The 87668-nt window shown below is 72.8% G+C and carries 85 protein-coding genes and 1 pseudogene (1 of these 86 only partly in view); 58 read left to right on the top strand and 28 right to left on the bottom strand.

Going from position 1 to position 87668, the window contains the following annotated elements; all coding sequences use genetic code 11:
• Window positions 1-79 precede the first annotated feature (79 nt).
• From proC to ACQZ2A_RS10770, 3 genes are all read left to right on the top strand, one after another.
• Window positions 80-880 (top strand): pyrroline-5-carboxylate reductase, encoded by an 801-nt coding sequence (gene proC / locus ACQZ2A_RS10780; RefSeq protein WP_430210627.1) that lies wholly within the window; start codon window positions 80-82, stop codon window positions 878-880.
• Window positions 873-1385, top strand: a complete 513-nt coding sequence (locus ACQZ2A_RS10775; protein WP_430210625.1) for a GNAT family N-acetyltransferase — start codon at window positions 873-875, stop codon at window positions 1383-1385. The genes proC and ACQZ2A_RS10775 overlap by 8 nt, the downstream gene beginning before the upstream one ends.
• Before the next feature lie 73 nt (window positions 1386-1458).
• Window positions 1459-1986 (top strand): N-acetyltransferase family protein, encoded by a 528-nt coding sequence (locus ACQZ2A_RS10770; RefSeq protein WP_430210623.1) that lies wholly within the window; start codon window positions 1459-1461, stop codon window positions 1984-1986.
• 25 nt (window positions 1987-2011) lie between these two features.
• Here ACQZ2A_RS10770 and ACQZ2A_RS10765 read toward each other — a convergent pair whose 3' ends face one another.
• On the bottom strand, window positions 2012-2680 hold the full coding sequence (locus ACQZ2A_RS10765) for a potassium channel family protein (protein ID WP_430210621.1): 669 nt from the start codon (window positions 2678-2680) through the stop codon (window positions 2012-2014).
• 71 nt (window positions 2681-2751) lie between these two features.
• On the opposite strand from ACQZ2A_RS10765, the gene ACQZ2A_RS10760 reads away from it, so the two are divergent.
• The 11 genes from ACQZ2A_RS10760 to hemB all read left to right on the top strand — a co-directional run bounded on the left by ACQZ2A_RS10760 (window position 2752) and on the right by hemB (window position 13273).
• On the top strand, window positions 2752-3942 hold the full coding sequence (locus ACQZ2A_RS10760) for an acetoin utilization protein AcuC (protein WP_430210619.1): 1191 nt from the start codon (window positions 2752-2754) through the stop codon (window positions 3940-3942).
• Between the two features lie 213 nt (window positions 3943-4155).
• Complete coding sequence (locus ACQZ2A_RS10755) at window positions 4156-4356, top strand: helix-turn-helix domain-containing protein (protein ID WP_166102834.1); 201 nt, start codon at window positions 4156-4158, stop codon at window positions 4354-4356.
• Between the two features lie 144 nt (window positions 4357-4500).
• The gene (locus ACQZ2A_RS10750; RefSeq protein WP_003792170.1) at window positions 4501-4599 is read left to right on the top strand and encodes a 30S ribosomal protein bS22; all 99 of its coding nucleotides are present in this window, start codon (window positions 4501-4503) and stop codon (window positions 4597-4599) included.
• Between the two features lie 122 nt (window positions 4600-4721).
• Entirely contained in the window at window positions 4722-5780 is a 1059-nt protein-coding gene (locus ACQZ2A_RS10745) for an NAD-dependent epimerase/dehydratase family protein (RefSeq protein ID WP_430210615.1), read from the top strand.
• Window positions 5780-7258: a lysophospholipid acyltransferase family protein gene (locus ACQZ2A_RS10740; protein WP_430210613.1), complete on the top strand. Its 1479-nt coding sequence runs from the start codon at window positions 5780-5782 to the stop codon at window positions 7256-7258. Before ACQZ2A_RS10745 ends, ACQZ2A_RS10740 begins: the two co-directional genes overlap by 1 nt.
• 2 nt (window positions 7259-7260) lie before the next feature.
• Complete coding sequence (locus ACQZ2A_RS10735; protein WP_430210610.1) at window positions 7261-7554, top strand: glutaredoxin family protein; 294 nt, start codon at window positions 7261-7263, stop codon at window positions 7552-7554.
• 188 nt (window positions 7555-7742) lie between these two features.
• Window positions 7743-8408 carry a redox-sensing transcriptional repressor Rex gene (locus ACQZ2A_RS10730; protein WP_430210607.1) on the top strand — a complete coding sequence of 222 codons (666 nt, stop codon included), beginning with the start codon at window positions 7743-7745 and terminating at the stop codon, window positions 8406-8408.
• On the top strand, window positions 8405-9715 hold the full coding sequence (locus ACQZ2A_RS10725) for a glutamyl-tRNA reductase (protein WP_430210605.1): 1311 nt from the start codon (window positions 8405-8407) through the stop codon (window positions 9713-9715). Before ACQZ2A_RS10730 ends, ACQZ2A_RS10725 begins: the two co-directional genes overlap by 4 nt.
• Window positions 9712-10662 (top strand): hydroxymethylbilane synthase, encoded by a 951-nt coding sequence (gene hemC, locus ACQZ2A_RS10720; protein WP_430210602.1) that lies wholly within the window; start codon window positions 9712-9714, stop codon window positions 10660-10662. Before ACQZ2A_RS10725 ends, hemC begins: the two co-directional genes overlap by 4 nt.
• Window positions 10659-12278, top strand: a complete 1620-nt coding sequence (locus ACQZ2A_RS10715) for a uroporphyrinogen-III synthase (protein ID WP_430210600.1) — start codon at window positions 10659-10661, stop codon at window positions 12276-12278. The genes hemC and ACQZ2A_RS10715 overlap by 4 nt, the downstream gene beginning before the upstream one ends.
• Entirely contained in the window at window positions 12275-13273 is a 999-nt protein-coding gene (gene hemB, locus ACQZ2A_RS10710; protein WP_430210597.1) for a porphobilinogen synthase, read from the top strand. The genes ACQZ2A_RS10715 and hemB overlap by 4 nt, the downstream gene beginning before the upstream one ends.
• Before the next feature lie 66 nt (window positions 13274-13339).
• Here the strand turns inward: hemB and ACQZ2A_RS10705 are convergent, their stop codons facing one another.
• A complete protein-coding gene (locus tag ACQZ2A_RS10705) occupies window positions 13340-14623 on the bottom strand; it encodes a hypothetical protein (RefSeq protein WP_430210595.1) in 1284 nt (427 codons plus the stop codon).
• Between the two features lie 101 nt (window positions 14624-14724).
• Between ACQZ2A_RS10705 and ACQZ2A_RS10700 the strand changes: the two genes are divergently transcribed.
• Window positions 14725-15216, top strand: coding sequence for a DUF1203 domain-containing protein (locus ACQZ2A_RS10700; protein ID WP_430210593.1), 492 nt, complete (start codon window positions 14725-14727; stop codon window positions 15214-15216).
• Window positions 15217-15351: 135 nt separating this feature from the next.
• Here ACQZ2A_RS10700 and ACQZ2A_RS10695 read toward each other — a convergent pair whose 3' ends face one another.
• On the bottom strand, window positions 15352-15891 hold the full coding sequence (locus ACQZ2A_RS10695; RefSeq protein WP_430210592.1) for a YceI family protein: 540 nt from the start codon (window positions 15889-15891) through the stop codon (window positions 15352-15354).
• 154 nt (window positions 15892-16045) lie between these two features.
• Here ACQZ2A_RS10695 and ACQZ2A_RS10690 point away from each other — a divergent pair, with 154 nt between their 5' ends.
• Genes ACQZ2A_RS10690 through ACQZ2A_RS10655 form a run of 8 tightly spaced genes read left to right on the top strand, consistent with a single transcriptional unit; the run spans window position 16046 to window position 22946 of the window.
• Complete coding sequence (locus ACQZ2A_RS10690; protein WP_430210589.1) at window positions 16046-16537, top strand: MarR family winged helix-turn-helix transcriptional regulator; 492 nt, start codon at window positions 16046-16048, stop codon at window positions 16535-16537.
• A gap of 34 nt (window positions 16538-16571) precedes the next feature.
• Window positions 16572-17894 (top strand): glutamate-1-semialdehyde 2,1-aminomutase, encoded by a 1323-nt coding sequence (gene hemL, locus ACQZ2A_RS10685; RefSeq protein WP_430210588.1) that lies wholly within the window; start codon window positions 16572-16574, stop codon window positions 17892-17894.
• A 54-nt stretch (window positions 17895-17948) separates the two neighbouring features.
• A complete protein-coding gene (locus ACQZ2A_RS10680) occupies window positions 17949-18620 on the top strand; it encodes a histidine phosphatase family protein (protein WP_430210586.1) in 672 nt (223 codons plus the stop codon).
• Window positions 18617-19237, top strand: coding sequence for a TlpA family protein disulfide reductase (locus ACQZ2A_RS10675; protein WP_430210584.1), 621 nt, complete (start codon window positions 18617-18619; stop codon window positions 19235-19237). The genes ACQZ2A_RS10680 and ACQZ2A_RS10675 overlap by 4 nt, the downstream gene beginning before the upstream one ends.
• Window positions 19234-19995: a cytochrome c biogenesis CcdA family protein gene (locus ACQZ2A_RS10670; protein WP_430210581.1), complete on the top strand. Its 762-nt coding sequence runs from the start codon at window positions 19234-19236 to the stop codon at window positions 19993-19995. The genes ACQZ2A_RS10675 and ACQZ2A_RS10670 overlap by 4 nt, the downstream gene beginning before the upstream one ends.
• Window positions 19992-21608 (top strand): cytochrome c biogenesis protein ResB, encoded by a 1617-nt coding sequence (gene resB / locus ACQZ2A_RS10665; RefSeq protein WP_430210578.1) that lies wholly within the window; start codon window positions 19992-19994, stop codon window positions 21606-21608. Before ACQZ2A_RS10670 ends, resB begins: the two co-directional genes overlap by 4 nt.
• Entirely contained in the window at window positions 21605-22597 is a 993-nt protein-coding gene (ccsB, locus tag ACQZ2A_RS10660) for a c-type cytochrome biogenesis protein CcsB (protein WP_430210576.1), read from the top strand. The genes resB and ccsB overlap by 4 nt, the downstream gene beginning before the upstream one ends.
• 16 nt (window positions 22598-22613) lie before the next feature.
• Complete coding sequence (locus tag ACQZ2A_RS10655; protein WP_430210573.1) at window positions 22614-22946, top strand: DUF4229 domain-containing protein; 333 nt, start codon at window positions 22614-22616, stop codon at window positions 22944-22946.
• 672 nt (window positions 22947-23618) lie between these two features.
• Here the strand turns inward: ACQZ2A_RS10655 and ACQZ2A_RS10650 are convergent.
• From ACQZ2A_RS10650 to menE, 3 genes are read right to left on the bottom strand one after another with little or no spacing between them, the layout of a single operon-like run.
• Window positions 23619-24503, bottom strand: coding sequence for a 1,4-dihydroxy-2-naphthoate polyprenyltransferase (locus tag ACQZ2A_RS10650; RefSeq protein ID WP_430210572.1), 885 nt, complete (start codon window positions 24501-24503; stop codon window positions 23619-23621).
• 7 nt (window positions 24504-24510) lie between these two features.
• The gene (locus ACQZ2A_RS10645) at window positions 24511-24819 is read right to left on the bottom strand and encodes a PLD nuclease N-terminal domain-containing protein (protein WP_430210569.1); all 309 of its coding nucleotides are present in this window, start codon (window positions 24817-24819) and stop codon (window positions 24511-24513) included.
• A gap of 4 nt (window positions 24820-24823) precedes the next feature.
• A complete protein-coding gene (gene menE / locus ACQZ2A_RS10640; protein WP_430210568.1) occupies window positions 24824-25990 on the bottom strand; it encodes an o-succinylbenzoate--CoA ligase in 1167 nt (388 codons plus the stop codon).
• A 100-nt stretch (window positions 25991-26090) separates the two neighbouring features.
• On the opposite strand from menE, the gene ACQZ2A_RS10635 reads away from it, so the two are divergent.
• Entirely contained in the window at window positions 26091-26546 is a 456-nt protein-coding gene (locus ACQZ2A_RS10635; RefSeq protein ID WP_430210565.1) for a hypothetical protein, read from the top strand.
• On the opposite strand, the gene ACQZ2A_RS10630 is transcribed toward ACQZ2A_RS10635, so the two are convergent.
• Window positions 26543-27973 (bottom strand): short-chain fatty acid transporter, encoded by a 1431-nt coding sequence (locus tag ACQZ2A_RS10630; RefSeq protein ID WP_430210563.1) that lies wholly within the window; start codon window positions 27971-27973, stop codon window positions 26543-26545. The two genes, ACQZ2A_RS10635 and ACQZ2A_RS10630, sit on opposite strands and share 4 nt — an antisense overlap.
• Before the next feature lie 29 nt (window positions 27974-28002).
• Window positions 28003-28944 carry a 1,4-dihydroxy-2-naphthoyl-CoA synthase gene (locus ACQZ2A_RS10625; RefSeq protein WP_430210560.1) on the bottom strand — a complete coding sequence of 314 codons (942 nt, stop codon included), beginning with the start codon at window positions 28942-28944 and terminating at the stop codon, window positions 28003-28005.
• A 121-nt stretch (window positions 28945-29065) separates the two neighbouring features.
• Between ACQZ2A_RS10625 and ACQZ2A_RS10620 the strand changes: the two genes are divergently transcribed.
• From ACQZ2A_RS10620 to ACQZ2A_RS10605, 4 genes are read left to right on the top strand one after another with little or no spacing between them, the layout of a single operon-like run.
• Window positions 29066-29977, top strand: coding sequence for a hypothetical protein (locus tag ACQZ2A_RS10620; protein ID WP_430210558.1), 912 nt, complete (start codon window positions 29066-29068; stop codon window positions 29975-29977).
• Between the two features lie 46 nt (window positions 29978-30023).
• Entirely contained in the window at window positions 30024-31295 is a 1272-nt protein-coding gene (locus ACQZ2A_RS10615) for an Nramp family divalent metal transporter (protein WP_430210555.1), read from the top strand.
• Window positions 31296-31319: 24 nt separating this feature from the next.
• Window positions 31320-32321, top strand: coding sequence for an o-succinylbenzoate synthase (locus ACQZ2A_RS10610; RefSeq protein ID WP_430210553.1), 1002 nt, complete (start codon window positions 31320-31322; stop codon window positions 32319-32321).
• Window positions 32318-33055 carry a VOC family protein gene (locus tag ACQZ2A_RS10605; protein ID WP_430210551.1) on the top strand — a complete coding sequence of 246 codons (738 nt, stop codon included), beginning with the start codon at window positions 32318-32320 and terminating at the stop codon, window positions 33053-33055. The genes ACQZ2A_RS10610 and ACQZ2A_RS10605 overlap by 4 nt, the downstream gene beginning before the upstream one ends.
• An 8-nt stretch (window positions 33056-33063) precedes the next feature.
• Here the strand turns inward: ACQZ2A_RS10605 and ACQZ2A_RS10600 are convergent, their stop codons facing one another.
• Together ACQZ2A_RS10600 and ACQZ2A_RS10595 are read right to left on the bottom strand one after the other, a co-directional pair.
• A complete protein-coding gene (locus tag ACQZ2A_RS10600) occupies window positions 33064-34458 on the bottom strand; it encodes a mycothione reductase (protein WP_430210549.1) in 1395 nt (464 codons plus the stop codon).
• A gap of 5 nt (window positions 34459-34463) precedes the next feature.
• Window positions 34464-36086 carry a glycosyltransferase family 2 protein gene (locus ACQZ2A_RS10595; protein WP_430210546.1) on the bottom strand — a complete coding sequence of 541 codons (1623 nt, stop codon included), beginning with the start codon at window positions 36084-36086 and terminating at the stop codon, window positions 34464-34466.
• Window positions 36087-36214: 128 nt separating this feature from the next.
• On the opposite strand from ACQZ2A_RS10595, the gene ACQZ2A_RS10590 reads away from it, so the two are divergent.
• From ACQZ2A_RS10590 to ACQZ2A_RS10575, 4 genes are all read left to right on the top strand, one after another.
• Window positions 36215-36484, top strand: a complete 270-nt coding sequence (locus ACQZ2A_RS10590) for a hypothetical protein (RefSeq protein WP_430210543.1) — start codon at window positions 36215-36217, stop codon at window positions 36482-36484.
• Window positions 36481-37608, top strand: a complete 1128-nt coding sequence (locus ACQZ2A_RS10585) for a hypothetical protein (RefSeq protein ID WP_430210541.1) — start codon at window positions 36481-36483, stop codon at window positions 37606-37608. The genes ACQZ2A_RS10590 and ACQZ2A_RS10585 overlap by 4 nt, the downstream gene beginning before the upstream one ends.
• Window positions 37605-39362 (top strand): 2-succinyl-5-enolpyruvyl-6-hydroxy-3-cyclohexene-1-carboxylic-acid synthase, encoded by a 1758-nt coding sequence (menD, locus tag ACQZ2A_RS10580; protein ID WP_430210538.1) that lies wholly within the window; start codon window positions 37605-37607, stop codon window positions 39360-39362. Before ACQZ2A_RS10585 ends, menD begins: the two co-directional genes overlap by 4 nt.
• Before the next feature lie 169 nt (window positions 39363-39531).
• Window positions 39532-40767, top strand: a complete 1236-nt coding sequence (locus ACQZ2A_RS10575) for a geranylgeranyl reductase family protein (protein ID WP_430210535.1) — start codon at window positions 39532-39534, stop codon at window positions 40765-40767.
• Between the two features lie 141 nt (window positions 40768-40908).
• Here ACQZ2A_RS10575 and ACQZ2A_RS10570 read toward each other — a convergent pair whose 3' ends face one another.
• Window positions 40909-42228, bottom strand: coding sequence for an isochorismate synthase (locus ACQZ2A_RS10570; protein ID WP_430210533.1), 1320 nt, complete (start codon window positions 42226-42228; stop codon window positions 40909-40911).
• Window positions 42229-42288: 60 nt separating this feature from the next.
• Here ACQZ2A_RS10570 and ACQZ2A_RS10565 point away from each other — a divergent pair, with 60 nt between their 5' ends.
• The 16 genes and pseudogenes from ACQZ2A_RS10565 to ACQZ2A_RS10490 all read left to right on the top strand — a co-directional run bounded on the left by ACQZ2A_RS10565 (window position 42289) and on the right by ACQZ2A_RS10490 (window position 60582).
• On the top strand, window positions 42289-42993 hold the full coding sequence (locus tag ACQZ2A_RS10565; RefSeq protein WP_430210530.1) for a demethylmenaquinone methyltransferase: 705 nt from the start codon (window positions 42289-42291) through the stop codon (window positions 42991-42993).
• A 258-nt stretch (window positions 42994-43251) separates the two neighbouring features.
• Entirely contained in the window at window positions 43252-43614 is a 363-nt protein-coding gene (locus ACQZ2A_RS10560) for an NADH-quinone oxidoreductase subunit A (protein ID WP_430210527.1), read from the top strand.
• Window positions 43615-43675: 61 nt separating this feature from the next.
• A complete protein-coding gene (locus ACQZ2A_RS10555; protein ID WP_430210526.1) occupies window positions 43676-44275 on the top strand; it encodes a NuoB/complex I 20 kDa subunit family protein in 600 nt (199 codons plus the stop codon).
• Window positions 44272-45096 carry an NADH-quinone oxidoreductase subunit C gene (locus ACQZ2A_RS10550; RefSeq protein WP_430210523.1) on the top strand — a complete coding sequence of 275 codons (825 nt, stop codon included), beginning with the start codon at window positions 44272-44274 and terminating at the stop codon, window positions 45094-45096. Before ACQZ2A_RS10555 ends, ACQZ2A_RS10550 begins: the two co-directional genes overlap by 4 nt.
• Window positions 45096-46472, top strand: a complete 1377-nt coding sequence (locus tag ACQZ2A_RS10545) for an NADH-quinone oxidoreductase subunit D (RefSeq protein WP_430210520.1) — start codon at window positions 45096-45098, stop codon at window positions 46470-46472. The genes ACQZ2A_RS10550 and ACQZ2A_RS10545 overlap by 1 nt, the downstream gene beginning before the upstream one ends.
• Window positions 46472-47326: pseudogene (gene nuoE, locus ACQZ2A_RS10540) on the top strand (NADH-quinone oxidoreductase subunit NuoE); the annotation flags it as partial. The gene ACQZ2A_RS10545 and the pseudogene nuoE, both read left to right, overlap by 1 nt.
• Before the next feature lie 329 nt (window positions 47327-47655).
• Window positions 47656-48984 (top strand): NADH-quinone oxidoreductase subunit NuoF, encoded by a 1329-nt coding sequence (gene nuoF / locus ACQZ2A_RS10535; protein ID WP_430210517.1) that lies wholly within the window; start codon window positions 47656-47658, stop codon window positions 48982-48984.
• Window positions 48981-51458 (top strand): NADH-quinone oxidoreductase subunit G, encoded by a 2478-nt coding sequence (locus tag ACQZ2A_RS10530; RefSeq protein WP_430210514.1) that lies wholly within the window; start codon window positions 48981-48983, stop codon window positions 51456-51458. Before nuoF ends, ACQZ2A_RS10530 begins: the two co-directional genes overlap by 4 nt.
• Window positions 51455-52834: an NADH-quinone oxidoreductase subunit NuoH gene (nuoH, locus tag ACQZ2A_RS10525; protein WP_430210511.1), complete on the top strand. Its 1380-nt coding sequence runs from the start codon at window positions 51455-51457 to the stop codon at window positions 52832-52834. Before ACQZ2A_RS10530 ends, nuoH begins: the two co-directional genes overlap by 4 nt.
• On the top strand, window positions 52827-53441 hold the full coding sequence (gene nuoI / locus ACQZ2A_RS10520; RefSeq protein WP_430210508.1) for an NADH-quinone oxidoreductase subunit NuoI: 615 nt from the start codon (window positions 52827-52829) through the stop codon (window positions 53439-53441). Before nuoH ends, nuoI begins: the two co-directional genes overlap by 8 nt.
• Complete coding sequence (locus tag ACQZ2A_RS10515; RefSeq protein ID WP_430210506.1) at window positions 53438-54208, top strand: NADH-quinone oxidoreductase subunit J; 771 nt, start codon at window positions 53438-53440, stop codon at window positions 54206-54208. The genes nuoI and ACQZ2A_RS10515 overlap by 4 nt, the downstream gene beginning before the upstream one ends.
• Window positions 54205-54504: an NADH-quinone oxidoreductase subunit NuoK gene (gene nuoK, locus ACQZ2A_RS10510; RefSeq protein WP_430210503.1), complete on the top strand. Its 300-nt coding sequence runs from the start codon at window positions 54205-54207 to the stop codon at window positions 54502-54504. The genes ACQZ2A_RS10515 and nuoK overlap by 4 nt, the downstream gene beginning before the upstream one ends.
• Before the next feature lie 39 nt (window positions 54505-54543).
• Window positions 54544-56457 carry an NADH-quinone oxidoreductase subunit L gene (gene nuoL, locus ACQZ2A_RS10505; protein ID WP_430210633.1) on the top strand — a complete coding sequence of 638 codons (1914 nt, stop codon included), beginning with the start codon at window positions 54544-54546 and terminating at the stop codon, window positions 56455-56457.
• On the top strand, window positions 56454-57995 hold the full coding sequence (locus ACQZ2A_RS10500) for an NADH-quinone oxidoreductase subunit M (RefSeq protein WP_430210500.1): 1542 nt from the start codon (window positions 56454-56456) through the stop codon (window positions 57993-57995). The genes nuoL and ACQZ2A_RS10500 overlap by 4 nt, the downstream gene beginning before the upstream one ends.
• Window positions 57995-59557 carry an NADH-quinone oxidoreductase subunit NuoN gene (gene nuoN, locus ACQZ2A_RS10495; protein WP_430210497.1) on the top strand — a complete coding sequence of 521 codons (1563 nt, stop codon included), beginning with the start codon at window positions 57995-57997 and terminating at the stop codon, window positions 59555-59557. Before ACQZ2A_RS10500 ends, nuoN begins: the two co-directional genes overlap by 1 nt.
• Window positions 59554-60582, top strand: coding sequence for a polyprenyl synthetase family protein (locus ACQZ2A_RS10490; protein WP_430210494.1), 1029 nt, complete (start codon window positions 59554-59556; stop codon window positions 60580-60582). Before nuoN ends, ACQZ2A_RS10490 begins: the two co-directional genes overlap by 4 nt.
• A gap of 81 nt (window positions 60583-60663) precedes the next feature.
• Here the strand turns inward: ACQZ2A_RS10490 and ACQZ2A_RS10485 are convergent, their stop codons facing one another.
• Window positions 60664-61989 (bottom strand): MFS transporter, encoded by a 1326-nt coding sequence (locus ACQZ2A_RS10485; protein ID WP_430210491.1) that lies wholly within the window; start codon window positions 61987-61989, stop codon window positions 60664-60666.
• 28 nt (window positions 61990-62017) lie between these two features.
• On the opposite strand from ACQZ2A_RS10485, the gene ACQZ2A_RS10480 reads away from it, so the two are divergent.
• Together ACQZ2A_RS10480 and ACQZ2A_RS10475 are read left to right on the top strand one after the other, a co-directional pair.
• Window positions 62018-63184, top strand: a complete 1167-nt coding sequence (locus ACQZ2A_RS10480; RefSeq protein ID WP_430210490.1) for an alanine racemase — start codon at window positions 62018-62020, stop codon at window positions 63182-63184.
• Entirely contained in the window at window positions 63181-64497 is a 1317-nt protein-coding gene (locus ACQZ2A_RS10475) for a D-arabinono-1,4-lactone oxidase (protein WP_430210487.1), read from the top strand. The genes ACQZ2A_RS10480 and ACQZ2A_RS10475 overlap by 4 nt, the downstream gene beginning before the upstream one ends.
• A 144-nt stretch (window positions 64498-64641) precedes the next feature.
• Here ACQZ2A_RS10475 and ACQZ2A_RS10470 read toward each other — a convergent pair whose 3' ends face one another.
• Window positions 64642-64929 (bottom strand): hypothetical protein, encoded by a 288-nt coding sequence (locus ACQZ2A_RS10470; protein WP_430210486.1) that lies wholly within the window; start codon window positions 64927-64929, stop codon window positions 64642-64644.
• Window positions 64930-65009: 80 nt separating this feature from the next.
• Here ACQZ2A_RS10470 and ACQZ2A_RS10465 point away from each other — a divergent pair, with 80 nt between their 5' ends.
• Complete coding sequence (locus ACQZ2A_RS10465; protein WP_430210483.1) at window positions 65010-65705, top strand: alpha/beta fold hydrolase; 696 nt, start codon at window positions 65010-65012, stop codon at window positions 65703-65705.
• An 8-nt stretch (window positions 65706-65713) separates the two neighbouring features.
• Here the strand turns inward: ACQZ2A_RS10465 and ACQZ2A_RS10460 are convergent, their stop codons facing one another.
• The 3 genes from ACQZ2A_RS10460 to ACQZ2A_RS10450 are packed head-to-tail and all read right to left on the bottom strand — an operon-like array spanning window position 65714 to window position 68291.
• Window positions 65714-66532 carry a DUF4241 domain-containing protein gene (locus tag ACQZ2A_RS10460; RefSeq protein ID WP_430210481.1) on the bottom strand — a complete coding sequence of 273 codons (819 nt, stop codon included), beginning with the start codon at window positions 66530-66532 and terminating at the stop codon, window positions 65714-65716.
• Complete coding sequence (locus ACQZ2A_RS10455) at window positions 66529-67281, bottom strand: hypothetical protein (RefSeq protein WP_430210478.1); 753 nt, start codon at window positions 67279-67281, stop codon at window positions 66529-66531. The genes ACQZ2A_RS10460 and ACQZ2A_RS10455 overlap by 4 nt, the downstream gene beginning before the upstream one ends.
• Window positions 67278-68291 carry a hypothetical protein gene (locus ACQZ2A_RS10450; RefSeq protein WP_430210476.1) on the bottom strand — a complete coding sequence of 338 codons (1014 nt, stop codon included), beginning with the start codon at window positions 68289-68291 and terminating at the stop codon, window positions 67278-67280. Before ACQZ2A_RS10450 ends, ACQZ2A_RS10455 begins: the two co-directional genes overlap by 4 nt.
• Before the next feature lie 163 nt (window positions 68292-68454).
• Between ACQZ2A_RS10450 and ACQZ2A_RS10445 the strand changes: the two genes are divergently transcribed.
• Window positions 68455-69579: a hypothetical protein gene (locus ACQZ2A_RS10445; protein ID WP_430210473.1), complete on the top strand. Its 1125-nt coding sequence runs from the start codon at window positions 68455-68457 to the stop codon at window positions 69577-69579.
• Window positions 69580-69614: 35 nt separating this feature from the next.
• On the opposite strand, the gene ACQZ2A_RS10440 is transcribed toward ACQZ2A_RS10445, so the two are convergent.
• Window positions 69615-71123 carry a hypothetical protein gene (locus tag ACQZ2A_RS10440; RefSeq protein WP_430210471.1) on the bottom strand — a complete coding sequence of 503 codons (1509 nt, stop codon included), beginning with the start codon at window positions 71121-71123 and terminating at the stop codon, window positions 69615-69617.
• A gap of 126 nt (window positions 71124-71249) precedes the next feature.
• Window positions 71250-71456: a hypothetical protein gene (locus tag ACQZ2A_RS10435; protein WP_430210468.1), complete on the bottom strand. Its 207-nt coding sequence runs from the start codon at window positions 71454-71456 to the stop codon at window positions 71250-71252.
• A gap of 103 nt (window positions 71457-71559) precedes the next feature.
• Between ACQZ2A_RS10435 and ACQZ2A_RS10430 the strand changes: the two genes are divergently transcribed.
• Window positions 71560-72588, top strand: coding sequence for an aldo/keto reductase (locus tag ACQZ2A_RS10430; protein ID WP_430210465.1), 1029 nt, complete (start codon window positions 71560-71562; stop codon window positions 72586-72588).
• 359 nt (window positions 72589-72947) lie between these two features.
• On the opposite strand, the gene ACQZ2A_RS10425 is transcribed toward ACQZ2A_RS10430, so the two are convergent.
• From ACQZ2A_RS10425 to ACQZ2A_RS10405, 5 genes are all read right to left on the bottom strand, one after another.
• Window positions 72948-73592 carry a hypothetical protein gene (locus ACQZ2A_RS10425; RefSeq protein WP_430210463.1) on the bottom strand — a complete coding sequence of 215 codons (645 nt, stop codon included), beginning with the start codon at window positions 73590-73592 and terminating at the stop codon, window positions 72948-72950.
• Window positions 73593-73733: 141 nt separating this feature from the next.
• The gene (locus ACQZ2A_RS10420; RefSeq protein WP_430210460.1) at window positions 73734-74666 is read right to left on the bottom strand and encodes an alpha/beta hydrolase; all 933 of its coding nucleotides are present in this window, start codon (window positions 74664-74666) and stop codon (window positions 73734-73736) included.
• A gap of 104 nt (window positions 74667-74770) precedes the next feature.
• Window positions 74771-77311: a GH32 C-terminal domain-containing protein gene (locus tag ACQZ2A_RS10415; RefSeq protein ID WP_430210457.1), complete on the bottom strand. Its 2541-nt coding sequence runs from the start codon at window positions 77309-77311 to the stop codon at window positions 74771-74773.
• 195 nt (window positions 77312-77506) lie between these two features.
• A complete protein-coding gene (locus ACQZ2A_RS10410) occupies window positions 77507-78136 on the bottom strand; it encodes a response regulator (protein ID WP_430210454.1) in 630 nt (209 codons plus the stop codon).
• A 10-nt stretch (window positions 78137-78146) separates the two neighbouring features.
• Window positions 78147-79364 (bottom strand): sensor histidine kinase, encoded by a 1218-nt coding sequence (locus tag ACQZ2A_RS10405; protein WP_430210453.1) that lies wholly within the window; start codon window positions 79362-79364, stop codon window positions 78147-78149.
• Between the two features lie 149 nt (window positions 79365-79513).
• Here ACQZ2A_RS10405 and ACQZ2A_RS10400 point away from each other — a divergent pair, with 149 nt between their 5' ends.
• Complete coding sequence (locus ACQZ2A_RS10400) at window positions 79514-80479, top strand: SMP-30/gluconolactonase/LRE family protein (RefSeq protein WP_430210451.1); 966 nt, start codon at window positions 79514-79516, stop codon at window positions 80477-80479.
• Here the strand turns inward: ACQZ2A_RS10400 and ACQZ2A_RS10395 are convergent.
• Window positions 80467-80808 (bottom strand): winged helix-turn-helix transcriptional regulator, encoded by a 342-nt coding sequence (locus ACQZ2A_RS10395; RefSeq protein WP_430210448.1) that lies wholly within the window; start codon window positions 80806-80808, stop codon window positions 80467-80469. The two genes, ACQZ2A_RS10400 and ACQZ2A_RS10395, sit on opposite strands and share 13 nt — an antisense overlap.
• Complete coding sequence (locus ACQZ2A_RS10390) at window positions 80805-81209, bottom strand: VOC family protein (RefSeq protein WP_430210446.1); 405 nt, start codon at window positions 81207-81209, stop codon at window positions 80805-80807. The genes ACQZ2A_RS10395 and ACQZ2A_RS10390 overlap by 4 nt, the downstream gene beginning before the upstream one ends.
• A 632-nt stretch (window positions 81210-81841) precedes the next feature.
• On the opposite strand from ACQZ2A_RS10390, the gene ACQZ2A_RS10385 reads away from it, so the two are divergent.
• Window positions 81842-82510 (top strand): DUF488 family protein, encoded by a 669-nt coding sequence (locus ACQZ2A_RS10385; protein ID WP_430210444.1) that lies wholly within the window; start codon window positions 81842-81844, stop codon window positions 82508-82510.
• On the opposite strand, the gene ACQZ2A_RS10380 is transcribed toward ACQZ2A_RS10385, so the two are convergent.
• Together ACQZ2A_RS10380 and ACQZ2A_RS10375 are read right to left on the bottom strand one after the other, a co-directional pair.
• Window positions 82498-83361 carry a hypothetical protein gene (locus ACQZ2A_RS10380; protein ID WP_430210442.1) on the bottom strand — a complete coding sequence of 288 codons (864 nt, stop codon included), beginning with the start codon at window positions 83359-83361 and terminating at the stop codon, window positions 82498-82500. The two genes, ACQZ2A_RS10385 and ACQZ2A_RS10380, sit on opposite strands and share 13 nt — an antisense overlap.
• A gap of 205 nt (window positions 83362-83566) precedes the next feature.
• Window positions 83567-84625, bottom strand: coding sequence for a serine/threonine-protein kinase (locus tag ACQZ2A_RS10375; protein WP_430210441.1), 1059 nt, complete (start codon window positions 84623-84625; stop codon window positions 83567-83569).
• Window positions 84626-84709: 84 nt separating this feature from the next.
• Here ACQZ2A_RS10375 and ACQZ2A_RS10370 point away from each other — a divergent pair, with 84 nt between their 5' ends.
• The 3 genes from ACQZ2A_RS10370 (at window position 84710) to ACQZ2A_RS10360 (ending at window position 87251) form a co-directional block, all read left to right on the top strand.
• Window positions 84710-85111: a hypothetical protein gene (locus ACQZ2A_RS10370; protein ID WP_430210439.1), complete on the top strand. Its 402-nt coding sequence runs from the start codon at window positions 84710-84712 to the stop codon at window positions 85109-85111.
• 56 nt (window positions 85112-85167) lie between these two features.
• Window positions 85168-85581, top strand: a complete 414-nt coding sequence (locus ACQZ2A_RS10365) for a hypothetical protein (protein WP_430210437.1) — start codon at window positions 85168-85170, stop codon at window positions 85579-85581.
• A 1121-nt stretch (window positions 85582-86702) separates the two neighbouring features.
• Window positions 86703-87251 carry a hypothetical protein gene (locus ACQZ2A_RS10360; protein ID WP_430210434.1) on the top strand — a complete coding sequence of 183 codons (549 nt, stop codon included), beginning with the start codon at window positions 86703-86705 and terminating at the stop codon, window positions 87249-87251.
• A 206-nt stretch (window positions 87252-87457) separates the two neighbouring features.
• Here the strand turns inward: ACQZ2A_RS10360 and ACQZ2A_RS10355 are convergent, their stop codons facing one another.
• Window positions 87458-87668 carry the final stretch of a hypothetical protein gene (locus ACQZ2A_RS10355; RefSeq protein WP_430210432.1) on the bottom strand. Its footprint extends 266 nt past the window's final position, so the window shows 211 of its 477 coding nt (coding positions 267-477); the start codon falls outside the window, past its right edge; its stop codon occupies window positions 87458-87460.

The raw sequence follows: 87668 nt of genomic DNA, 5'->3' as shown, positions 1-87668 counted from the left end.
GCCCCCCCCCCCCCCCCCCCCCCCCCCCCCCCCCCCCCCCCCCCCCCCCCACCCCGGGACGGGCGGCATACTCGCCCCCATGGGTACGGTCGCGATCTTCGGTGCCGGTGTCATGGGCGAGACGCTCCTCTCGGGGCTGCTGCGCGCCGGGCGCCCGGCGGACGCCCTCGTCATCACCGAGCGCCGGGCCGACCGCGCCGCCGAGCTGTCCGAGAAGTACGGGGTGCGCGTCCTCGACAACGCCGAGGCGGCGGCGGCCGCCGACACCCTCGTCCTCGTCGTCAAGCCCCAGGACATGGGCGCGCTGCTCGAGGAGATCGCCCCGCACGTCGACGCCGGCAACCTCGTCGTGAGCCTCGCGGCCGGCATCACCACGTCCTTCGTGGAGTCCCGTCTGCCGGAGGGGCGTTCGGTCGTCCGGGTGATGCCGAACACCCCGGCGCTCGTCGACCAGGGGATGGCCGCCGTCTCCGGCGGCGCCCACTGCGCCCCCGAGCAGGTCGCCGAGGCCGAGGAGCTGCTCGCCGCCACCGGCAAGGTGCTCGAGGTCCCCGAGAAGCTCCAGGACGCCGTCACCGCGATCTCCGGCAGCGGGCCGGCGTACATCTTCTACGTCGTCGAGGCGATGATCGAGGCCGGCGTCGTCCTCGGGATGCCGCGCGCCACCGCCACCGAGCTCGTCGTCCAGACGCTCTTCGGCGCCGCGACGATGATCAAGGAGACCGGCCAGCACCCCACCGTGCTCCGCGAGCAGGTCACCTCGCCGGGCGGCACGACCGCCGCCGCGCTGCGCGAGCTCGACGACCACAAGGTGCGTGCCGCCTTCATCAGCGCGATGGAGGCCGCCGCCGTCCGCAGCGCCGAGCTCGCCGGTGGCTGAGCCCGGCCTCGCACCTCCGCTGCGGGTCGAGCGGCTGGGCCCGGAGGCGTGGCGCACCTACCGCGACGTCCGGATGGCCGCGCTCATCGACAGCCCGCGGGCGTTCTGGACGACGTACGCCGAGGCGGCCGCCCGCGACGACGCGTCCTGGCAGCAGTACGCGTCTACCGGCCCCGCCACGTGGCTCGCGGTCGACGAGGGCCGTCCCGTCGGCACCGTCGGGCTCTTCGCCGCCGAGGAGCTCGCGCCCGGCGAGGTGTACCTCGTCGGCATGTGGGTGGCGGCGCCGGCGCGGGGGAGCGGGGCCGCCGAGGCACTCGTCGACGCCGCGCTCGCGCACGCGGCCGACGCCGGGTTCCGCCGCGTCGTGCTCGACGTCGCCCGCGAGAACACCCGGGCCTGCCGCTTCTACCTCCGGCGCGGGTTCGCCCTCACCGGGGAGACCGGCACCATGCCGTGGGACCCCTCGTGCGTCGAGGTCCGGATGGCCCGCGACCTGCCCTGACGGAGCACCCCGGCACCGGCTGTTCATCCTCCCCGGTTGCCCCACCCCGAGGGTGTCGTGGGAGAGTTCCGCCATGAGCGACATCACGGTGCGTCCCCTGGACGTCGAGGAGTGGGAGCGTTTCCGCGCGGTCCGCCTCACCGCCCTCGCCGAGTCGCCCGAGGCGTTCGTCGCCTCCCACGCCGAGGAGGAGGCCGAACCGGAGGACTTCTGGCGGGCCCGGATGCAGCGCTCCACGCGCCTGCTCGCCGAGCGCGACGGCGAGGCCGTCGGCATCGCGAGCGTCGGCGAGGTGGGCGAGGACAAGCCCGAGGCCGCCCAGCTGTTCGGCCTCTGGGTGCGCCCCGAGGCACGCGGCAGCGGTGTCGCGGCGGCGCTCGTGCGGGCCGGTGCCCACGTGGCCGCCGAGCAGGGTCGCACGCAGCTCTACTACTGGGTCGGCACCGACAACGGCCGGGCCGTGGCCTTCGCGAGCAGCTTCGGCTTCCGCCCCACGGGCAGCCGCCGGCCGATGCGCGTCGTCTCCGAGGACGACGGCGAGGAGGAGGTCGCGATGACCCTCCCGCTGGCCGGCGACCGGGGCGGCATCCCCACCCTCTGACCCTGCCGGGCCCGCCGCGGGTGGGTCAGGGGCGGGCGGCCAGCCGCTCGATGAGCGTCGTGGGACCGCTGACGATGAGCACGTCGTGCGCCGAGACCTTGGTCGACGGCACGGCGTAGGTGAAGTCCTCACCGGGCGCCTTGACGCCGACGACGGTCACGCCGTACTTGCTGCGAACTGCGCTCTGCTCCAACGTGAAACCGACGGTCTCGGTCGGGGGGCGCATCTTGACGATGGCGAAGCCGTCGTCGAACTCGATGTAGTCCTGCATCCGGCCGCCGACGAGGTGGGCGACCCGCCGGCCGGTGTCGGCCTCGGGACGGACGATGTGCTGCACCCCGATCCGGTCGAGGATGCGGGCGTGCTCGGGGGAGAGCGCCTTGGCCCAGATGGCCGGGACGCCGGCGTCGACGAGGTTGGCGGCCGCCAGCACCGACGCCTCCACGGACGAGCCGATCGCGACCACGGCGATGCCGAACTTCCCGGCCTTGGCGTCGCGGATGACCTGGACCTCGCTGGCGTCGCCGTGGACGACGTGGCTGATCCGGCCGAGGAACTTCTCGGCGAGGAAGCCGTCCTTCTCGATCGCGGTCACCTTGTGCCCCAGCCGACGCAGCTCGAGCGCCGCTGCGGCACCGAAGCGCCCGAGGCCGATGACGAGGACCTCGCTGTCCGCGTTCGCGCTCTTGCCCATCGTCGTTCCTCCCGGTGTGGGGTCGGTCGGGGCAAGCCTGCCACGCCCGCCCCACCGAGTAGCGTGCAGCCATGGGCCCACGGACGAGCGTCATCTGGGACGACGTGTTCACCGCCTACGACTTCGGCCCCACCCACCCGATGGCGCCGGTGCGGCTCGACCTCACCTCCCGGCTCGCGCGCTCGCTCGGCGTCCTCGACCACGTCGACGTCCTCTGCCCGGACGTCGCCGACGACCACCTGCTGACGACCGTCCACGACCCGGCCTACGTCGCCGCCGTGCGTGCCGCCTCCGAGGACCCCTCCCGGGCCGATGTCCACCGCGGGCTCGGCACCGACGACGACCCCGCCTTCCGCGGGATGCACGAGGCCTCGGCCCGCATCGTCCAGGGCACCGTCGACGTCTGCCGCCGCGTCTGGGAGGGCGAGGCCGAGCACGGCGTCAACTTCTGCGGCGGGCTGCACCACGCGATGCGCACGCACGCCGCGGGCTTCTGCATCTACAACGACATCGCGGTCGGCATCCGCTGGCTGCTCGACCACGGGGCGCAGCGGGTGGCCTACGTCGACATCGACGTCCACCACGGCGACGGTGTCGAGCGGGTCTTCTGGAACGACCCCCGGGTCCTCACGATCTCGCTCCACGAGAGCGGTCAGCACCTCTTCCCCGGCACCGGCTGGCCGGGCGACGTCGGCGGGCCGGAGGCGCGGGGGAGCGTGGCCAACGTCGCGCTGCCGCCGGGTACCGGCGACGCCTCGTGGCTGCGGGCCATCGACGCCGTCGTGCCGCCGCTCGTGCGGGCCTTCCAGCCGGACGTGCTCGTGACACAGCACGGGTGCGACACCCACCTCGAGGACCCGCTCGCCCACCTGGCGATCACCGTCGACGCCCAGCGCCGGGCGCACGACGAGCTGCACACCCTCGCCCACGAGGTCGCCGGCGGGCGGTGGGTGGCCCTCGGCGGGGGCGGCTACGAGCTGGTCGACGTCGTCCCGCGGTCCTGGACCCACCTGACGGCGATCGCCGCGCACCGGCCGGTCGACGTGGCCACCGAGGTCCCGCAGGAGTGGCGCGACCACGTGCAGAGCCTGCTCGGGCGCCCCGGGCCGCGCCGGATGGGGGACCTGCCCCCGGACCGGCTGCCCATCTGGGTCCAGCCGTGGGGGATGGGCCACAACCCGGAGAGTCCGCTCGACCGGGCCGTCTTCGCGACGCGACAGGCGGTCTTCCCCCTCCACGGCCTGGACCCCTGGTTCGACTGATCGCGCCGTCCCGGGGGCCGCGACCCGCTCGATCCGCGTCGACACGCCCGATTCGTCGTCGGCCGTTCGGCGTGTCGGCTGGACATCCGGAGGAATTTCCACCCATTGGCCTTCACAGTGGTCACAACTGCCCCTATGGTTGCGACAGCACGACGCAGGGAGCCAAGCCGGGGCGCTGTCCGGCGCTGCGAAGAGCAGAAGATCGAGGTCACGATGTCCACGGAGCGTCAGCTCGGCGAGGTGCGGTTCCTCACCGTCGCCGAGGTCGCCACGATCATGCGCGTCTCGAAGATGACGGTCTACCGCATGGTCCACGCCGGTGAGCTGCCGGCGATCCGGGTCGGTCGGTCGTTCCGCGTCCCGGAGGACGAGGTGCACACCTACCTCCGCAGCTCGTTCGTCGACACCGCCTGATCCCGGGAGCACCCCCGGTCGCGAAGGGGCGGCCCGCCACCACGGCGGGCCGCCCCTTCGCCGTCGACCGGGCGGGTTTGGGCGGCCGACCGGGAGGCGGGTAGGGTGGGCCGCCGCACCCCCGTACCACCGTGAGGAACACCCATGGGTTCTGTCATCAAGAAGCGGCGCAAGCGGATGGCCAAGAAGAAGCACCGCAAGCTGCTGCGCAAGACGCGTCACCAGCGTCGCAACAAGAAGTGACCCCGCGTCACCTCTGAGACCGCCGAAGGTCCCCGGCTCGTGCCGGGGGCCTTTGTCGTCCGCACCCTCGACGGGGTGACGCCGACGGCGCGGCACTGGGTAGGGTCGGCAGTGGAAGCGGCGTGAAGGAGAAGGCGTTGGCGCGGGTGGTTCTCGTCACGGGGGTATCGCGGTACCTCGGCGGCCTCCTCGCGCGCCGGATCGCCGCGGAGCCCGGGGTCGAGCACGTCGTCGGTGTCGACGTCATCCCCCCGCCCCAGGACATCGGCGGCGTCGAGTTCGTCCGCGCCGACATCCGCAACCCGATGATCGGCCGCGTCATCGAGGGCGCCGGCGTCGACACCGTCGTCCACATGAACGTCATCGCCACACCCACCTTCGTCGGGGGCCGCACCCCGCAGAAGGAGATCAACGTCATCGGGACGATGCAGCTCCTCGCGGCGTGCCAGAAGGCCTCCACGGTGCGGCGGCTCGTCGTGAAGTCCTCCGCGGCGGTGTACGGCTCCACCCCGCGCGACCCGGCCCTCTTCACCGAGGACATGGGGGCGCGGCGCAGCCCGAGCGGGGGCTTCGGCAAGGACTCCATCGAGGTCGAGGGGTACGTGCGCGGGTTCGCCCGGCGCCGCCCCGACACCGAGATCCTCATGCTGCGCCTCGCCAACGTCATCGGCCCGCGCATCCGCACCTCGGTCACCGACTACTTCTCGATGCCCGTCGTGCCGGTGCCGCTGGGGTACGACGCCCGGCTCCAGTTCGTCCACGAGGACGACGCCATCGACGCCCTCCTCCTCGCGGGCACCGGCTCCACGACCGGCGTGGTCAACGTCGCCGGCGACGGCGTCGTCTCCGTGCTCCAGGCCGCCGCGCTCGCGCGCCGCCCCGTCGTCCCCGTGCCGCTCGGCAGCGCCGGGTTCGTCGGCGGGGTGGCCAAGCGGCTCGGGCTCGCCGACTTCTCCCCGGACCAGATGTCCTTCCTCGCCTTCGGCCGGGGCCTGGACACGACCCGGATGCGGAGCGGGCTGGGCTTCGAGCCGCGCTACACGACCCGGCAGGCCTTCGAGTCCTTCGCCGCCACGCTCGGCACCGGCGGGGGCTCGATGCTCGTCGACGCCGTGACCGGGCTCGCCGGTGGGGCGAGCCAGTCCGTCCTGCGTGCGCTCGGCGCGGGGGTGGGTCGCTGATGGCGGGCCGGGGGACCCTCGCCGCGGGCGCCGCGCGAGCCGGCGGCGAGCGGGCACGGCGCCGGGCCACGCCGCTCATCGGCGCCGACCCGGTGGTCGGGACGCCGGCGGCCCCGGCGACGGCGCCGGCGAAGAAGGCGGCGCCGGCGAAGAAGGCTGCGTCCGTGAAGAAGGCGACGCCGGCGAAGAAGGCGACGCCGCCCGCGAAGGGCCCGGCGAAGAAGGCGGCGCCGCCCGCGAAGAAGGCCGCATCCGTGAAGAAGGCGGCCACGCCGCCCGCCGCCTCGACGCCGGCACCCGCCACCCCCGCGCCGCGCAAGCACCGCCCGGCGCCGCGCATCACCTCCGCCCCCTCGGCCCGGGCCACCACCCAGGCCGGCGAGCGCACCGGTCGTCCGAAGCTCTCCCCGCGCGAGAAGGCCCGCCGCGACGAGGCCCTCCGCCGCCCGCACCTGCGCCTGGCCGAGCCACCGCCGGCCCCGCCGGTCCCCGAGCCCGCGCCGGTCGTCCCGCCCCTCGACCCCACCATCGCCGACGCCCCGGCGCGCAGCGGCCTCCCCGTCCCCGACCTCACCGACCTCGTCGAGGCGCTCGTCGTCGCGCTGCGGGTCGCGGCCGAGGCGGCTGGCGTGGCGCCCGAGGACGTCGAGCGCCGCGTCGCCCAGGTCCTCGCGTACCTGCGCCGCCGGTTCGACGGTGACTACGAGGTCGACGACTTCGGCTACGACGAGCACTTCACCGAGAACGTCTTCTACCCGATGCTCCGCCCGCTGTACCGGCACTGGTTCCGGGTCGAGGTGCGCGGCATCGAGAACATCCCCGCGGAGGGTGGCGCGCTCGTCGTGGCCAACCACTCCGGCACGGTGGCGCTGGACTCGCTGATGGTCCAGCTCGCCATCCACGACGAGCACCCGGCGCGGCGCACGATGCGCGCGCTCGGCGCCGACCTCGTCTTCCAGACCCCGTTCGTCGGCACGACCGCCCGGCGCTCCGGCTCGACCCTGGCCACGAGCGAGGACGCCGAGCGGCTCTTCGCGCGCGGCGAGCTCGTCGGCGTCTTCCCCGAGGGGTTCAAGGGCACCGGCAAGCCGTTCAGCGAGCGCTACAAGCTCCAGCGCTTCGGCCGCGGCGGGTTCGTCTCGGCGGCGCTGGCCGCGGGCGTCCCCATCGTCCCCTGCTCGGTCGTCGGCGCCGAGGAGATCTACCCGATCCTCGGCAACATGGGCACGCTCGCCCGCCTGCTCGGCCTCCCGTACGCGCCGGTCACGCCCACCTGGCCGCTGCTCGGGCCGCTCGGGATGATCCCCCTGCCGAGCAAGTGGATCATCGAGTTCGGCACCCCCATCGAGACCGACGGCCACGACGCCGGCGCCGCCGACGACCCGATGCTCGTCTTCGACCTCACCGACCAGGTGCGCGAGACCATCCAGCAGACCCTGTACACCCTGCTGATGCAGCGCCGCTCGGTGTTCTTCTGACGATGTCCTCCGCCGCCGGCCACGCCCGCGTCACCCGCGTCACCCTCGTCGGGCGCGCGGGCTGCCACCTGTGCGACACCGCCCGCGAGGTCGTCGAGCGCGTGTGCGCCGACCTCGGCGTCGGGTGGCAGGAGGTCGACGTCGACACCGACCCCGCGCTCCTCGAGCGGTGGTCCGAGGAGGTGCCGGTCACCCTCGTCGACGGGCGGCAGCACGACTTCTGGCGGGTCGACGAGACCCGCCTGCGCGCGGCCCTGGCGCAGCCGCCGTCGAACCTTCCACCGACCCGTCCGTGAGGACTCGGGTGCGCCGCAGCGGCTTCTAGCACATCGCCGTCGTGAGGCATCTCACCGGGTCCGGCGTCACTTTGTGCCCGTGTTCACAAAGTCGTAGGCTGACGTGGTTTCCCGCGGGTTCCCGGGGGCCGTCCCGGCCCCTCCCTCGTCCCGGGCCCGCGGCCCGCGAAAGGAGTCGGTGACCGCTCGTGTCCGCCGCAGCAGCCGCCCGCCGGGGAGTCCCCGACGCGTCGGTGGCCCGTCTGCCGGGGTACCTGAGGGCCCTCACCGCGCTTGCCGCCGACGGCACCGCATCGGTCAGCTCCGAGGAGCTCGCGGCCGCCGCGGGCGTCAGCTCCGCGATGCTGCGCAAGGACCTCTCGCACCTCGGGAGCTACGGGGTGCGTGGGGTCGGGTACGACGTCGACCGGCTCGCCTCCGAGATCGCCGCGGCCCTCGGCCTCACCCAGGACTGGCCGGTGGCCATCGTCGGGATGGGCAACCTCGGCCGGGCCCTCGCGGCCTACCGCGGCTTCGCCGAGCGCGGGTTCCGCGTCATCGCCCTCCTCGACCGCGACGCGCGCGTCGTCGGCGAGGTCGTCGCCGGCACGCGGGTCCGCTCCACCGACGACCTCCCCGACCTCGTCGAGCGCGACGGCCTGGCCATCGGGGTCATCGCCACCCCGCCCGAGGGCGCCCAGGAGGCCGCCGACGTGCTCGTGGCCGCGGGTGTTCGCTCGGTCCTGAACTTCGCGCCGGTCGTGCTGTCGGTGCCAGAGGACGTCGTCGTCCGCAAGGTCGACCTCTCCACCGAGCTCCAAATCCTGGCCTTCCACGGCCAGCGGCTCGCCGTCGCCGAGGCGGTGGCACCGTGAGCCTCGTCGTCCTCGGCCTCTCGCACCACGGGGCACCGCTCGCGCTGCTCGAGTCGGTCGCCCTCGACGGCGCCTCGGCCACCGCGCTCGAGGAGGCCGTCCTCGCCTCCGAGCACGTCACCGAGGCCGTCGTCCTCTCCACGTGCAACCGCACCGAGGTCTACGCGGAGGCGCTGACCTTCCACGGTGCGCTCGTCGACGTCACGAACGCCCTCGCCTCGGTGTGCGGCGTGGACCGCTCCGAGCTCCAGCCGCACCTGTACGTCCACTACGAGGACCGCGGCATCTGCCACGCGTTCACCGTCGCCGCGGGCCTGGACTCGATGGCCGTCGGCGAGGCGCAGATCCTCGGCCAGGTGCGCCGTTCGCTCTCCCGCGCGCAGCGCCACGGCCACGTCGGCCCCGCGTTGAACGGCCTTCTCCAGCAGGCACTCCGGGTCGCCAAGCGGGTCCACGCCGAGACCCAGATCGACCTCGTCAGCGGGTCGCTCGTGCAGGCCGGCCTGACCCGCGCCGAGGCCGTGCTCGGCGGCATCGGCGACCTCTCGGTCCTGGTCGTCGGGGCCGGGGGGATGGGCGCGCTCGCCGCCGCCACGGTGGCCCGCCAGGGCGCCGGCGCGGTGGTCGTCGCCAACCGCGACCCCGACCGCGCCCGCTCCGTCGCCGAGCGCGTCGAGGGCTCCGCCGTCCCGCTCACCGGGCTCGCCGACGCCCTCGTCGCGGCCGACCTCGTCATCTCCTCCACCGGCGCGCGCGGCCAGGTCGTCACCGCCGACCACGTCGCGGCCGCGCTCGCCGCCCGCGGCGGACGCCCGCAGGTCTACGTCGACCTCGCGCTGCCCCACGACGTCGACCTCGCCGTCGCCGACCTCTCCGGGGCGACCCGGGTCGGGCTCGCCGAGCTCGGCGAGGACCTCGCCGAGGCCGGGTCCGCACCGCAGGTCGCCGTGGCGAACGAGCTCGTCACCGCCGAGGTCGCGGCCTACCTCGTCCAGCGCTCGGCCCAGGCCGTCGCCCCCACCGTGACCGCGCTGCGCGCCCGCGCCGGCGAGCTCGTCGATGCCGAGCTGGCCCGCCTCGAGCGCCGCACGCCCGGGATGGACGACGCCCAGCGCGCCGAGGTGCGCCGCGCCGTCGAGCGCGTCGTCGACAAGCTGCTCCACACCCCGACCGTCCGGGTCAAGGAGCTGGCCCGCGACGGCCAGGGCGGCAGCTACGCCCGCGCCCTCTCCGAGCTCTTCGACCTCGACCCCCGCGACGTCTCGCTCGTCTCGGCGCCGCCGTCCCTGCCGGGGGAGGAGGCATGAGCACCCTGCGCCTCGGCACCCGCCGCTCGGCCCTCGCGACGACCCAGTCCACTTGGGTCGCCGACCGGCTGCGCGCGCTCGGGCACGACGTCGAGCTCGTCGAGGTCAGCACCGAGGGCGACCGCGACCGCACCACGCCGCTCGCCCAGCTCGGCGGCACCGGCGTGTTCGTCTCGGCGCTCCGCGAGGCCCTCGCCGACGGCCGCGTCGACCTCGCGGTGCACTCGCTCAAGGACCTCCCGACCGCGCCGGACGCCCGGGTGGTCGTGGCCGCCGTCCCCGTCCGTGAGGACGTCCGCGACGCCCTCGTCGCCCGCGACGGCCTGACCCTCGGCGAGCTGCCCGCCGGCGCCACCGTCGGCACCGGGTCGCCGCGCCGCCGCGCCCAGCTCGCCGCGCTCGACCTCGGCCTCGAGGTCACCGACCTGCGGGGCAACGTCGACACCCGGCTCGGCCACGTCCACGACGGCCGCCTCGACGCCGTCGTCCTCGCCGCCGCCGGCCTGCGCCGGCTCGGGCGGGCCGACGAGGTCACCGAGTTCCTCGACCCCCTCCAGGTGCTCCCCGCCCCCGGGCAGGGCGCGCTGGCCGTCGAGGTCCGCGCCGACGACGAGGCCGTCCGCGCGGCCGTCGCGCCGCTCGAGGACCCCGACGCCCGCGCCTGCGTCACCGCCGAGCGCGCCCTGCTCGCCGAGCTCGAGGCGGGGTGCTCGGCCCCGGTCGGCGCGCTCGCCGAGGTCGTCGAGGGCGTCGACTCCACCGAGCTGTCGCTGCGGGCCGTCGTCGCGGCCCCCGACGGCTCCCACGACCTGCGCCGGTCCCTGACCGGTGACCCCGCCGAGGCCGCAGACCTCGGCCGGAGGCTCGCCCGCCTCCTCCTCGAGGACGGCGCCGCCGACCTCATGCCCACGTCCACCGACCGATCCGTCACGGAGCGTGCCCAGTGAGCCCCACGCGCTCGACCACCCGCCCCTCCCGCGTCCCCGCGCGCGTCGCCTTCGTCGGCGGCGGCCCCGGCGACCCCGGCCTGCTGACCGTCCGCGCGGTCGAGCTGCTCGCCGGCGCCGATGCCGTCGTCATCGACCAGGTGGCCCGCGAGGAGATCGCCCTGCGCCACGCCCGCGCCGACGTCGAGGTCGTCGACGCCGGCCACGGCGACCAGGGCGAGCGGCTGACCCAGGCCTCCCGCGCCAAGCTCGTCGTCCGCGCCGCCAAGGCCCACCCCGGTGGGCTCGTCGTGCGGCTCATGGACGGCGACCCGGCGATCTTCAACGGCCTCGCCGAGGAGGCGCAGGCGCTCGTCAAGGCCGGCATCTCCTTCGAGGTCGTCCCGGGCGTCAGCAGCCTGACCGCCGTCCCCGCCTACGCCGGGGTGCCGCTCACCTCCAAGTCCTCCACGGCGGTGCACGTCGTCGTCGCCGGACCGGGCACGCCCGACGTCTCCGGCGGGGTCGACCCGGCCGTCACGGTCGTCGTCCTCGGCACGCCGGACAAGGCCGCCGACGCCCTGCGTGCCCTGCTCGCCGCGGGCCGCGACGCCGCCACCCCGGTCGCCGTCACCGAGCGCGGCACCACCACCGAGCAGCGCACGGTCGTCACCACGCTCGGGGCCGCCCCCGAGGCGATGGCGGCCGGGGAGTTCCCCGTGCTCGCCGTCGTCGGCGACACTGTGCCGATGCGCGACGCGCTGTCCTGGTTCGAGACCAAGCCGCTCTACGGCTGGTCGGTCCTCGTGCCGCGCACCAAGGAGCAGTCCGGCTCGACGATCGGCCGGCTCGAGCACCACGGCGCGCACGCCGAGGTCGTCCCGACCATCTCGGTCGAGCCGCCGCGCACCCCGCAGCAGCTCGAGCGCGCGGTCAAGGGCATGGTCACCGGCCGCTACGAGTGGGTCGGCTTCACCTCGGTCAACGCCGTGCGGGCCATCCGCGAGAAGTTCGACGAGTTCGGGCTCGACGCCCGCTCGTTCGCCGGGCTCAAGGTCGCCGCCGTCGGGGGCGTCACCGCAGAGGCGTTGCGCGAGTGGGGCATCAACCCCGACCTCGTGCCCACCGACGAGCAGTCCGCCAAGGGTCTGCTCGAGGCGTGGCCGCCCTTCGACCCCGACCTGGACCCCATCAACCGGGTCTTCCTCCCGCGCGCCGACATCGCCACCGACACCCTCGTCGCCGGTCTCCAGGAGACCGGCTGGGAGGTCGACGACGTCACCGCGTACCGCACCGTCCGGGCCGCGCCGCCGCCGGCGCCGGTGCGCGACGCGATCAAGTCCGGCGCCTTCGACGCCGTGCTGTTCACGTCGTCCTCGACGGTGCGCAACCTCGTCGGCATCGCGGGCAAGCCGCACCCGAGCACCGTCATCGCGTGCATCGGCCCGGCCACCGCGAAGACGGCCGAGGAGCACGGCCTGCGGGTCGACGTCCTCGCGCCGGAGCCGAGCGCCGAGGCCCTCGTCGACGCGCTCGCCGACCACGGCCGCTCGCTCGCGCTCGACGCCACCGAGGCCGGCGAGCAGGTCGTCCGGCCGAGCCAGCGCCGGGCCGGCGGCCGGAAGCGCGCGACGTGACGTCCGGGGCGACCGTCCCGAACGCCCCGTTCCCCGTGGGCCGGCCGCGCCGGCTGCGGCAGGGTCCGGCGCTGCGCCGGCTCGTCGCCGAGACGCGCCTGCACCCCGCCGAGCTCGTCCTGCCCGTCTTCGTCCGCGAGGGCATCGACGCGCCGGTGCCGATCGAGGCGATGCCCGGCGTCGTCCAGCACACGCTCGGCTCGCTCGTCGAGGAGGCCCGGCGCTGCGTCGAGGCCGGGCTCGGCGGCATCATGCTCTTCGGCGTGCCGACGTCCAAGGACGCGCGGGGCTCCGGCGCGGACGACCCCGACGGCATCCTCAACGTCGCACTGCGGCGGGTGGTCGAGGCGGTCGGTGACGACCTCGTCGTCATGGCCGACCTCTGCCTCGACGAGTTCACCGACCACGGCCACTGCGGCGTGCTCGCCGCCGACGGTTCGGTCGACAACGACGCCACCCTCGAGCGCTACGCCGCGATGGCGCTGGCCCAGGCGGCCACGGGCGCACCGGTGCTCGGCCTCTCCGGGATGATGGACGGCCAGGTCGGCCACGTCCGGGCCGCGCTCGACGCCGCCGGGTACACCGACACCGTCGTCCTCGCGTACGCCGCGAAGTACACCTCGGGCCTCTACGGGCCGTTCCGCGAGGCGGTGCAGTCCTCGCTCGTCGGCGACCGCGCCACCTACCAGCAGGACCCCGCGAACGGGCGAGAGGCGTTGCGGGAGATCGAGACCGACGTCGCCGAGGGCGCCGACATGGTGATGGTCAAGCCCGCCGGGCCGCACCTCGACGTCATCGCGGCGGCGGCGGCGATCTCGCCGGTGCCGGTCGTCGCGTACCAGATCTCGGGCGAGTACTCGCAGGTCGTCGCCGCCGCCGAGCGGGGCTGGATCGACCGCGACCGCGCCGTCGACGAGTCGCTCCTCGGCATCCGCCGGGCCGGGGCGAGCATCATCCTCACGTACTTCGCCCTCGAGGCCGCCGCCCGCCTCTGACCGACCGCGGTCGAGTGCGGAGCTGGTCGCCGGGGCGACCACCTCCGCACTCGACACCGGGCCGCGTCAGTGGTCGTGGTCGTGCGGGGCCTCGCCGGTGGCGGCGACCATCTCGACGGGCGTGTGCTCGAGGGCGTGACGGGCCGTGACCCTCCCCGTCGCCAGGTCGGCGACGACGAGCTCCCGCTTCTCGGCATCGGTGACGAAGGCCGTGTCGCCGACGACGCGCAGCACCGGTCCCGGCTCCTGCCAGTCGTCCTTCTCCTGCCACGGCGCGATGACGGGGATGCGTCGCGCCACGCTCCCCTTCTCGACATCGACCACGGCGAGCGAGCCGTCGGTGGTCAGGACGACGCCCTCACCGTCCTCGCCGCGGGCCAGCGACCGGAACCAGTAGGACGCCCCGAGGTCGACCAGACGCAGCCGGTCGGTGAGCGTGTCCACCAGGGCGATCCGGGTGGTGCGCTCGACCGCGTCGGCGTCCTGGTCGACCTTGTAGTCGGTCATCACGACGGGGGAGGCCGGGCTGCCGGCGGCGTTGCCCGTGCGGGCGTAGTCGTCGGTGACCGGCACCTTGTGGAACGCCCCGCCGCGGAAGACGACCGGGCCGTCCTCGCAGCCGAAGAGGACGACGTCCCCGCCGTCGGCGTCGGGCGCGGCTGCGGCCTCGCCGTGGACGCCGGCGCAGTCGTCGGTCTGCGTCACGACCTTCCCGTCGCGGACGAGGCGGATGCTCGATCGCGCCTCCTCGGTGCCGTGGGTCGTGAGGATGCCGTCCTCGACGGCGACGGCGACCCCGTGGTGCGGGGCCGGCGTCCGCATCCGCTCCACGGGCGCGACGTCCGAGCCGACCTGCTCGGTGGGGACGACCTGGATGGAGCCGTCGCCGTCGCCGAAGAGGACGGTCCTCCCCTGGTGCGGGACGACGTGGCCGGCATGCGCCGCGGCGTACGAGACGTCGGTGAGGCCGGGGGTGTACTCGAAGGCGTGGTCGTGGTCGCCGTGCGGCTGCCGCTCGATCCCGGTGTCGTACACCCGGAAGGCGTCCCCGTCGGCGACGACGACGTGCCGCCCGTCCCCGGCGTCGTTGAGGCGCAGGAAGCCCTCGCGCGCCTCCTCCTGCACGGTCTTCCCCGTCGACGCGTCGACGAGAGTCAGGCCCCGCTCGTGGGCGAGGAGGACGCGGGGCTGGACGCCGCGCACCTCGCGCTCGTCACCCCCGACCGTCCGTGAGGCGGTGGCCGACGGGGCAGGTGAACGCGGGTCCTCCGCCGACGCGCAGCCGGCGAGCGCGACGGCGGGGGCGAGAAGGAGGGCGGCAGGACGGAGGGCACGCAGGCGCGGGTTCATAGCCGTGACCTTAAACCGGAATGACAATCATTCTCAAATTAAACTGCCGGACGACGGGCGGCGAGCGCTCACGTCCGGAGGGGGTCGGGCGTTCCACGGGCATGGTCGACGTCCTGCTGCTTCCCCTGCCCGCCGACGAGCTCGAGGCGGTGCGCCGCGACGGGGTCGACGCCTGGGGGCGAACGGTCGAGCCGTCCGTCGACGACGAGGGTGGCTCCCAGCTGCGGTGCTGCCTCGCGCGCAGCCTGCCGGGCGAGCGGATCCTGCTCGTCGGTCACGCGCCCCTCGGGTCGGCCCGGCCCTGGCAGGAGGTCGGTCCGGTGTTCGTCCACGCACAGGCCTGTCCGGTGGTGGCGGACGGAACCGTGCCGGCCTGGCTCGACGACGATGCCCGCGTGCTGCGCGCCTACGACGCCGGCGGGGCGATGCGGTACGAGCACAACCGGCTCGTCGCGGCCGGCGAGGGCGTCGAGGCGGCGCTGGCCGAGGTGCTCGCCCATCCGGAGGTCGCCGAGGTGCACGTCCGCAACCTCCTCGCGCAGTGCTTCGTCGCCCGAGCCGTGCGGACGCCTCCTTCCGGCGAACGTGTGTGAACACGCCGCTGGAACCCGGCGCGTCCACACACGTTCGCGAGGCAGGTCCGACGACACGACGAGGCCGCCGCCACCCGTGGGGGTGACGGCGGCCTCGGGGGCCCGCCGGAGGGTGCGGAGCCGGGGTGACGTCGCTCAGGCCTGCTTGGCGAGCTGGACGTCGAGGACGAGCTTGATCTTCTCGGAGACGAGGACGCCGCCCTTCTCGAGGTTGGCGTTCCAGGTCAGGCCCCAGTCGGTGCGGTCGATGTCACCGCTGGCCTCGAAGGCCGCCTTCTCGTTGCCCCACGGGTCGGTGGCGACGCCGCCGAACTCGACGTCGAGGGTGACCGGCTTCGAGACGCCCTTGATGGTCAGCTCGCCCTGGAGGGTCTGGCCGTCGAAGGAGGTCGAGCGGAAGGTCATGTCGGGGTGGGCCTCGGCGTCGAAGAAGTCGCCGCTGCGGAGGTGGTCGTCGCGGTCCTTGGTGCCGGTGGCGACGGAGGCGGTCTTGATGACGACCTCGGCGGTGGAGTCGGCGAGCTCGTCGGCGACGACGACGGTGCCGGAGACGTCGGTGAACGAGCCGCGGACCTTGCTCACCATGAGGTGACGGGCCACGAAGCCCACCTCGGTGTGGGTCGGGTCGATGGTCCAGGTGCCGGTGCTGAGGCCGGTGAGGGTGGCGGTGCTCATGGGAACTGCTCCTTCGGAGGTGGGACGACCAGTAGTTGACGCTTCAACTATGCACCATCGCGATCCATTCCGCCTCCCGAGGACCGTCTCGTGGGACGACCCGGGGTTCCCGGGCCTCGCCCGCCGCGCGACGCCGACGTGCGACGATGGCCCCGTGGGTGAGGACGTGCGCTGGCTGAGCGTCGAGGAGCAGTGGTCGTGGCGCGCCTACCTGCGCGCCTCCCGCGAGCTCGACGCCGCCCTCGACCGCGACCTCGAGTGCTCGGGCATCAGCCTCCCCGAGTACGAGCTCCTCTCGATGCTCTCCGAGGCCGACGACGACCGGTTGCGGATGTCGACCCTCGCCGAGCTGATCGTCCAGTCCCGCAGCCGCGTCACGCACACGGCGGCCCGCCTCGAGCGGCGTGGATGGGTGCAGCGCACCCCGGCGCCCGAGGACCGGCGGGGCGTGGTCCTCGAGCTGACCGACGACGGGCGCGCCGCCATCGAGCGGTTCGCCGTCGTCCACGTGCGCAGCGTGCGCCGCCACCTCGTCGACGTCCTCAGCCCGGCGCAGTTCCACGCCCTCGGTGAGGCGATGCAGGCCGTCCGGGACGCCTACGCCTGCGACCCCACCACGCCGGACGAGCCCGCCGCCCCCTGCTGACCGCTGCCGGCCCGGCTGCCCCGACAATGGAGCGGTGACCGACTCCGCCGCCCAGCCCACCGGTGAGCAGGCCCCCGCCTCCGCCGCCCTCCTCGCCCGCGCCCGCGCCGTGACCCCCGGCGGGGTCAACAGTCCCGTCCGCGCCTTCCGCTCGGTCGGGGGGACCCCGCGCTTCATGGCGAGCGGCAGCGGTCCGCGCCTCACCGATGTCGACGGCCGCGGGTACGTGGACCTCGTCGGCAGCTGGGGCCCGATGATCCTCGGCCACGCCCACCCCGAGGTCATCGACGCCGTCCACGCGGCTGCCGCCAAGGGCACCTCCTTCGGCACGCCGTCCGAGAACGAGGTGCTGCTGGCCGAGGAGATCGTCGACCGCGTCGCCCCCGTCGAGCAGGTGCGCCTCGTCTCCAGCGGCACCGAGGCGACGATGAGCGCCATCCGCCTGGCGCGCGGCTTCACCGGCCGGCCGCTGGTCGTGAAGTTCGCCGGGCACTACCACGGGCACGTCGACTCCCTCCTCGTCGCGGCCGGCTCCGGGGTGGCCACCCTCGCCCTGCCCGACTCCGCCGGCGTCCCCGCCGAGATGGCCGCCGAGACGATCGTGCTGCCGTACAACGACATCGAGGCGCTCGAGGCGGTCTTCGCCGCGCGGGGCGACCAGATCGCCTGCCTCATCACCGAGGCCGCCGCCGGCAACATGGGCGTCGTCCCGCCGGCCCCGGGCTTCACCGAGGCCCTGCGCCGCGTCACCGCCGAGCACGGTGCGCTGCTGGTCTCGGACGAGGTGATGACCGGCTTCCGCTGCGCCCGCGACGGCTGGTGGGGCCACGAGGGCCTCGACCTCGCCCCGGACCTGCTGACCTTCGGCAAGGTGATGGGTGGCGGCTTCCCCGCGGCGGCCTTCGGTGGCCGGGCCGACGTCATGGCGCTGCTCGCCCCGGACGGGCCGGTGTACCAGGCCGGCACGCTGTCCGGGAACCCCGTGGCCACCGCCGCCGGCCTCACGACGCTGCGGCTCTGCGACGACGCCGTGTACGCCCGCCTCGACGAGGTGTCCACCGCCATCCGCACCGCCGCCTCCGAGGCGCTGACGAAGGCCGGTGTGCCGCACCGGGTCCAGACCGCCTCCTCGATGTTCTCGGTCTTCTTCCGCGACGGCGAGGTGCGCGACTACGACGACGCCCGCGCCCAGGACACCGCTGCCTTCGGCCGGTTCTTCCACGCGATGCTCGACGCCGGCGTGTACCTCCCGCCGAGTGCCTACGAGTGCTGGTTCGTCTCGGCCGCGCACGACGACGCCGCCGTCGAGCAGGTGCTCGCCGCGCTGCCGGGCGCTGCGGCCGCGGCGGCCGGCTGACCGGCCGTCGAACCCCGTCGGCCACGCTCAGGTGCGTTTGCGACAATCGCGAGCATGAGCCCGTCCCCGGACGCCCCGTCCGCCGAGCCGCAGCGCACCACCGTGCACCTGCTGCGGCACGGTGAGGTCGACAACCCCGGACGCGTCCTGTACGGGCGGCTCGAGGGGTTCCACCTCTCGGGCCTGGGTCACCGGATGGCCGAGCTGGCCGCCGAGCACCTCGCCGACCACGACGTGGTGCACGTCGTCTCCAGCCCGCTCGAGCGGGCCCGTGAGACCGCCGCGCCGGTGGCCGCCGAGCACGGTCTCGAGGTGCACGTCGACGACCGGGTGCTCGAGGCCGAGAACGCCTTCGAGGGCCTGCCGGTGGCCGGCGGGGCGGGGCTCCTGCACCACCCGCGACTCTGGCCGAAGATGCTCAACCCGCTGCGCCCCTCGTGGGGCGAGCCGTACCAGCGCATCGTCGAGCGGATGCGCGACGCCGTCGTCGCCGCCCGGGCCGCGGCGCGCGGCCACGAGGCGGTCGTCGTCAGCCACCAGGCCCCGATCTGGATGATCCGGCTCGCCACCGAGGGGCGCTCGCTGGTGCACAACCCGGCCCGCCGCGAGTGCTCGCTCGCCAGCCTGACCTCGCTGACCTTCGTCGGGGACGACCTGCTCTCGCTGTCCTACAGCGAGCCGGCCGCGGCCCTGCTGCCGCAGGCCCAGAAGGGAGCCGGCGCGTGACCCCGGACCGTCGCACCGCCCGTGCCCGCCGTGCACCTCGTCTGACTGCGGCGCTCGTCGCCGTCCTCACGCTGGGCGTCGCCGGCTGCTCGGAGGACCCCAACTCCGTTGCCGCGCAGGCCAAGGCCGGTGACCAGAAGGGGTACATCTCCGGGGACGGCAGCGTCGAGACCATCGCCGAGGCCGACCGCGCCGAGCCGGTGACGATGACCGGCACGCTCCTCGACGGCACCTCCTGGGACGTCGCCTCGACCCGCGGCACGGTCGTCGTCCTGAACGTCTGGGGCTCGTGGTGCGCCCCGTGCGTCGCCGAGGCCCCCGACCTGCAGAAGGCGTGGGAGGGCCAGCAGGCCAAGAAGGCCCCGGTCCAGTTCATGGGCATCGACTTCCGTGAGGAGGCCGAGCGCGGCGCCGCCTTCGTCAAGAAGGCCGGGATCACCTACCCGAGCCTCAGCGACGAGGCCGGCCTCACCCTGCTGCGCCTCCAGGGCAAGGCCCCCACCGTGCCGACGACCATCGTCCTCGACCGCGAGGGCCGGATCGCGGCCCGCGTCAACGGGCCGGTCTCCGCCACCACCCTCACCGGCCTCGTCGACGACGTGGTCGCCGCGTCGTGACGCCCACCCTGGCCGCCGCCGGTGGCGAGGCCGTCACGAGCGGCGCGCTGCCGCTCGCCGTCGGGGTCGCCGCCCTCGCCGGCCTGGTGTCGTTCGCCAGTCCCTGCGTGCTCCCGCTCGTCCCCGGCTTCCTCGGCTACGTCACGGGGCTGACGGGTGAGTCGGCGGCCGAGCGCTCGCGGGGGCGGACGCTCGCCGGCGCGCTGCTCTTCGTCGTCGGCTTCACGGTGGTCTTCGTCCTCGGCTCGATCTTCGTGACGACGGTCGGCCAGGGGCTGGTCGAGCACCGCGAGCTGCTGATGCGCGTCGGCGGCGCGGTGGTCGTCGTCATGGGGCTGGTCTTCGTCGGGCTCGGCCGGCAGGGCGAGGCCCGCATCCACTGGCGGCCGCGCGCCGGGCTGCTCGGGGCGCCGCTGCTCGGGGCGGTCTTCGCGCTCGGCTGGGCGCCGTGCACCGGCCCGACGCTGGCCGCCGTGCTCGTCATGGCCACGGCTTCCGCGGACCCGCAGGTCGCGCGCGGGGTGACGCTCGCCGTCGCCTACGGCCTCGGCCTGGGGCTGCCCTTCCTCCTCGTCGCCGCCGGTCTCGACCGCGCCGGGCGGGCCTCGGGATGGCTGCGCCGGCACACGCGGGGCATCCAGGTCTTCGGGGGCGCGATGCTCGTGCTCGTGGGGCTGCTGCTGCTGACCGGGGTCTGGGAGACGATGAACCGCTGGGTCCAGACCGAGCTCGTCTCCGGGTTCGTGGTGTCGCTGTGAGCACCACCGACGACCGCACGCTGTCCACCCAGCCGGCCCCGCCCGACGGCGGGGACGGTGGTCGCGGCGGCGGCTCGGTGACGCTGCCGCGTCTCGGGCCGGTCGGCTGGCTGCGCTACGTCTGGCGGCAGCTGACGAGCATGCGCACCGCGCTCTTCCTCCTGCTCCTGCTCGCCGTCGGCGCCATCCCGGGGTCGACCTTCCCGCAGCGCTCCATCGACGCCACCCGCACCGCGCAGTGGATCAGCGACCACCCGACCGCCGGACCGATCCTCGACCGGCTCGGGTTCTTCGAGGTCTACGCCTCGCCGTGGTTCGCCGCGATCTACCTCCTGCTCTTCGTCTCGCTCATCGGCTGCGTCCTGCCGCGCAGCCGCATCCACTGGCACCAGCTGCGCTCGACGCCGCCGCGCGCGCCCCGCCGGCTCGAGCGGCTGCCGGCGCACCGCGAGCTCGTCGTCGACGGCACGCCGGACGAGGTGCGCGACCGGTTGCGGACGGCGCTGCGCGGGCGGCGGTACCGGGTCCACGCGCACGACGACACGACGCTCTCCGGCGAGAAGGGCTACCTCAAGGAGACCGGCAACCTCGTCTTCCACCTGGCGCTCATCGGCGTGCTCGTCGGGGTCGGCTGGGGGCACCTGCTCGGGTGGAAGGGCGATGTCATCGTCCCCGTCGGGAAGACGTTCGCGAACACCCTCGGCGGCTACGACACCTTCAGCCCCGGGCCGTGGGTCGACCCCAACGCCCTCGACCCGTACACGATCCGGCTCGACCGGATGGACGTGAAGTTCGAGACCGAGGACAAGGGCGCCGGCCAGTTCGGCATGCCCCGCGACTTCCGGGCCTTCACGACGTTCACCGGGCCGGACGGCCGGGCGGAGAAGCGCGAGGTCGCGGTCAACCACCCCCTGGAGACCGGCGACGGCTCGGTCTTCCTCCTCGGCAACGGCTACGCGCCGCGGGTCACCGTGCGCGACGCCGAGGGCACGGCCATCTACACCTCGGCCACGCCGTTCCTCGCGCAGGACAACAACTACACGTCCGTCGGGGCGATCAAGGTGGGTGGTGCCCGGCCGGACGACCTCGGCTTCGCCGGGTTCTTCCTGCCGACCGGCGTCATCGACGACGAGCGCGGGCCGCACTCGGTCTTCCCCGACACCCTCGACCCCCAGCTGGCGCTGACCGCCTTCAGCGGCAACCTGCTCCCGGGCGGGCGGCCGCAGTCGGTGTACACGCTCGACACCTCGGCGATGAAGCCGCTGCCGGGCAAGGACGGCACCGACCAGCTGCGCATCCTGCTGCGGCCCGGGCAGACCTTCGAGCTGCCCGACGGGCGCGGCTCGATCACCTTCGACGGCGTCGAGCGGTTCGCCGGCTTCTCCATCCGCACCGATCCCGGCAAGACGCTGACCCTGGTCTCGTCGGTGCTGATGCTCCTGGGCCTCGTGCTCAGCCTCGTCGTGCGCCGTCGAAGGGTGTTCGTGCGGGTTCGTCCCGACGAGGTCGCGGGTCGTACCGTGGTCTCCGTCGGCGGCCTCGCGAAGGACGACGACGAGGGCATGGACGACGAGCTCGCCGCCGTCCTCCCCGGACCCGAAGGAACCCGATGACCGACTACACGCTGGCCCAGCTGTCGAACTACTCCGTGTACTCCTCGATGGTCGTGCTCACCCTCGCCATGCTCGCGTACGGGCTCTACCTCGCGCGGGTCGTCCCCGGCCGCGAGGTGGCCGCCGAGCGCGAGGCGGCGCCCGAACGCGAGCTCGTGGCGGCCGGTGCCTCGGTGGGGGCGCCGGCCGGGACCGAGGCGTCGCCGGGGGTCCCGTCGGGGGACGGCGAGGAGCCGCGCTCGGCGCGCAAGGCGGCCGGCATCGGCTGGATGCTCACGCTGCTCGGCACGCTGCTGCTCGTCGCCGGTGTCGTGCTGCGGGCCCTCGAGGTGCACCGCTGGCCGCTCGGCAACATGTACGAGTTCGCCATCGTCGGCGCGATGTTCACCCTCCTCGCGTACTGCGCGTGGGCGACCCGGCGCGACCTGCGCTGGCTCGGATTGTTCGTCGTCGGCCCGGTGCTGCTGGTGCTCGGCGCCGCGATCACCGTCTGGTACACCGACGCCTCCGAGCTGATGCCGTCGCTGCGCTCGTACTGGCTGGCCATCCACGTGACCGTGGCGACGATGACCGTCGCGGTGTTCACGATCGGCGCGGCGCTCGGCGTGCTCTACCTGGTGCAGGACCGGCTCGAGGCGGGTGACGGGGAGCGGCGCACGTTCATGACGCGGCTGCCGTCGGCCCGCACCCTCGAGCGGATGACGTACGGCGCGCACATCATCGCCTTCCCGATGTGGACCTTCACCGTGATCGCCGGCGCCATCTGGGCGCGCCAGGCGTGGGGGTCGTACTGGAACTGGGACCCCAAGGAGGTGTGGAGCTTCGTCATCTGGGTCGTCTACGCGGCCTACCTCCACGCCCGCGCCACGACCGGCTGGAAGCGGCAGAACGCCGTGTGGATCTCGCTCGCCGGGTTCGTCTGCGTGATCCTCAACTTCGCCGTGGTCAACGTGTACTTCGTGGGCCAGCACTCGTACTCGGGCCTGTGAGGCAGGAGCTCTCTCGATGAACGCCATGGTCCGCTACACCGTGCTGCGGCTGATGATCTTCCTCGGGTGCCTGCTGGCGCTCTGGCTCGTGGGGCTGCGGGGTCCGGAGAACTCGGTGCTGCTCGTCGTCCTGGCGGCCGTGCTGTCGCTGGGCATCTCGTTCTTCGCGCTGCGGCGCTTCCGCGAGGACTACTCGGCCGCGCTCGCCCAGCGCCTCGAGGAGCGGGCGGCGCTGCGCACCGCGCGGGGGAGCACCGACGGCAGCGACGAGCAGGCCGAGGACGCCGAGACGGGCGCGGGGGCCGGTGCCGCGCGGGTCACGCGCCCCGAGGACGACGACTTCCGCTGACGCGCCGGGGCCGGCGCCGTGCGGGTCACGCGCGCCCCGAGGACGACGACTTCCGTTGACCGGCCGGGGCTCTCCCGGAACTCCCCCACCCCACCGCGAAGCGTCCCGGCGCCGCGGGAGCTCCTGCGTGCCGTGGGCGCTGGGCCGTGGGCCGCGTCGTCGCCGGCAGTCATGGGTGTGGTGCCCACGACGTCCAGGTGCTCCGGTATCTGGGCCACGCGAACCTTCTCCTGGCCCATTCCTCGGAGCACATGGACATATGCCTTGGTATCCGGGCCACGCGAACCTCCTCCTGGCCCATTCCTCGGAGCACATGGACATGCGCCCCGGTATCTGGGCCACGCGAACCTCCCCCTGGCCCATTCCTCGGAGCACATGGACATGCGCCCCGGTATCTGGGCCACGCGAACCTCCCCCTGGCCCATTCCTCGGAGCACATGGACATGTGCCCCGGTATCTGGGCCAGGGGCCGTGATGGGGTCGGGACGGGGAGCACCTGGTCACGTGCTCCGGGTGGTGAGACGTGCCGGCGGGTCGGGCGCGTGGCCCGGTATCCGGAGCACATGGACGTCGTGGTGCGCACACGGCTCTCCGCCGACCCGGAGGTCCGGATGCGCGCCTCCCGGCTGCTGCTCGTGCGTGAGGCCCAGGGGTCGCGGCACCGCAACCCGCTCAGCCGAGCGCGACGCCCACGGACACGCCGGCGAGCACCAGCACCGCCCAGACCAGCTCGTACGCCCCCGTCGAGGCCAGCACCGGGATGAGCCCCGGCCCGGTCGTCCCGCCCCGGACCACCGACACCCCGCGCCACGCGAGCGGCAGGGCCAGCAGCGCCACCAGCACCCACGGCTGCCAGAGCGCCATCACCGCGAGCGCCGGCACCGAGGTCGCCATCAGCCCCACGTACAGCGCGCGCGTCCGGGCATCGCCCAGCCGCACCGCGAGCGTGCGCTTCCCGTGCTCGGTGTCGGTCGGGATGTCGCGCAGGTTGTTGGCGACGAGGATCGCCGAGGCGATCGACCCCACCCCCACCGCACCGGCCAGCCCGAACCACGACACCGACCCGGCCTGCGTGTACTCGGTGCCCAGCGTGGCGAGCAGCCCGAAGAAGACGAAGACGTACACCTCGCCGAGGCCCCGGTACCCGTACGGGTTGTCGCCGCCGGTGTAGCGCCACGCGGCCAGCACGGCGAGCGCGCCCAGCGGGAGCATCACCCACGTCTGGGCGAGGGCCACGAGCGCCAGCCCCAGCACGCCCGCCGCACCGAAGGACAGGAATGCCGCCAGCCGCACGTTCCGCGGGTCGGCGAGCCGCTGCCCGACGAGCCGGACCGGCCCGGCCCGCACCTCGTCGGTGCCGCGGATGCCGTCGGAGTAGTCGTTCGCGTAGTTGACGCCCACCTGGAGGGCCAGCGCCACGAGCAGCGCGAGCAGTGCGCGGCCACCGTCGGCGCCGTCGACCCGCAGCGCCGCGGCCATGCCGAGGGCGACGGGGGCGACGGCGGCGGGCAGGGTGCGCGGGCGGGCGCCCGCCACCCACTGGGCGAGAGTGGCCATCGAGCGCTCAGAGTCCCTTGAGGAAGTCGGGGTCGTCGTCCGGGCCGCGCGGCGGCCGCGACGGGCCGGAGCCGCGCTGGTCCCGCGAGCGGCGGTGGTCGTCCCAGCGCTCCTGCTGCGTGCGGGACCGCGCGCCGCGCTCCGGGCGGCCGGCGACCAGCCAGGCCACCGGTCCGACGATCGGGAAGAGCAGGACCAGCAGGACCCAGGCGATCTTGGGCAGGTTGCGGATGCTCGACTCGTCGCTCTGGAGGCAGTCGATCAGGCAGTAGACCGTCAGCGCGAGGCTGAGGACGTAGGGCAGGTACCGCAACACGCCCTCATCCTCCCACGTCGAACAAGGCGGCCACGGCGGCCCGGTCCGGCTTGCCCGGCCCGCGCTGCGGCACCGCGCCCGTGGCCGTGACCCGCCGGGGCAGCGCGTGGTCCGGCACGTGACCGCGAAGGTGCTCGCGCACCTCGACCACCGACAACGGCCGCGCCCCCGCCGCCGGCACGACGAGCAGGCTCACCGCCTGGCCCCACTCGGCGTCGGGGGTCCCCACGACGACCGCTTCGACGACCCCCGGCACGTGCTCGACTGCGGCCTCCTCGACCGGTCGCGGCGCCACCTTCATCCCGCCCGTGACGACGACGTCGTCGAGTCGCCCCTCCACGTGCAGCCGGCCGTCCTCGTCGAGCCGCCCGGCGTCGTCCGTGCGGAACCAGCGCGAGCCGTCGGGGTCGACGGCGAAGGCCCGGAAGGTCAGGTCGGGCCGCCCGAGGTACCCGTGCGCCAGCGTCGCACCCCCGAGATGGACGCGGCCCTCGTCGTCGACGCGGACCTCCGCGCCGGAGAGGGACCTTCCGTCGTAGACGCACCCGCCGCAGGTCTCGCTCATGCCGTACGTGGTCACGACGCGCACCCCCGATGCCTCGGCCCGCCGGCGCAGTGACGGGGGCGTCGCCGCACCCCCGACGAGCACCCCGTGCAGCGAGGCGAGCGCCGCGGTGCCCACCGGGTCGTCGAGCAGGCGGACCAGCTGGGTCGGGACGACGGACGTGTAGTGCCGGTGCCGTGGGTCCATCCGATGCACACCCGCCGCGAAAGCGCTGGGGGAGAAGCCGTCCGAGAGGTCGACCGACACCGGCTCGGTACCGGCGTCGAGGCCGCGCAGGAGCACCTGGAGGCCCGCCACGTGTCCTGCCGGCAGGGTGAGGAGCCACTGCCCCGGACCGCCGAGCCGCTCGTGCGTGGCGTGGGCGCTCGCGGCGAGCGCACCGGCCCCGAGCATCGCGAGCTTGGGGACGCCGGTGGAGCCGGACGTGCCGACGACGACGGCCAGGTCGTCGGGCAGGGCCGCGGCGGCGTGCGGGGGCAACGCCGGGGCCGGGCCGCCGGCGACGAACGGGGCGACGGCGCCGCCGCCCTCCAGGGCGCGGCGCAGGCGCGGGAGCACCGTCGCCGCACCGTCTCCGGGCGGTACCGCCAGCGGCTCGAGCTCCATCCCGCCACTCTAGGGACGCCGGCTCCCGGCCCCGGCAGCGGCCGGGCTGGTCAGCCGGGGCGATCGGCGGGAGCATGGAGGCGACCCCAGGAGGTGGCCCGTGGACGAGGCGCTCGCGTCGCACCTGGAGCAGGTGCGCGCCCAACGGGCCGAGCTGGGGGACTCGATGGCCGCCCTCGACGCCGCGCTCGCGCTGCCCGTCGGGCTCGGACCCACGTGGCGCCGCCGGGTCCGGGCCGCCCTCACCGAGCTGGCCCACGACCTGCGCGACCACGTCGCGCTCACCGAGGCGCCGGGCGGCCTCTACGCCGACCTGCGCGCCCACGCCCCGCGCCTCTCGCGCGACGTCGAGGCCCAGCTCGCCGACCACGTGGCCTTCCTCGAGGAGGTCGACCGGCTGCTCGACGAGCGCGACGACGGGCTCACCGGGGCGGACGCCGTGCGCGCACACCGCGAGGCGGCGACCGCCCTCATCGGGCGGGTCGTGCGGCACCGCCAGCGTGGCTCGGACCTCGTGTTCGAGGCCTACGAGGTCGACCTCGGCGGTTCCGGCTAGGGCTGGACAGCCGGCACGAAGTCGAAGGTGTTGCCGAGCAGCCACACGAGCAGCAGCACCACCGGCAGGTGGATCACGAACTGCAGGAACGTGAACCCGACGAGGTCGCGCGCCCGCAGCTTGAGGACGGCCAGCAGCGGCAGCATGAAGAACGGGTTGACGAGGTTGGGCAGCGCCTCGGCCATGTTGTAGATCTGCACGGTCCAGCCGAGGTTCATCTGCACGTCCGTCGCGGCCTGCATCACGTACGGCGCCTCGACGAGCCACTTGCCACCCCCGGAGGGCACGAGGATACCGAGCACCGCGGTGTAGATCGCGAGCGCGACGGCGAACCCGCCGCCGCCACCGAACGAGGTGAAGATCGAGGACAGGTGGTCCGAGAGCGTCTCGCCGCCGCGGCCCTCGGCCTTGGTGAGGACCGCGGCCATCGCGGCGTAGAGCGGGAACTGCACGAGGATGCCCGCCGTCGCCGGCACCGCCTTCTGCACGGCGTTGAGGAAGCGGCGGGGCGTGCCGTGGAGCACGAGCCCGAGGACGAGGAAGACGAGCAGGTAGCCGTTGAGGCTGCTGAGGACGGCGACCGCCGACTTCTCCAGCAGCTGCCCGACGAGCCAGCCGAGCGTGATGACCCCGAGCAGGATCGGCAGGACCCGCGAGTACTCGAGCCACTCACCCGGCCGCTCACGCACCGGCGGCTCGTCCGGCAGGTCCTCGGTGTCGATGCCCATGTCCTCGGCGGTGCGCACCGACGCCCCGCGCGGGCAGGACGCGTAGGAGATGACGGTGGTGAGGACGATGAGGACGAGCGCGGAGACCATCGACTGCCAGGTGAAGATCGTCGTCCCGAAGTCGAGGACGCCGGTGATGTCGAGGAGCGGCGCGGGCAGCGAGGCCGGTGTGGCCTGGAGCTGGGCGGCCGACGAGGAGAGGCCGAGCGCCCACACCGCGCCGAGGCCCATGAACGCGGCGGCACCGAGCGCGCGGTAGTCGACGCGCAGGTCCTCACGGCGCGCGACGGCTCGGGCGAGCAGCCCGCCGAAGATCAGCGACAGACCCCAGTTGAGCAGCGAGACGCTCATCGACAGCAGTGCGACGAAGGCCACCGCACGACGCGGGTCGTTCGGCACGTGCGCGAGCGCCTCGATGAGCCGGGCGACGGGCGGCGCGGTCGCCACGACGTACCCGGTCAGGACGACCATCGCCATCTGCAGGGTGAAGGCGGTCAGGTCCCAGAACCCCGTGCCGAAGGTCTCGGCGACCGCCGCCGGCGTCGAGCCGTTGGCCAGCGCCGCGACCGAGACGATGACGACGCCGAGGGCGGCGAAGACCCACGCGTCCGGGAACCACTTCTCGGTGAAGGCGGCGAAGGTCTGGGCGACGCGGGCCAGCCCGCGCTCCTCGGTGTCCGGTGCGGTGGTCGTCGACATGGCAGGCAACCCTGCCAGAGGAGGAGGGCTCAGAAGTACCAGGGGAACGGCGACCAGTCGGGGTCGCGCTTCTCGAGGAACTGGTCGCGACCCTCGACGGCCTCGTCGGTCATGTAGGCGAGCCGGGTTGCCTCGCCGGCGAAGACCTGCTGGCCCATCAGCCCGTCGTCGAGGAGGTTGAAGGCGAACTTGAGCATCCGCTGCGCCTGCGGGCTCTTGCCCATCACCTCGCGCGCCAGCCGCAGCGACTCGACCTCGAGCTCGGCGTGGTCGGCGACGATGTTGACGGCACCCATCCGGTGCATGTCCTCGGCGGAGTAGGTGCGCCCGAGGAAGAAGATCTCGCGGGCGAACTTCTGCCCCACCATCTTCGCGAGGTAGGCGCTGCCGTAGCCGCCGTCGAACGAGCCGACGTCGGCGTCGGTCTGCTTGAACGCCGCGTGCTCGCGCGAGGCGACCGTGAGGTCGCAGACGACGTGCAGGCTGTGCCCACCGCCGGCCGCCCACCCGCCGACGACGGCGACGACGACCTTGGGCATCGTGCGGATGAGCCGCTGCACCTCGAGGATGTGCAGCCGCCCGCCCTCGGCCTTGACGCGGCGCTCGTCGACGGTGTCGGCGGTCGTGCCGTCGGCGTACTGGTACCCGGAGCGGCCGCGGATGCGCTGGTCCCCGCCGGTGCAGAAGGCCCACTTGCCGGCGGCGCCGTTGCCCTGCGGGCCGGGGCCGTTGCCGGTGAGGAGGACGACACCGACGTCCGGCGTGCGCCGGGCGTGGTCGAGGACGCGGTAGAGCTCGTCGACGGTGTGCGGCCGGAAGGCGTTCATCACCTCGGGGCGGTCGAAGGCGACCCGCACGCAGCCGACGTCGACGGCCCGGTGGTACGTGACGTCGGTGAGGTCCTCGAAGCCGGGCACCTCCTGCCACGCGGCCGGGTCGAAGGTCTCGCTGACGCCGTCGATCGCACTCACGCGCGCAAGGCTATCCGTGGGCGGCCTGTGGAAAACCCGGCGGCCGGGAGCGGAGGCCCTGACAGGGTCGGGTCATCGGGTCGCGCCCGGCCGCAGGTGCCGGAGCAAGGAGGTGGTCGCGGTGGTCGACGGGTGGCAGGGGTCGCGCGGAGGACGACGCTGGGAGGAGGACCTCGACGGCGTCCTGCGCCCGGACCGGTGGCGGAACGACGAGCCCACGGGGTCCTGGGGTGAGCCGTGGGGTGGGTACTCCCGGGGAGAGAGCCGGGTGTCGGACGTCGACCTCCTGAGCACCCGGCGCGACGAGGTCACGACGATCGTCCTCATCGGCGACCGCGTGGTCGATGTCCTCCGTACGCCGGTGCACGCGAGCGAGTACGCCTGTGCCGCGCTCGAGCTCGAGGACCGCAGGCCGCCACCGCCACCGCCCGTACCTCCCGGCCACGAGCTGCAGCTCGCCTGGCTGGCCACGGCCGTCGGGGGCGCCGACGCCCTGTCGTCGCTCACCGGCACACCGCTCCCCGACGAGGAGGAGCTGCGGCTCGACGGCGTCGAGGGGCACCGGCGCGAGAGAGCAGAGGGGATCGAGCGCCGGCTGGCCGGGCCCGCCCTCGAGATGCTCGGTGCCGAGGGCCTGACCGCGACGCGCCGTCTCCTCGCGCGGCTGGTGCGCGACGACCCGTACGCCCTCCTCCGCGGCGACCGCGACGACACCACCGCCGCCGCGCTCGTCTGGGCGGTGGCACGCGGCAACGACCTCGCGGGGGCCGGCCGCCCGCTGCGGTCCCGGGACGTGCAGGAGGTGTTCGGCCTGCGGTCCGCCCCGAGCAGCCGCGCCACATCGCTCGCGCACGCCGTCGGTGGTGGGCCGGCGGGCTTCTCCGGGAGCGGCTACTACGGGTCGCAGAGCCCGGACGTCGTCCCCCTCGGCGACCCGGCCCTGCTGCTCGGGGTGTTCCGGCGACGGGTCATCGGCATGCGCGACCGCGCGCTGGTGCTGCGGGAGCGCACCGGGGGTCCGGACATGCGGTGACGCCGAAAGCCCCGATGGGCCGCCGGGTGCGGAAGGGTGGGGCCGCATGTCGACGACGACCTCGCCGCCCCAGCAGTCCGAGTCCGGTTCCCCGCCACGGTGGAGGCTGATCGGGCCCGGCCTGGTCGTCGCCGCCACCGGTGTCGGTGCCATCGACCTCGTGGCCACCCTCATCGCCGGCCAGAAGTACGGGTACGCCCTGCTGTGGGCCGTCGTCGTCGGCTGCCTCATGAAGATCGTCCTCGTGGAGGGCGCCGGTCGGTGGACGCTCGCCACGGGCAAGACCATCTACGAGGGCTGGTCCAGCCTGGGCCGCTGGACGCTCTTCTACTTCGGGCCGTACATCGTCGTCTGGGGCTTCGTCTACGGCGCCGCGGCGATGGCCGGCACGGGCCTCCCGCTGCACTCGCTCTTCCCGGCGCTCCCGGTGCCGGTGTGGGGCGTGCTGTCCGGGCTCATCGGGCTGGTCCTCGTGTGGGCCGGTCGGTATGCGCTCTTCGAGAAGGTCTGTGCCGCACTGGTCGCGCTGATGTTCGTGACGATGGTCGGCGCCGCCGTCCTCACGGTGCCGAACATCCCCGACCTCGTCGTCGGGCTCGTCCCGACCATCCCGGCCGGCTCGATGGTCAACGTCCTCTCCGTGGCCGGCGGCGTCGGCGGCACCATCACGCTCGCCGCGTACGGGTACTGGATCCGCGAGAAGGGCTGGACCACACCGCGGCACATGAAGGTGATGCGCCTCGACAACCGCGTCGCCTACATCGTCACCGGCATCTTCGTCGTCGCCACGCTGATCGTCGGCGCCGAGCTCCTGTACTCCGCGCAGATCGCCGTCCAGACCGGCGACAAGGGGCTGCTCGACCTCGCCGACGTCCTCGACGACCGCTACGGCACCTGGGCCAGCAAGGTCTTCCTCGTCGGCTTCTGGGCCGCCGCGATGTCCTCGCTCGTCGGCGTCTGGAACGGCGTCTCGCTGATGTTCGCCGACTTCGTGGGGCACGTCCGCGGCCTCGCCGACGACCACCCCGACCGCGGCATCGGCGGGCGCTGGTACAAGGCGTACATCCTCTGGCTGACCTTCCCGCCGATCATCCTCATCGCGCTCGGCCAGCCGGTCTGGCTGATCCTCGCCTACGGCATCCTCGGCGCGTTCTTCATGCCGTTCCTCGCCGTCACCCTCCTGTGGATGCTCAACTCCGACCGCGTGCCGGGGGAGTGGCGCAACCGGCTCTGGTCCAACCTCTGGATGGGCCTGTGCGCGCTGGCCTTCGCGGCGCTGGCCGTCAACGAGATCCAGAAGGCACTCGCGAAGCTCTGAGCCGGCCGGGTCTAGCGTGGGGGCGTGAGCCTCCCCGCCGTCGACGAGCTGCTCGCCGGCCTGCACGTCGTCGCGATCCCGATGCGTGTGCCGTTCCGCGGTGTGCGCGTGCGCGAGGCCGCCCTGCTGCACGGCCCCGAGGGCTGGGGCGAGTTCGCGCCGTTCCTCGAGTACGGCCCGGCCCAGGCCTCGCGCTGGCTCGCCGCCGGGGTCGAAGCGGCGTGGGAGAGCTGGCCGGAGACGGTGCGGGGCACCGTGCCCGTCAACGCCACCGTGCCGGCCGTCGGGCCGGGCGAGGTGCCGGGTGTGCTGGCCCGGTTCCCGGGGTGCACCACCGCGAAGGTGAAGGTCGCCGAGCGCGGGCAGCCGTCGTCCGCCGACGTCGACCGGGTCGCGGCCGTCCGCGCGGCGCTCGGCCGCGAGGGGCGCATCCGCGTCGACGCCAACGGTGGGTGGGGTGTCGAGGAGGCCGCGGACGTGCTCGGCCGGCTGGCGCGCTACGACCTCGAGTACGCCGAGCAGCCCTGTGCCACGGTCGAGGAGCTGCGCGACCTGCGGCTGCTGCTCGGCCGCCGGGGGCTCGGTGTGCCGGTCGCCGCCGACGAGTCCATCCGCAAGGCCTCGGACCCCCTGCGCGTGCGCGACCTCGCCGCCGCCGACGTCGTCGTGGTCAAGGTCGCACCCCTCGGTGGTGTGCGGGCGGCGCTGGAGGTGGTGCAGGCCTGCGGGCTGCCGGCGGTCGTCTCCTCCGCCCTCGACACGAGCGTCGGGATGGCCGCCGGCGTCGCCCTCGCCGCCGCCCTCCCGGACCTGCCGTACGCATGCGGTCTCGGCACCGTCGCGCTGCTCGAGGGTGACGTCACGCCGGAACCGCTGGTGCCGCAGGCGGGTTCGCTGCCCGCCGGGCGGGTCGCCGCCGACCCGGACCTGCTCGACCGCTGGGCCGCGCCGCCCGAGCGCACCACCTGGTGGCGCGAGCGGGTCGCCGCAGCGCACGCCCACCTCGACCCCGGAGGTCCCGCATGAACCCGTCCGCACCCCGCTGGGCCTGGATGTTCCTCGACACACCACGTGCCGATGCCGAGCGCTCGTGGGGCTTCTGGTCCGAGGTCACCGGCCAGGACCTCGTCGACCGGCGCGGTGGGCATCGCGAGTTCGCCACGCTCGCACCGCACCACGGCGAGGCGTGGGTCAAGCTGCAGGCGGTGGACGACGGCCCCGGCGGCGTGCACGTCGACCTCGACGTCGAGGACGTCCACGCAGCGGCCGAGCACGCGGAGTCGCTCGGCGCGACGCGCGTCGGGACGATCGGCGAGACCGTGGTCGTCCTCCGGTCACCGGGCGGGTTCGTGCACTGCCTGACGACGTGGGCCGGCGAGTCCGCCCAGGACCGTGAGGGGCTGACGAGCATCCTGGACCAGGTCTGCCTCGACGTGCCGAGACGCCACTGGGACACCGAGAACGCCTACTGGCCGGCGCTCACCGGCTGGCCCCGGCGGGAGGGCCGACTGCCGGAGTTCGCCAACGCCGACGGGGGAGCGCCGCTGCCGATCCGGCTGCTCCTGCAGCGCCTCGGCGAGGAGGACGGCGAGGTCCGCGCGCACGTCGACCTCGCCTGCGCGGACCGGTCCGCCGACACCGAGCGGCACGTGTCCGCCGGAGCGCGCGTGGTGGCGGTCAACGCGTTCTGGACCGTCCTCACCGACCCGGTCGGTCGCGTCTACTGCCTCACCGACCGCAGCCCGCAGCGCCCGGCCTGACCCCGCACTCAGTCGAGCGGGAGCCCGAGGAGGGCGTTCTCGACGACCTCGGCCAGCGCCGGGTGGATCCAGTACTGGCCGCGGGCCACCTCGTGGGCCTGCTGGCCCAGGCTCGCGGCCTGGATGAGCGGCTGGATGATGCTGGACGCCTGCGGCCCCAGCGCGTGGGCGGCGAGGATCCGCCCGTCCGGGCTCGCGTGCACCGTCAGGAGCCCCGTGGTGTCCTCGAGGGCCCAGCCGTACGCGACGTCCCCCACCTTCTGCGTGTACGAGACGAACTCGGCCCCCTCCGAACGCAGCCGGTCGGCCGTCGGACCGAAGGAGGCGACCTGCGGATGACCGAAGACGGCGTGCGGGACCGGGCGGCCGTCGTCCTCGCGGGCCGGCCCCGGGACGCGCCCGAGGTCGACGGCGAGGTTGTGGGCGACGATGCGAGCCTCGTGGTTGGCGACGTGCTTGAGCTGATGCTCGGACGAGATGTCGCCGAGCGCCCAGACGTTGGGGACGCTGGTCCGCTGCTGTGCGTCGACCACGAGCCGGCCGTCCGGGTGGGTCTCCAGCCCGCCGGCCAGGACGTCGAGCAGGTCGGTGTTCGGGCGGCGCCCGACCGCCAGCAGGACCGTCTCGGCCTCGAGGTGGCCCTCGCCAACGGGACCCTCCGTGGTGAGCCGCCACGTGCCGTCGACGTGCTCGGCGTCGGTCACCTTCGTGCGCAGCCGCACGTCGTACCGGCCGCCCGCGACCTCGGTGTAGCGCTGCGAGATCGCCTCCTCCTCGGCCATGAGCAGCCGCGGCGAGCGCTGGACCTGCGTCACGTGCACGCCGAGGGCGGAGAAGACGTGCGCCATCTCGCACGCCACGAAGCCACCGCCGACGACGACCATCCGCGCGGGGAGGGCGTCCATCCGCATGACGGTGTCGGAGGTGTGGACGCCGTGGTCCGGGTCGGCACCCGTGAGGCCGTCGACGGCCAGGCCGACGGCTCGGCTGCCGGCCGCGACGACCACGCGCTCGGCCGTGACCTCCTCCCCGGTGTCGAGCACGAGGGTGCGTGGGCCGGTGAACCGGGCGCGGGTGCGGTAGAGCGTGACGTGGTCCTGGCCCTGCCGGTACTCCTCGCCGCCGTGCGAGATCGGGTCGATGCGGCCGAAGATCCGGTCCCGGATGGCCGGCCAGTCGACGGTGGGGGCGCCGAACGTGACGCCCAGGCGAGCGGCGTCCTCGGCCTCCACGACACGGTCCGCGGGCAGGACGAACATCTTCGTGGGGATGCAGCCGACGTTGAGACAGGTGCCCCCGAAGGTGCCCTTCTCGACGATGGCGACGTCCAGGCCCTCCAGCTCGGGGGTGAGGAGCGAGTTCCCCGAGCCGCTGCCGATGATGACGAGGTCGTGGTGGGGCATGCCCGTCAGCGTAGGTGGCGGCGCAGACGTCGCCGGAGCCGACCGGCGAACGAGCGCGCCCGCGACACCGGCGAGGACATCGCCGGCGTCGGCTTCGGCCCGCTCGGGCGGGTCACGTGGAGGGCCAGCCGCCCGCCCTGCGTGCGGTACGGGGCGGCGACGTCGGTGCCGACGGGGACGGGCCCGGGCAGGGCGAGGTCCTCGTCCACCCGGACGAGGACCCGCGAGTCCACACCCGCGACGAGCGTGTGCAGCCGCAGGTCCCAGCGGCCGCGGCCGACCGGGTGACCCGCCCGCGCGGTGGAGGGGTCGACCTCGGCGACGACCGTGGCCTCCCAGACGGGCCCGTCGGGGCCCTCGACGACGCCGGCGGTGACCGCCGCGGGCTGGAACCACTCGGCGTTCGTGGACCGCTCGACGAGCAGCAGGTCGACCCGGGCGTCGGCGAGCTCGGCGGTGACGTCGAGCCTGGAACGGACCAGGTCCTCCGGCACGTCCGCGTGGGGTCGCAGGAGGAGCCGGTCGCCGTCACGCTCGAGGACCAGGTCCGGACCGTCGCCGTGGAGGAGCCGGACGCGGACGGTGACGCGCAGCCGGTCACCGGCCCGCTCGACGGCGACGGCCTGCGGCCGCGTCGTCGGGATCCGTTCGGGCACACCGAAGGCGGCGACCGAGTCGAGATCGCCGGAGCGGAAGAAGGCGGCGCGCATCCGGTCGTGCGCACCGAGCCCGGCATCGAGGTGCTCGGGCATCCGGTCGAGGACGACACCGCGGGCCGCGTCGAAGAAGGCCCGCCGGTACTCCGGGTCCCACGACGGCAGGCCCGAGGGGCTGGCCCGGTTGAGGATCATCGTGCGCAGCAGCAACCGGCGGGCGTCGTCACGCACCTCCGGCGGGTGCGGCCACCGGTCGATCTCGTCGAGGACGCGCCGGGCCGCGCCGAAGTACTCGAGCGGGTCCGGGTGGCGCAGCGAGCTGTTGTCGCCGTGGATGACCCACTGGTAGCAGGCCTCGTCCGCGACGACGGCGGTGCGCGGCGCGTGCACCTCGGCCGCGGCGAGCAGGTGGACGTCCTCGAGCCGGCGCAGCGACTCGTCGAAGCCGATGCCGTGCTCCTCGAGGAAGGCCGTGCGGTACATCCGGTGCGGCGTGGACACGGCGAAGACGTGGTCGCGGGTGACGTGCGCGTCGTCGCTGCTCGCGCGGAACGCGTCCAGCCCGATGGTCCGGCCGCCGGTGCGCACCTCCTTGCCGAGGACCACGTCGGCACCGGCACGGTCGCCCGCGGTGACCATCGCCTCGAGCGCGCGCGGCCAGAGCAGGTCGTCGTGGTCCATGAAGAGCACCCACCGGCCGCGGGCGAGGCCGGTGCCGACGTTGCGCGGGCGGCACGGCCAGCCGGAGTTCGGGATCTCCTCGACGGTCATCCACGGGCGGTCGGCGGCCAGGGTGCGCAGCGTGGTCGGGGTGTCGTCGCCGGAGCCGTCGTCGACGGTCACGAGCTGGAGCCGGTCGGTCCCGATGCTCTGCCGCTCCATCGCCCGCACGAGCTCGAGCAGCGGCTCGCCCGTGCGGAAGGTGGCGACGACGACGGTGACGTCCGGTCGGTCGGTGGGGGGCGCGTCCATCGCCGGACAGGCTAGCCGGGCACCGTCCACAGGGGCGGCGCGGCAGGGCCGTCGTCCACAGACCGGGGCCGGGGTCTGGCGGACGGGGGGTCGGCCGGGGTGGGCTGGACCGGTCGAGAGGGGACGCGGTGACGGACGTCGCGGAGTTCGAGCGGTTGGCGGTCCGGGTGCGGGCGGTGGCCGACGAGGTGGGGCTGCGTCGTGCCGCGCTCGTGCGTGCGGGGACTCCCGGATGGGAGGGGCCGGCCGCCGAGCAAGTAGGGGAGCGGGTGCAGGCGAGGGCCGCCGCGCTCGCCACGCTCGAGGAGGAGCTCGGATGGCTCGCCGACGCCGTGCGGGCGCTGGCCGTGGCCGCCTCGGCCGAGGAGGCGAGTGGCGGTCTGGGGCGGGCGTCGTGACCGTCGTCGGGGTGCGCTCGGACGCGCTGCACGTTCTCGCGGCCCGGCTCGTGGCCGCTGCTGACGCACTGCGCGAGCAGGCCTCGCTGCTGGCGTCCGGGTTGGGCCGGTGCCGGTCGCCCGGGGTGTCCGGTGGGACGGTCGTGCTCGGGGCCTGGGTGCGGGTCGAGGCCGACGCGCTGCGTCTCGTCGGGCCGGCAGGGCTGTGGGGCGAGGCGCTGGCTCTCGACGCCCTCGCGGTGCGGGTGCGTCTCGCCGCCCGGGCGTACGAGGAGGTCGAGCGCGCCGCCGCGGCCGTGCTGGGAGCGGTGCGCTCCGGCGCGGACGGCGCGACCCGGGCCGGACTGCTCACCGACGACGGAGCGGTGCCGGTCCTGCGCCCGGTCACCCCGACGTGGGACGCCCGGCCGTTCACCGGTCCGGCGGACCTCGTCGCCCTGGGCCGGGGCCTGGACGGTGGGCGGGTCAGGGTCGTCGAGCTCGCGGAGCCGGGCGGCGGGTCGGCGTTCGTGGTCGTCGTCCCGGGGACGCAGGAGTGGTCGCCGCGCCCGGGGGACAACCCCTTCGACCTCACCGGCGACGTGCGCGCGGTGCTCGGGGACGCGACGGTCGCGTCGGCCGGCGTGGAGGCGGCGCTGACCCTCGCCGTGGTGTCCGCGGCGGCGCAGGGGAGGGCGGTCGACGGCGCGGTGCTGCTCGTCGGGCACAGCCAAGGCGGCATCCACGCCGCGGCGCTCGCGGCCGACCCCGCGTTCCGCGCTCGGCACCGCGTCACCCACGTCGTCACCACCGGGGCACCGGTGGGCGTCTTCGCCGTCCCCGGGACGGTACGGGTGCTCTCGGTCGAGCACGCCGACGACCCCGTGCCGACCCTCGACCTCACGCCCAACCCCGCCCGGCCGTCCTGGCTGACGCTGCGCGTCGGGGAGGGGCCGGGCACCGACGTGCGGCGGCACGCGCTCGACGGCTACGTCGGGACGCTCGCTGCCGCGCAGGGTGCCCCACGTGGCACGGTGCCCGGGCTCGGGGCGTGGGAGGCCTCGGCCGCGGCCTTCCTGCACCGGCCGGTCCGCTCCGTCACCGAGGTCGTGATCGAGAGGGGGTGGCAGAATCCACGCCCGTGACCCCCTCCTCGGCGCTCGCCACGGTCCTCGTCGACGAGCTGGTCCGGGGTGGCGTGCGCGACGTCGTCCTCGCGCCCGGGTCGCGCTCGGCCCCGATGGCCTACGCGCTGCTCGACGCCGACCGGGCCGGCCGGCTCCGGCTGCACGTGCGCGTCGACGAGCGCTCGGCCGGCTTCCTCGCCCTGGGGCTGGCCAGGGGCTCCGGACGGCCGGTGCCCGTCGTCACGACGTCCGGCACGGCCGTGGCCAACCTGCACCCGGCGGTCCTCGAGGCCCACCACGCCGGCGTGCCGCTGCTCGTCCTCTCCGCCGACCGCCCGCACGAGCTGCGCGGCACCGGGGCCAACCAGACGACGCAGCAGCCGGGTCTCTTCGGCGGTGCGGTGCGCTGGTCGGCCGACCTGCCCGCGCCCGACGCCGTGCCCGCCGACGGCGACGGGCGGATGCCCTCGTGGCGGACGGCCGCCTGCCGGGCGCTCGCCGCGGCCACCGGACTGCTCGGCGAGGACCCCGGCCCGGTGCACCTCGACGTGGCCTTCCGCGACCCCCTCGCGCCGGACACCGCGGAGGGCGCCGGCCTGCCGGAGCACCTCGCCGGCCGCCCGGGCGGCGCGCCCTGGACCGAGGTGCTGGCCCGGCTCCCCGAGACGCATCGCCCCTCGGGGGTCGGGTCGTCGGTCGAGCACGTCGAGCGGACGCTCGTCGTCGTCGGCGACCTGCCCGCCGTGGTCGGTCAGGAAGCCGTCGCGTGGGCGGCGTCCCGGGGGTACCCCGCCGTCGCCGAGCCCTTCGCCGGACCGACCGCGCGGGCCGGTGCCCTCCCGCACGGGCCGCTGCTGCTCACGGCCACCGACTGGGTCGACGCCCACCTCCCGGAGCGGGTCGTCGTCGTCGGGCGGGTCACCCTCGCCCGGCCGGTCGCCGCGCTGTTGCGGCGACCGGGGGTGCGGGTCGAGGTCGTCACGGGGGCGACGACCTGGCCGGACCCCTCCCACGTCACCGAGCGCGTCCACCCGTGGGCCGCGCTGACCGGGGACCTCGCGGCCGACCGCGCCCCGGCCGACCGCAGCGACTGGGCGCGCGCCTGGGACGAGGCCGGCGAGCGCCTTGCCGAAGCCGTTGCCGCACAGGGCTTCGCATGGCCGAGTGGCCTCGCCGTGGCCGCCACCCTGCACGACGCCCTTCCCGCGGACGGCGTCCTCGTCATCGGCTCGTCCAACCCGGTCCGCGACCTCGACCTCTCCACCCGGGGCCGCCGCGGGGACCCGCACGTCGGCGTCCGGGTGCACGCCAACCGCGGGCTGGCGGGCATCGACGGCCTGCTCTCGACCGCCGCCGGGGTCGCCCTCGGCCTGGGCCGCCCCACCCACGCGCTGCTCGGCGACCTGACCTTCCTCCACGACGCCAACGGCCTGCTCCTCGGGCCGGGTGAGCCGCGCCCGGACCTCACCGTGGTCGTCGTCAACGACGACGGCGGCGGCATCTTCACCACGCTCGAGCACGGTGCCCCCGAGCGCGCGGCATCCTTCGAGCGCGTCTTCGGCACCCCGACCGGCACCGACATCGGGGCCCTGTGCCGGGCGCACGGCGTGACGCACGTCCTCGTCGACACCGCCGAGGCGCTCGCCGCGCAGGTGGGTCGGGTTCCCGAGGGGCTGCGGGTCGTCGAGGTCCGGGTCGACCGAGGCACGCATCGGCAGGCGCACGCCGACCTGCGTGCGCTCGCCGCCCGCACCCTCACCGACCCGGCCTGACCCCCCGACCCCTTCCCACCCGACTGATTGCCCATTCGCCACGTCGGAGGGCCCTCCAGAGGGCATTCGAGGTGGCAGATGGGCAATCAGTGGGGTCGGAGGTGGGGGTTGTCGAGGGTCGGGGTGGGCCCGATTTCGGCCCGGCACCACCGGTTGCGAGAATCGGGGCGTGCCCACGACCCCCACCCGCACCGACGTCCTCGTCGTCGGTGCCGGCCCCGCCGGAGCCTCCGCCGCCGCCTGGGCGGCCCGCGCCGGACGCGACGTCGTCCTCGCCGACGCCGCCACCTTCCCCCGCGACAAGACCTGCGGCGACGGCCTGACGCCGCGCGCGGTCGCCGAGCTCGACCGGCTCGGCCTCGGCGACTGGCTGCGCGGGCACACCGTCAACCAGGGGCTGCGCGCCCACGGCTTCGGCCAGACCCTCCACCTGCCGTGGCCCGGCGGCACCCTGCCCGACCACGGCTCGGCCGTCCCGCGCACCGAGCTCGACGACCGCATCCGCACCACCGCGCTGGAGTCCGGCGCCACCGGGGTCGAGGGTGCCAAGGCGGTCGACGCCACGGTCGAGGGCGGACGCGTCCGCAGCGTCACCTTCCGGCGCGCGGACGGCTCGACCCACGAGATCGCCTGCGAGCGGCTCGTCGTCGCCGACGGCGTGCGCTCGGGGCTCGGCAAGGTCCTCGGCCGCGAGTGGCACCAGGACACCGTCTACGCCGTGGCCGGCCGCTGCTACGTCGACTCCGACCGGGCCGACGACCCCTGGATCAGCAGCCACCTCGAGCTGCGCTCCGAGTCCGGCGAGGCGCTCCCCGGGTACGGCTGGATCTTCCCGCTCGGCGGCGGGCAGGTGAACGTCGGCGTCGGCACGCTCGCCACCACGAAGCGCCCGGCCGACGTGGCCATCAAGCCGCTGATGCGCCACTACACCGACGAGCGCCGCGCCGACTTCGGCCTCACCGGCGAGCAGCGGATGCCGACCAGCGCGCTCCTCCCGATGGGCGGTGCCGTCAGCGGTGTCGCCGGGGCCAACTGGGCCCTCGTCGGGGACGCCGCCGCCTGCGTCAACCCGCTCAACGGCGAGGGCATCGACTACGGGCTCGAGACCGGGCGCTTCGTCGTCGACCACCTGGACGACGACCTCGCCACCGTCTGGCCCGCGCTGCTCGCCGACCACTACGGCGAGGCGTTCTCCATCGCCCGGCGGCTGGCCGGCGTCTTCACGACGCCGCGCATCCTCTCGGCCCTCGGCCCGGTCGGCATGCGCAGCGACTGGCTGATGACCCTCGCCCTGCGCTGGATGGGCAACCTCGTCACCGACGAGGACCGGGACACCTCGGCCCGCGTCTGGCGCTGGGCCGGCCGGCGCTCGGTCGCCGTCGACGCCCGCCCGCCCTTCACCTGACCGGTCCGGCCCCGGGGTCGAGGGCGGAAACGGTCGCCAGGACGGCCACTTCCGCACTCGACGCAGGGGCCCATCGGGTCGAGGGCGGAAACGGTCGCCGGGACGGCCACTTCCGCACTCGACTCCGCCCGGGAGGGTCGGTCAGGGGGTGTCGGCGGTGAGCGCGTCGCGCATCGGCACGAGCTTGGCCGCGCTCTCGGCCAGCTCGTCGGCCGGCACCGAGCCCGCGACGATGCCGCAGCCGGCGAACAGCCGCATCGTCGACGGGTCGTCACCGTCGACCGCCCCGCACCGCAGGGCGATGCCCCACTCGCCGTCACCGTCGGCGTCGATCCAGCCGACCGGCCCGGCGTACCGCGCGCGGTCCATGTGCTCGAGCTCGGCGATGACCTCGTCGGCCACGGCCCTCGGCGTGCCGCACACCGCGGCGGACGGGTGCAGCGACGCGGCCAGCGTGAGCGACGAGGTGTCGTCGACGAGCACGCCCGCCACGTCCGTGGCCAGGTGCATCACGTTGGAGAGGTGCAGCACGAACGGCGCCTCGGGCACGTTCATCGACGAGCAGTGTGGCGCGAGCGCGTCCGCGACCGACCGCACCGCGTACTCGTGCTCCTCGAGGTCCTTGGACGAGCGCGCCAGCGACGCAGCCAGCGCGAGGTCGTGCGCGTCGTCGCCGGTCGGCCGGATGGTCCCCGCCAGCACCCGCGAGGTGACGAGGCCCTTCTCGCGCCGCACGAGCAGCTCGGGCGTCGCGCCCACCAGCCCGTCGACGGCGAACACCCACGTCGTGTCGTAGCGCTCGGCGAGCCGGCGCAGCAGCCACCGCACGTCCAGCGGTGAGCGCACCGACACCTCGAGGTCGCGCGCGAGCACCACCTTGTCGAGCTCACCGGCGGCGATGCGCGAGACCGCCGTGGCGACCGCGCCCTCCCACGCCGCGGGGTCGAGAGCCCCGTCGGCGAACGCGACGTCGAGCGGCCGCTCGGGCTCGGGCTGCACGGACACCTCGGCCGGGCCCGGCACCGACGCCACGGCGCCCTCGGCACTCACGGTGGTCAGCCAGGCGACGTCACCGCGACGCCCCACCACCACCGACGGCACGACCAGGGTTCCGCCGGAAGGGGATCCGTCGGCGTAGGCCACCGACCCGAAGGCCACCGGCCCGGTCCCCGGCAGGTCGACCTCGTCACGGACGACGGCCGAGCCGACGAGCCCGTCCCACCAGGCCGACAGCTCGGCGAAGCGCTCCGCGCCGACGGCCACGTGCGACGCCGCGCGTCCCCAGCCCACGAGACCCTCGCCGCGGCGCACCCACGAGCACGCGTCGGTCGGACCGCCGGCGGGCAGCACGGCGAGCAGGTCGGAGGCGACGGCGGGGTCCAGCGGCACGGTGCGGGCCACCAGCGGGGCGGCAGCAGCAGCGGCATCAGGGGCCTGGCGGCCCGCGGGGAGCGTGGTCATCAGCAGGCAACGATACGGCGCCGTGCGGGGGCCCCGGGCATCGGTGCGAGGATGGCCACCATGTCCCGCGCCTCCCTCGAGAAGGACCCCCGCGACGTCGCCGCGATGTTCGACGACGTCGCCACCCGCTACGACGTGACGAACGACGTGCTCTCCCTCGGTCAGGACCGGCTGTGGCGCCGCGCCGTCGTCGCCGCCTGCGACGCGAAGCCCGGCCAGCGCGTCCTGGACATCGCCGCGGGCACCGGCACGAGCAGCGAGCCCTTCGCCGACTCCGGCGTCGACGTCGTCCCGGCCGACTTCTCGCTCGGGATGCTGCGCGTCGGTCACCGCCGCCGCTCCGACCTCGGCTTCACCGCGGCCGACGCGATGAACCTGCCCTTCGCCGACGCGAGCTTCGACGTCGTGACGATGAGCTTCGGCCTGCGCAACGTCGCCGACCCCTCCGCCGCCCTGCGCGAGTTCCACCGGGTCACCAAGCCCGGCGGGCGACTCGTGGTGTGCGAGTTCAGCACCCCGACCAACGGCGCCTTCCGCACCGTCTACACGAACTACCTGATGCGCGCGCTGCCGCCGGTGGCCCGCAAGGTCAGCTCGAACCCCGAGTCCTACGTCTACCTCGCCGAGTCGATCCGCGCCTGGCCCGACCAGCGGGGCCTCGCCCGCCAGGTCGCCGACGCCGGCTGGACCGGGGTCCAGTGGCGCGACCTCAGCGGCGGCATCGTCGCCCTGCACCGCGCGACGAAGGCGCCCGTCGAGGGTTAGGCATACCTGAGTGCAGGTCGTCGGAGGTGCGGCCTAGACTTCCGACGTTCGTGAACACGTTCACAAGCAGGCACGACCAGCAGCAGAGGACCCGGTGACCACCACGCCGCGCGCGGGCGACCGCGCTGCTCAGGGGCGCGAGACGCCCCTGGGTGCGACGTACGTCACGACCCCTAGGATGGCCGGGACGCCGCACGCGGCCCCGGCGCCCGTCGACCACCCGACGAACCCGAGCAGCGAAAGGGGAGTTCGCCCGCGATGAGCAACCCCTACGTCCCCCTCCTCATCCTCCTGGCGCTCGGCTTCGGCTTCGCGGCGCTGTCGGTGGGGACGAGCCTCGTCGTCGGGCCGAAGCGCTACAACCGCGCCAAGCTCGAGGCCTACGAGTGCGGCATCCAGCCCACCCCCCGCGCCACGGGCGGCGGCCGCGTGCCGATCAAGTACTTCCTGACCGCGATGCTCTTCATCATCTTCGACATCGAGTCGGTCTTCCTCTACCCCTTCGCCGTGGCCTTCGACCAGCTCGGCCTCTTCGCCCTCGTCGAGATGGTGCTGTTCATCCTCACCGTCTTCGTCGCCTACGCCTACGTCTGGAAGCGGGGCGGTCTCGAGTGGGACTGAGCGCCGCACGCACCGCACCGACCACCACCTGCACGACCGTCGACACCGCCCGGGAGGCGTGATGGGACTCGAGGAGAAGCTGCCCGCAGGGTTCGTCCTCACGACGCTGGAGAACGTCGCCGGCTACATGCGCAAGGCCTCGATCTGGCCCGCGACCTTCGGCCTGGCCTGCTGCGCCATCGAGATGATGGCCGTCGGCACCCCCGACTACGACATCGCCCGCTTCGGCATGGAGCGCTTCAGCGCGACCCCGCGCCAGGCCGACCTGATGATCGTCGCCGGCCGGGTCAGCCAGAAGATGGCCCCCGTCGTGCGCCAGGTCTACGACCAGATGCCCAACCCCAAGTGGGTCATCTCGATGGGCGTCTGCGCGTCCTCGGGCGGCATGTTCAACAACTACGCCATCGTCCAGGGCGTCGACCACGTCATCCCGGTCGACATCTACCTGCCCGGCTGCCCGCCGCGCCCGGAGATGCTGCTCAACGCGATCATCGAGCTGCACGACCAGATCCAGAACAGCAAGCTCGGCGTCAACCGCATCGCGGCTGCCCGCGCCGCCGAGGAGGCCGCCCTGCGCGCCACCCCGACCTCGCAGATGGCCCCCACCCACGACCACCTCGCCCACCTCGCGGCCCCGGCCGGGAAGAACCTCCTCGCATGAGCGACGACAGCAAGCGCAGCGACGACAGCCCCGTCCAGCCGATCCCCGACAAGGAGGTCGACTCGGCGCAGACGCGCACCGACGACGACCCCCGCTCCTCGGACACCGCCCAGCACACCGGCGGCGGCCGCGTCGTCGAGCTCACCGGTGACGGCGAGGCCGGCGAGCCGGTCCAGATCGGCGAGCGGCGCGGCATGTTCGGCGCCACCCGCGGCCAGGACACCTCCGGCTACGGCGGGCTCGTCACCCCCACCCTCCTGCCCGGCGCCAGCCCGCGCCCGTACGGCGGGTTCCACGACGAGGTCGCCGACACCCTCGGCCAGGCCCTCGAGGGCGGCCTCGACGCCGCCGTCGAGAAGGTCGTGGTCGACCGCGGCGAGATGACCCTCTTCGTGCGCCGCGAGCACCTCCTGCAGGTCGCCCGCACGCTGCGCGACCACCCGGCGCTGCGCTTCGAGATGTGCATGGGCGTCTCGGGCGTGCACTACCCGGGCGAGGCCGGCCGCGAGCTGCACGCCGTCTACCCGCTGCTCTCGATCACCCACGGCAGCCGCCGCATCCGCCTCGAGGTCACCTGCCCCGACACCGACCCGCACATCCCGTCGGTCGTCGAGGTCTGGCCGGGCAACGACTGGCACGAGCGCGAGACCTGGGACATGTTCGGCATCGAGTTCGACGGCCACCCCGCGCTCACCCGCATCCTCATGCCCGACGACTGGCCGGGCCACCCGCAGCGCAAGGACTACCCCCTCGGCGGCATCCCCGTCGAGTACAAGGGCGGCGTCGTGCCGCCGCCGGACCAGCGGAGGGCGTACAGCTGATGACGACCCACGAGCAGGACACCGTGACCGACGAGCCCACCGTCGACCCGTACGGCGCGTCCGTCGACGACGACACCGAGGGCGCCCGCGTCTTCACCGTCTCCGGCGGCGACTGGAACGACCTCGTCGACGAGGCCACCGCCCTCCACGAAGAGCGGATCGTCGTCAACATGGGCCCGCAGCACCCGTCCACCCACGGTGTGCTCCGCCTCATCCTCGAGCTCGACGGCGAGACGGTCACCGAGGCCCGCGCGGGCATCGGCTACCTGCACACCGGCATCGAGAAGAACATGGAGTTCCGCACCTGGACGCAGGGCGTCACGTTCTGCACCCGGATGGACTACCTGACGCCGATGTTCCAGGAGACGGCCTACTGCCTCTCCATCGAGAAGCTGCTCGGCATCACCGACCGCATCCCCGAGCGCGCCTCGATCATCCGCGTGATGATGATGGAGCTCACCCGCATCAACTCCCACCTCGTGGCCCTCGGCACCGGCGGCATGGAGATGGGCGCGACCACCGTGATGACGGTCGGCTTCCGCGAGCGCGAGCGCATCCTGCGCGTCTTCGAGGCGGTCACCGGCCTGCGGATGAACAACGCCTACATCCGCCCCGGCGGCGTCGCCCAGGACGTCCCGCACGGCGCGGTCGCGATGGTGCGCGGCGTCATCACCGAGCTGCGCCGCGGGCTCGGCGAGCTCGAGGCCCTCCTCAACGAGAACCCGCTGCTCAAGGGCCGCACGGTCGGCGTCGGCTACCTCGACCTCACCGGCTGCATCGCCCTCGGCGTCACCGGCCCGGTCCTGCGCTCCACCGGCCTGCCGCACGACCTGCGCAAGTCCGACCCGTACTGCGGGTACGAGACCTACGACTTCGAGGTCGTCACCCGCACCGGGTGCGACGCCTACGACCGCCTGCGCATCCGCATCGACGAGATGTACGAGTCGCTGAAGATCGTCGAGCAGTGCCTCGACCGTCTCCAGCGCACCGAGGGCCAGCCGGTCATGGTCGAGGACAAGAAGATCGCCTGGCCGGCCCAGCTGGCCATCGGCGGCGACGGCCAGGGCAACAGCCTCGACCACATCCGCGAGATCATGGGCACCTCCATGGAGGCCCTGATCCACCACTTCAAGCTCGTCACCGAGGGCTTCCGCGTGCCGCCGGGCCAGGCCTACGCCGCCGTCGAGTCCGCGAAGGGCGAGCTGGGCTGCCACACCGTCTCCGACGGCGGCACCCGCCCCTACCGGGCGCACTTCCGCGACCCGAGCTTCAACAACCTCCAGGCCACGGCCGCGATGTGCGAAGGCTCGCAGGTCGCCGACGTCATCGTCGCCGTCGCCTCCATCGACCCCGTCATGGGAGGTGTCGACCGCTGATGGCCGGTGACTTCGGTCTGCAGTCCGCTTCCGGGCACCTCACGGTGCCCGAGGAGTCCAAGGAGCGTTACCCCGCCGACGTCGAGGCGCAGTTCCGCGCCGACGCCGCGCAGGTGATCGCGCGCTACCCGCAGAAGCGGTCGGCGCTGCTCCCGCTGCTCCACCTCGTCCAGTCCGTCGACGGCTACGTCACGGGTCGCGGCATCGACCTGTGCGCCGAGCTGCTCGACCTCAGCACGGCCGAGGTCAGCGGGGTCGCGACGTTCTACACGCAGTACAAGCGCCACCCCAACGGCGAGTACACGGTCGGTGTCTGCACCAACACCCTGTGCGCCGTCATGGGCGGCGACGAGATCTGGGAGTCGGTCTCCGAGCACCTCGGCATCGGTCACGACGAGACCACCGAGGACGGCAAGATCACCCTCGAGCGGGTCGAGTGCAACGCGGCCTGCGACTACGCGCCCGTCGTGATGGCCAACTGGGAGTTCTTCGACAACCAGACCCCCGAGTCCACGAAGCAGCTCGTCGACGAGCTGCGCGAGGGCAAGGACGTCAAGCCCACCCGCGGCCCGAACCGCGTCTGCACCTTCAAGCAGGTCAGCCGCACCCTCGCCGGGTTCTCCGACGGTCTCGCCGACGAGGGCGTCGGCGCGGGCCATGCCTCGCTCGTCGGCCTCGAGCTCGCCAAGCGGCACGGCTGGGAGGCGCCCGAGGGCGGCTCGGCCAACGGCTCCGGCGGCGCGGGCGCGACGGCCGCGGCCAAGGCCCCCGGCAGCACCGAGGTCACCCCGGCCTCCGACGACGCGAAGGCCGACAAGGTCGAGCCCGCCGCCGAGCGCGACGAGTCCGACGACACCCCCGGTGACGAGAAGCCGGCGAAGAAGACGGCCGCGAAGCGGGCGGCGAAGAAGGCCGGCGACAAGGTGGCCCCGGAGGCCGCCGACGGCCCGCCCGTCGTCTCCACCGGTGACGGCGTGAGCGGGGTTGCGCGCCAGGCCGAGGCCGCCGCCGACCGCGTCGACGTCGCCCCGGTCCAGGGCGCCGACCCGCAGAAGGCCGCGGACCGGGCCGCCAACGTCTCCGCGCAGAGCGCCTCGGTGCCCGTCGACGACGACGCCACCCCGGCCGCCACCCTCTTCGACGCCGCCGACACCGACGACAGCACCGACGGGAAGGGCGAGTGATGGCGAGCACGCTGACCCCCATCCTCAGCAAGGACTGGGACCACGCCACGTCCTGGACCCTGAAGACCTACCGCGAGGGCGGCGGCTACAAGGCCCTCGACAAGGCCCTCGGCATGGAGCCCGCCGACATCCTCGGGATGGTCAAGGACTCCAGCCTGCGCGGCCGTGGCGGCGCCGGGTTCCCCACCGGCATGAAGTGGTCCTTCATGGCCCCGCCGGACGGCGGCCCCCGCTACCTCGTCGTCAACGCCGACGAGTCCGAGCCGGGCACGTGCAAGGACATCCCGCTGATGATGGCCAACCCGCACGTGCTCATCGAGGGCGTGATCATCAGCTCGATCGCCATCGGCTGCGAGCACGCGTTCATCTACCTGCGCGGCGAGGTCGTCCACGTCTACCGCCGCCTGATGCGCGCCGTCGAGGAGGCCCGCGCGGCCGGCCTGCTCGGCACGGACATCAACGGCTCGGGCAGGACCGTCGAGATCACCGTGCACGCCGGCGCCGGCGCCTACATCTGCGGCGAGGAGACCGCGCTCCTCGACTCCCTCGAGGGCCGCCGCGGCCAGCCCCGCAGCAAGCCGCCGTTCCCGGGCGCCGCGGGCCTCTACGCCCGCCCGACCTCGGTCAACAACGTCGAGTCCATCGCCTCGGTCCCCGGCATCGTCCTCGAGGGCGTCGACTGGTTCACCGGCATGGGCACCGAGAAGTCCACCGGCTTCGGCATCTTCTCGCTCTCCGGGCACGTGAAGAACCCCGGCCAGTTCGAGGCGCCGCTCGGCATCACGATGCGCGAGCTCATCGACCTCGCCGGCGGGATGCGCGACCCCGACAAGGAGCTGAAGTTCTGGACCCCCGGCGGGTCGAGCACGCCGCTCTTCACCGCCGAGCACCTCGACGTGCCGCTCGACTTCGAGTCGGTCGCCGCGGCCGGCTCGATGCTCGGCACCCGCGCCCTCCAGGTCTTCGACGAGACGGTCTGCGTCGTGCGCGCCGTCGACCGCTGGACCGACTTCTACCGGCACGAGTCCTGCGGCAAGTGCACCCCGTGCCGCGAGGGCACGTGGTGGCTGAAGCAGATCCTCGGCCGGCTCGAGCACGGGCAGGGGTCCGAGGAGGACCTCGACAAGCTCCTCGACATCTGCGACAACATCCTCGGGCGCAGCTTCTGCGCCCTCGGTGACGGCGCGACGAGCCCGATCACGAGCTCGATCCAGTACTTCCGCGACGAGTACGTCGCCCACCTGACCCACGGAGGCTGCCCGTTCGACCGGGCCGCCTCGACCGTGTGGGCCAAGGACGGCGGCGCGAAGGAGACCGTCTCCGCATGACTGCCACGCCCGAGACCCAGGCCCCGGTCGAGCTCGTCACGCTGACCATCGACGACGTCGAGGTGGCGGTGCCCAAGGGCACCCTCATCATCCGCGCCGCCGAGACCGCCGGGATCGACATCCCGCGGTTCTGCGACCACCCCGGCCTGGACCCCGTCGGCGCCTGCCGCCAGTGCCTCGTCGAGGTCTGGATGCCCGGCCGCCCCGGCCCCGACGGCACGCCCGGCGAGCCGACCCAGATGCAGGGTCCGCCCGGCCGGATGAAGCCGCAGGCCTCCTGCACGATGACCGTCGCCCCCGGCATGGTCGTCAAGACGCAGTACACGTCCGAGGGCGCCGACAAGGCGCAGAAGGGCGTCATGGAGCTGCTGCTCATCAACCACCCGCTGGACTGCCCGGTCTGCGACAAGGGTGGCGAGTGCCCGCTGCAGAACCAGGCGATGAGCAACGGCCGCGGCACCTCGCGCTTCGAGGACGTCAAGCGCACCTACCCCAAGCCGATCAAGATCTCCTCGCAGGTCCTCCTCGACCGCGAGCGCTGCGTGCTCTGCGCCCGCTGCACCCGCTTCTCCGACCAGGTCGCCGGTGACCCGTTCATCGCCCTCGTCGAGCGCGGCGCGCTGCAGCAGGTCGGCATCTACGAGGAGAAGCCGTTCGAGTCCTACTTCTCCGGCAACACCGTCCAGATCTGCCCGGTGGGCGCGCTCACCGGTGCGGCCTACCGCTTCCGCAGCCGCCCGTTCGACCTCGTGTCGACCCCGAGCGTCTGCGAGCACTGCGCCAGCGGCTGCGCCCAGCGCACCGACCACCGCCGCGGCACCGTCCTGCGCCGGATGGCCCAGGCCGACCCCGCCGTCAACGACGAGTGGAACTGCGACAAGGGCCGGTGGGCGTTCGCGTACACCGGTGTCGGTGACCGCCTCGAGCTGCCGATGGTCCGCGGCGAGGACGGGAAGCTGCGGGTCGCCTCGTGGCGCGAGGCCCTCGAGCGGGCCGCGGCCGGGCTGCGTGCGGCCTCGGGCACCGGCGTGCTCGTCGGCGGCCGGGTGAGCGCCGAGGACGCCTACGCGTACTCGAAGTTCGCCCGCACCGTGCTCGGCACGAACGACGTCGACTTCCGCGCCCGCCCGCACTCCGCCGAGGAGGCCGACTTCCTCGCCTCCACGGTCGTCGGCACGGGCCCGGCCGGTGGCGCCGTCACCTACGCCGACCTCGAGGCCGCGAAGGCCGTCGTCCACGTCGGCTTCGAGCCCGAGGACGAGTCGCCCATCGTCTTCCTCCGCCTCCGCAAGGGGTTCCGCCGCAACGGCACCCGCGTGTTCGGTGTCGGCCCGGTCGCCACCCGCGGCCTGGCCAAGACCGGTGGCACCCTCATCCCCACCGCTCCCGGCACCGAGCCCGAGGTCCTGCGGGCCCTCGCCGACGGCTCGGGCACCGAGGCCGTCGAGGCCGCCGCGTCCGCGCTGCGCGAGGGCGGCGTCCTCCTCGTCGGCGAGCGCCTCGCGATGGTCCCCGGCGCGCTGAGCGCCGCGGTCGCCCTCGCCGAGGCCACCGGCGCCCGCCTCGCGTGGGTGCCCCGTCGGGCGGGGGAGCGCGGTGCCCTCGAGGCCGGCGCGCTGCCCACCCTGCTGCCCGGTGGCCGTCCGGTCGCCGACGCCGCCGCCCGCGCCGAGGTCGCCTCCGCGTGGGGCGTCGCCTCGGTCCCCGAGGCCTCCGGCCGCGACACCGCCGGCATCCTCGCCGCGGCCGCGTCCGGTGAGCTCGGTGCGCTCGTCGTCGGTGGGGTCGACCCCGCCGACATCGGCACCGCCGGTGCGGCCGATGCGTTCTCGACCGCGTTCGTCGTCTCCCTCGAGATCCGCCCCTCGGCGGTCACCGAGCACGCCGACGTCGTCCTGCCCGTCGCGGCGCACGCCGAGAAGGGCGGCACGTTCGTCGACTGGGAGGGTCGTCCGCGGGCCTTCGAGGCCGCTCTGGACACCTCCTACGTCAGCGACTACCGCGCCCTCGACATGCTCGCCGACGAGATGGGCGAGTTCCTCGCCACGCGCACGCTGCGCGAGGTCCGCGCCGAGATGCAGCAGCTCGGCCCGTGGGCCGGCGCCCGTCCGGCCGCCCCGCAGGTCGAGGCCGGCGAGGTGCCGAGCCTCGAGCCCGGCACGCTCGTCCTCGCCACCTGGCGTCACCTCCTCGACAAGGGGTCGCTCCAGGACGGTGAGCCGCACCTGGCCGGCACCGCCCCGCGCCCGCGGGCCCGGGTCTCGGCCGCCACGGCCGCGGCGCTCGGTGTCGCGGACGGCGAGGAGCTGCGCGTCGTCGCCGGCGGCACCACCGTCGTCGCCCCGGCGCTCGTCCACGAGATGGCCGACCACGTCGTCTGGCTCCCCACGAACTCGCAGGGCTGCGACCTGCGGGCGACCCTCGCGGGCGCACCCGGTGCGCTCGTCACCGTCACCAAGGAGGGGTCCGCATGAGCGCGGTCGCCGCAGTCCCCGAGCTCGTCGCGCTGGCGACTGCGAACTCGGACAACCCCCGGGCCGACTTCAGCGACACCCCGATGTGGCTGAGCCTGGTCAAGGCCCTCATCATCTTCGTGTACCTGCTGGTCTCGACGCTGCTCGTCATCTGGTTCGAGCGCCGCGTCATCGGCCGGATGCAGCAGCGCCCGGGCCCGAACCGCAACGGCCCGTTCGGCCTGCTGCAGACCCTCGCCGACGGCATGAAGTCGATGCTCAAGGAGGACGTGCGGCCCAAGGCGTCCGACGCGTTCGTCTTCACCCTCGCGCCGCTCATCACGGCGACGATGTGCTTCGTCTCGTTCTCGATCATGCCGCTGGCCGGCGAGGTCTCGATGTTCGGGCACTCCACGCCGTTCCAGCTCACCGACACCCCCGTCGCGGTGCTCCTCGTGCTCGCCGTCGCGGGCATCGGCATCTACGGCGTCGTGCTCGCCGGCTGGTCCTCCGGCTCGCCCTACCCGCTCATGGGTGGCCTGCGCGCGTCGGCGCAGATGATCTCCTACGAGATCGCGATGGGCCTCTCGCTCGTCGCCGTCTTCCTCTACGCCGGCTCGATGTCCACCTCGCAGATCGTCAACGCGCAGAACGGCCTCTGGTTCGTCGTGCCGGCGTTCTTCAGCTTCTTCGTCTACGTCATCACGATGGTCGGCGAGACCAACCGCCTCCCGTTCGACCTCGCCGAGGGCGAGGGCGAGCTCACCGGTGGCTTCCACACCGAGTACGGCTCGATGCGCTTCGCCATGTTCTTCCTCGGCGAGTACATCAACATGTTCACCGTCGCGGCCCTGGCCACGACGATGTTCCTCGGTGGCTACCAGGCGCCCCCCGGCATCGCGGCGATCAACGACGGGATGTTCAACGAGGGCTGGTGGGGCGTGCTCTGGTTCACCGCCAAGCTGTGGGCGTTCATGTTCGTCTTCGTCTGGCTGCGCGGCTCGCTGCCGCGCGTCCGGTACGACCAGTTCATGCGCTTCGGCTGGAAGTTCCTCATCCCGGCCACGCTCGGCTGGGTCGTCCTCGTCGCGTTCTTCCGCGCCGGCCAGAACGGCTGGCTCGGTGACGACGTCGTGGTCGCCGGACGCAGCTTCCCCATCATCTCGCTCGCGCTCGTCGGCCTCATCGCCGTCGCCGCGCTGGTCGGGGGATGGCTGTGGGACAGCCGGGTCGAGCGCCGCGAGGCGGCATCGCACCCGCGCGTCCCGGAGGAGATCGACCCCTACGCCGGTGGCCACCCCGTGCCCCCGATGCCCGGCCAGCGCCTGCGCGAGCCCTCGCTCGCCGCGCCGGCCCTGACCGCCGGGTCCGACACCAAGGAGGCCACTCGTGGCTGACGAGCAGAAGAAGTCCGGCTTCTTCTCCGACCTGTTCGCCCCCGTCGCCGGCTTCGGCGTCACCTTCTCGACGATGTTCCGCAAGGTCATCACCGAGGAGTACCCGGAGGAGAAGCGCCCGACCCAGCCGCGCTTCCACGGCCGCCACCAGCTGAACCGCCACCCCGACGGGCTCGAGAAGTGCGTCGGCTGCGAGCTGTGCGCGTGGGCCTGCCCGGCCGACGCGATCCTCGTCGAGGGCGCGGACAACGACGACTCGGAGGGCGGCGAGGGTCGCTTCAGCCCGGGGGAGCGCTACGGCCGCGTCTACCAGATCAACTACCTGCGCTGCATCTTCTGCGGGCTGTGCATCGAGGCCTGTCCGACCCGCGCGCTGACGATGACCAACGAGTACGAGCTCGCCGACAACAACCGCGCGGACCTCATCTTCACCAAGGACCAGCTGCTCGCCCCGCTCCAGCCGGGGATGCTCCGCCCGCCGTTCCCCATGGCCGACGGGATGGAGGAGCGCGACTACTACCTCGGGAAGGTGACCGAGGCCGTCGACTCCCAGCGCGAGGTCGTCGCCGCGCGCACCCGCACCGACGACGCGGAGGTGACCTCGTGACCGGCACCGGCGAAGAGGTGATGTTCTGGATCCTCGGGCCGCTCGCGGTCCTCGGCGCCCTCGGCCTGGTCTTCGCGAAGAAGGCCGTCCACGCCGCGCTCGGCATGGCGCTGACGATGATCATCCTCGGCGTCTTCTACATCGCGCAGGACGCCGACTTCCTCGGGGTCATCCAGATCTTCGTCTACACCGGCGCGGTCATGATGCTCTTCCTCTTCGTGCTGATGCTGGTCGGTGTCGACTCGAGCGACAGCCTCGTCGAGACCCTCACCGGGCAGCGCTGGGCCACTGCGGTGCTCGCGCTCGGCCTCGGCGGCCTGCTCGGCTTCCAGGTCGGGCACGTCACCTGGGGCACGGCCGTCGGCCTCGAGCAGGTCAACGGCGAGACCGGCAACGTCTCCGGCGTCGCCCAGCTGATCTTCGGCCGCTACGTGTGGGTCTTCGAGATGACCAGCGCCCTCCTCATCACCGCGGCGCTCGGCGCCATGGTGCTCGCGCACCGCGAGCGCCTCGGCAAGGGCCCGAACCAGAAGGAGTGGAGCAAGCGGCGCTTCAAGGAGGGCGAGCACCTCGCCGGCCTCCCCGCGCCCGGTGTCTACGCGCGGCACAACGCCGTCGACACCCCGGCGCTGCTGCCCGACGGCACGCCGTCCGAGCTGTCGGTCTCGCGCGTGCTCACCGCCCGCGACCAGAACCGCTCGCCCGAGCTGTACGTCGAGGGCGAGCACCAGATCGAGCGCGACGTCCAGGAGGGCACCGAGCGATGAGCCTCGTCAACTACGTGTACCTGGCGACGATCCTCTTCGTCATCGGTGGGGCGGTCGTCCTCACCCGGCGCAACGCGATCATCGTCTTCATGGGCGTCGAGCTGATGCTCAACGCGGCGAACCTCGTCTTCGTGACGTTCGCCCGGATGCGCGGCTCGCTCGACGGCCAGGTCCTCGCCCTCTTCGTCATGGTGGTCGCCGCCGCGGAGGTCGTCGTCGGCCTCGCGATCATCATGGCGATCTTCCGGTCCCGCCGGTCGGCCTCGGTCGACGACGCGAACCTGCTGAAGCTGTAAGGAGCTGACGTGCACTCTCTGATCACCGAGGGCGACGCGATGACCGCGGGCCCCGCGAGCGGCATGGCCTCGCTCGCGTGGCTCCTCGTCGCGCTGCCCCTCCTCGGTGCGGCCGTCCTGCTCCTCGGCGGGCGACGCACGAACAAGGTCGGGCCGGCCCTCGCGACGGGCCTGTCCTGGGCGAGCTTCGGCGTGGGCGTCCTCGTCATCGTCCAGCTGCTCGGCCAGGCCGCCGGCGAGCGGGCCCACCACCTCACCCTGTGGAACTGGGTGCCGGCGGGGACCTTCCAGCTCGACCTAGGGCTGCTGGTCGACCCGCTGTCCATCGCGTTCGTCATGCTCATCACGTTCGTCGGGTCGCTCATCCACGTGTACTCGCTCGGGTACATGGAGCACGACCCCGACAAGCGGCGCTTCTTCGCCTACCTCAACCTGTTCGTCGCGGCGATGCTCCTGCTCGTCCTCGCCGACAGCTACCTCCTGCTGTTCGTCGGCTGGGAGGGCGTGGGCCTGGCGTCCTACCTGCTCATCGGGTTCTGGAACCACAACCCCGCGTACGCCACCGCCGCGAACAAGGCGTTCTTCGTCAACCGCGTCGGCGACCTCGGGCTGTCCATCGCGATCATGACGATGTTCATCACCTTCGGCGGCGTCGACTACGCCACCGTCAACGAGGGCGTCGCCGGCGCGAACCAGGCCACGCTCACCGCGATCGGCCTGCTCCTGCTGGTCGGCGCCTGCGGCAAGTCGGCGCAGTTCCCGCTGCAGTCCTGGCTCGGGGACGCGATGGCCGGCCCGACGCCGGTGTCCGCGCTCATCCACGCGGCGACGATGGTCACCGCCGGCGTCTACCTCGTCGTGCGCTCGCACGTCATCTTCGACGCCGCCCCGGACGCCGCGCTCGCGGTCGCCCTCGTCGGTGCCGTCACGCTGCTCTTCGGTGCGGTCGTCGGCTGCGCCAAGGACGACATCAAGAAGGCCCTCGCGGCCTCCACGATGAGCCAGATCGGCTACATGATGCTGGCCGCCGGCCTCGGCCCGGTCGGGTACGCCTTCGCGATCTTCCACCTGCTCACGCACGGCTTCTTCAAGGCCGGGATGTTCCTCGGTGCCGGCTCGGTCATGCACGGCATGAACGACCAGGTGAACATGCGGCGCTTCGGCTCGCTGTCGGGCGCCATGAAGGTCACCTGGGCCACGTTCGCGCTGGGCTGGCTGGCCATCCTCGGTGTCCCGCCGTTCTCCGGCTTCTGGTCCAAGGACAAGATCATCGAGGCCGCGTTCATCGGCGAGGGCTGGAAGCCGTGGGTGCTCGGCGGTGCCGCGCTCGTCGGTGCCGGCGTCACCGCGTTCTACATGTCGCGCCTGTTCTTCATGACCTTCCACGGCGAGAAGCGCTGGACCGACGACGTGCACCCGCACGAGTCGCCGCGCATCATGACCGTCCCGATGATGGTGCTCGCCGGTGGGTCGGCCTTCCTCGGCCTGCTGCTGGCGTGGCCGTTCGCCGAGACCGCCCCGATCGTGTCCTGGCTGGCGCCGGTCGTCGGCGAGCACGGCGAGGAGCACCCGGTCATCGCGGCGCCGATCCTCATCCTGCTGACGCTGGTCTTCGTCGTCGGCGGTGCCGGCCTCGCGTGGGCCCGCTACTGGCGTGACGACGTGCCCGAGGTCGCCCCGCGCGGCTCGGTGCTCACCCGCGCCGCTCGCGTCGACCTCTACCAGGACGCCGTCAACGAGGGCCTGTTCATGCGCCCCGGCATCCACCTGACGCGTTCGCTCGTCTTCGCCGACGCCAAGGGGGTCGACGGCGCCGCCGGCGGCCTCGCCGCGCTCGTCGGCGGGTTCTCCTCGAGGCTGCGTCGCCTCCAGACCGGCTACGCCCGGTCGTATGCCCTGACGATGCTCACCGGTGTCGTCGCCGTCCTCGGTGCTCTGTGGGTGATCCAGTGAACTCCCTGCCCCTGCTCACGCTCATGATGGTCGTGCCGGTGCTCGGCGCGGTCGTCGTCGCGGCGCTGCCCGCGGGCTCGGCGCGGCTCGCGCGGCCCGTCGCGCTCGGGGCGTCGGTGGTCACCCTGGCCCTCGCCGTCGCGGCGTGGGTCGCCTTCGACAGCGGCTCGGACCAGATGTTCCAGCTCACCGAGACCCACTCGTGGATCCCGCAGTTCGGTGTCTCCTACGCGCTCGGCGTCGACGGCATCGCGCTCTCGCTCATCGTCATGGCGGCCATCCTCACGCCGGTCTGCCTGCTCGCGGCGTGGAACGACGTCGACGAGTCCGAGCCGGGCCGCGTCAAGCGCTACTTCGCGCTGATGCTCGTCCTCGAGGCCTTCATGGTCGGCGTCTTCGCCGCCACCGACGTCTTCCTGTTCTACGTCTTCTTCGAGGCCATGCTCATCCCGGTGTACTTCCTCATCGGGCTGTTCGGCGGCGAGCGCCGGCAGTACGCCGCGATGAAGTTCCTGCTGTTCTCCCTCGCCGGCGGGCTCGTGATGCTCGTGGCCGTCATCGCCGTCTACTTCGTGGGCCCCGGCGGCTCCGACGGCTTCCTCGTCGAGAAGCTCATGGGCAACCTCGACGGCTCGGAGGCGGCGCTGCGCTGGATGTTCGTCGGGTTCTTCTTCGCCTTCGCGGTCAAGGCCCCGATGTGGCCGGTGCACACCTGGCTCCCGGACGCCGCCACCGCCTCGCGGCCGGCGACGGCCGTCCTCCTCGTCGGCGTCCTCGACAAGGTCGGCACCTACGGGATGATCCGCTTCTGCCTCCAGCTCTTCCCGGAGGCCTCGCAGTGGGCGACGCCGGTCGTCATCACGCTCGCGGTCATCTCGGTGCTGTACGGCGCGCTGCTGGCCATCGGGCAGACCGACATGATGCGGCTCATCGCCTTCACCTCGATCAGCCACTTCGGCTTCATCGTCCTCGGCATCTTCGCGATGACGAGCGTCGGCGGCGCCGGGTCGACCCTCTACATGGTCAACCACGGCTTCTCGACCGCCGGGCTGTTCCTCATCGCCGGCTTCCTCGTGGCGCGCCACGGCAGCAAGCGGATCCCCGACTACGGCGGCTGGCAGCGGGTCACCCCGGTGCTCGCCGGGACCTTCCTCATCGCGGGGCTGTCCTCGCTCGCGCTGCCCGGGCTGTCCTCGTTCGTCTCCGAGTTCCTCGTGCTCCAGGGCACCTTCCAGCGGTACAAGGTGGCGGCGGTCATCGCGGCGCTCGGCATCGTGCTCGCGGCGCTCTACATCCTCCTCATGTACCAGCGCGTCATGACCGGCCCGAAGCCCTCGTTCCCCGAGGGTGAGGCGCCGCCGCGCGACCTCTCGCACCGCGAGAAGTGGGTCGTCGCGCCGATCATCGCCTCGTTCGTCGTGCTCGGCTTCTACCCGAAGCCGGTCCTCGACCTCGTCAACCCGGCCGTGGACCGGACGCTGCAGATCGTCGGCGTCACCGACCCCGCGACCGCCGAAGCCTCCGGGAGTGCCCAGTGATGCCCGCCGCGTTGCCCGCCGCCGAGTTCCAGCAGGTCTCGATCAACTACGCCGCGGTCATGCCGATGCTGCTCGTCGTGGCCGGTGCGCTGGTCGGCGTGCTCGTCGAGGCCTTCGCGCCGCGCGCCCGCCGGCACGCGATCCAGGTCTGGCTCACCGTCGGCGTGCTCGTCGCGGCGCTGGCCGTCCTCGTGCTCTGGAGCCGGGACCACCAGGCCGTCACCCTCGGCGGCTCGGTCGTCGTCGACGGCGTCGCGCTCTTCCTCCAGGGCACGCTGCTGCTCCTGTCGGTCATCGGCGTCCTCGTCATGGCCGAGCGCTTCGGCGGCGTCGGCTCGGACGCCTTCACCCCGATGGGCGCCTCGACGCCGGGCTCGACCCAGGAGGACATGGCCACCCGCGCCGGGTACGCCACCTCCGAGGTCTTCCCGCTCACCCTCTTCGCGGTGCTTGGGATGATGGTCTTCGTCAGCGCCAACGACCTCATCACCCTCTTCGTCGGCCTCGAGGTCCTCTCGCTGCCGCTGTACGTGATGACCGGTCTGGCCCGGCGGCGCCGCCTGCTCTCGCAGGAGGCCGCGCTGAAGTACTTCCTCCTCGGGGCGTTCTCCAGCGCGTTCTTCCTCTTCGGGGCGGCGCTGCTCTTCGGCTACGCCGGCTCCTCGGACCTCAAGGCCATCGCCCAGGCCATCACCACGACCTCCGGTGACATGGACGGCCTGCTGCTGCCCGGTGTCGTGCTCACCCTCGTCGGCCTGCTGTTCAAGGTCGGTGCGGTGCCGTTCCACCAGTGGACGCCGGACGCCTACCAGGGCGCCCCGACCCCGGTCACCGGCTTCATGGCCGCCTGCACCAAGCTCGCCGCGTTCGGCGCGATCCTGCGGCTCACCTACGTCGGCGTCGGTGCCGACCGGTGGTCCTGGCAGATCGGCGTCGCGGCCGTCGCTGTCCTGACGATGGTCGTCGGCGCGGTGCTCTCGGTCACCCAGACGGACGTGAAGCGCCTGCTGGCGTACTCGTCGGTCGCGCACGCGGGCTTCATCCTCGTCGGGGTCCTCGCGTTCTCGCAGGCCGCGGTCGGCGGCGTGATGTTCTACCTGCTGGCTTACGGCGCGACCACCATCGCGGCCTTCGCGATCGTGACGATGGTGCGCCAGGACGGCTCCGAGGCCTCGCACCTGTCGCAGTGGGCCGGGCTGGGCCGCAACCACCCGGTCATCGCGGGCGTCTTCGCGTTCCTCCTGCTGGCCTTCGCGGGCATCCCGCTGACGTCGGGCTTCACGGCGAAGTTCGCCGCGTTCGCCCCGGCCGTCGAGTCCGGGACCACCGGAACGGTTCTCGTGGTGGTGGGTGTGCTCGCGTCCGCGGTCACCGCCTTCGTCTACGTGCGGCTCATCGTGCTCATGTACTTCACCGAGCCGGTCGAGGGCGTCGTCGCCCTTCAGCCGTCGGTGCCGTCGACCATCGCCATCACCCTGGGTGTCGTCGTCACCGTCGTCGCCGGTGTCGCGCCGGCCGCCATCCTCCAGCTCGCGGGCAACGCGTCCCAGTTCCTGCTGTGAGCGTGGTGGGCGGCGAGACGGCGCAGCGCGGCACCCCCTCGGTCCTCGCGCTGCCGGGCGCGAGCGAGGGCCTGCGTGAGCGTCTCGCCGACGGGCTGGCGCGGGTCGAGGCGCTCATCGTCGAGCGGGTCGACCACGAGGACCCGTTCATCGCGCAGGCGTCCTCGCACCTCACCCTGGCCGGCGGCAAGCGATTCCGGCCGCTGCTGACGCTGCTGGCCTCCGAGCTCGGGTCGGGCTCGTCGTCGTCGGTCGTCGCCGCGGCCGCAGGGGTCGAGCTGACCCACCTCGCGTCGCTGTACCACGACGACGTCATGGACGAGGCCGACGTGCGGCGCGGGGCGCCGTCCGCGAACGCGTTGTACGACAACTCGACCGCGATCCTCGTCGGTGACCTGCTCTTCGGCACGGCCTCCGACATCGTGGCCGACCTCGGGCCCGAGGCCGTGAAGATCCAGGCGCAGACCTTCGTCCGGCTGTGTGCCGGGCAGATCCGCGACGACCGGCCGTGCCCGGAGGGCCAGGACCCGGTCGAGTACTACCTCCAGGTGCTCGCCGACAAGACCGGAGTCCTCATCGCCACCGCCGCCCGGTACGGCGCGATGTTCGGCGGCTGCCCGCCCGAGGTGGTCGATACGATGCGCGAGTTCGGCGAGCGGCTCGGGATGGCCTTCCAGCTGGCCGACGACCTCATCGACATCTCCTCCGAGGCCGACGAGACCGGCAAGACCCCGGGTACCGACCTGCGCGAGGGGAAGCGCACGCTGCCGGTGCTGTTCGTGCTGGCGTCCTCCGACCCGGCCGACGCGCGGCTGCAGTCGCTGCTGACCGGTGACCTGTCCGGTGACGCCGAGCTCGACGAGGCGCTGCGCCTCCTGCGGGCGCACCCCGCGATGGAGCAGGCCCGCGAGCACACCTTCGCGGTGGCGTCGCGGGCTCAGGCGGTGCTCGACACCCTGCCGCCGAGCGACGCCAAGGACGCGCTGCACGCCCTCGCCACGGGAGTCGTCACCCGCGTCGGCTGACCACCCCGAGTCGAGTGCGGAAGTGGCTGCCTCGGCGACCACCTGCGCACTCGACTCCGAGGAGGAGGGGCGGCAGGGAGGTCACGAGAGCGGGGTGAGCACGGGCTCCTGCTCGCGCACGGGCTTCCTGGGGATGCTCAGCGCGATGGCCACGGCGGCGAAGCACAGGACGGCCGCCCCGAGCCACGCCCAGTGGTAGTCGCCCTGCGCGGTGCGCACCCAGCCGGCGACGCTCGCTCCCACCCCGGCGCCGACCATGTGCGACGCGAACACCCAACCGAACACGACGCCCGAGTCCGTGAGCCCGAAGTGCGTGCGGCACAACGCGACCGTCGGCGGCACGGTGGCCACCCAATCGAGCCCGTAGAACACGATGAACACCCACATGCCGGGCTCGACTCCGGGCGCCAGGACGGCGTCGAGGGCGAGCAGCGACACCCCGCGGCCGAGGTAGTAGCCGGCGAGCAGCAGGCGCGGGTCGACCTTGTCGGTGAGCCAGCCGGAGCCGATCGTCCCCGCGATGTCGAAGATCCCGACGACGGCGAGCAGGCCGGCGGCCGTGGTGGCCGGCATCCCGTGGTCGTGGGCGGCGGGGACGAAGTGGGTCTGGATGATGCCGTTCGTCGACCAGCCGCAGACCCAGAAGGTCAGCACGAGCGCCCAGAACGTCCACGACCGCGAGACCTTCGTCAGGGTGCGGACGGCGCGGCGGGCCGGTGGCTCGGTGGAGGCGGCGGCCATCGGGGCCGGGGCAGCAGGATCGGCGCCGTAGGGGAGCAGGCCGCGGTCGCGCGGGTGGTCGAGGAGGAGCAGTGACACGAGCACGGCGACGAGCAGGGCGAGGACGGCGACGATGCCCGCCGCCCAGCGCCACCCCGGCCCGTCGGCGGCCCGGGCGATGACCGGGAGGAAGACGAGCTGGCCGGTGGCGTTGGCCGCCGAGAAGATGCCGGTGATTAGGCCGCGGTGCCGCTCGAACCACCGGTTGGCCACGACCGCACCGAGCACGAGGGCCATCGCGCCGGTGCCGATGCCGATGAAGACGCCCCACAGCAGCCAGAGCTGCCACGCGGAGGTCATCACGGTGGTGAGGCCGCTCGAGACACCGACGACGACGAGGGCGACGGCCACGGTGCGGCGCACGCCGAAGCGCTCCATGAACGCGGCGGCGAACGGGGCGGTCAGGCCGTAGAGGACGAGGTTGAGGCTGACCGCGCCCGAGGTGGTGGCGCGGCTCCAGCCGAACTCGGACTCGACCGGCTCGAGGAGCACGCCCGTGGAGGAGCGGAAGGCCGCGGCGGCGACGAGCGCGGCGAGGGTGACCGCGGCGACGAGCCAGGCGCGGTGGGGGAGGGTGCGTGGGCCGCGGGTCCGGTCCCCGACGAACTCCTCGAGGTCCTCGGTCACCGGCCCATCGTCGCACTAGGGTCGGGCTGTGGACCACGTCTCCGATGCCGTGACCGCCGGCTGGGACGCCGCGACGGCCGGCCTGCCGGCACCGCTCGTCGTCCTCGACCTCGACGCCTACGAGGCCAACGCCGCCGACCTCGTGCGGCGGGCGGGCGTCCGGCCGATCCGGGTGGCGTCGAAGTCGCTGCGCTGCCGGTGGGTCCTCTCTGACGTGCTGGCCCGGCCCGGGTTCTCCGGGGTGATGGCCTACGCGGTCGGTGAGGCGGTGTGGCTCGCGGGCGCCGGGGTGCGGGACGTCTACGTGGCCTACCCGTCGGCCGACGTCGCCGCGCTGCGGGCGGTGGGCTCGTCCGAGGAGCTCCGGCGCGAGGTGACGGTGACCGTCGACTCGGTCGAGCACGTGCGGTTCCTGCGGGACGCCCTCGGTGACGGGGTGCGCGGGCTCGGGGTGGCGCTGGACGTCGACGCCTCGGTGCGGGTCGGTCCGGCGCACCTGGGGGTGCGGCGCTCGCCCACGCGCACGCCGGCGCAGGCACTGGCCGTGGTGCGGGCCGCGCTCGGCGTCGGGCTCGACGTACGCGGCGTGATGTTCTACGACGCCCAGGTGGCCGGCCTGCCGGACTCGCCCGCGGTGCGGCTGCTCAAGAAGCGCTCGGTGGCCGAGCTGGTGCAGCGACGGGCCGCCGTGGTGGAGGCGGTGCGCACCGAGGCCGACCTTCGCTTCGTCAACGGCGGCGGCACCGGGAGCCTGCACACCTTCGGGTCCGACACCGCGGTCACCGAGCTCGCCGCGGGGTCCGGCCTCTACGCCTCCACGCTCTTCGACGGCTACGACGCCTTCTCCCCGCGCCCCGCGATGGCCTACGCGCTCGACGTCGTGCGCCGGCCGGCGCGGGGCATCGTCACGGCGTTCGGGGGTGGGTACGTGGCCAGCGGCGAGCCGGGGTGGTCGCGGGTGCCGTCGCCGGTACGGCGCGGCTGGTCGCTGTTGAGGAGCGAGGCGGCCGGTGAGGTGCAGACCCCGGTCGAGGGCGAGGGCGTCGAGCGGCTCGGCATCGGCGACCGGGTGTGGATGCGGGGGGCCAAGGCGGGCGAGCTGCTCGAGCGCTTCGACGCGCTGCACCTGGTGCGCGGCGGCGAGCTCGTCGACACGGTGCCGACCTACCGTGGCGAGGGGCGGAACTGGGGATGAGCGGTGCGACCGGCACGACCTGGCGGAACTGGGGCGGCAACGTCGTCGCACACCCCGCGCTCGTCACCGACGTGGCGACCGTCGAGGGCGTCATCGGCGCCGTGACGGCGGCGGGGGAGCGCGGGCTGACGCTGCGGGTGGCCGGCACCGGCCACTCGTTCACACCGCTCGTGGCGACCGACGGCGTGCTGCTGCGGATCGACGGTCTGCGCGGCGTGCTCGGCGTCGACCGTGAACGGATGCGGGTGCGCGTCGCCGCGGGAACGCCTCTGCACCAGCTGAACCCGGCGCTGCAGGCGCTCGGGCTCGCGCTGCCGAACCTCGGCGACATCGACCGGCAGACGATCAGCGGGGCCATCGCGACGGGGACGCACGGCACGGGGGTGCGGCTGCAGGGCATCGCGGCGGCAGTGTGCGGGCTGACCATGGTGACTGCGGATGGCTCGGTGCTGCGCTGCTCGGCCGAGGAGTCGCCGGAGGTGTTCCAAGCGGCGCGGGTGGGGCTCGGGGCGCTCGGGGTCGTCGTCGAGGTCGAGCTGCAGTGCGTGCCGTCCTTCCGGCTGCACGCCCGCGAGTCGGGGGAGTCGTTCAGCGAGACGCTGGTCGGCATCCACGAGCTCGCCGACGCGCACGACCACCTCGACATGCACTGGTTCCCGCACACCGACCGCGCGCTCGTGAAGCGCAACGACCGGGTCGGGCCGGGGAAGGGGCCGGGACCCCTGCCGGCGTGGAGGGCACGGCTAGACGACGACCTGCTGGCCAACCGGCTGTTCGAGGGCGTCAACCGCGTGCTGACCCGCGTGCCCGCAGCGACGCAGCGGGTGAACCGGGTGAGCGCCAACGTCCTCGGGGCCCGCGAGTTCGCCGACGACTCCTGGAAGGTCTTCTGCTCCTCGCGCGAGGTGCGCTTCGTCGAGTCCGAGTACGCCGTGCCGCGCGCGTCGGTCGTGCCGGTGCTCGAGGAGCTGCGCGCCTGGTTCGAGCGCAGCAGTGAGCCGGTGCCCTTCCCCGTCGAGGTGCGTTTCGTCGGCGCCGACGACGTCTGGCTCTCCACCGCGTACGAGCGCGAGAACGCCTACGTGGCCGTGCACCAGTACCACCGAATGGACCCGCGCCGCCTCTTCGCCGTGTTCGAGGCGATCGTCGCCGAGCACGAGGGCCGCCCGCACTGGGGCAAGGTCCACACCCTCGGCGCCGAGCGGCTGCGCGGCCTCTACCCCCGCTTCGACGACTACCGCGCCGTCCGCGACCGCCTCGACCCGACGCGCCTCTTCACCAACGCCCACGTCGCGCACCTCCTCGACGACTGAGCGGCGACTTTCCACGCCGTCACCGTGACGACGCGGAAACTCCACGCGGACGCGGATGCATCCGCGTCGCGGGCCAACATCCACGCCATCACCGTGATGACGCAGAAGCTCCCGACGCCGTCCCGGCCGTCCGCGCGGGTCTCGTCAGGCGAGGCCGCGGTGGGCCGACCACTTGGCCGCGGCCTCGGTGGCGGCGGCCTCGACGAGGGCGGCCAGCTCGAGCGAGTCGGGGAGGCGGAACGAGGTGTACGCCCCGCGCCCGCCGGCCGTGGGGCGCCCGTAGGCCTTGGCGGCGAGCGTGCCGTCGGGGAGCATCCGGACGTTGAGGGTGGTCAGCAGGAACTCCTCACCACGTCGGGTGTCGTTCCACTGCAGGCGCTCCGGCACGCTCACGTTGATCGCCATCGCGCTGACCTCGACCTCGTCGTCCATCGGGCCATCCTGCCCCGATACGGCGTCCGCCCGTGGCGGAAACCCTTGCCGATGCCCGCCGCGTCGAGCAGGGTCGGGGGATGGTGAGCGTGGAGCGGGTCGACGTCGGCGGGGGAGTGCACCTCTCGCACGTCGTGCGCCGGCCGGCGACGGCGAGCGGTGCGCGGCCGGTCGTCCTGCTGCCCGGCACGGGGATGACCGCGCGCGACTGGGACGTCGTGACGGCCGACCTCTCCAGTGACCGCACCACGCACGCCGTCGACCTGCGCGGCCACGGCGGCAGCGACCGCCCGGGCACGTACTCCATCGCCCTGATGGCCGCCGACGTCGTCGGACTGCTCGACGCGCTCGGCGAGCCGGCCGTCGACCTCGTCGGCCACTCGCTCGGCGGGCTCGTCGCGTGCCGGTTGGCGGCCGAGCGACCGGCGCTGGTGCGCCGCCTCGTCCTCGAGGACGTCGGTGTCCCGCACCGGCGTACGCCGGCGCCACCGGCCCGGCCGGAGGGTGGGCTGCCGTTCGACTGGGCCGTCGTCGAGCAGGTGCGCCCGGAGATCGACGACCCCGACCCCGGATGGGGTGAGGTGCTGCGGCGGGTCGCTGCGCCCACCCTCGTCATCGGTGGCGGGGAGACCAGCCACGTCCCGCAGGAACACGTCCGCGAGCTCGTGCGTGTGCTGCCGGTCGGCCGGTTGACGGTCATCGACGCCGGGCACCTCGTGCACGCCACCGAGCCCGAGCAGTTCATCCGGGCGGTCCGGACGTTCCTCGACGAGTGACCCCTGCGTCAGGAGCCGAACCACTTCTGCCAGAACGGCACTCGCGGCTCGCCGTCGGCGGCCTCGGGCTCGGGAGCCGTCGGCGGCGGGTCCTGCGGCTGGTCCTCCGGCGAGCTCGCGTACGGGTCGCCGGTCAGGAGGAAGTCGGTGACCGCGACGACGACGATGCCGGACGCGTCGGACCCGAGCCACGTCGGGTACACCCCGTCACCCCAGCCCGAGGAGCAGATCGCCACGGGCTCGGCGCCCGGCTCGGGCGCGGCGACGGCCGCGCTCCGGGTGCCGATGCCGTCCTCGAACAGCCTCTGCGACAAAGGGTCCTCGAGCATCCCCTCGTCCTCGGCGAGGACGCGGCCGGCCACCCGCATCGCGTCGGGGCTGCCGAAGGACCCGGTGCCCGCGTCGACGCCGTAGCCGAGGAACTCCTCGTCGCCCAGGGTCGACGGATCCTGCCCGGGGAGCGTGGCCATCCGCCAGTCGACGACCGGGCCGGGGCCCGCGACGAGCACGAGGGCCGCCACCCGCTCGTGGTCCTCCCCGACGAGCGCCCGCACGGCGACGACGTCGGCCTCCTCGGCGCCGAGGGCCTGCACGAACGGCGCCGGCTCGGCATCCATCACGTAGGGGTCGGCGGCGACCAGCAGCCCGCCGGGCAGCGAGATCCGCCCGACCCGCTCGCGCTCGAGCCGGTGCCTGGCGACGGTGGGGCCCTGGTGGTCGGCGAGCTCACCGTCGAGGACGGCGGCGTACATCCATCGGGCGCGCTTCCGCCACCACAGGGCGCCGTCGGGGTCGGGAAGGGACTGTGCGGGAGGAAGATCGGTCACGGGTGCACCTCCGTGCGCTCGTCGTGGGAGTGGTCGGCGGCGGTGCGTCGAGCGCGGTACCGCAGGACCCACCACCCCAGGACCGCGAGGAAGGCGAGCCCCACGGCCAGGTTCACGGGCGACCCCTTGACGCCAACGGCCACGAAGCTGATGGCCGCCGCTATCGCGAGCAACGCCCAGGAGAACCACCGGAGGAAGCCGCGCACCCAGCGGACGTCCTCGTCGACACCGGCCGCCTCGAGCAGGCCGGTGGTGCTGACCCGCTCGCCGAGGCCGGGGAGCAGATCGCCGGCGGGGGTGTCCGGGAAGCCGGGCGGCAGCGGCAGCCGGAGGTGCTCGACGAGGTCACGCCACGCGCCGGTCCCGGACCGGGGTCCCGAGAGGAGGAGGGCGAGGGCGCGGACGTCGACCCCGGACACGACCGCGGCCAGCACCTCGGCCGCGGCGACCGCCGGCTCGCGCTCCAGCCCGGAGGCGCCGCCGGGCTCCCAGCCCAGGACGAGGACCCGCTGCTCGCGCCGCCACACCTGCAGCTCCGAGCGCCACTCGCCGACGCTGAGCAGAAGCGAGTCCCCGTGCTCGCTCGTCTCCTCGGCCGCGCGGTCGAGGGCGGTGGTCGGGGCATCGGGCAGGACCCACACCCATCCGGGCGCCGGGGACCCGACGACGCGCACGGGGGTGCGGGCCCACCGTGCCCGCTCGGCGACCCCCGCGTGCTCGCCCACCGCGAGGACGAGGCGCGCGGTCACTTCCGCCCTGCCGCCTTGACGGACACGGCGCTCCGGAAGCGCAGGAAGCCCTCGCGCGGGTCGTCGGCCCAGTAGCCCCAGGGGTAGCGGGTCGCGTGCGGGCCCAGGGCGACGAACTCGTCGAAGGACTCGTCGAAGCGGCCGAGCAGCATCAAGGTGGCGGCGAGGACTCCCCGGTGGACGGCGACGACGTGGTAGCGCTCGGGGTCGGCCTGCGCCAGCCAGCCCGTCGTCAGGGCGATGGCCTCCTCGGCCCGCCCGGCCCGGGCGACGTCCTCGGCGCCGTCGGCGACCGCGTGCTCGAAGACCGCGTCGAGCGGCAGGGTGCGGACGCGCGAGTCGGCCGGCGCCTCGGCCGCGAGGCCGAACGCGACGTCGTAGGCCTGCTCGTGCGACCCGAACCACTTGGCCGTCTGCAGCTCGAGGGCCGCGCGCAGGCCGCCGTGGTGCCACGGGTCGATCTCGCGCAGTGCGCTGACGTAGCCCTGCCAGACCTCCGGCGGGGCCTCCAGCCCGCGCGCGTGGATGAGCCCCAGCCGCCACGGCTCGGGGTCGTCGTCGGTGCGGTCGACGGCGCGCTGGAGGGTGTCGGTGGTGTCGCCGAGCGTCGCGTGGAAGGCCTTGAACTGCTCCTGCGAGACGTTCTCGGCGCGCTCGCGGGTGCGGTGCTCCCACGCGCTGTTCAGCCCGAGCGCCGAGCGCACGACGAGCGGGGCGGGGTCGTCGGGGCCGGCCTCGGTCTCCCACGCGTCCAGCCACTGCGGCGTGCGCAGGGACATCCGCGCGAGGAGGTCGACGGCGTGGCTGCGGTCGTCCCACGCCCGACGACGATGGGTGGACGCGAGCAGGTCGGCGGCGGGTGCGTGGTCGCCCGCGACGGCGGCCTCCATCGCCGGTGCGAGGCCGGGCATCGGTGCGTCCGCGACGACGGCCTCGTCGGGCACGAGCGCGGCGGCCATCGCGTCGCGGTTCTTCATGTACCTGCGGAACTCGTTGACCTTCCGGAACACCGGATCCCCCTCTCGTCGGCGCCCTCCGCGCCGAGAGGAGTGTCGCACCCGGGCGGGGCCGAGGTCGATGGTCGCGCCGTAAGCGATCCGTAAGGCACCGGCCCTCGTCCCCGGTCGGGTGGGCTCGGCACGATGGGGACGGACGCCGACGGAGGAGCGCGACATGGGACGAACCACCACACGGGCCTTCGTGGCCGTCGTCGGCGGCCTGGCCGTCCTGGGTTCCGCCGCAGGCCTGCCGGCGGCATCGGCAGAGACGGCCGTCGTCGTCGACCGGCAGTACACCTACCAGGCGCTGGGCACGCTGGGCGGGACCGGTGGATGGAGCGAGCCGGCCGCGAGCAACGGTGCGGGCACCGTCGTCGGCACCTCCAACGGCCACGCCTACCGCTTCCGGGCCGGGGTGCTCACGGACCTGGGCGACGGACTCCCCGGACCCGGAGGGGAGAGCTCGGCCCGGGGGGTGAACCTCTCCGGAGTCGTCGTCGGACAGTCCCACGTCGACGGCGTCAACCCACCGCACGCGGTGCGCTGGACCAACGGCGTGATGACCGACCTGGGCACGGGGTACGGCAGCGGGAGCGGCAGCGCGGCACGCGGCATCAACGACGACGGCACGGTGGTCGGGGTGCGGTACGCGAGCCAGTCCTCGCCCACCCGCGCCGTCGTGTGGCGCGGCGGACGGATCATCGACCTCGGCAGCCTGGGCGGGACGACCACGAGCCCGTGGTCCACCCTGAGCGAGGCGCACGCGGTGAACAACGCCGGGCAGGTCGTCGGGGCCGCGCTGCCGAAGGAGGGCTACCCGCTGCACGGGTTCATCTGGGCGAACGGCGTGATGCGCGACCTCGGTGGGCTCGGGGGCACCGTCGAGGCCACGGTGGCGCTGGGCATCAACGGCATTGGCTCCGTCGTCGGCTTCTCCCAGGCGAAGAACGGTGAGACGCACGGCTTCCTGTGGACGAACGGGGCGATGCGCGACCTCGGTGTCCTCGGCCCGGACTTCACCTACCGCAGCAGCCAGGCGGCCGGCATCAACGACGCCGGCGTCGTCGTGGGCAGCGCTCGCGTCTCCGGAGCCGCCTACGGGTACAGCGTCGGCACGGTCTGGAGGAACGGCGTGCTCACCGACCTCAACAGCGTGGTGAACGTCCCCTCCGGTCGCCGCATCCGGCACGCGATGGACGTCGACAACAAGGGCGTCATCGTCGCCCTCAGCTGCGAGATCCGCTACTGCGAGGACAGCGGCCACACCGACCGGACCGTCATCCTGCGGCCCGTCGGCTGACCTGTGGCCTGCCGCCACGTGGTCACTGCGGCGGGTCAGAACCCCAACAGCTTGCCGAGCGCCGAGAAGATGGCGTCGAACGTCCGCGCGATCGGGTTGCGCGGTCCGTCGGCGCTGGACTTCTGCCAGAAGAGCGGCTCGGCGCCGGTGAACTCCTCGTCGACCAGAGGCGTCCTGCCCAACAGGTACGGCCAGAACACCTCGGTGCGGTTGACCGTCGCGACGAGGCGGGAGTCGAAGCCCATCATGAGGTTCTGCTCGATCCTCGTGGACCCCCCACGGGGGTTGGTCGCCACGACGTCGCCGCTGCCCTGGACGACCAGGCTCCCGCTGCCGGTGAACAGGATGTACCGCACCTGCGACCTCGCGAACGACTGGAGCCCCCACCGCCACGTCGTCCGCAGCCCCGGGGAGCCGATCACCCCGACGACGTGCCGCGGGCGCATCACCAGTCCGGGGTGGTCCTCGAAGTCGATGCGCATCAGGTACGAGTTCGGGTCATCGGGGGTCGCCAGCGTCGCGCTGCTCAGCACGCCCTCGCCGCCGCCGACCCGGCTGAGGCCGTACAGGCCGGCCGCGAAGCTGATGAACGGCGACCTCCAGTCATAGAGAAGGCGACTGCGCACCCGGCCCTGCACCGGGCGGACGTGCTCCGACCGGGCCGACAGCACCTCCCCGGCGCCCAGGTCCACGGTGAGGGTGCGCCGGGCCTCGGTGGAGCGCAGGTCGGCGGTCGGGTGCTCGGTGTCGGCGGTCAGGTCCATCGGCTTCTGCAGCCGCCTCACCACCGGCATGAGCAGGAAGTAGCCGACGGTGCGCAGGAGCGCGGGCATGACCACGACGAGGACGGCGATGCCCGCCAGCCACCTCCAGGACCGGGACCACTGCTCCAGCACCCACCCCGCGCCGGAGTCGCGTGCCTGTCGGAGGCTGGTCTCCTCGGCCTTCTTCTGGCTCAGCTCCGACTCGGTGTTGGCGATGTCGCGCTCGAGGGTCTGGTCGCCGCCGTCACCGCCGCCGAGCCGGTCGAGCTTCTGCGCGGCGGTGAGGTCGGGGTCCCGGATGACCGCCGCGTCCGCCTCGGCGCGGGAGAGGTTGGCCTCCAGGGTGTCCAGTGCCTCGCCGGCCCTGGCCACGGCGGCCTCGGCGCTCTCGCAGGCGTCTCCAGGGGTCAGGAGGTCGCCGACCTTGCTCCAGAAACCACAGACCTCCTCACGCCCGGCGCGCAGCCGCTCGATCTCGTTCCGCTTGTCGCCGATGCTCCGCTGCGTCCGCTCGACCTCGGCCCGGAGGCGGACCTCGGTCCGCTCGATGCTCGCCCGCCGGCTCTCGTCGACCTCACGCGTCAGGCGAGCGAGGTCGTCCTCGAGGGTCGCGCGCTCCGCCGAGACGCGCTCCAGCCGGCCGCGGTCCGCCACGGCCTGCTGCAGCGGAGGAATCAGGGCCTGGAGCGCGAGGTAGGCGACGAACAGCGACAGCACCGTGGCCCCCAGCAGGCCCAGCTTCCTCAGCGCGAAGCCGAGGACGGCCGAGATCAGTCGCACCCGGCCGAGGGTAATCGGCGCGGACTCCCAGACGTGCGGTCCACGCGGAGGGCCTGGACCGGGGTCGTCGCCGGGCGCGGACGACGCGGGCCCGGACCGTGGAAGGCCGACGTCGCGAAGGCAGCCTCAGCCGGTGCGTCCGGCCCCGGCCCGGTCGCGCCGAAGGGTGCGGGAGAGGGCCACAGCGGTGCACACCACCCAGAGCAGGAGGAGCGCCCAGCCGAGCGGAGTGCTCCACCAGCCCTTCGCGGTGATGCCGACCACCAGCCCGGCGGCGGCCACCCCGAGCACGGCCACGTAGTAGACGCGGCGCAGCCACCGATCCGATCCCACGTCGCGAGGGTAGGACCTCGACGACCCTGGCGACCGGGGTTCGGCGAACACGGTCACATCCCGCGGGCCGATGTCGCGGTGGCCCGCGGCTAGGGTCGACGGCATGCGCTATCGAACCCTCGGCCACAGCGGCTGTGCCGTCTCCGAGCTGTGCCTCGGCACCATGACCTTCGGCACGGAGACCGACGAGGCCGGCTCGCACGAGCAGCTCGACGTCTTCCTCGAGGCCGGCGGAACGCTCGTGGACACCGCCGACGTGTACTCGGCCGGGGTGTCGGAGGAGATCATCGGCCGATGGCTCGCCGCCCGCCCGAGCGAGGTGACCGAGCGCGTCGTCCTCGCCACCAAGGGCCGCTTCGCCACCGACCAGGGGCCCAACGGCAACGGCCTGTCCGCGCGGCACCTGACCCGCGCCCTCGATGCCTCGCTCGGCCGGCTCGGCGTGGACTCCGTCGACCTCTACCAGGCGCACGCGTGGGACCCGCACACACCGCTGGAGGAGACCCTCCGCACGCTCGACGGGTTCGTCCAGGCCGGGAAGATCCGGTACTACGGCTTCTCGAACTTCACCGGCTGGCAGCTGACCAAGGCCGTGCACACCGCCCGGGCGCTCGGGCTCCGCGCGCCGGTGACCCTGCAGCCGCAGTACAGCCTCATCGTCCGCGAGATCGAGTGGGAGGTCGTCCCGGCCGCGCTGGACGCCGGGATGGGCCTGCTGCCGTGGAGCCCGCTCGGCGGCGGGTGGCTCTCGGGCAAGTACCGACGCGACGAGCGGCCCACCGGCGACACCCGGCTCGGCGACGACCCCGGCCGCGGCATGGAGGCCTACGACCGGCGCGGCACCGACCGCACCTGGCGCATCATCGACGCGGTCGGCCGGGTCGCCGAGGGCCGCGGTGTCTCGATGCCGGAGGTGGCGCTCGCGTGGGTGACGAACCGGCCGGCGGTGACGTCGACGATCCTCGGCGCGCGCACGACCGAGCAGCTACGTGCCAACCTGAAGGCCGCAGGGCTCGAGCTGTCGACGGAGGAGTCCGCGGCGCTCGACGAGGCCAGTGACCTCGGCGCCGCCGACTACCCGTACGGCGAGATGGGCATTGAGCAGCGCAGCCGCGACCTCGCTGGCGGCTAGGTGGCCATGGCGGCTGGCCGATCGTCGCCGGTGGGCTCGGTGTCGATGCGGTCCGAACCTTGCGCGGACGGAAAGGTGCGCCGGGTTCAGAGTGCGGTGAAAGCGCAGGCCACGACGACGTCCGTCCCGTAGGCCGTGCTCCGCATCTCCCCATGAACGTGCAGCCGGTCCCCGGCCTCCAACCGAGACAACTGCGCGAACACTGATGGGAACACGGCGATAGTCAGACTGCGACCATCATCGGCCGCGGCATCGATCCAGCCCCATGGCACATAAAGGTGGGTGAATCGGGAGCGAATGCGTACGACCGTGACATCCAGTCGCACCATGTCGCCGCTTACCGCAGCGCCGACCATCGCCTACAAGCGACCACGCGCATAGAGCCAGATCGCGTGGTCCAGTCGCGTGGCATCGACGTCCAGATGTCTCGCGGTCGAGTTGACCAGACGACGACAGTCCTCCGTCGAGATGTCTGACCTGACGCTCCCGCGGATGTACCGCTGAACCCAGGTATCAGGCTTGGAGTTTGGTTGGCCGAGCAGCATGCCGAAGTAAGCCCAGGTGATGCCTCCGCACCCAGGAACGCCGATGTAGGCGGCCTTCTGTTCGGCTGATCCGGTGAAATCCGATGCGTGCCGAAGCCCTACCTCTGACAGGCGGGACGCTGCATCAACGACCACCGCAGCTTTGGTGCGACCACCGCTCTTGGCCTTGTTGCTGAGGATGTGGGTCAGTCTCTGTATGTCCATCTCGCGAAGTCGAAGGAGGTCGTCGGCAGGGCCACCCCGATGCTCCGACCAACGCTCCACGACGGCGAGGACGCCCGTGGATGGGCGGCCCTCCGTGCCCGGCTGGCCATAGCGGGCTCGGATGGAGAAGATCGCATCGATCAACGCCAGCTCAACCTGACCGGGCCAACCTCCAGGCCACGCCGGAAGCTGATCGCCGACCGTGCTGCGAACGCGTGCAGCTAACACCATGACGTCTTCGTCTGAGATCCCCACGATCCACATGGTCGCAGGAGCCCCCGACATCGGTTGGGTTTCGCTCAGTCGCAGCGCTGCGCGAGCGTACTGCCCGCCTCGGCAGAGTGCGCGGCGGCTGGCTTGGTTCGTGTTTGCTTCCGGACGCCACGTGAACGAAAGTCAGGCGACCACGAGCCCAGTGGCGATGGCCCGGAGGTAGGACTCGACGAAGCCGCGGCTGACCTCGGTCGGCAGCCCGTCGAACGCGTGGAACGCGCCGGGCACGACCTCGAGGTCGGTCGGCACCCCGGCAGCGCGCAGCCGCTCCGCGTACAGCACGTCCTCGTCGTGGAAGAGGTCCGAGGTGCCGACGCCGATCCATGTCGGCGGGAGACCGGCCAGGTCCGTGGCCCGAGCCGGTGCAGCGTAGGGCGACACGTCCGCCGACCCCGGCGCGAACCCGAGGTAGGACCTCCACCCGAAGGCGTTGGCGGTGTTGTTCCACACCCTCCGCACGTCGGCGGCGGGGTCGGCGCCGGCCGCGGTGCGGTCGTCGAGCATCGGGTAGACGAGCACCTGCTTGTCGATTCGAACCTCGCCCCGGTCGCGGGCGGCCAGCACCACGCCGGCCGCGAGCCCGCCTCCGGCACTGGCCCCGGCGACGACGAGCGGCACGTCGGCGAGCTCCTGCAGGGCGGCGAGCCATCGGAGCGCCGCGTAGCAGTCCTCCAGCGGGGCGGGGAACGGGTGCTCGGGGGCGAGCCGGTAGCGAGGAGCGACGACGACGGCATCGAGGTCCTCGGCGATGCGGCGGCACAGCCGGGCGTCCTGCTGCGGCGACCCGATGACCATGCCGCCGCCGTGGATCCACAGCACGCCACCGCGCACCGCGCCCCTCGGCCGGTAGACCAGCGTCTCACCGTCCCCGACCGATGCGGTGTAGGCGCCGGCGACGGGGCGGTGCGACGACATCCGGCGCGAGAGGGCGAGGGAGCGGGGTCCGGCGACGGCTGCCGGCGGCAGCACCCGGGAGGCGGTCCGCAGGTCGGGGTGGAACGCGGTGGCGCTCAGGCGGGACCGCAGCCGGCCGGTGAACGACGTCGTCGAGGTCATGTCAGCATCCTGCGCGAGGACCCGTTGCGGGACAAGGGCTCGCGTGGCCCACCCCTCGGCCGGCCGGCACGGGACGTGACCCGCGCCGGCCGCGCGCCATCGTGTCAGCGGCGAAGGGGCGTCACCCGGATGTCGACCGACGCGGCCTTGCCTCCCGCCGCGTAGGCGGCGATGCCCGTCGCCGAGGCCGGCGGGAAGACCAGGTCGGTCACCGACACCTCGCCGCGCTGCGCCAGCACCTCGACCGAGCTGCGGTCCAGGTAGACCGTGAAGGTGGCCTTCCCCCGGTGCACCGTGACCGGCGCCTGCTCGACGCTCGCGAAGAGGCGGTTGAACGCGGTGTCACCGCTGCGGGTCCGGTCGACGAGCAGTGTCCCGTCGCGGCGGACGCCGATCCGGGTGCCGACGGCGCCGTCGGCGCTGCGGCGCACCACGATCCCTGCCTCGCCCGCCGACCCGAGGTCCACGCTGACGTCGACGCGGGCCACCGTGGCCCGGAGCCCGGTGCTGGTCTCACCGGACCGAAGCGACCGCACCTTCGCGTGGTCCCGCGATCGGGTGTCGGCCAGCTTGTCGACGCTGTGAACCGCCTTCTGGCGCAGGCGCGGACCATCGGGGGTCGAGACGAGGGAGAGCTGACGGGGCATCGTCATCTGGCCCCGCCACGGGTCGGTCGGCACGTCGCCGGCGTACTGCCAGTTGCTCATCCAGCTGATGGAGGTGCGCCGGTCGTCGGGCAGCCCGTTGAAGGTGACGCCCGCGTAGTTGTCGCGGCCGTAGTCGACCCAGTCGGCGCGCTCGGTGCCGTTGCGGGCGGGGGCCGACGCGAGCATGAACTGGTCGGCGAGCACGTGCCCCCATCCTCCGGAGCTGTGGTCGATGATCCGGATCTGCGCGGTGCGCCCCCGGAGGTCGCTGAGGTCCCACGACGCCCAGTCGAGGGCCTCGCTGTCCGAGCCGGTGGCCGACCGGACGACCTCGCCGCCCACGACGAGATTGACCGTGGTCTGGGTGTCGCGCGGCCCGGCAGCGTTGTCGGAGAACCGGATGTCGTCGACCATCAGGTGACCCCAGTCGCCACCGCTGTGCTCGTCCCGGACGACGATGCGCGCCTGCTTGCCGAGAGCCGGGCGCGCGTCGAGCGAGCGCCAGTCCATCTCGCCGGAGCTGTTGCCTGTCACCGAGGCGACGACCTCGCCGCCGGAGACGAGCTCGACGACGGTCGGGCCGCTCGTGCCGAGGGGGTGGTCTCCGCCGGCGACGAGCAGGTTGACGTGACCCTTGGTGACGGTGAACTCGGGGGAGACGAACGTGCCGACGGCGGGGTCGCACTTGTCCGGGACGACGCAGGTGTCGAGCACCTTGTCACCCTGGTGGTTCGGCAGGCCCGAGCTGGTGGCGCCGTAGCCGACGAAGTCGCCGGTGGCGCTCCACCCGGCAGGGAGGTGGGTGGTGGGGTCGAGGTCCTCGAAGTCGGTGAAGACCTCACCGCCGGGGTCGCCCTGGGTCGCGCCGGGGACTGCCGGATGGTTGCCGCCGCCGACGAGGAAGTTGAGGTAGCGCTGGTCGACGACGAACTCGGGGGAGGTCAGCTCGCCCTGGGCGGCGTCGAAGTCGACGAAGCTGTTGGCGAGGTGCTCGCCCACGTAGCCGGAGACCGTCTGCTGACCGGGGAGGCTGCCCGATGCCGGGGCGCTCCCGAAGGCCGTGCCCGTCGGGGTCCAGCCGGAGTACCCGTCTTCGAAGCCCTGCAGCAGACGCCCCGTCGGCGGCTCGTAGGTCGCGGGGCCGTCGGGGGTGAAGGTCGTGCCGTCGAAGTCACCGACGAAGTACTGGGTGCCGGACCCGCCGGCGATGCCGCCCGGGTTGAGGCTGACGAGCATCACCCACTTGACCGTCTTCTTGCCCTTGACACCCTCGACGGTGAGCGGGAAGAGGTCGGGGCACTCCCACACGCCACCGGTGGCGTTGCGAGGACCGAACTCGGACAGGCGGGTCCACGACTTCAGGTCGGCCGAGCGCCAGATGAGCACCTTGTGCTCGTTGGCGATCACCGCGACCATCCGCCACTCCTTCGCCGGCGCGTACCAGAACACCTTGGGGTCGCGGAACTCGCGCGAGCCGATGTCGATGACCGGGTTGCCGGAGTACTTGGTCCAGGTGCGGCCGTCGTCGGTGGAGTAGGCGAGCGACTGCGCCTGGATGCCCTCGCGACCGCTGGCCGCCGTGTAGGCGCTGGTGTACATCGCCACCATCGGCGGGTTCTTCGCGGTGCCGAGGCCGGAGGTGTTGCCGGTGTCGACGACGACCGACCCGGAGAAGACTCCCTCGTTCGCGTCGAACGGGATGGCGACGGGCTGCTCCGTCCAGTGGACGAGGTCCGTGCTCGTGGCGTGGCCCCAGGACATGTTGCCCCAGACGTTGCCGACCGGGTTGTGCTGGAAGAAGAGGTGGTAGACGCCCTTGTGGAAGACCAGTCCGTTGGGGTCGTTCATCCAGTTATTCGCCGGGCTGAAGTGGTAGGCCGGGCGGTGCTCGGGCGTGTCGGCAGAGGCCGGCGCCGCCGCGAGGGTGGCGAGGCAGGAGATGGCGCACAGGAGGGCGGCCGACCAGCGGCGCGCGACGGCAGAGGGTGCTCGTGTCATGGTGTCCCCGGGTGTTGACAACGTTGTCATGCGGTCGGGACGAAACGCTACCCGCGGACGACGCCCGGCGCGCGTCGAGCGACCGCCCGGGACGAGGTCGGCCCCCATCGGGCGCCGCGACGGCCACCCCATTGCGACGATGGCGGACGCCGGCCGATGCCGGCCGGCTCCGGCGGACCCCGAGCGCCGCCACTCTCAGCGGCGGATGACGCGTTGCTCGATCGCCGCCGCGACGGCCCCGGCCCGGGTGTCCACCCCGAGCTTCGAGTAGATGTGCGACAGGTGCGACTTCACGGTCGCCTCGGACACGAACAGCTCGCGGGCCATCTCCTTGTTGGCCATCCCGCGGGAGAGCAGCTCGAGCACCTCGACCTCCCTCTCCGTGAGCACCGGGCCGGGCGAGGACGCGCGGCGCACCAGGGTCGCGGCCACCGAGGGCGCGAGCACCGTTTCCCCGCGGGCCGTGGCCCGGATGCCGGCGAACAGCTCCTGCGGTGGCGCGTCCTTGAGCAGGTACCCCGTCGCCCCCGCGTCGAGGGCCGCCAGGATGTCGGACTCGGTGTCGTAGGTGGTCAGGACGAGCACCCGGGGCGGTGAGGGCAGTGACCGCAGGACGGCGGTCACCTCGACCCCGCCGGGGCCGGCACCCAGGTTGAGATCCATGAGGACCACATCGGGAGCCTCACGTCTCACGACGCGCTCGGCCGCGTCCACCCCGTCGGCGTCCCCGACGACCTCGAGGTCTGACTGGCTGTCGATGAGGGCCCGGAGACCGGCCCGCACGACGGGGTGGTCGTCGACGAGGACGACACGGACCGCGGCCACGGCCGTCACCCTAGGACACCGGCGGGGCCGGGACCGCCACGGAGACCGTCGTCCCCTCGCCCCGCGCGCTCTCCACCGCGGTGCGGCCCCCCAGCAGGGACACCCGCTCCCGGATGCCTCGCAGCCCGGTGCCGCGGGCGCCCCGGGCGCGCGGACGCTGAGGGTCGAAGCCCCGGCCGTCGTCGCGCACGTCCAGGAGCACCTCCGCGTGCTGGTAGGTGAGGGTGACGACGGCGCGCCCGGCGCCGGAGTGCTCGTAGACGTTGGCCAGGGCCCCGCGGGCGGTGCGGACCAGGGCGGTCGACACGGGATCGGGGACCGGCCGCGCCGAGCCGTCCACCCGCAGGGACACGTCGACCGATGGCGGCGCCTGGGCGAGCACGCCGTCCAGGGCACTGTGCAGCGCCTCGGCCGAGGTGTCCTCGTCGAGCCGGGCGGGGGCGAGGTCGCGGACCACGCGGCGCACCTCATCGAGGCCCTCGCGGGCGGTGCTCGCGGCGCGACGCACGTGGTCCCTGGCCTGCCCGGGCCGGCGGTCCCAGTCCTCGTCGGCCGCGTTGAGCAGGAGGTTGATGCTCGACAGGCCCTGGCCCACCGAGTCGTGGATGTCGCGGCTGAGGCGGGTCCGCTCGGTCAGGGCACCCGCGCGGTGCTGGGCCACCGCGAGGTCGCTCTGGGCGGCGCGCAGGTCGTCCAGCAGGGCCTGCCGCACGGCGGCCTCTCGCTCGAGCGCGCGATACCCGAGCACGGTGATGAGCGCCATCCCCGCCGGACCGGCGACGAGGGTCGGGTCGAGCCCGTCGGTGATCCGCAGCCACGCCAGGCACACGACCAGCGTCATGAGCGCCACGGTGCCGACGGCGTACCGGAAGGGCAGCACCTGCAGCGCGGCGAAGGCGAGCGGGACCACCGTCCAGGCGAACGAGGGCGCCAGCACGGTCAGTGCGGCCCACAGCGCCACGACGGCCACGAGCCAGGCGGTGGGCCACGAGGGCCCCTGCGGCAGGCGGCCGCGCATCGAGTAGGCGGCGACCAGCGCGACGGCGCCGACGAGCACCCCCAGACCGGCCGCGTCGAAGTCGTGGCGGACGAGGTAACGGACGGCGCAGGTGACGGTGAGCACCACGAGGACCGCCCGCAGCCACGCGTCCAGCCCGGTGGCCGGCGCGAGGATGCCGCCGCCACCGGTCCGGTCGGTCGCGTCGGAGGGGGCCGTGGTCGGGTCCATGGTGGGCCCAGCGTAGAGACGGGGGTGGAGGCGGGCGTCATCCATCTGGCTATCGAGGCGTCGCCGGGCGGATGACGCGGGCGCCCCGACGGTCGCACAGCATGGTCCCGGAGCCATGGTCCCGACCCCCGTCCTCGAAGGAGCCCCTCGTGAAGCGCACCGTCCCGGCCGCCCTCGCCGCCGCCGCCCTGACCGTCGTCCCCGCCGTGACGACCCTCGCCGCGCCCGCCTCGGCGCACGCCCGCCCCACCTCCTACACCCTGACGGGTGACCCCGGCGGCTCGAAGTTCGAGGGCATCGGCGCCGACACCCGCCGCGGTCTCTTCTACGTCAGCGAGGTGACCGGCGGCGAGATCCACCGCGGGAGCGCACGATCGGCGCGGACCGAGGAGTGGCTCGCGGGTGACGGCACCGACGGCCGCTTCACCGCCCGGGGGATCACGGTCGACCGCGCCGGCCGCGTCTACGTCGCCGGCGGGCCGAACGGGATCGGCCAGCCCGACCGCCCCGACCTCTGGGTGTACTCGCCGAGCGGGCGGCTGCTCGCCGCCCTGCGGGCGCCGGGGGACGACGTCTTCCTCAACGACGTCGCGATCGGTCCGGACGGCGCGGCCTACTTCACCAACTCCAACGCCCCGCAGGTGTACCGCGTGGCCCAGTCCCGCGGCGGCTGGACCGTGAGCCGGTGGGCCGACGCGACGGGGACCGTCCCGCAGCTCGAGGGCTTCAACCTCGGAGGCATCGTCGTCAGCGCCGACCGCTCGGCGCTGGTCGTGGCCCAGGGCACCACGGGGCGGCTCTGGCGGTTCGCCCTCAGGGACGGCAGCGTCTCCGAGGTGGCCACCGGCGGTGCCGACCTCACCGGCGCCGACGGGCTGGTTCGGCAGGGCCACCGGCTGCTCGTCGTGCGGAACTTCCAGCGGTTCGTCGCCACGCTCACGCTGACCGTGGACGGACGCCGGGCCGGCCTGGTCTCGCAGCGACCCACCGACCCGACCCGCGTGCTGACGACCGCCAAGGTCCTGCGCGGCCGGATCCTGTTCGTGGACAGCAAGTTCGACGAGACGGTCGCGACGCCTCCGTACGAGGTCGTCACCGACCCCTACGTCGGCTGACCTCCTCGCGGTCGGCGAGGCTCGTCCGCATCCGCCGTCGGCCCGGGAGGCGTGGCGGATGCGGCCCAGCGGCCGAGGGCGTCGATCGCCTCGCGCAGGGCGAGGCCTCGGTCCGTCAGCGCGTAGGCGCGGGTGTTGTGGCGGAGCGGCAACCGGGTCAGCACACCGGCGGCCTGCAGCTCGCGCAGGCGGGTGGCCAGCATGTTCGTCGGCGCGCCCAGGTCTCGCTGGAGGTCGCCGTAGCGCTGCGGGCCGTCGAGCAGCCGCTCCACGATGAGGAGCGCCCACCGGCTCCCGACGACGTCGAGGGCCGCGGCGAGGTCGCTCACTCGCCGGAGTCGGCGGGCGGCTTCATCCAGAACGGCGAGTAGTGGTAGCCGTCGGGGTCGTCGAACTGGCGCTGGTACATAAAGGGGTAGTCGTCGATGTCACCGATGCGCCCTCCCGCAGCACCGGCGCGCTCGACGAGGTCGTCGACCGCCTCGCGGCTGCCGAGGTCGAACGACACCGTCACCTTCGAGGGGGTGTCGGGTCCGCCGATCAGCTCCTCGGTGCCGCCGACGCTCGCGTACATCTCGCGGCTGCCGAGCATGAGGTACTGCTCGGGCGCGATGGCGAAGCACGACACGTTGTGGTCTGACATGTCCGGGTTGAGCGAGAAGCCGAGGGCTGTGTAGAAGGCGGTCGAGCGGTCGACGCTCTCGACGGGGCAGGTGATGAAGAGGCTCATGCGAGCATGCTTGCAAAATGCAAGTACGTGCGTCAAGACCTTTGTCATCGCCCGCCCGCTGACAGCCGGTCGGCGAGGAGCGCGCGGTCCGGCTCGGCCGGCGGGTGGGGGAGCTCGGACAAGACCAGCTACTCATCGTCGGACCCTGTAGTGCCACAGCGACCCGAATTCGGGGCGTCGACGCCGAGCGCCTCGCGAATAGCCGCGCAGGTCCGTCGCAGCAGGTACCTCTGTCGTGGCGGCCGCGCTCCAGCTACAGCGGCGACCTCGGCAGCATTGGCCCAGGCGTCCTCGGCGCTCGGGCCGCCGGGGCCTTGGAGAGGAGGGGCGCCCGGTGCGCGTGAGAGGCCCGAACGGGCATCCATTTCAAGTGATGCGCCAGCGTCGAGGTCGAGTCCTACCGCCCACTGTGGGCGCTCTCATCCGCCCACTTAGCCCTTGGCTCCGCCCACTCAGGGGTGTCGGCTCACGGCCAATCTCCGGGGGGTAGCTCAACGCCCAACAGGAAGAGGGGGGCGCCACCTTGCCCGGTAAACCCATGCCTCGATCATCAAGGGATCCGCAGTAGTGGAATGAGCCTTGTTCGTCGCGCGAGGCAGTCGAAGTCGCCTAGTAATGATGTACTACCCCTCATGAGCCGACCGACGGTGACCGATGATCAGTTGAGCCGCGGGGCGGCCCTTGGCCGAGTCATCTCGCAATGTCGTCAAAACGCTGGGCTTACGCAAGCGGAGCTGGCGACCGCCGCAGGCATCAGCCTGCATTCGCTGCTAAAACTGGAGCAGGGCCACGTAGCAAACCCCGGCGTGTTCACGGCCTCGGCACTCGCAGACGCCCTCGACAAACCACTGCAGCGTTGGGTCCGCTCTGCGAATCTCAATGGCACGGCAGGGCATCTTTCAACCGTAGGGTACGAAGGACTCGACCTTGAGACGTTCCTCGACCGGCTGGTCGACCTGAGGGTGGAGGTCATCGCCGACGTTCGATTGAACCCGATCAGTCGCAAGCCGGGATTCAGTAAGACGAGGTTAGGCGAAGCCCTTCGCTCCCGCGGGATGGAGTACTTGCACTACAGGGCCTTGGGAAATCCAAAGGATAACCGCGCCGCCTTCGCGGGCAACGAAATCGAGCAAGGAAGGCTTCGGTACCACTCTTTGCTTGGTGCTGAGCCTGCGCGGGCCGCCCTTCGTGACATTCAGAGCCGCGCGGCGCGGCAGCATGTTGCACTTCTGTGCTTCGAGCATGACGAGGAGAGTTGTCACCGCTTCGTGGTCCGCCAACACATCGGTCAGTTGGGGTAGTACACCCCGAGGACGTGAAAGACATGGTGCCGTTTCGACTGGTTACCTACGAAGAACGATGGCTCTCGCCCGGTTCCGAACATCTGATCCAAGAACCGCGATCTCAGCGCGTCCCGCACTTCCGCATCCGAGCGACGAGCGAGGCGGCGCTGCAAAGCGACAAACTCCCAATCGATGATGGACTGCTCGTGGCCCCGACAGCTCTCAGCGTGGCACCGCCAAACGTAATGACCGACGAATCGCGGCGGCTCCAACGGAGTCTTGTCGGCCGAATCGAAGAGGTCGAGTTGGCTCACGTAGGCGTCAATCTTGGCCTGCTCGACTGCTGACCAGCCCGGGTGCCGGGTGATCTTGAGGTCGCGGATGTCCCGGATTGGCGCCAACCCCAAGGAGGGTCCCGTGGCGCCCGCCTGATTCACGCCATTGAGCTCACACATATCGTCAACCGCTAGCGAGTCCAGCAGTTCTCGCCGCCGTTGCCATGGGGGTAGATGATCCGTCACAACCAACGAGCTGATGTCCGGCTTCCAAGACTCAGCTCTAGGGTCTCCCACCGCTGGCGTCGCGCGCACGCGGACGATGTCGTACTTAGTGAACTTGAGGTCTGCCTCGAGGAATCGAAAGTTGACCGGGTAAAGGCGCACCCATCTGGCGCGAGTTCGTCCTGCCGTTAGCCCGACGCCGGCCACGCATACCGTCTCTCCGGACTTCTCCGAGGGGTTGGGCGCAGCTTTAACCGTGATGAGAACCTCAAGTTCTTCTTGTCGCGCTGGCTTGACGTTGTTGCGATCCAGTCCCCCGAATAGCGATTCTTGCCCACGAACCACGCCTTCCCCCTTTGCTTGACCCATGACGGCCGCTGGGCCACGTGCTGCTGAAGCCCCCCAGCAGGAACGAGCGTGCCATCGACGCGTGGAACTCCGCAGTCCCTCGCACAGAATTGGGGCTTAGGTCGGCGATCGCGCGAGTGTGCACACTCGGCCGATCGAACGAACCTGGGGTGAATGCCAACGCCAATCCGCCGACAGAGCGCGTGGCGTTTAGACCCACCCGACGTCAACCAATGCCCCGGATGGCGGAACGGATGGCTCGACTCAGACCAGCGGCGCTGGCGGACGTGCCGTCATGTGCAAGGCGCCTACCCGAAGGTCTGTGATGCATGTGAAGGGTGTACCCGCTTTGGGCCCCCTTCGAGGCGACGCAGAGGGCGACGGCCCTGCCGGCTTTGACGCCCTCGTAGCAGCGCTCGTGGTCAGGATGCGCCGCGATTCGCACCCACCGCCGCTCGGGGCGGTTGCGCCTACCCAACGCAGCAGCCAGCGCGGCGGGGTCTGAGTGCCGAGAGGCAGGATCCGCGCTAAGGGTCCTCATCACGATGTCACGGGTGCCCCTAGAAACGTGCGGAGCCAACTCCCACAGATCGACCAGGACGGCCGTCGCTGCATCCCGGTAGCGAGTGCCCGTGACTGGCGGCGTTCCCGCCAGCAACCAATAGAGGGTCGCTCCCAGACTGAATACCTCGCTGCGTACGCAGTAGACCGCACCGTCGCCCGAGTACCCCGGAAGGGCGACGGCTCCGACCTCCGGGGCCATCGTCTCTAGCGTCCCACCTGCCGCAACGCAGCCCGAGGCGTTCTGTGCCCCAGCCAAGCTCAAGTCTCCAACCAGACACTTGCCCGAGTCGGTGACGAATAGATTCTCAGGCTTAACGTCTCGGTGCAGGAGTCCGTGACGGTGGACGCGGGCCAGTCCGTTGCACGCCTCCCGCACCCAACTCACTGCTTGCTCCTCCGCCACACCGAGGGTCGGGTCGATGCGGTCCATGACGGTGCCGTGTTCGGCCACGTCGGTTACGACGTACCTCGTTCCCTCCGGCGTCGTGTCGGCGTTGCGGACGGGGAGGATGTAGTCGCCGCTGAGCGAGTTGAGCAGACGCGCCTCGGCCCAAGGGCCCGCGATCTGGTTGGGCCCGAGGAGTTTGAGGGCGAAGATCGCATCGAGGTTGATGTCGTGAACGCGCCAGACCTCGCCGTGCTGACCCGAGCCGAGACTGTCCAACACCTCATAACGATCTGCGATGACGGAGCCGATCGGGCTGGGCGCGGCGGATGACATGAGGCAAAGGCTAGGCACAATGACCAGGTGAGAGTCTTGGGAATCGCCGTCAGGGTCAACAATTGGAAGTCGACCGTGAGTATGGTGCTGCTCGAAGGAGAGAGCGGCGACGACGAGTCGACCGCGAGAGTCGTCGAGGAGTTCCCCGTGACGGGGGACGACGACGACTGGGCTGCGCACGTCGGAAATGTCGCTACGGCGGTGAGGGGTCACGCGAAGTCCATGAAACCGGACACGGTCATAGTGCGAAGAGCGGACCAGGCACCTCAGAGTCGCAATAGTGACGGCCCGAAACTGCGGCTCATGATCGAGGGTGGGATCGTCTCCGCCTGTCTGGATGTGACCTCCGATGTCCGGGTGCGCACAGGGAAGGAGTGCGCAAAGGCGCGAGACACCTCCAAGGACGATCTGGACAAGCGCTCAGGAACGTTGGTGGCCAAGGCCCACGCTGAGGCGGCCGCGGCCGCCCTGAGCTCCATGGCATGAGTGGCGCGCCGGGCAGCCACTGCCCGTCGCCCTTTGCATTGGTGCACACTGGCCGGGTGGCCACCAAACTGCTCGCTGGGGTGCTGGAGGCACAGACCCGCAACAGCCTGTTGGCCGGGGACGAACTCCTAGCTGCCGCTCAGGCCTTGGTTGAGTTGATGCGGACTCAGAACGCAGTCGCCCTGCCCAGCGACGGGGTTGGTGACCGAATTCTTGGCGCAGCCTTGCTGTTGGATCCCACGCTTCCCCTGGCAGACCGCTCCCTCCGCTTCGACGGTTGCAGCGTCCTTCTTGTAGCGGGGCACATCTCTGGGGAGGCGAACGTGTCAACGCGCGCTCAATCTGTGCGGGCGCTTGGCGCGATTTACGTCGAAGCGGCACTGCTCAGCCACTGGGCTGAGCCAATTGAGGGGTGTGACGCGGTGCGGAGCATCGGAAACGATCGGCACCTCAACGCCGTGACGGGCTGATCGCCTACGGGTTCTGCAATCGTCAAACGGTGCGGAGTAGCCGCCATATGGCCGCATGCCGCCTGACCGTCTCGCAAGCTTGGTTCGTCGGCCAAGCTTGCGGTTCGCCTGAGGAGGCTCAGCAGATGCCCACGCGGTGTGCGATTGCGGGTGACGCGGCTAAGCCACTCAGAGTCTCACGTCACCCGCGCCACCGGCTATCAGCGTCTCTGCGCCGCCAGATCAACCGTGCCGCTCCTCCAAGAGATACGAGGCAGCGTCCCGCATGGGTTCCAACCATCGGCGCTCAGCAACCCGCTCGTCGTACATTGCGTGCCGGCCCTTGCCATCCGGGGGCGCCTCATCCCGGCGGGGCCAAGTCCAACCGTTCACCAGGGTTTGAGCAGGCATCCAATCGCCGTCGTGGCGGACATACGGTTGAGCCCGCCTCCACTCGCCATCGTGCCTCACGTACGTCTCGGCTTGCGACCAGCGCAGTCGCCGCACATCGCCCCCGGCGTGCTGAACATCGTTGCGGCACCACATGAGACCACCGAGCACACGTCCATTCGGGCTGGCATCGCGGTGCTCGTAGTAGCCCTGGTCCCGCCTCCTCTCTACTTCCTCCGCCCCATACAGCGCTGCGAGGACGTTCAGCGTTAGTGCCCATGCTTCCTCCTCGTCGTGGCCGTCATAAGAGGCAGCCGCGGACAGCGATCTCTCTATGGCGCTCGCGAACCGTCTCGCCGGCTTGTTGTCGGCCTTCATGGTCCTGAGGTTAGGACCAGCCCGATCGCCGAGCGTCTCAAGCGCCACTTCCACATCGTGGCGACCAAAGCGTGGCGGCGGTTTTGACTCCCTAGAGCAACGTACGGCCATGGCGCAGCACGTGCATCTCCTCGCCGCCCGTGGCACCGAGCCGACGAGCGGCGTCGGAGCGCATCGCCCGTCGTTGAGCCACTCGTCCCGGTTGGAAGGGACCATCTCAGAAGAGACTGTCCACTTCGAGATGCCTTCAGACGGGAAGGGAAGAGACGAAAGGAACGCTTGCACCCAGGCGTCGGTAGTCGTCCCTTGCGCGAAGGACCGGACACCCCCCGGAGATCCAGCCACCTCTGGTTGCACGGACTACGCTGCGCGGGATGGACGAGGTGCAAGTAGTCGCCGTGGCAGCCATGGTCGGAGCAGCTGGAGCAGTCCTCGCCCAAGTGGTCGCGGCGATCGCCACATCGCGCAGGGACTCGAAGCGGATTGACTGGGAGCGTCAGCAGTGGCAGGACGACACAACGCTGGAGTATCTGCGTAGTGAGGTCGCGCGCAAGTCGCAACTCTTCGGTGAAGTAAACGCGGCAGCGAAGGTACAGATCCGGCTCTTGGAGCGGGCGTTGCGTCACGAGACCCCCCGTCGCGACCTGGCCGAGTCTGAGGCATATCACGAACTCGAGGTGCTTGAACTGGGCGTCAGTTTGAACGCAAGCCGCACAGTGCAGGAACTGTATAGCGACATGATGGACTTGCTGTTGTCGCTTTGCTACGACCTCAGCACTGCATCTGCACGCCGTGCCGGCGGGGCGCATGACGATGCAGAGTTGCAAGCCTTTATGACGTCATACAGAGATCTCATGTCGGCTATGCAGCACGACTTGAAGTTCGCGCACGACCAGTTGAGGCCCCAGTCGCAGGAACAGTAACGCGGGCGGCTACCAGCGAAGCCGCAATTCTTCCTGGTAAGGCAGTCCTTCACGATCCGGATGCGGTCGGCGACTCGACTCGGGTGAAGTGGCGGGACTCTCTCAGTAGACCAGCGCCGAAGGCCGCCCCCTGGGGGTGCGTCATAGCGCCCCTTGAGAGTGGCGGCACTCACGAGGCATTTGGCTTGAGCCGATGAGTCTGCGTGCTAGACGCCGCCGCGGACGCGCACGTGTCGCCGCTCCAACACTCCTGTCCAGCCGTCGCGCCTGTAGTCGACACGCACATCGGTGTTGTTGGGCACGGTCACCTGGATGGTGTCGCCTGGCTCGACCACGACTCCCGTCCACCGTCCTGCGAACGTCTCCTCGCGAGTAAGTTCCCCTATTTGGTCGTCGAGGAACATCCTCACTCCAGTG

It is taken from the genome of Phycicoccus avicenniae (assembly GCF_050496545.1).
GTDB classification, from domain to species: Bacteria; Actinomycetota; Actinomycetes; order Actinomycetales; family Dermatophilaceae; genus Phycicoccus; species Phycicoccus avicenniae_A.
The sequence above is the reverse complement of the archived record's forward strand: the minus strand, read 5'-3'. Positions and strand labels throughout refer to the sequence as shown.

Bases quoted from the DNA above. Each gene is read 5' to 3' on its own strand.
- proC (WP_430210627.1), top strand. From the start codon at position 80: ATGGGTACGGTCGCGATCTTCGGTGCCGGTGTCATGGGCGAGACGCTC.
- ACQZ2A_RS10770 (WP_430210623.1), top strand. From the start codon at position 1,459: ATGAGCGACATCACGGTGCGTCCCCTGGACGTCGAGGAGTGGGAGCGT.
- ACQZ2A_RS10765 (WP_430210621.1), bottom strand. From the start codon at position 2,680: ATGGGCAAGAGCGCGAACGCGGACAGCGAGGTCCTCGTCATCGGCCTC.
- ACQZ2A_RS10760 (WP_430210619.1), top strand. From the start codon at position 2,752: ATGGGCCCACGGACGAGCGTCATCTGGGACGACGTGTTCACCGCCTAC.
- ACQZ2A_RS10755 (WP_166102834.1), top strand. From the start codon at position 4,156: ATGTCCACGGAGCGTCAGCTCGGCGAGGTGCGGTTCCTCACCGTCGCC.
- ACQZ2A_RS10750 (WP_003792170.1), top strand. From the start codon at position 4,501: ATGGGTTCTGTCATCAAGAAGCGGCGCAAGCGGATGGCCAAGAAGAAG.
- ACQZ2A_RS10740 (WP_430210613.1), top strand. From the start codon at position 5,780: ATGGCGGGCCGGGGGACCCTCGCCGCGGGCGCCGCGCGAGCCGGCGGC.
- ACQZ2A_RS10735 (WP_430210610.1), top strand. From the start codon at position 7,261: ATGTCCTCCGCCGCCGGCCACGCCCGCGTCACCCGCGTCACCCTCGTC.
- hemC (WP_430210602.1), top strand. From the start codon at position 9,712: ATGAGCACCCTGCGCCTCGGCACCCGCCGCTCGGCCCTCGCGACGACC.
- ACQZ2A_RS10705 (WP_430210595.1), bottom strand. From the start codon at position 14,623: ATGAACCCGCGCCTGCGTGCCCTCCGTCCTGCCGCCCTCCTTCTCGCC.
- ACQZ2A_RS10700 (WP_430210593.1), top strand. From the start codon at position 14,725: ATGGTCGACGTCCTGCTGCTTCCCCTGCCCGCCGACGAGCTCGAGGCG.
- ACQZ2A_RS10695 (WP_430210592.1), bottom strand. From the start codon at position 15,891: ATGAGCACCGCCACCCTCACCGGCCTCAGCACCGGCACCTGGACCATC.
- ACQZ2A_RS10680 (WP_430210586.1), top strand. From the start codon at position 17,949: ATGAGCCCGTCCCCGGACGCCCCGTCCGCCGAGCCGCAGCGCACCACC.
- ccsB (WP_430210576.1), top strand. From the start codon at position 21,605: ATGACCGACTACACGCTGGCCCAGCTGTCGAACTACTCCGTGTACTCC.
- ACQZ2A_RS10655 (WP_430210573.1), top strand. From the start codon at position 22,614: ATGAACGCCATGGTCCGCTACACCGTGCTGCGGCTGATGATCTTCCTC.
- ACQZ2A_RS10650 (WP_430210572.1), bottom strand. From the start codon at position 24,503: ATGGCCACTCTCGCCCAGTGGGTGGCGGGCGCCCGCCCGCGCACCCTG.
- menE (WP_430210568.1), bottom strand. From the start codon at position 25,990: ATGGAGCTCGAGCCGCTGGCGGTACCGCCCGGAGACGGTGCGGCGACG.
- ACQZ2A_RS10630 (WP_430210563.1), bottom strand. From the start codon at position 27,973: ATGTCGACGACCACCGCACCGGACACCGAGGAGCGCGGGCTGGCCCGC.
- ACQZ2A_RS10615 (WP_430210555.1), top strand. From the start codon at position 30,024: ATGTCGACGACGACCTCGCCGCCCCAGCAGTCCGAGTCCGGTTCCCCG.
- ACQZ2A_RS10605 (WP_430210551.1), top strand. From the start codon at position 32,318: ATGAACCCGTCCGCACCCCGCTGGGCCTGGATGTTCCTCGACACACCA.
- ACQZ2A_RS10600 (WP_430210549.1), bottom strand. From the start codon at position 34,458: ATGCCCCACCACGACCTCGTCATCATCGGCAGCGGCTCGGGGAACTCG.
- ACQZ2A_RS10595 (WP_430210546.1), bottom strand. From the start codon at position 36,086: ATGGACGCGCCCCCCACCGACCGACCGGACGTCACCGTCGTCGTCGCC.
- ACQZ2A_RS10570 (WP_430210533.1), bottom strand. From the start codon at position 42,228: ATGACCACGCTCCCCGCGGGCCGCCAGGCCCCTGATGCCGCTGCTGCT.
- ACQZ2A_RS10565 (WP_430210530.1), top strand. From the start codon at position 42,289: ATGTCCCGCGCCTCCCTCGAGAAGGACCCCCGCGACGTCGCCGCGATG.
- ACQZ2A_RS10560 (WP_430210527.1), top strand. From the start codon at position 43,252: ATGAGCAACCCCTACGTCCCCCTCCTCATCCTCCTGGCGCTCGGCTTC.
- ACQZ2A_RS10555 (WP_430210526.1), top strand. From the start codon at position 43,676: ATGGGACTCGAGGAGAAGCTGCCCGCAGGGTTCGTCCTCACGACGCTG.
- ACQZ2A_RS10550 (WP_430210523.1), top strand. From the start codon at position 44,272: ATGAGCGACGACAGCAAGCGCAGCGACGACAGCCCCGTCCAGCCGATC.
- ACQZ2A_RS10545 (WP_430210520.1), top strand. From the start codon at position 45,096: ATGACGACCCACGAGCAGGACACCGTGACCGACGAGCCCACCGTCGAC.
- nuoF (WP_430210517.1), top strand. From the start codon at position 47,656: ATGGCGAGCACGCTGACCCCCATCCTCAGCAAGGACTGGGACCACGCC.
- ACQZ2A_RS10530 (WP_430210514.1), top strand. From the start codon at position 48,981: ATGACTGCCACGCCCGAGACCCAGGCCCCGGTCGAGCTCGTCACGCTG.
- nuoH (WP_430210511.1), top strand. From the start codon at position 51,455: ATGAGCGCGGTCGCCGCAGTCCCCGAGCTCGTCGCGCTGGCGACTGCG.
- nuoK (WP_430210503.1), top strand. From the start codon at position 54,205: ATGAGCCTCGTCAACTACGTGTACCTGGCGACGATCCTCTTCGTCATC.
- nuoL (WP_430210633.1), top strand. From the start codon at position 54,544: ATGACCGCGGGCCCCGCGAGCGGCATGGCCTCGCTCGCGTGGCTCCTC.
- nuoN (WP_430210497.1), top strand. From the start codon at position 57,995: ATGCCCGCCGCGTTGCCCGCCGCCGAGTTCCAGCAGGTCTCGATCAAC.
- ACQZ2A_RS10475 (WP_430210487.1), top strand. From the start codon at position 63,181: ATGAGCGGTGCGACCGGCACGACCTGGCGGAACTGGGGCGGCAACGTC.
- ACQZ2A_RS10470 (WP_430210486.1), bottom strand. From the start codon at position 64,929: ATGGACGACGAGGTCGAGGTCAGCGCGATGGCGATCAACGTGAGCGTG.
- ACQZ2A_RS10465 (WP_430210483.1), top strand. From the start codon at position 65,010: ATGGTGAGCGTGGAGCGGGTCGACGTCGGCGGGGGAGTGCACCTCTCG.
- ACQZ2A_RS10445 (WP_430210473.1), top strand. From the start codon at position 68,455: ATGGGACGAACCACCACACGGGCCTTCGTGGCCGTCGTCGGCGGCCTG.
- ACQZ2A_RS10430 (WP_430210465.1), top strand. From the start codon at position 71,560: ATGCGCTATCGAACCCTCGGCCACAGCGGCTGTGCCGTCTCCGAGCTG.
- ACQZ2A_RS10420 (WP_430210460.1), bottom strand. From the start codon at position 74,666: ATGACCTCGACGACGTCGTTCACCGGCCGGCTGCGGTCCCGCCTGAGC.
- ACQZ2A_RS10415 (WP_430210457.1), bottom strand. From the start codon at position 77,311: ATGACACGAGCACCCTCTGCCGTCGCGCGCCGCTGGTCGGCCGCCCTC.
- ACQZ2A_RS10405 (WP_430210453.1), bottom strand. From the start codon at position 79,364: ATGGACCCGACCACGGCCCCCTCCGACGCGACCGACCGGACCGGTGGC.
- ACQZ2A_RS10390 (WP_430210446.1), bottom strand. From the start codon at position 81,209: ATGAGCCTCTTCATCACCTGCCCCGTCGAGAGCGTCGACCGCTCGACC.
- ACQZ2A_RS10385 (WP_430210444.1), top strand. From the start codon at position 81,842: ATGAGCCGACCGACGGTGACCGATGATCAGTTGAGCCGCGGGGCGGCC.
- ACQZ2A_RS10380 (WP_430210442.1), bottom strand. From the start codon at position 83,361: ATGGGTCAAGCAAAGGGGGAAGGCGTGGTTCGTGGGCAAGAATCGCTA.
- ACQZ2A_RS10375 (WP_430210441.1), bottom strand. From the start codon at position 84,625: ATGTCATCCGCCGCGCCCAGCCCGATCGGCTCCGTCATCGCAGATCGT.
- ACQZ2A_RS10360 (WP_430210434.1), top strand. From the start codon at position 86,703: ATGGACGAGGTGCAAGTAGTCGCCGTGGCAGCCATGGTCGGAGCAGCT.